The sequence below is a fragment of the Colwellia meonggei genome (assembly GCF_057537295.1).
Genome location: NZ_BAAJLZ010000004.1, coordinates 1 through 115,343, shown reverse-complemented (window position 1 = coordinate 115,343; position 115,343 = coordinate 1). Strand labels below are relative to the sequence as shown.

Here is a 115,343-nt window from a genome sequence, read left to right as displayed (position 1 = left end):
CGCCGCAATAAAGAGTTTAAATATATTCATTTTAAATAACCTACCTATTTCAAAAAAGTGTCTCAAAGTCGGCAGCAAGTTTAATGAATTGACTAGAACGGATATATAACTAAAAATAAGCAACATTATTTCATAATTCGAACATATAAAAATGGACAGAGTAACTGCAGCACAAGTTTTTATCGACGTAACCCGCTCAGGCAGCTTTACTGCCACCGCTGAACGTTTAAATATGTCACGACCTATGGTTACCCGCTATGTCGAAGCAATGGAGAGCTGGTTCGGGGTGCGTTTACTACATAGAACCACCAGAAAAATAGCCTTAACGACAATTGGCGAACAGTGTTTACAAGAAATAGAACCTTGGTTCGATAGTGCTGAACAACTTGTTGCTAACATCAATTCAGCCAATGAATTAGCCGGCACAATTAAAGTTGCAGCAAGCATGTCATTTGCTCATGCGCAACTCATGCCAGCCATTAGTAGGTTTTTACACCTACACCCGAAAGTCAATATTGATATTGAATTACAAGACAACACCATTGATCTTGTTAAACACCGCATTGACCTTGCTATACGCATTGCAGCAAATCCAGAGCCTTCATTAATAGGGAAGCCAATTGCAGTGTGTCGTTCTGTCATGGTTGCGAATAAGGGCTACTTAAAAACTATGCCTGAAATTGAGAAGCCAGAAGATCTCACTAAGCATCACTGCTTAAGTTACAGCAACTTTGAACGTCAGGTTTGGCATTTAAGCCAAGGTCAGCAGCATAAATCTATTGCCATAAATTGCCGTTTATCTGCCAATGAGGCAACAGCGCTATTTCAAGCAACACAAGCTGGTGCTGGCGTTTCCATTTTACCTACTTATTTAGCTCGTGCGGCTATAACAAAAGGTGATCTCGTTGAAATATTACCGCAATGGCAAGTTAATAAAATGAACATTTATGCCTTATATTCATCGCGAAAATATTTAGCCCCTGCTGTACGGGCATTAATCGATTTTCTATCGGAGTACTTTCAATCGCATTTATGGGATAGTTAATATTACTACGTCGGTACTAATCGAAAAATACCTTTGCCATCAATACCAATATAAATATAGCCGTCAGGTCCTTGTTTGATATTTCGCACCCGCGTTAAATCATCAAGAATAATCTCAGCTTTTTGTACTTTATTACCTTCGAGCGTCAGCATCACAATTTGACCAAATTTGAGCGAACCAACCAAAATATTTCCTTTCAGGTTAGGATATTTATTGCTAGTAACAAAAGTCATCCCAGACGGCGCAATAGATGGATCCCAATACCATAATGGTTGCTCCATTCCTTGCTTTTCTGTTAAATCGGTAAACTTAGAACCAGAGTAATTAATACCGTAACTAACAGTTGGCCAGCCATAATTTTTGCCTTTACTAATTAAGTTAACTTCGTCACCACCTCGAGGCCCATGTTCATGACTCCAAATTTCACCTGTTAACGGGTGTTTAGCCATACCTTGTGGATTACGATGCCCATATGAATATATCGCTTTTTTTGCATTATCATTTTTTACGAATGGGTTATCAGTAGGAATTTTACCATCATCGTGTAGACGATAAATTTTTCCACCATCACGGCTGATATCTTGCGGGTTAATATCTCGCTGCCCCCTATCGCCTATTGAAAAGTATAAATAACCTTGATTATCAAAAACGATGCGACTTCCAAAATGTTGTCCTTTGCCACTATAGGCTTGAGCGATATAAATATCTTCTTGATTTGTTAGTGTTGAGTCGCTGAGTTTAGCGCGCATAATTGCCGTACTCTTCTTTCCTCGGCTAGCAGCTTTTGCGTACGATAAATATAGCCAACCATTTTCAGCATAATTAGGGTGCACAGAAACATCGAGTAAACCACCTTGGCCACCGCTGGCTATTTTCGGTAAGCCTGAAATAGTTTCACCAACACGCAGTCCTTTTTTAATAAATTTTAATTGGCCGCCTCGCATAGTAACTAACATATCTCCATTGGGTAACCAAGCCATGCCCCATGGAATGCCAGAATCGGCAACAAACAGCTCGATTTCTAGTGGTTGAATATTGTTAATTTGCTCGGATTGCGTCAGATTTGTTACTTCAACTGCGTGAACGTTACTGAGACTCAGCAGCATAAAAATAGCGAAAATCGCCATTCTGACCGCTTTAAGTGGTGCATTAAACGTCACGTTGTAAGCAGTAGATATCATTAATGACTGGGGTTTTATTGACGATAAAATTGACATATTAAATTCGCTTATGAAGATAACTTTCAACATCATAAGCGATTTAACGCTGTTTAACAGGTATTAACGCCAATTTTAGAAGTGATTTATGCCTTTTTTACAAACTTTGCCGTCACCATCATTTCGCCAACACCATCTACCTTACAATCTAGTTCGTGATCTTTTTTATCCATTACACGCCTAACCAAAGCTTTAGTGCCTATTTTGATCACTTGCGAGCTCGCTTTAATTTTCAAATCTTTAACAACAGTCACTTTATCGCCATCACTAAGTAAGGCACCATTGGCATCTTTTACGGTTATAGTTTCTTCCGCTGCAATTTCAATAGGATCCCATTCGTAGCTACATTCAGGGCAAATAAGTAACGATTGATCCTGATAAACATACTCTGAGTCACATTTCGGGCAATTTGGTAAAGTGTTTGACATTTCATTTGGCTGTTCAAGTTAGGTTAGGCGTATTTTAACAAGCAATTTAGCTAAATAAAATGCTAGCAAAAATCTAAACAACAGAGGCTAAATTTACAACCAATTGCACAGTTAAATTTCAATGTAAATATGCCCTGCCATAAGGGCCATAATTATTTTATTAAAATATAAATTTAGTAATTGTTATCAACAACAAATTTCGCCATGCTATTAACTCTTTTTTCCAACGATAACCAAGGAATGTTTATTTGTGAGCTATCCAACTTTTCTTAATAACTACTTTGCCAAACAATCAGGTTATTTCTCTAACATTCGAAAACTTGTTATTACCTGCGCAATTTTTCCGTTTTTAACTCATGCTAGTATTGCCGATGAAAACTTCTCTCAGTGTAAAACCAATTTAGTTGAACGAGCTAAAAAGGCTGGGTTTTCAACTTATATTACTGAATCGGTTATCGATAATATTTCCCCAATAAAACGCGTGGTCAGCTTAGATAAAAAGCAGCCTGAATTTACGCAAACCTTCGAGCAATATATTAACGCCCGAGTGACCAGTTACCACGTTCGTGTCGGTCGAGAAAAGCTTAAAGAACACAAAGCGTTGTTTGATAAGCTAGAAGAAAGATACGGTATTCCTCGTCAATATTTAGTGTCATTTTGGGGCTTAGAAACTGTTTTCGGTAAACACAAAGGTAAAATGTCGGTACTTAACTCACTCGCTACATTAGCCTGTGATCAACGTCGTAGTGAGTTTTTTACTCTTGAGCTATTAAACTTATTTACCCTTATAGAAAGTAAGCAAGTGGCCGTAGAACAGCTGCAAGGCTCTTGGGCCGGCGCTATGGGCCATATGCAATTTATGCCAACAGCATTTTTAAAATATGCAGTTGATGGTGATAATGACGGTAAAGTTGACATTTGGAAGAGTGAAGTTGACGCATTGACGACCGCAGCTAACTATTTACAGCAAATAGGCTGGCAAGCTAAAGAACGCTGGGGAAGAGAAGTAAAATTACCTGAGAACTTCGCTTTTGAAAAAGTTGCCTTCGACAAATATTACCCGCTAGCACACTATAAGCAGCTAGGCATTATTCAAACCAGTAAAAAAGCGTTATCGAATTACGATATTCAAGCTGAACTCTACCTGCCCTCAGGACATAAAGGGCCGGCATTTCTCCTGTATCCTAATTTTAATGTCATCATGACTTGGAATTTATCGAAAAGCTACGCGTTATCAGTGGGAATATTGGCGAATAAATTAGTTGGAGCTCAAGGAATAAAGTTCGCTAATAGCCAAAAAAATCAAATAAGTCGCTACAGTGTTGCAGAAATGAAAGTATTACAAAGTCAGCTAAACTCGCTAGGGTTCGATACCGGTGAGCCTGACGGTATTTGGGGCCCGAAAAGTAGAAATGCCATTCGTTTATTTCAATTACAACAAGACTTGATAGCTGACGGTTACCCCAATAAGGAAGTTTTCACAGCAATGAAATCATCATTCAGTAAAGTAAAATCAACTTTATCGTATAGCCATAGCAAAAGTTGATAAATGAAATCTCAACACACCATTAACGATATAAAAATATAAGAGAGAGTTTTGTGTCATCTGTTTTTACCAGTAAGTTAGCCAATGTAGAAACCAGCATTTTTACTGAAATGTCGATGTTGGCAAATCAACACCAGGCCATTAATTTGTCTCAAGGTTTCCCGGAATTTGATACTCCTGAGTTTTTAAAAGATAAAATAAACCAAGCCATTAGTGAAGGCAAAAACCAGTATTCACCATCTAATGGATTACCTGAGCTACTAATACAAATAGCACAAATGATTCATCGACAGTATCAAGCGCAGTTAACTGATGAGCAAAAACTTGATGGCTTAAATAACATCACTATCACCTCTGGTGCTACTGAAGCACTATGGGTAGCCATTCAAACGCTTGTGCGCCCGAATGATGAAGTAATTATTTTTGATCCTGCTTACGACTCATACGAGCCTGCAGTTGAGTTAGCTGGAGGTACCTGTCGCCACATCACACTTGATGCACCGAATTACGCGATAAACTGGACGCTTGTAGAAGAAAATATTACTGAAAAAACACGCGCTATTATTGTTAATAGCCCACACAACCCGACCGGTTCTATTCTCAGCGAAGAAGATCTAAACGTCTTAGAAAATTTAGCTAAAAAGCATGATTTGTATGTTATCAGCGACGAAGTATACGAACATATGACTTTCGATGGTTTACGCCACGAAAGCGTATTGCGTTATCCTGAGTTATTTAAACGTGCATTTGTGGTATCAAGTTTTGGTAAAACCTTTCATTGTACTGGCTGGAAAATGGGCTATTGTGCTGCACCTGATGAGCTAATGGCGGAATTTAGAAAAATTCACCAATACGTTACCTTTTGTTCCTTCACTCCAGCGCAAATCGGCATTGCTGAAATGTTAAAGCAGCAACCAGAGCATATCACTGAACTTTCGGGGTTTTATCAGCAAAAAAGAGATGTATTGGTTAAGGCATTAGCAGGTTCACGCTTCACATTGTTACCATCAAAAGGGACTTATTTTTTACTGCTCGATTACTCTGCAATTTCTGAACTCAATGATCGAGAGTTTTGTCATTGGTTAACTGCAGAGCTTGGTGTTGCGGCTATTCCACTTAGTCCTTTATATCCGGAAAGTGAAAGATCAACATATCAGCAAAACAATAAAGTTATCAGGCTTTGTTTTGCCAAAAATGACGACACTCTATTAAAGGCAGCAGCATTATTATGTCAACTTTAACTATAGCCGCCGTACAACACGATATTCAATGGCTGGATCAAAAAGCAAATATCAGCCAGCTTGAACAGCAAGTTGAAAATTACTTTAAAGAAAATGATTCGGTTGATTTATTGCTATTGTCAGAAACCTTTTCAACCGGATTTTGCATTAATAACAAAGAGGTACAAGAACCTGAAAACGGCGGCAATGCACTCGTTTGGCTAAAGAAAATAGCGCAGCAGTACAATTGTGTAGTTGCCGGTAGCGTATTAGTGAGCCAAAACGATAAGAAAGTAAATCGCTTTTATTGGGTATTTGCCGATGGCAGCGTTGAGCACTACGATAAACGTCACCTATTTCGTTTAGGTAATGAACAAAACTATGTTGAACAAGGTTGTGAGAGAAAAATAATCACTATCAACGGCATAAAAATACTACCACTGGTTTGTTATGATTTACGCTTTCCTGTGTGGTCTCGAAATCGCCAAGATTATGATCTCATGGTAAATGTTGCAAATTGGCCGGCAGCACGTCGTCACATATGGGATACGTTATTAAAAGCACGGGCAATGGAAAACCAAGCTTATGTGGTTGGGGTAAACCGTATTGGTAATGACGGTAACAGTGTTGCGCATTCTGGCGGCAGTGCAATCATTGATTTTTGTGGTGAGCTGATAACTGCTGCGCCAGACAATCAAGAACAAATAATTAGCGCCAAACTCGACTTTAGTAAACTTAAAAAGTTTAAAAATGATTTCCCTGCATTTTTAGATGCAGATGAATTTGAACTAAGTGATATATAGGATGCTAGAAGACAGTTAATATGATAAATACTAACGACAAAAGTAGCAATGATGTATTTTTTAATTAAAGGTGACGAGAATGAAGTGTTTTTACAACATATTCTGATCAATAAACAAGTTATCTAGTACATTGCTCACTTGCTTATCGTCATCAGAAAACTTAATACCAACGCTTACCTTCCCTTGGTCATTTCGGCTATTACAAACACAAGCAGGTATTTTAATTTCACCAAAACTTGGTTGGTGAATACAAACAAAAACATCACGTTTCTTCACCGTTATTTTGGTGTTGTCGGCTCTAAAAGTAAAACCGCATCCTTTTGTCGATATATCGACAATTATACCATTAAGACGAATTGGCTCTTGATCCTCAGATTCAGAATCTAATATTATGCTAGCTGGTAAATGAGTCATTATTCGTTGTTGCAGACGCAACTGTCGACTTTCAATTTTTTTAGGATAATTTATTACAATAAAATTTTCTGGGTATTTGGTTATATGTTTTATTGTTGAACGAAATGCGAAACATTCACCATGTTCGCCCTCTAAAATATACCGAGCAACAAGCACGTTACCTTCAACTAAAACATCTTGATAATTACTTGCTCTTGATGAAGTAGGATACTTTAAAATAATATATTTACCCAATTCATAGCCAATTAAAGGCAGTTTAATACGGATTTTAACCGGATGATTAATTTCGATATCGACCACTTTACCTGGTTGCAAGTTAAAGTTATCAAAACTATATGATAGTGAAGGTTCTTGTGCAGTTGATACGGTCATTACGTCCCTGAGACTATATTGATGAAACCTCTATCAATATAAACAAGCCATCAATTTTAAACAACGACTAATTTTCTGTTTATAACTTGCCAATACAGAAACTTATATCCATGCTATAAAATAGCAGTCCAATACATTGAGTTTCGCATTTAAACATACATCTTCAGCCTAAATCACATGTACAGATGTATAAATTGGGGGAATGCGGGAGGTCATAATTACCTGCATGTGACCTTAAATTGACCTGTGCCTTTCTCGAATTACTTTTGATAAATAAAAGAAATTGTTGCTAGAATAAATGCTAATTTCATTTTTCTATTCGACTAAAAGGTACAAACGTGATTCGATATTCTTTCATTATTATTAGCATCTTAATGTCAATTCAATTACTCGCAGCCAATACTAAAGGCCAATATATTCAACCGAATAACTTATCGCCAAAAGTACGTATTGAAACCTCAATGGGTAACGTGATTATTGAGCTAGACCGACATCGAGCTAAAATTACTGTTGATAACTTTTTAGGCTATGTAACTCGTGGCCAGTACGATAAAACTCTGATCCATCGTGTTGAGGAAGGCTACCTGATTCAAGGGGGTGGCTTTATGACGAACTACACTGACGTTGAACCTGATAAACCAATCTTTAATGAATCAGGTAATGGCTTGAAAAATAGAGAAGGCACCATCGCGATGGCAAAGCAGCTAAACGATGCGCACTCTGCAACGAACCAGTTTTTTATTAACCTAAACGACAACAGCAACTTAGATCCTGGTAGCTCATGGGGCTATGCGGTGTTTGGTGAAGTAATTGAAGGTTACGATATACTAGAAACCATTGCCCAAGTAGAGGTAGGTTTTAGTAATGAGCTTGGTTACACCACAGTACCGAAAAAAATGATCACCATTTACCGAGTGGTTATTCTTGATGAAGAAGAATAACGTGTAAGTTAGCAAGTTTAACGGCAATATAAGTATGAATTACTCGCCGCTTTCATAATCTATCGCTTAATAAAAAATCTTCATAATTTTAGCTCGTGCCCTGTATTGCTTGTAAATTTACGACAAAACTTGGTTTTCTTCTTTTAGCTGCACCTACATGGTTCTTATTGGCGATTAAGACCTCCCTAAAACCTCATATATAGAGCTATTCCACTCCATTTCTAAAACAAGCTCACCTTTCAGTATTTATCAATATAAAACAAAATATTAGCGTTAAAAATCGTATATAAACGACAATTATTGTTAAATATGCGACACATTAATATAACCATTTGGTCAGGTATTATGAGTTTTCTGTCTCGGATTCGTGCGAAAAAATGTCGTAATATTACTATTTAACAATTTCTCTATGCTTTCTAATGAGTTGCCAGTGTTTTATGGCAAACATGAAATATAGAACATTGCTTTAAACACGAACTAAGTAAGCCAACTAATTTGGTAAAACAAGGTTTCAAAGATTTAAGCAAATAAAAATAACAGCAATTAAGGAGAAATAGCATGTTAAAAAAATTAGCAACAAAAGCTATCTTAGGTTTATCTGTATCTGCAGCACTGACCGCATCAGCGATGGCAAAAGATGTAGTTGTAGACGTTTACTATACTGCAGCAGCTAAAGCGCGTAGTTTCGATATCCACGCCGAGATCGCAAATATTATTGCAGATTCTAACGCAAACTATAAAAAGAATGGCCTAGACATAAATTTAGTTCTAGCTTGGGAAGGTGAAAACCAAGTTAGCACTAACTATGTAGCGTCATGGAGTAACATTCAAAGTTTTTACAAAAACAGCCAAATTCGTAACTGGCGTAACTCGTACAAGTCTGACTTTGTCGTTGTTATAGGTACTGCTGAGCGTACAGCCCGTGGTTACACTTGTGGTATCGCTGGTTCAATCTATGGTATGGACGACGTATTCCCTGATCATGATGCATATGACAGTTACGCTTATAATATCACTGCTAACGACTGTGGCGATACTACACTAACATTCATGCATGAGTTAGGTCATAACATGGGTCTTGGTCATTCTGTACGCCAAGGTGCTGAAGGCGGCGTTTACAGTTGGGCCGTAGGATACGGTGTTGATAATCAGTTCGCTACGATTATGGCATACCCTCAGGAGTTCAATACTACAAATCAATTATCGTACTTCTCAAATCCTGGCCTAGCATTACGTGGTGAACCAATTGGTGTTAACAACGTTGCTGACTCTCAACGAGCGCTTGAGTTAGTTACCGATACAATTGCGGCATTTCGTTAGAATTATGATTTAACTCCCTAGAATCAAGCAAAGTTAGCAAGTCATGCAAAGCTAACTTTGCTTTATCGAGTACTTTTCAAAAACTTTAAATTTGAAATAGTTTGATAAGCACCATTGATAATAACATTACAAACAAATAAAACAGGATCATGAAATAGGAGCTTTTATGAAAAAAATTCTAATAATCGCTACAGTATTGGCCGGCACATTACTTTTCGCATTTTGGTTCAACTTCACAAGCAATAAAGCTAATGAAGCAGAAATAATCGTTAATAAACCAATAAAAAGCTCACAAGAACAATCTCAAAACATAGAACGTTTAGTTGCTCATCAACATCTTCATGTGCAACCTAAACGTAAAGAATTATCAGCCGCAACAGGTGACGACGTAAAAACCACTGAATCAATTGATGAACAATTACAAGAAACAGCTTTTAGCCGTTCTGAAACCGCTGAGCAAGTTTTACAAGCCTCTGGAAAATTGCGAGAAAATCTACAGGGTGAGGTGTATTTAGAGGTCGATAATGAGCATATTTATTCTCTTGAAGCAGGTGATACTTTAGCACTCGACGTACCTTTTTTTGATATGTACCAAAACGTCGAAATTGAAAGCACTAAAATTGATAGTCGAGGGAATAAAACCCTTAATGCTAAATTTTGGATGAATGATGATTTATACAACACTACAATCACTATAAACGATCACGCTATTTACGGACACATCGAAACGCCGCATGGTACCTATTCAGTCGCGGGAGACGGACAATATGCTTGGATGGCCGAATCTCAAGATTTAGTGCGCGGTGCAGTACCTGATCAAATTGGCGGTAATGCTCATGATGGCAGCGCTGATCCACAACCAATTACGGAGCCAAAACCGATAGAAATAACGGGGAAGTAAATAACCCACTGTTAATTCAGGTTTAGCAAACGATAACGCTGCAAGGCTGCAGCGTTTGTTAGTTATAACATACAGAAAAGCGACGCTTACTGCTTATGAATGGCTTTTTCAATTAAGGCAAATAAGTGGTTAAACTCTTCCTTGATGGTTGCACTGCCCCACTCTTTTACATGCAACGGGTGGTGATAGCGAGTGGTGGCAAAAAATAATGTTTGTGCCATTTGCGCACAATCATCAACTACAAATACTTCGCTTTGTTTACCTTCTACTAAAATATGTTCTATTTGCTCAATTAAAACTTCTAAATGTTCATATACAACCTGCTCAGGCAGCCCTTGAGCAAGAATCGAGTATGAAGCAAACATTTCCGGATCATCAATCGCTTTTTTCACTTTGATATCCATCAGTGTTTCAAACCACTTCCGCAACCTTACTGCCGGAACTAGCTCACTATTTGCAATATCAGCTAAGGGGGCAGTAACTCGCTCTAACCACCTTTTAGTAATTGCGGCATGTAAATCTGACTTAGATTTAAAATGACGATAGACAGTACCATGGCTAACATTCAAATCTCGCGCTATATCAACAACGGTGGTTTTTTTGGGTCCATAGCGACGTAAAACATCTTCAGCTGAGTTCAGTATTTGTTCAGTGGTTAGCATTTATTTTTAGCCATTTTTTCAATTTTAAACATCTCGGAGTATACAGGCGTAACAATATCATTATGTTGCCTAAAACTTTAAGAGAAACTTAAGCAATACCCAAAAATAGCTCACTTTACTCTCCTTTGGTTTAGTTTTTTCTAACCTGACGAAAGGTAAACTTGCTTGACACAATGACAAATGACAAATATCATATTTTGTCATTTGTCATTAAATTTAATCCAGTAAATAATTTAAAGCTGCTGGAAAATAAGTAATTAGAGAATAAAAGATGAAAAAAGTTATCGTTTTCGCTGCTGTTTTTCTTTTGGTTATTGCCTGCTCAGGCACAGTTGAAAATAACAAGAAAAATTCCGTCAATTTTAAAGACGGTGTATTTGTGAATACTCATCCCGTTAAATTTCATACTTTCTGGGAAATGGCGTGGGCAGCACTCACCAATGACACAGAACAAGCTACCTGGCCAACATGGCTGGAAACCGACTCAGATAACACTCCAATAAAAGCCGTAAATAATGATGCTGTGCGTGTTACATATGTGAACCACGCGACATTTCTAATACAAACAGCTGGCTATAATATTTTAACCGACCCTGTTTTCTCCGAGAGAACTAGCCCGGTATCTTTTTTAGGACCAAAACGTATCCATAACCCTGGCATAACTATGGAAAACTTACCTAAAATTGATCTCATTATTATTAGTCATGATCACTACGATCATTTAGATCTCTCTTCGATTGACGCACTTGTTAAGCGTGATAATCCAAAAATTTATCTCGGGCTTGGTGTCGGTAAACGTATCGAAAACCAGCAAAACGTAACAGAGTTAGATTGGTGGCAAAAGGCTGATGTGCAAGAAAATCTAACACTATGGTTTTTAGATGTTCAGCATTTTTCAGGTCGCACTTTAACCGATAGAAATACCACATTATGGGGTGGTTTTTTAATCCAAGTTAACGGTAAAAATATTTATTTTGGTGGCGACAGCGGTTATGCAGACCACTATGAAAGAACGTTCGAAAAGTTTGGCGCAATGGACATTGCCTTTTTACCCATAGGTGCATACGCACCACGAGAATTCTTTAAACCTATTCATCTAAATCCTAGTGAAGCAGTACAAGCACATATAGATCTCAAATCTAAACTTTCAATCGGCATGCACTATGGCACGTTTCAACTAAGTGCCGAGCCCTACACTGAGCCAACGCAATTATTAGAACAAGCAAAGCAGGCGGCTAATATTCACGCATCCGAATTCATCACACTTGATATCGGGCAACCGATCAACTTACTCGCTCAATAGTCAGCCTAGCTACCTGGAATTAGATATGAATTTTAAAAATACAACTCGAGATTACGGCACTATTGCCAAGTGGTTACATTGGTTAACCGCCGCTCTTTTTTTAGCTGCGTATATATCTGTTTACTATCGTCATTGGTTCACTCAAGAACAAACATCTGAAAACTGGACAGCTTTGCAAATTCACCTTTCCGTTGGCGTTAGTCTTGGTGTGCTTGTTGTTCTAAGAATTTTGTGGCGAGTGTTAAACGTAAATCCAGACTTGGAGCCAGGCTCCAAATTTCAGCACAAAATTGCACATGCTGGTCATATCGCTTTGTATTTAATTATGATTTTGATGCCAATTACTGGCTATATCGGGACTTCGGTAAATACCGAATTCTATTTTATGTTCGATATTACAAAATTCGATGATACCTGGCTTTACAAGTTCCTTATCGAAGATGGACTTGGAATTACATTTAAAACCTTTGAAAAGCCAATTGATTTTATTCACAAAAATGTCCTTGGTGCTTGGTTAGCATGGCTATTAATTCTGGGGCATGCTCTTGCCGCCCTTTATCACCACAAGGTAGTCAAAGACAGAACCTTACTAAAAATGACCAGCAGTAAATAACACACTCACATTCGGTGAATAACAAATAATCAATTAACGTATTGTATTGGAGCATTTTAATGTCTTTTGATTTAACCCCAATCAAACCAGGAAAAAGCGGTTTTTCTAGAATTTTCGCTTGTATTTTTAAACAACGTTCGAAGCTTAAAAAGTGCCCAACCAACATTAACCTTACAGGGAAAAATATTCTTATTACTGGTGGAACGGCAGGTATTGGAGAGTTTATTTCGCGCGGGTTGCATGCTGCAGGCGCAAATGTCACTTCGCTATCTCGAGGTATATCAAATTGCAATAAGTCTGTTAAAGATGTTGAATCATTAAATTGCGATCTATCTAATCCTGAATCAATATCAAGTGTGATTGATTACCTTAGCAGTAAAAAATTCGATATTTTAATATGTAATTCAGGCATTATGTCGAAAACATTCCAGTTAACACCTTCTGGGTTAGAGCGAACATACGCTGTGAATGTCGTTGGTCATCACCTACTTTATCGTTTACTCATTGATAAGAGAATGTTAAATAATAATGCGCGGATAATTATTACTACAGGCGAAGCGTATCAAAGCCATAGTAACACTGCAGCTAATATCAACACTTACAATGGCATGAAAGCCTATGGAAGCAGTAAGTTAGCAAACCTTTGGCAAGTATTGGAACTTAGTAAGCATTACCCAATGTTTAAAGCTATTGCTATCCACCCTGGCGTTATTGCTAGTGGCTTTGCCAACGCTAAAAAATCAGGTTTTTATCACTGGTTAAGAACTAAACTGCTTATTTCTGAGGAAGAAGGCGCTCAAGCTGCGTTGATTGCCGCGACTCAAAACATTCCAAATGGTGCATATTGGCACAATACGCTTGGTATCGTTGATTTACCTGAAGACGACATTGCTAAAAACCCAGTAAAAGCCAATGAGCAATGGCAAAAATTAGAAACAATTTGCCAGCCTTGGTTAACAAGTTCAGAAATAAACTAATCGCTTTTATATTTTTAACATAGGATTTTTACATGGACACAGTAACCCAGGCCGCATTAGGTGCCTGTATCGCCCAAGCAGGTTTTAGTGAACGACTTGGCAGAAAAGCTCTAGTAGTAGGGACTGTTTGTGGCTTACTACCTGATTTTGACGTTTTACTCAGTGTAGGAAGTGATCATTTTACTTATTTACAAACCCACCGAGGCTGGAGTCATTCACTGTTAGTTTTGCCCATTATTGCATTGTTTATTGCCTGGCTAGCGATGAAATGGGCAACACGACCCAAAGCTCAACTTGCAACGCCAGTCCCTAGTCATATCAATAATTTTGGCGTGTGGTATTTACTGTGTTTTTTAACTTTGATCACTCATCCATTACTAGATTTATTTACTACATACGGTACGCAAATTTTCACACCGTTAAGTAATGCCCGCTATACCTTAGATGGTGTTTCTATTATTGATCCTATTTACACTGTGCCATTACTAATAGCGATAATCATCGGGCTTATTCGTAAAAAGCCAATTAAAGATCGTAAATGGGCCGTTACTGCCTTAGTTTTTTCTAGCGCTTATTTAGGCTTTGGGCTTACTAATTCTCTTGAGGCAAAGAAGCAAGCTAATATGCAACTCACTCAACATAACTTTCAGGCGGTAGACTTACGATCCTCCCCTACCATGTTCAATACGCTTTTATGGCGAATTGTTGCAAAAGACAAAGATGGCCATTTTGCTGTTGGCTTTTTCAGTACAGTTACTAAAAAGCCGGTTGAGTTTACTTTCTATAAAAACAGTGAAAATGAATTGATAAACCAAGCATTAAATAGCGAGCAAGGTAAAATTCTTCGTTGGTTTTCAACTGACTTGCTAAGAGCAGAACTATCAGAAACAGAAAATGGCCATAAACAAGTGATATTAACCGACATGAGATTTGGCTTGGTGACAAACCCTGTTTCATCATTCTTCATTGGCGTATTTGAATTTGATAACAATAAAAAGCTTTTAGAGATAAGTTCTACAAAAGCGAACCAAGACCCAGTTGAACCAGATAAAGAACTCAAATCTATTTGGTCAATGATTTGGCCGGACTCGTAACATTATAGATTCAGCACCTAAAAAGTCTTTCTATGTTTTATAGTGGCTATACGCTGACATGTGCGTATAGCCATCTTTTTAACATGCGTTAACTGGAGCATAAATATAGCAACAAATAATGACGTGACGCCAAGTAACAATTTGTCTATTAGGGCCTATTCACTATACAATAGCGTCGTTGTCCCCCATTAAAAAAACAGCTTTGAAACACGACTTTAAACTGAGCAAACGCATACAGAAAATTGAAAGCATGGTAACCTCGCATTACGACCATATTTGGGACTGTTGTTGCGATCACGGCTTGCTAGGTATGTCATTACTATCACAGCAAGAAAATAGCAAAGTGCATTTTGTCGATATTGTGCCAGAGCTTATGGCGACACTGAAAAATAAGCTTGAGCGTTTCTACAAAAACTTTACTTGGCAAAGCCACTGTATTGACGTTGAAAAATTACCACTAGCGCAGTATCAAGGAAAACACTTAGTCATTATTGCGGGTGTTGGCGGTGATTTAATGATTAAGTTTATAGAAGCTATTTATCAGCAACACAAACGCCTCAACATTGATTTTTTACTTTGTCCGGTACGCCACCAATATGCCCTACGTCAGAAGTTAATTAAATTGGATTTCAGCTTAAAAAATGAAGTACTGATTGAAGATAATCGACGTTTTTATGAAATATTACATGTTTCATCTACGAGTAATATAACAGCCAACATAAGCCCTATAGGCGATAAGATTTGGTGTGCTACTAATGATTATCAAGCTGTAGTAGTTGACAAGTATTTAACAAAAACTTTAAGCCATTATCAACGCATTCAGCAAGGCAAGAACAACAACGTACAAAACATTATTGATGCTTATCGCGCTATAAAACCCTAAAACAAACGCTACATCAATAATTTTATCGCTGTAATCTGCTACAATACTTTCTATATTTATCGTAATAATAATCTTCAATCATATGGCTAAAAAATCACTTACTATTCGTAAAAAAACGATATTCGACGGTGTTTTCGCTAAATACTTCTTAAAGTTTTTATTTACTTGGTGGTTCAAACTTAGCGGCTGGAAGCTTTGTAAAAATGTTCCTGACGGTGCAGGTGTTACTATCGCAGCTCCTCATACTTCAAATTGGGATTTCTTTTACGCACTTGGCGCCGCTATACAGCAAGACGTAAAAATATACTTTTCCATTAAAGACAGTATTTGTCGAGTACCTTTACTAGGTACATGGTTAATGTATCTTGGCGCAATTCCCATTGACCGTTCAGAGCAAGGCACAGGTCAAGTACAACAAATAAAAGATTTCATTAATAGTCAGAAACTACAACGCGTGTTTTTCTTATTCACGCCCGAAGGTACGCGTGGCACAGTGCCAAAATGGAAAACTGGTTTTTACCATGTTGCCCAAGGCTGTGGTTTACCTATATTTTTAGCAAAAGTTGATTACCTTAGTAAAGAATCAGGTGTTTTTCATAGTTTTACCTTAACAGGTAATAAAGATGACGATATTAAGGCCATGCAAGCCTCTTACGAAAGTATTCAAGGTAAATATCCTTTGGATCAATACCCACCATATACTGGCCGCATGCCAAATTTATCTGAAGCTGAAGCCAAAATAATTACGGCCTTATATTCAATTAAAGGTGTCGCCACTGAGATGGAAATTACCGCTAAAGCTAAACTCGGAGAACTATCGACAAATATGCTAGATTTTTTGATTGCCAAAGGCATGTTAGAAAAAGTTCCTTCATCTCAAGTTAATGCTGAGCCTAGTTACCAACTTACTTTTGCAGGGAAAGGCTGCTGCTTGCATCTATCAACCAGCGTTTAGCCGCAAACTTTTATTGCGATTAAACTACACCATTATTTGCATTAATTTTCCATTTAAAGCATTACCTAAAGGGGCTTCTCGCAAGCCTCTCTTCTTACATCCTTGTCTCGCCATTTGTATTGAAAATCCATAATATGGTATAAACTTAACCTTATACGGCAAAGAATTAAGATACTAAATTATGAAAAAAATTAGTTTGCTTGTGCTGAGCCTATTTATGGCTTCATTTACACATGCTCAAAGTAACCTAATAGTTGCCTGCATTGATGACCACCCTCCTTATCAATACTTAGGAGAAACGCCTCACGGCACTCACATTACAGCACTTGAAGTACTTGCTAATGTATTAGATAAAAAACTAACCTTTATTCAATCACCTAATTTTGCCAGATGTGTTGCTATGTTAAAAAGCGGCGATGTTGACGTTGTTGCAGGGCTAAACAAAACCGAGCAAAGAGCTAAATTTGCATTTTACGCACCATTTAAAGCGGCTGATGCACTAAGAGTTATTTCAAAAGAAAGCATTATTATTAACACTTATGACGACTTCAAAGGAAAAATTATTGGCGTTGCTCGTGGTTCATTGTATTTTCCTCGATTTGATAGTGACGACACATTAGATAAAATTTCAGTGCAAAATAACCGTATTGGCTTTTCCATGTTACTTAAAAACCGCATTGACTTAATCATGTTAAGCCCAGAAATATTAGAAACTTTTTCTGAGGAAATTAAGAGCGCAAAATTAAAAGTATCACCTATGGAGCTTGAAGAAGTCAGAAATAATGTCACGCTTTTTGGTTTTAGCAAACACCACAAACTAAATTTAAATGACAAAGAACTTATTGATAAAGTAACTACCGCATACAAAAATGGGGCTTTTAAATAAGTGCTTTAAATTGCTAATTTCATAAAAAAACCAAATACCGTTTAGTCTTTATTTTCGAGCGATAAATTACGATAGGCTGATGGACTATGACCCACCATTTTTTTAAAAGCCGTGTTAAATGTCGACTTAGAATTAAAGCCCACATCAAAAGCAATGTTAGTGACTAACTTGTCGCTTTCTTGTAACGCTTTCTTGGCCTCTTCAACTCTGAAACTATTAACAAACTGGAAAAATTTGGTATGTAAAAATTGAGAGAGTGTTTCTGAAATATGGTTTTCAGTTTCAGATATCGATTCTGAAAGCTTATTCAGTGATAAGTTATCCTGCAAATATAACTTATCATCAACCATAGCTCGCTCTAGTTTTGAGGCTATTAATTGCATTTTTTCAGTACTTAGTAATGCGGCTCGTTTTTGGCTAGTTCGCGGTAAGCCTTTTTCAGATTCATTAAGTACTTTTTGGCCTAATGCTCGCTGAATAAAAACAGCGAGGACAATAGCTTCAAATACTGGCAGCACAGCGCCAGAGCCAAACCAGAACCAACCCAATGCGCCTAACGAAAATTCGATGGCATACATTAACCAAGCAACTCCCCAAAAAATTAACACTGTGCTAAACCAGCCTAATGAACGTTGCTCAATTTCTGAAAAGCGCTCCATTAGTTGTTGGCGATGGGTATTGTGAAGCTTTAAGGCCATCACTAAAAATAAGGCAGTAAATAAAATGAAGACAAAAGTTGTGAACAAGCACGTAAATATCGCTATTTTCCAAAGTTCAGGGTCTCTAGTTGTTGGATTAGCTAAAGCTAACTTTTCTGCTGGTGTTATCATAAAAATAAAAGGCAACATTGCCAATACAACGATAACGGGCCCTGATAAAGCCAATGCCCAAACCTTTTTATCTACAGCATGATCTGGCGACATAGTTGCGTGCGCGTAAAAATAGAGTGCAGGCCCAAGTAAAACCCTAAAAGGCAGTTGTGCTCCAGCCAGCGCCGGCGCATAAACATACGCACCAGAATATATAAAAAGTTCACCAGCTAAATGCATCAACAATAACAACAGTAAACCTTTTAAAAAAACGTTTTGCCTTTCATTCGGCCTTTTAAAAACATCTAATAAAGCCAGTATTGTCATTCCCATCATGCAGGAATAAATAATTGTCGGAAAAAGGTTAACCATTAAACTACCAGATAAAAAGATTTGTTGTGCCTCCCAGTAATTGTAAATTTAAATTGCGACTGAATCCACACGTCTTCAAATAAGTCCTATGCGGTCAATTCAGAAATTCAGCTAGTTGGCTTTGTTTTGCTGACAACTAACCGCTAAAGAATAAATAAAGAGACAACGAAGCAATCACAACAAAGGCGTTGCTTCATTTCACTCTCTTTAAGTTTGAGTAGTATTTACAAGGTGATCGGTGCTTCTGACATAACAGATAGTAAAAATGGCGTAAAGCCGACCATGCCGATCATCATAAGTATTGTTATTGCAATCATCACAGTACTCGTTGCTAACTTAATATTGCTACTACCCTTTTCTTTTGCGTAAAAGTATATTTGTAATACAAGAAGCGGTAATACATAGCAACCAAATGTCCAAATAGCGAAAAACGGATCACCAAATGCTGGTTTCAGTCCTAATAAATTACCAGTGACTAAATAACTAAATACGCCAAGTCGTAAAGTCCATTGTGCATTTGACACCATAAACAACCGCAACGCCCATTTTCTATGGCTAGCAACGTTCTTTTTTATCGCCAAGCGCACGGTAAAATACGCAAAAGCTAGTATCAAAAAACCATTAATTGTAGTGCCAATACCAGAAAATTTTATCGGTTCAGGGTCTCTTATCCACACTAGGTAGAAACCAGAAATAGCCAAGCAAAGCACGGTTATTAAATAAACATAACCATTAACTTTATGAAATTTTGGATATGAATTACGTACTTTAGGCATCAATTGCAAGGCACCGCCAAATGCAACAATTCCAGCGCCAATGGCATGTGCTGCAAAAGCAAGGTTCCCTGAAAAGTCACCTATTAGGTAAGGTTTGCTCCCCATGGGCTCCCAACGATTCCAAATTTCAATGTTGTCATTAATCACTGAAAAGCCATAAAAGCCTATGATGTAATAAAAGAAAAACCACTGCCCAACTAAGGTTGTAAGAAACCAAAACATAGTAGTGTATTTCAAAGATTTATTAGCAACATGCGCAGATACTAATTTGTATGAGTCCGCTTTTTTCTCGCCATTGATTGTTAGTTGTGAGCTTAAGGCGTCACTAGGTGTATTTTCCATTATTAGGTCCTTTCCTGTACGACAATGTGCCTAGTATGGGAAAATGACTAACCTAATGCGCCCAAATGGGCCTATTCGAACGTATTTTTTCAATTATTCTTCAAATAATCGCTTTTTAACATGTGAAATTTACATATCTATTATTCAGAGGTAATTTTCTGTTTAGAACTTAGCTCAACTGCAAAGATACTTCAGAATTGGCATCAGCCATAACAAACATTTTGCTACGGCAATACCTTTTGATTGGTGTTTATGTTTTTATAAACTTTGTCAAAGATAAGAGGACTTAGAGATGTTTACCTCTCGTAAAGTACCACAAAAAAGCCGCTGTTAAGCGGCTTTAAATTATAATTTATTAAGGTTTATAATAAATTGGTGACTCGGGTCCTACAGGTAAACCAAAGACAAACACCCAAACATAAAAGAGTGTTACCCAACCAATAAAGAATACAATACTGTATGGCAACATGGTCGCAACAAGTGTCCCTATACCCATATCTTTTTTATATTTTGCTGCAACCGCTAAAATTAAGCCGAAGTAACTCATCATTGGGGTAATTAAGTTAGTAACTGAATCACCAATTCGGTACGCTGCTTGAATGGTTTCTGGTGCATAACCAATTAACATTAGCATAGGTACAAATATAGGTGCTGTTGCCGCCCATTGCGCCGAAGACGAACCTAAACTTAAATTGATTAAAGCACATAGCAAAATGAAGCCAATAAACACTTCCGGCCCAGTAAGACTCATTGCTTGCAGCAACGCAGCGCCTTTAATCGCTATAATAGTGCCAAAATTAGTCCATTTAAAGAACGCGACAAACTGAGCAGCAAAAAATACCAATACGATATACAACCCCATTGAGCTGATGCTTTTTGACATCGCATCAATCACATCACGATCGTTTTTCATCGTACCAACAACTTTCCCGTAAACAAAGCCAGGTATCGCAAATGTTATAAAGATAAAGGCAACAATACCTTTAAGAAATGGTGAACCTGCAACTAAACCCGTGTCAGGATTTCGTAAAATACCATTTTCAGGCACGATACTAAGGGCAAGTAAAATACACATCAGTAAGAAAGTAAAACCAGCCCAACGCAAACCTTTCTTTTCCAAAGGTGTTATGTGTTCAACAGTACTTGCTGACAAATCGATACTTGCTTCGCTCGGGTCATACTTTCCAAGACGTGGTTCAACAATTTTCTCGGTAATGATGGTACCTAACGTAGCAATAAGGAAGGTTGAAATCACCATGAAATACCAGTTTGCTTCAGGGCCAACAACGTAATCAGGGTCTATCATTTGTGCGGCTGGCGTTGTGATCCCGGCAAGTAATGGGTCAATTGTACCGAGTAATAAGTTGGCACTATAACCACCAGAAACACCAGCAAAAGCAGCGGCTAATCCGGCTAGCGGATGACGACCAAGGCTATGAAATATCATCGCAGCCAGCGGTATTAATACTACATAACCTAGCTCTGATGCCGTGTTTGACAATATTGCTGCTAATACGATTGCAAAAGTTACAAAGCGCTTAGAAGCGCCCATCACCATGTTACGCATTGTTGCAGACAATAAGCCAGAATGCTCAGCAACGCTGACACCTAATATCGCCACTAAAACCGTACCTAGCGGCGCAAAACCAGTAAAGTTAGTTACTAAACTCGTCACAATGCGATGTAAACCATCGACAGACATAAGGCTTACGACATGAATAACACCGTCAGGTGCTCGTCCTCTCGCGCCTTCTGGACGCGGGTCAACAACACTTAGGTCAAAAAAGTCAGCTATGCCACTACCAACAATAATGGCAATACAAAACATAGCGAATAAGGTAATTGGGTGTGGTAATAGGTTTCCTAAGTATTCCACGGTGGCCAAAAAGCGATTAAACCAACCTTTTTGTTGTTTAGTTTTAGGCTCGTTATCGGTAACCACTGAATTCATAAATATTTAGTCCATATTAAAAATACAATAGAGCGCAAGATATCATAGACAGTTCAGTTGCTCCAGTTGAATACAGACGAAATGCCAGAGTAAAGCGTTGGTTGACTGTACCTTAGAAAATTTTAATGAACACAAATAGATAAGCAACAATAGTAAAATTGAATCAATAATTTTTCTTAGAGCGACAGTTACTGGATTAGCAACCTAAATGAAACTGTAAGTGCAACTATTCTATTCAATCAATGCCTTGATGCTCACGATTAATCGCTCTGGTGATTCTGCATATTCACGTGGCTTGAGGGTATATATATGTTAGAATTTAGCAATATTATTATTTTAAATGACTAGGCGTATTTCATGTCTGAACCTTCAACTTTCGACATTTGTGTTGAACCAATAGAACTTTATAAACTACTGAAAATATCCAATATGGTTGGAGGTGGCGGCGAAGCTAAAACCATGATCAGTGACGGTAATGTTTCAGTAAATAATAAAGTTACCGTTCAAAAGCGTAAAAAGATTCGCCGTGGTGATATTATCGAGTTTAACGGTAAAACGATTAAGGTCGCTTACAACCCAAGTAAAAAATCAGCTGAGTTTATTAATACCGTTGTTTCAGCGAGTAAAAATGCCAAAAAGAAAAAAAGAGCCAAAAGCAAAGCTCTAGCTGCTTCATCGGAAACGGTTACTGAACCATCAAAAGAACGTTCTAAGAGAAAACCTACTGCACTTTAATTATTGGTTAAAAATATACAGTAATTAAAAGTGCCATAAAACAGCCACTTAAGAAAAATGATGTTTAGTCATAAATTAACCTATGTGGCTGTTGAAGAAGTTGCCATCGTGGTAATTAACTAAAATATCCCTAAAGCACTGAAGTAAAACTCGTTAATTAGCGAGTTTATACTAAGGCCTGTTGACCTTACGAGGTTGAATTTTGTTCAAAATAAAAGACATTTGTTCAAGGCGAGAGCAGTATGGTCATTCCATGTTAATAGCGAACAACGCATTAGAAACACCTTTTAATTGAACCTTCAGGCAACACGTCCCTGTACTTACTTTCTTTTTTTTCTTGCTCTATTTGTCTTTTTAACCGGTTTCTTTTTCTTTACTCGCTTAGGCGCTTTTGAAAACTCTTTATGAAAAGGCTGTTCTGTTACAATAGGAATCGCTTGCCCTATGCTATTTTCAATATTCGTAAGTTGCCTTACATCATTTTCTACCGCAAACGAAATAGCCACGCCACTTTTGCCAGCACGAGCCGTTCGTCCTATTCGGTGTATGTAGTTTCTTGGGTCTTCAGGCAGGTTATAGTTAATAACCAACGTAATGTTATCAACATCAATACCACGAGCAGCAACATCTGTAGCAACTAACACTCTTAAATTAGCATCTTTAAAGTTTTGTAAGGCTTCTTCCCTCATGGCTTGGGTTTTTCCACTATGAAGACTCGCAGCAGTTATTGACGCTTCTTCTAGTGCTTTCACAATAATGTCAGCGCCATACTTTGTTTTGCAAAAAATAAGCACTTTTTCAAAATCAGCATTTTGCAAAATATCAAATAGCAAAGGAACTTTATTCGATTTTTCAAGGTGGTATACACTTTGATTAACCAAATCGATGGTCACGGTTTGTGCCGCTATTTCAATTTTTGTTGGGTCGGTTAATATTGCCTGCGCAAGTATCTCTATTTCAGCAGGCATAGTGGCTGAAAATAATAGCGTTTGTCGGCGCTTTGGCAGCTTTGATATGATGTTTTGAACATCATTAAAGAAGCCCATATCAAGCATTGTGTCTGCTTCGTCTAACACAAAAACTTCTAACGCCTCAAAATCTATATCACCCGTTTCAATTAAATCTAATAACCGTCCTGGCGTGGCAACTAAAATATCAAGCCCTAGTGCAATAGCGTCAACTTGGCCTTGTCTGCCAACACCGCCATAAACAACCTTAGTTTTAAGCCCTAAGCCATCAGCATAGTCATCAATGTTTTGTACAATTTGTGAGGCCAGCTCTCTTGTTGGCGTAAGAATAAGCGAACGCGTACTCTTAGCTTTAATATCAATTTTATTTCGTCCAAAATTATTGATAATAGGCAATGAAAATGCCGCCGTTTTACCTGTACCCGTTTGCGCTATACCCAGCAAATCATTGCCATTAATAAGCGCTGGAATACATTCTTTTTGGATCGGTGTCGGTTGTTGATAGCCTTTAAGGCTAAGACGGTCAATAATTGACGCTAAAAGTGAGAAGGCTTTAAATTCAGACATGCTGCTTTGTTATTCTTTAATCAATAGCTCTGTATTCTAGCAGATTGCTCTAACGTATTTAAGGCGCATTAAAAATGACTATTCCTTCAACAAGCGCTTCGAACTGTTTTTTCGCTTGGCATCGGGTTCAACGGCATAAATGTATGAGATAGAGCAAGGTATTAATTTGAACATTAACGTTAACCTGAAACTCATTTGATAATGCGTAATCACGTCAGTGTCAGCTATTACACTTATTAATCGTCCAATGTAGGCCAAACAAAAGGCGCAGGCTTGCGAGAAGGTTTTTCAGCTACAGTTGTTTTCTGAGAAAGAATCCCTCGGATCACATTCCCCGTTGCTTTATGCTTACTACAAAATGTTTTTAGGTATAAAATTTCAACTCTACTGCGTGCCCAAGGGGTTGTACGAAGGAATTTCAAACTTGATTTAAGGCGCGGTTTATTGAGGAAACAACGAATATTAAGCAACTCACCCATCTTCTCCCAACCAACTTCCTTCTCAAGTTCAGTTAGAATTTGTTCAAGTTTAATACCGTGTAGCGGATCGTTATCTTTATTCATTGGCGACTTAGAATCAAAAAACGGCATTGTACCAAGTTTCCTAAGTATTAACAGACTTATGCTTTTAACATGGCACTCATTTCAAATTACGCTTCACCACTAAAGAATGATCATAGAATACAAGGCTTGGAGTATAAATTGGCTTCTTGGCATCTTGGCATCACGGCAATAACAATATAAAAAAGTGAGCTGAAAGCTCACTTTTATTTTAACAATACTCAACAAATCAAACTTACATCTAACGTCTAAATGCTGTTAAAACATAATCATAAAACGCTGCTGGTTGCGCCAAATCTAAAATAACACTAACGGTACGAGAATTCTCTTGAGATGGATATAATGTTCCTTCATAGAATCCTTGCGTAACTATGCTTAATTCCATGCTTTGAGCCGCAGAAAACAAGTCTGGCCGAGCTAAGTAACTCACCGTTAATACATCCCACATTTCATAGAAAGACTGTCCATCAACTAAAGAATAACTTTGATGTGCTAAGGTTGATAATGGGTAGTCGTTAGCTTGTGCCGCTAAAGCATTTTTAAATTCAGTGGTAATTTTCGCTTGATTCGTTACATTTAGTGGAAATACCGTAATGGGAATATTGGTATTTTTAAACACCCAGTCAACAGCACTACTGTCCCAAAAAGCATTCCACTCAGCCCAAGGGTTAGCAATTACTGGCGAAATTGTGCTTGGGTCTAAATTACCTTTTACTGGTGCTATAGCGCCCCCCATCCAAATAAGCTCGTCAATAGCATTTTCTCTTTCTAGCCTTTCGCTCAAAGCACTTTTCAAAATAGTCAAAGGACAACAAATAACTAGGGTAATTTTTTCCCCACTTAATAGTGCGTTATCTAACGCATTTGCTAGAAAAACATTACCATCTGGATATCCAGCAACACCTTCCTCAGTAGTTTTATTGGTGTTAGGATTGAACGCTATCGGCTTTTCAACGCTACTTGGATACCAAGGCCAATTAGGATTATTTGGAATTGACGCCAAACATGATATTTCGCCTTGGCGAATACAGTCTTCTCGATACGCCCACGGAAAACTATTCCAACCGCGGTCTGAACTAAGTAACAAGGGAGTATTAGGCTGCCCAATATATTGCTGTATTTTGTAAGCTGCATTCATAGCAGGGCCATATACACAATCACCATTGGTTATTATTACTCCGAGTAAATTAACATCTGCCATTGTGCTGATAAGCACGCTCGCCATGTATTCATCTATTGCCGCATCATGATTAAAAATTACATTTTTCATTGTTTATTCTCCAGCTTCAGTTGATGCTTTAAAACCCGTACGTTGTTTAGTCAATAGCGGTAACTGCCATAAAAAATCAACTGGGTACAACAATTGGTATGCCCCTTCTGGGCCTCGACTATGCGCTTGATAAAACCATAGAGGATCTGGGGTTCCCACAAACCCTAGTGCCGGTTTAGCGCTTTTAAACGGATTCGGAAATTGATTAGGCGCTAAGCCTGGTTTAGGCGGAATGGCTAACTTAACCCCTTCAGCTACAGAAGAGCGCGCATGACATGTCATGCACGAGGAAGTGTTAATTTGACCTGCTTCTTGCACTGAGTTTCCAACAATAATAGCTCTGCCTGTTGAGTCAGTGAAAGATGTTTGCGTTCCTTTTAATCGATAGTTTTGCCAAACCTTTGCTAAACCTTGTTGTTGAAACAACTTCATAACTTCAGGTGTTAACTTCCCACTTGGGTAACCTTGGTTAAGCAGTTTATTAGGCGCTTGATATGCAGGCATTGCTCCAAATGAATCAAATGAGCCAGTAATGTCACTACGACCAACATTATCAACATGCTCAAACGTTGCCCAATACCACATTGGAAGATCTTTAGTCATAATCCCCCAAGCGACCATGCCAACTAATTGTTTACCATTCATTTGCCAGTAATAACGTGACTTATCTTTTTCCTCAATGGCAACCCAAGTTGTTTTAATAACTTTCGACAGTATGGGAAATTTAATCTCTTTGAGCATAGCCGACTTTAACAGCCCTTCTTGGTACCAAATTTCTTTATCAACAATAAAATCAAATGCGGTTTTGTTAACGCGAACTTCCTGAATTGCATCTGCAACGAATGGCGCCGGGCTACCATGAAAAACATCATTGGGTAGGCGGTTATTTTGTAAAAGTATATTATGAATGTGCTGGTTAAAGTTTTTCCTTATTTGCGTTGTGGTATTCCATTTAGGTGCCTTGGTTGGGTCGGCATAAATATCTTCTTGTTCAATCCATGTTTCCCAAACCGTTGCACGAGCATTTACCTTTGCCTCTGTGTTTAATTGCGTAAAAAGCATCCAAGCGTATTCATCAGATGAGTTAATTGCTTTGGCTGGCTCACTCAGTGCTTTTACTTGCCCTACATTGGCACAGGTTAATAATAAAACTAATATAACTTTGTTAATTAAATTCATTGCCTTACCTTAATATGGTGTTTTAGGGCTTCGCTTCCATAAATTAAAAGCGTCCAACGAGTTTTCAGTACTCGATTGGTACACTTTCATCATTACTCTTTGTGAATAAGGCTTGGCCATTTCTTCATAGATTTCTTCATCGGAAAAAGCGACACCTTGAACTGCTGAGTCGTAGCGAGTTGCAGCGAAAATCAATTGTGGCATTCGAGCCCACGAAATGGCGGCGTAACACATAGGGCAAGGCTCCGCGCTGCTATAGATAATACAATGAGATGTTTGCCCTGGCTGGGGCAACTTACTGTCTTTTTTATTGATTTTACTTAAGTCGAAAACCCCGAGTTGTTGGCATGCTGCACGAATGGTGGTTACTTCAGCATGTGCCGTAGGGTCGTTCCATTTAGTAACATGATTGTGGTTTTTCCAATACCGTATAACTTCATTACTTTCATCGTCAATTTGTAAAATTACAGCACCAAATGGGCCACCACCACCTGCTAATCCTTCTTTTGCAGCTTCACAGGCTAAGCTCATCCACTCATCAGATTCAACTTCAACATTGTTATATTCACTGTTTAATTTGATGTTAAATGTTTGGCTTGGTAAACATTGGCATTGCTCTTTGTTGTCCAAAGTACATTGAGGGTCGTAGCCATTCCAAGGTTGAATATAAGTTGCAGCATCTTCGATGTTAATCGGCGCAGGTACTCCTTGATAAGGTCGCCCCACTTCAACTGCTTGCATATCGGTATATTTGCTATCATAGCTATAGCAAAACTTTGCATCATTATCTGAATTAGACATAAGCCACCTCTTTACTGGTAACTTCAGCCATTGCTGTTAAATATTGTGCAAAAACCGCACTCTGATTAGCGGCAATAGCAATTTTTACGGGAGAGCCATTAATTGCATCAACCTCAATTTTCCCCGAGGTATCATTTGCTTCATTGAGGGTTTGTACGATAGATATACCAAATATTTCTGTTGAAACCAGCGTTTCATCAACCAATACTGATGCCGCCAACGGATCCCAAAATTCTAAATAGGCATCTATACCACCAACAATAGTGGGGCTATCAAGTATTTGAGTAACAAATGTCGCGGCTGAAGTATCAATTTCTTTTAATTGATTCGCAAATGCTTGAGTAATTGGCACGTTGTTACAAGCATTTAGCGCCACCAGCGTTATATCTAAACCACTACTTAAAACGCGTTGCGCTGCTTGAACGTCGACGAAAATATTCCACTCAGCAACAGCATTGGTGTAATACGGTGTTTTACCTAATGTGTCTTGAATATTACCCTGTGCACCGGGGCTAATGTATTCCGGCAGTAGGTTGCCACCCATCATAACGACTTTCCCGATATTACTTAACGAATTAGTGTTTAATTGCGATAGTGCTTTTGCAAAATTAGTACCGCCGCCTATCAACAAAAAAGCGATTGGATTTACTGCTGAACTTATCGTTTCCGCCATCCACTGAGAAGCTTCGGTTTCCGTATAAGGATTAGGATTTACTGCCGGAAATGTTACGCCATAGTGCGCATTTGCTGCGCTTCTAACATCATACGGAAAAACATTACTGTAAATCATTGGCGAAGTTGCGCCGGCAAATACAGGAATTTTTTGTGTTTCGGCGTCAAACAGGGTTAGCATATTACGGACGTTATCAACGCCCTTACTTAGGTGAGCTGCTCCGCATCCGGTAACCGTAATGCCAAGAACATTGATTTCTTTATGCTGCAACAAATAAATCATTGCCATGTAGTCATCAAAATCTACATCGGTATCAATTATAACGTCCATATTTATTCTCCATCTTGTTTTCTAAGTTTCATCAAAATAGTTGTTCATACTGGCAACTAAATCATGAACATCCTTAAAAAGCGCAAAGAACGATATACATTCAATTTATGGTTAGAATCTATTCAGTTAGCAATAAATGGGAAATTTGAAAGACAAGGGAGTGACATCCTATGTGGTTCAATGATACATCCATATATCAAGCTTCACGTTTTTAAACCTTTAGTGCCAAAAATACGATTACAATTTCCTTGTAACTAAGTCGTACAATGTGACATATATCACTATAGTTAAGGCTTATTAAAAAGCTAATTTAAATTATGTCTTGTCTGCATCTGTAGTCGGTGAAAATTAATATTTCAGCACTGAGGCGGTGGTTTAGAGTTCGTTGTTCTTGAGTACCTAAATGTATCAACAGAGAAACACGGAAGATTAGCAATCGTCAAAGTCTGCTTGCGGTTTGATTCCCTGCTTGGCGTCGCGGTGGCGACAACACCCAGAGGGGCGTTACACGCCAAAAGCCCCTCTGGACTCCCCATGGCGCCCTGCTCAGCTAAAACTAAAATAATAATTTTTGCAGTTATCGATACCTGACGAATGCTCGTCCCTGAGCGACGCCAGTTCCAGCCATCCATGGCTGTCGTCGATACACTGCTAATAAAAATTAATATTTCAGCGCTGAGACGGGAATTTAGTGATCGTTACTCTTGAGTGCAAAAATATACCAATAGAGAAACACGGAAGAGTAGCAATCACTAAAGTCTGCTTGAACAAACGCTGAAGTTGATAGAAGTGTTCACGTATGTTCATCAGGGATGATGAACAAAGCGATGTAGGGCATGGATGCCCGTTCAGCGCTATTACGTCGAATACACTTTTATTAATTGAAGAAAAGGTTTGTTAGCAGCGCCGAGAGTTTCCAAAGAGGGCTCGGCGTATAGCCCTCTTTGGGTGCTGTCGCCACTGCGACAAATTATTTAATCTAAGAACAATAATTATGCACCAATTATTTCATCCAATTTATCTAGTATTTGAATTTTTTCTTTATTTAATGCTCGATCCGTAATATCTATTGCGGGCTGAAAAATACTCATATCCATCTCAAAATGATTAAACTCGTTGAGTAAAGTCTTCCTTGACATGAAAAACACCCTATTATTCCTTTTTTCTGGTGTATCATTTTTAAAGCTAAAACTATTCATTATAATATCTGATAACATGTCATGCTTTTTAGTGTTTATTTGAAACTTATTAACTAACTTATTTTCTACGCTCAGCCTTAAATACAAATAACTCATTGTATGCCTTAATGACTTAGCTAGTAGTGGATATTTATTCGTACTCAAGGGCGAAAAATTATCGTAGTCCATATCAATAATATCTGAAGCCGAAATACAGTAGCAGCCCTTTACAACTTTATTTGAAAACAACGATTCATAAATATCAGATATATTTTCTTTGATATCTTGATATCCATGCATCAGATTAGTTAACTTTTGTTTATTTTCTTTATCACCAATAATTTGACAATAACCTCTCATAAACGGAATAATCGATATTAAAAACTCTTTTTCATTGATTATTTGATCTTTTATGTCATCTCGAAGAAGCTCAATAAACTCATGGATATATAAAAGGATTTTTACCTCATCCGGATTAACGGGTATAAATCCATTGTTTTCTGTAACTACATTATTAAAATAATATAAATTAAAGGAATTCTTTTTTTGATGCGATAGCAACTTTATAAGATCTGTATTATGAGTGAGGATAAGAGTTTTCTTTTTTGCTAAAAAACTCAATATTGCGTAAGAAAGTTTATTCTTATAAATTGAATCGAAGCTTGAAATAGGATCATCTAAAACTATTAGATCTTTATCTATACTCTTTGCCTTAAGTAATTCAAATGATAGTGAAAGAAAATTTTGTTCGCCATTACTTAAAGATAGTCCAGTCCTTTCTTCATTTAAAAAGTTACGCCCCCCTAATAGCAACTTTATATTATTATCTTTATCTCGTTCTAATGTGATCTCTCTTTCTAAAGTTTCATTTAAAAACTTTTCTATGAAGAGAATATCTTCCCCATCAAAAGAGGGCTTTGTTTTAATTAATTTATTATACTCTTCAGAGTCATTTTTAAGGTTATACTTTTTTGAAAGCTCAACCAATTCACTTTTTAATATTGTCCAATACGTAACTTGATAAAATTTAAATTCGGCAACTAGTTTATCTATAAATGTTTTATCTGATTTACTTATAGCTTCCAACACCCTGCTTCTTATTTTAAAAGGATCATTATTTGGTAGCCCTGAAATAATTTTTTCGGCTATTTTTTTCTCTTCATCGTTAAGTTGATTTTTTGTATCTTTAAACTGTTTATTTTTCTCTTCAAGCTTTTTACGAGTATTGATAGGATGATCACATACAAGACAATCATCAATATAATCATATTTCTCTAATAATTTTACAGCTTCATTTTGCTCTTCTAACTTTACTATTTTTTTATCTTTTTCATTTAAAGAAAAGTCATACTCTATTATCGTTCTAATTGTAGATGTAGAAGTTTTATAATCATCAATAAAATAATCTAATTTCTCTTGAACATACTCAACCTCTTTTATTTGTTTATCTTTATATACACTCTCAATAAATTTAGCTCTGTCAAGCTTAGACCCTTTAGATTTATTATTTGCAATATCAGAAATGTACTCGAAGTAGTTATTATCTAAAATTAAATGATCAAATTCTGTATTTTTTTTTGCTATCCCAAATTTACTTTTTAATAACTTATTCAAATCTCTCTCGAAGAGAGTTTTAAAACTTAAATTGATCCTTTCTTTAAGTTCATATTCTCTTTTTATATTGTCACCTAGAATAAAGTCTTGAGTTTCCCCTTGAATCAGGTTTCTATCGTTTTGATCTGATATAACGTGTGCAAAAGCGTTATCTTTTTCAGTAAAAGTATTCTCGTCAATTTTTATTGTATATTCTGCAGTAGGCTCTTGATTGAAAACTTTAGATAAACTTGTTTTTCCTGTCCCATTAGGACCATATAAAACGCACACATTCTTCGAGTCGAAGTCTAACTCACTATTATTTTCTAAAGTTAAATACTCCTCAGTAAATATCGAACCTTTCTTTAATTTAGAAACAATCACCTTCATAAAAATAACTCCATGTAAATAAAACCTAGTTAATGTTGAGATCTATACTCTATTGTCGATAAAGACTTAATCGACTTATTTTATTAAACCAACACTAATCTACACATAAATAAAAAGCGAGCCTTAGCTCACTTTTTATTATTCTATATCAACTAGTTATTAGTCTTTATAAGTATCCACATTCGAACATGAATAAATCAGAATACGGTCCCCGTATTCATCATCAATACGATACACTGTTGGTCAGAATAAACTTTTATCCTCTTTACTCTGACCTCAAATAACTTAACTCTCTAACCTTTCCAAGAACCTTTTTGCCAATCCATAATCAGGGTCAATTGCCAGCGCCTTTTTAAACATTATTTTTGCATCCTCTATATTGCCCTGCGCTCGATGTAGATACCCCATTCCAAAATGTGCCCGCTTACTTTCAGGGTAAATTTTTAACGCATAATGGAATGTTTTTTCTGCCGCAGCAAAATCTTTGGCTCGTACGAGGTCTGTACCCAGATCAAATACCATAGACATTGACGGGAGCATTGTATAGCCATAGCTTTTCGACAATTTAGCAAAATGACTTTGTATTTTTTCTACGGAGTTTAGGGTTTCATGGGCATTAAAGTTTGGATATTGTGCCATTAATAGCGAAGTAAAATCAGTCGCTGGTACATGTCCTTCATTAACCAACTTGGTAACATGATAACTTAGTTTCTGCGGTTTATGTTTGTTTAAGGTATCAGTAAAATCAGGCACAGACTCCGTCACCTCGACAAAGTCATCATCACTATAAATAATATGAAGATAGCGTTTTTCACCTAGCTTTTTCAACGGCCCTTGCTCGATCTGCGATTTAAGCACTTCTGGAGCCCAAGCATACATTGGACTGCTTGCCATGTAGCTGTTAAACAATTCTGGTTTTTTCAGTAGCGCATAAGTGCTAAAAAATCCACTATTGGAAGCACCAAATAACATTCTAAATGGCGCGGTACGGTACGTAGCGTCAACGTGCGGGATAAGTTCATTTTGCACAAACGCTAAGTAAGTATCCGGCGATTTAGTGTCGCCGGTTTGCCTGTTTGGCACCAAAACAAAGTTGCCATCTGGCAAATCTATCCCTATTAAAATCATCGGTGGTATTTGCCTGTCCGCCATAACATCAAGGGTAGAAGCTAATAATGCAAAGCGCGCTTTAAAATCAGATCCCATCATATAGATAACAGGATAGTTATTTTTCGAACTATCATAATTTTCTGGCAAATGAATAGATAAAGGGACTTCTTTATCAAGTGCTTTCGAATGAATCGATGAGCTCTCGCCAAGAGAAACTACAGGCTCTTTATTAGCAGCATGGGCCAAAAAACTGGAAACAAAATAAAGTATAAAAATAAAAGTGGCTCTGATAGAGGTAATCATTATTAAATCCTTAAGAGTAAAAAAACGCTATGCAGCGAAGGGATAAACGGAATCTAATGGAACAAAGTTAAAAACACCTGACTTTTCGATGACTTTTCACTGATTTTTCACTGATATTTCAGCATTGCTCTAATCTACAACTCTGGTACAGGATCTAAATCACAGATATAGTTCATAAGATGTAATGTGAAAGAACAAGCAGACTAAAGGCTTTACCATTGAGCGTGAGTCTTGAACCTACAGTAAATGTAACGTCAAATAAACTTGGAGACTTTTTAGCTGTTTAACCTGTTTTTCTAATTCCTGAATAGGGATTTGCGCAGATGTTAATGTACTGGCTTTAGGCGTAACACATTATTGCTCTTTTCTATATTGGCTAATTCAACGCTGGATTGACGATAATCCGGCATTCATCGCTGTGGCTGCATCTTTATGTTCATAACCGTGAACAATGACGAACTCTACACATTCACGTTTAAATTCTGCTGCTAATGTTTTCTTTGGCATTTGACCTCGTTAGTTCATTAAATTTTACCTCTAACAAAATCTCTAGTTAAATCATACCGCCACACATTTGAGTTAATAAGTATTGGATACAAAAAAGGCGAACCATTTCTGGTTCGCCTTTTTATTTAACACTCAAAATTTTCGAAAAAATTAGTCTTTATAAGTATCCACACTCGGACAAGAACAAATCAAATTACGGTCCCCGTATACGTCATCAATACGGTTAACCGTTGGCCAGAATTTGTTTTCTGCCACTGCTGCTACTGGGTAAACCGCTTCTTTAATAGAATACGCTCTGTCCCACTCGCTGGTAATGTCAGCCATAGTATGCGGTGCATTGTGTAACGGGTTGTCGTCGCTTGACCACTCGCCAGATTCAACTTTACGCACTTCGTTACGAATACAAATCATCGCTTCAATGAAACGGTCAAGTTCAACTTTTGATTCAGATTCCGTTGGCTCAATCATGAACGTACCCGCTACTGGGAACGACATCGTTGGCGCATGGAAACCATAGTCCATTAAGCGTTTTGCCATATCCACTTCAGTAATACCTGACTCGGCTTTAATTGGGCGTAAGTCGATTATACATTCGTGAGCAACACGGCCATTTTTACCTGCATATAAAATTGGGTAATGTTGGCTTAATTTAGTCGCTAAGTAGTTGGCATTAGTAATCGCGTATTTGGTTGAATCTGTTACACCTTTTTTACCTAATAAGGCAACGTATAGGTAAGAGATACAAAGAATACCGGCACTACCGTATGGTGCTGCTGATACCGCGCCATTACCTTTGTTGTCTTCAGTGATGTTAATCAATGAATGATCAGGTAAGAATGGTGCTAAGTGCGATTTAACGCCGATAGGTCCCATACCTGGGCCACCGCCGCCATGTGGAATAGCGAATGTTTTATGTAAGTTTAAGTGAGAAACGTCAGCACCAATGAAACCTGGTGATGTTACGCCTACTTGGGCATTCATGTTTGCACCGTCAAGGTAAACTTGGCCGCCGTGTTCATGAATGATATTACAAATTTCTGCAATTGTTGTTTCGTATACACCGTGAGTTGACGGGTATGTGATCATAATACAAGAAAGGCTGTCGGCTAACTCACTTGCTTTCGCACGTAAGTCGTCCATGTCAACGTTACCTTCTTTATCACAATCAACTACGACTACTTTCATACCAACCATTTGCGCTGACGCAGGGTTAGTACCGTGTGCAGAAGCTGGAATTAAACAAATGTTACGGTGTGCGTCGCCACGGCTTTCGTGGTATTTGTGAATAGCGATAAGGCCAGCATATTCACCTTGCGCACCTGAGTTTGGTTGCATTGAAATGTTGTCGTAACCTGTTAATTCAACTAACCAGTCGCCTAACTCATCAATCATTTGCTTGTAACCTTGAGCTTGGTCAACAGGCGCAAACGGATGCATGTTAGCAAATTCAGGCCATGATACTGGGATCATTTGTGCAGTTGCATTTAGCTTCATGGTACAAGAGCCCAAAGAGATCATTGAGTGATTCAATGCTAAATCTTTGTTTTCAAGCTTTTTGATGTAACGTAGCATCTCAGTTTCACTGTGATACGAGTTAAATACTGGGTGCGTTAAGATGGCTGACTCACGTTGTAATTCAGCAGGAATTGACGAATGACCACAATCAAGTATTTGCTGATCAAGTGCCGCAACGTCTAAGCCGTGTCCTTCACCTAATAAGATGTTAAATAAACGGTCGATGCTTTCACGAGTGGTCGTTTCATCTAATGAAACACCTACTTGGCCGTCAACGTCGGTACGTAAGTTAACGTTGTTAGCTAATGCACGAGCAACAATTTCTTCTTTACTAAAGCCATCAATGGAGTCAACGTTGAACGTTAACGTGTCAAAGTAATGCTGGTGAATTGCCGTTAAGCCTTTGCTTGCTGTACCTAAACATAAAATGTCAGTAAAACGGTGAATACGCTCAGCAATAACTTTTAAGCCTTTAGGACCATGGTAAACCGCGTAAAACGCTGCCATGTTCGCTAATAATACTTGTGCTGTACAAATGTTTGAGTTGGCTTTTTCACGACGAATATGTTGTTCACGTGTTTGCATAGCCATACGCAGTGCTGGGTTATCGCGAGTATCTTTTGATACACCAATAATACGGCCTGGTAGTGAACGTTTGTATTTGTCAGACGTAGTAAAGAATGCTGCGTGTGGTCCGCCATATCCCATAGGAACACCAAAACGTTGGCTTGAACCGATAACTGCATCAGCACCTAATTCGCCCGGTGCTTTTAATAGCACTAAGCTCATAATGTCAGCCGCTACTGCTACAATACCTTTTTTCTCGTGTACTTTAGCAATAAGCGCTGAAATATCACGTACTTCACCGCTAGCACTTGGGTATTGTAATAAGGCACCAAATACATCGTGATCAACTACTTCATCGGCTGGCGCGATAACAAGCTCAAAACCAAACATTTCGGCACGTTGTTTAACAACGTCGATAGTTTGTGGGTATACGTCGCTAGAAATAAAGAATAAGTTTGATTTCTTATTTTTAGATACACGCTTAGCTAAGGCCATTGCTTCTGCTGCTGCGGTACCTTCATCTAATAGTGACGCTGACGCTAGGTCTAAACCGGTTAGGTCTAAACACATTTGCTGGTAGTTCAATAATGACTCTAAACGACCTTGCGCAATTTCTGGTTGGTATGGCGTATATGCCGTGTACCAGCCTGGATTTTCTAACACGTTACGTAAAATAACGTTTGGTGTTAGTGTGCCGTAGTAACCTAAACCGATGTGGGTATCGTTAACTTTATTTAGATTTGCTACTGCTTTTAAATCAGCTAATGCCTGAACTTCTGTTTTGCTTTCTTCGATAGCAGGTAAATCAGCTAAACGAATATCACTTGGTACGATTTCATCAATAAGTGCATCAACAGAGTCAGCACCAATATCCGTTAACATGGCTTGCGTTTGCTCGTCATTTGGACCAATGTGACGACGAATAAAATCTTGTCTTTGCTCTAATTCAGCTAAAGATAAAGAGTCATTTGATTGAGTAGTCATAGAACAGCTTCACTATTAAAATTGAGAGTATTTAATAAAAAGAAAGCCCTGATGCAATGCTCAGGGCTTTTAATCTTTGTTAATTAACGATTAATCTTCGTCAATTGAGTTTTCGTAACCTTCAGCGTCAAGTAAGTTTTCTAACTCACCTTCGTCTTCAATTTTCAGTTTGAATAACCAACCGTCACCGAATGCGTCAGAGTTTACTAACTCTGGTGAGTCTTCAAGGTCTTCATTCACTTCAACAACTTCACCTGTTACTGGTGCGTAAATGTCAGAAGCAGCTTTTACTGACTCTGCAACAGCAACGTCATCGCCTGTGCTTACTGTGTCGCCAACATCTGGTAATTCAACAAACACCATGTCACCTAAAAGGTCTTGAGCGTGTTCAGTGATACCGATAGTAACGACACCGTTACCTTCGCTACGTACCCACTCGTGTGATGTTGCATATTTTAATTCTGAAGGAATGTTGCTCATTGTTTTGTTCCTAATCTTTATTTTTAAATTTGTTTTAACTTTACGTTCTATAGTATGAAGCTAGGCCTGTGCCAGTCAATCATACTATAGCTTAAATATTGTGCATTATTAACTTAGTTTACTAACTTAAAAGCTAGATCAACATTTTTAAAATACTTTCTTACCGTTACGCACGAAGCTTGGTCTAATTACTTGAACTTTAACTAGCTTTTTACGCATTTCAACTTCAACTGTGTCACCTACTTTAACGCTACGCGGCACACGTGCCATAGCGATACTGTGGCCTAGTGTTGGTGAGAAAGTACCTGAGGTAATAACACCTTCACCGTCAGCAGTAACCACTTTAAGACCAGAGCGTAATACGCCTTTTTCTTCAAGTACTAAACCAACAAGTTTAGGTTGGTCGCCAGCAGCACGTTGTGCAGCTAAAACTTCACGACCGTTAAAGTTACGATCTTCAGGTTCCCAGCTAATAGTCCACGCCATGTTAGCTGCAAGTGGTGAAACGCTTTCGTCCATGTCTAAACCGTAAAGGTTCATACCGGCTTCTAAACGTAAAGTATCACGAGCACCTAAACCACATGGTTTAACGCCAGCGTCTAGTAATTGTTGCCATAGGTCAGCAGCTTGCTCAGCAGGTAAAGCGATTTCATAACCGTTTTCACCTGTATAACCTGTTGTTGCAATGAATAAGTCGCCTGCTTGTGCTGAAAAGAATGGCTTCATGCCATCAACAGCGGCAGTTTGTTCTGCATTTAATAATGTCGCTACTTTCGCTTTTGCTTGTGGGCCTTGTACGGCGATCATGGCAAACTCTGGACGTTCAGTCACAGTAACGTCAAAATCAGCTGACTGTTCAGCGATCCAAGCTAAATCTTTTTCACGTGTGGCTGAGTTAACCACTAAGCGGTAATCAGTTTTAGTAAAGAAGTAAACGATTAAGTCATCAATGACACCGCCTTCAAGATTACACATGCCGGTATAAAGTGCTTTGCCTGCAACATCAAGTTTGGCAACGTCGTTAATTACTAGTTTACGTAGAAAAGCTTCTGCATCTGCGCCTTTAACGTCAACAATGGTCATGTGTGAAACGTCAAACATACCCGCGTCGGTACGTACCGCATGATGCTCTTCGATTTGAGAACCATAGTTGATTGGCATATCCCAGCCGTAGAAATCAACCATTTTGGCGCCAGCTTCAATATGCTTAGCATGTAATACTGTTTTATTTGTCATCGTACGTTCCACTTACGTTAGTTGTTTCATCTCAGTTTTCGTGCGCTATATGTCAGCACAGCAATTTACTTATCAAGTAAAACTAGGATAAAGACGGAAGATTTACAAAAAGTGGCCAAGATTATAACTGTGCGGAGCTGTTGATTCAACAGATAAAACGGCTTTTAAAAAATTTAAAATGGACAAATAAAAATATTCCAAATTATATTTTCAAAAGCACACCTTTAAAAAATATAATTCCACAGCAAGGTTGTAAATATCCTCACTAGCAAATTAAAATTTTAAATAAGCAGAAATAATAAAATTATCGATGTGAACAACCAGCTAACTTTGTATTAACTGGTTGAAGAAATTGAGGCTTTTCTTGACTGAACGGTCAATAAAAACAAGTAATTCAGCAATATAAAGTTTATTGGCGTGGCTTAGCTAAGTTTGGTAATTCACCTTTAAAGCCTAAGGCTTGGTTTACCATGAGTGTTTTAGCAGGTTTGATATTATTCAGTAACGACATACCTAAACCACGAATTAATTTTACAGCCCCTTGTTGTGGCGTAAATGCTTGCTTTATGGCTTCCATAGCGGCAATCATTTCAGCTGCTTCACTTTTTCGCCAGCGAGCATATTGCTGCAAGGGTTTATTGCTACACCAACTGTTGTTATCAACATCCCCGCTTTCTTGCGCTTTTGTCAGCTGTTGAGCAATGGTTTGTGCCAACGCTGCTGCGTCAAGTAGCCCTAAATTAACGCCTTGTCCTGCTAATGGATGAATAGTATGAGCCGCGTCGCCCACTAAAACAACGCGATCTTTAACAAATTCTTGTGCAATTCGCATGGTTAATGGATGAGTAAAACGTTCACTTGCTAGAGTCACTTGCCCTAACTTTCCATCACTGGCGGCAGTAATTTCTTTAGCAAACTCTTCTGTTGGCAATGCTGTTAATCGTTCAGCCTCTTCTGGGCTAGTTGACCAAACTATTGAGCATAAATCGTCTTGAAATAAAGGTAATAAAGCTAACGGACCTGTCTCTAAAAATACCTGCCACGCTGTATTTTGATGACCTTGTAAGCATTTCACCGTTGCAACAATGGCATGGTGATCATAATCACGAAACGTTAATGGTACTTGCATTTGCTGACGTACCCATGAGTTTGCGCCATCTGCCCCCACCGCAAGCTTAGCGATTATTGGCATAGCCGCACTCCCGCCAGCCTGATTCGCTTCAAAGGAGGCAAACACTTCGTTATCACCAACGCTTAGTTGCTGCAATTTATTATCAGTAAAAAATGTTATACCGCTGTCTTGTTGAGCTTTATGCCATAAAGCATTGCGGATAGCCTTATTTTCAATGATATAGCCTAACTGTTCTGGCGCATTGGCAATCGCGGAGTGACTAACATCTGATAGTGAAAAATCTAATTGTCCATAGCCCGCTTTATCCCATATATGCATGTCAAAATATGGCTGAGCACGCTGAGCGATAATGTCTTGCCAAACATCAAGGTTAGTGAACATTTGCTGACTTGCGGCATTAATTGCGCTAACTCTAACTTCTGGTTCATTACTAAGTTCGTCTACCGGTGTATTATCAACAATGGCAACGTTCAGCTCTGTTTGTTGGCGAACTGCAAGCGCAAGCGTTAAGCCCACCATGCCACCACCAACAATTAATAAATCAAATTTTTGCATTATGTTTCACATTTATTTAAATAACGAATAGCGCAACCACTATTACCAAATTGCTAATCTTTCTAATTAATAGCCCATAGTTTTCTTAACCAAGGCATTTTTTAAGCTGGGTAAGTAATTTAAAACTTTCAAACCAATATTTCGCCCTACCACTAAAGGCGGCAGTTCATTTGAAAACAAAGTCACTAAAGAGTCGGTTAAGGTGATCACGTGTTTTTGATCTTGCTTACGCGCTTGTGCATAAGCCATTAAATGTTGAAAAGCACCAATATCATGCTTATTTGCTATCGCTTGAGCAATGACCTGCGTCATATCACTAACGTCACGCAAACCTAGATTAAACCCCTGCCCAGCAATTGGATGAATGGTATGTGAAGCATTACCAATTAACGCCATACGGTGATAAACCTGTTCTTTGGCTTGTAATAATTTTAAAGGATATACAACGCGCTTGCCCACCTGCGTAATGTTACCCAACCAATGGCCAAAGGCGTTTTCTAGTTGCTTAGCAAATTCATCGTCAGCCAAATTCGACATTTGTTCTGCAAGTTCTGGTGTTAATGTCCACACTAAAGAACATCGACCCGAAGTGCTATCCTGACTTACTTTACTTGCGTGAGCTGCGTTTGAATTTGTCAGCGTTGAAAGCGGCAACATAGCAATTGGGCCGGTTTCTGTAAAACGCTCATAGGCAATGTTTTGATGATGCTTTGCAGTTCCAACATTGGCAATTAATGCAGATTGCTGATAATCAGCACTGGTTGAGCCAATATTAGCAAATGTTCGACAAGCAGAATGAGCGCCGTCACACGCTAACAACAATGCTGCGCTTAACTGTTTACCCGAATTTAATTCAATATTAACTTGTTCACTTTGCCATTGAATATCGCTAATACTGTCGGGAGCAAACCAAGTTATGTTTTGTTTAGGGGCCAAAGCTTTTAATAGCGCATTGCCAATAAAAGACATTTCAGCAACATAACCTAAAGCATCAACTTGGTGATGCTCTGCATAAAGTCGAGCTTTTCCGTAATGACCACGGTCTGAAATATGAATATTATTAATTGGCTCGGCATGGGCTTGTAAATATTGCCAAGCGCCAACGCTTTTTAAATATTCTGCACTGCCATGGGATAACGCCAAAACGCGATCATCAAAACTCTTTGATGGATCCGTTAATACCGGATTAGCTTCAACAATTGCAATACGCAAAGAAGACTGTTGATGGTTAACGAGTGCAGAAAGGCTTAATGCCATTAAGGCACCTGATAAGCCACCACCAGAAATAACCACATCAAAATGTTCATGCTCTGGTTTATTGGTTTGGTCGCTATTTGAGCTATGCTCACTGTTATTCATCGTTAACCTATTCTTTTACTTATTACGGTGGTGACACAAAGTGTACCCTGTTAAGTTGGTTATCACTTTGTGTTTAATCAATGCTTTACAGTATTCATTTGGTATTAGCCATCAATTGTTCAATTTCGACGATGGTTTTGGGTGCATTAACAGTTAGGTTTTCATAGCCTGTTTCAGTGACCGCAACATTATCTTCAATACGAACACCAATACCGCGCCATTTTTCATCAACACTTTTATCATTTAGTGGAATATAAATGCCAGGCTCAATGGTCATCACCATATTAGCGGCAAATGGACGACATTGTTCTCGTTGCGCATTGGCGTGATAATTACCAACATCATGTACATCAAGCCCGAGCCAGTGCCCTAAACCATGAATAAAGTATTTCTTACAAGCACGTTGCGCCAATAATACTTCTAAATCGCCTTTGAGAATGCCTAAGTCGTATAAACCTTGAGTTAAGAAATTACAAACAATACGATTTAATTCAGCAAACGTTTGCTCGGGTTTAATCGCTGCTATGGCTAAGTTTTGACTATCAAGCACTAATTGATAAATGATGGCCTGTTCATGACTAAATTTACCATTAACCGGAAATGTTCGCGTAATATCAGCAGCATAGCCTGCTAGCTCGCCGCCGGCATCAATTAGTAATAAGTCGCCATCATTTAATGCTTCATCATTATCGGTGTAATGAAGAATATTGGCGTTATCACCGCCAGCAACAATCGAGCTATAAGCGGGGTGACGTGCACCATTGCGCGCAAACTCGTGTAATAATTCCGCTTCTATTTGATATTCAAATTTACCAGCGATTGTTTTCTGCATTGCTCGTTGATGTGCAGCACCGCTAATAACATTCACTTGTCGCATGATATTGAGTTCAGCGCTTGATTTATGCAAACGCATCTCATGAATAATATCGCTGCAATCTAATAAAGATTTAGGCACTTTTGCACCAGTACGCACAGCCTTTCTTATATCAGCTAACCAAGACATAACTTGCTGTTCGAATGCTGGCTCTCCTTGCTGACAGATAAGCACCGCATCTTTACCTTCAATTAACGGCAAAAGTTGCTCATCTACTTCTAAGAGACTAAAACATATATCAACCTGATAATCTGTTACAGCGGCAATTTGCCCAACACGTCGGCCATGCCATATCTCTTGCAAAGCATCTTTTTCGCGTGAGAATAAAATACTTTGCGCTTGCCCATTAGCATTTTTTACCAAGGCCAAAATAGCATCTGGCTCATTAAAGCCGGTAAGAAAATAAAAGTTCTTACTTTGGCAAAATGGGTATTCTGTATCGTTACTTCGTGTAACTTCTTTACCTGCCGAGATAATAGCGATGCTGTTCACGGGCATTTGCTGAATGAAATCGCTTCGACGCTGGCAAAACTCTGCAGCAGGTAATAAGGTGTTTTTGATCATTGATGTCAATTTCAGGTTAGATAATTGTTGAATAACATAATTACTTATTCGAGTTAAAAACTAGTGCAATGTTGCTTCTTTATCTTTCGATGCTGGTGGTGTACCTAACTCAGTAAAGCACAATAAGGCAGATATTCTGACGTATTCTGCGATTTCAAAATAAGCTTGCTCTGTATCTTCGTCTTCTTCCATTTCATCAGATAAATTAGCAATTTCACCAAAATCAGTCAGTACTTCTTTAACGTCATCAGAGAAAGTTGTATTTTTAGTTTGCTGTAAACCAAAGCCCAAGTTAAATCCTTGCACCCACTTACCTAATGCATGACCACGTTCAACAATTGAGTCATCATCGTCAGGTAGCATCAGTTGAAAACTGTATGATTCATCCAAAATTTGTTGCCAAATATCACTGTAAATATCTTTAACTAAACTTTTAACTGCAGCAGGCAAACCTTCTGCGTTATTTAACATGTCGTTGACCATAGCAATGTAATCATTACTTTCAAACTCAAAGCCAGCAGAAATCAAACCAGTAAGAACACCATGAATTTCTGCCGCATGCGCTTCAACACTTTCACTAGTTAAAACAGCTTGTGCAGAGGAAAAATCTAAAGAGGAGTTGTCAGCCATAAAAATATAAATTCAATCGAGGGTATATTAGCGGCTATCGTAACACTGGCCTTGCTTTGATTCCAGAAAAAACCATAGAGATCACTTGCATAGTGCAACACTCGCCGTTATAGTTCCTCCTTATGGCAGACTAAGTTTTAGTAATTATTTACTTTTATTAGAGTTAATTAGCACTAGTTAGCTGCCAACAGCAAAATTATATTGAGTAGTTTGCTCAATGAACTAAATGACTGCTTTGAGAAAAACAAGATAATGAGCCAACACACAGTAACAATAAATGTTGCCAACAAACGATTAAAAATCGCTTGTCCTGCTGGCCATGAATCGGCGTTATTACAAGCTGCTGATGAAATTAATAAACGCTTAGAGCATGATGCGAAAAAAAGCCATTCAGCTAAAACACCTGAACAAGCATTAGTGATGATGTCCCTCAATCTTGCCAATGATTTAATTCAAGCACGTACTGAACTTGCTCAAGAACGTGAAGAAATGCAAAGCAAAATTGAATTGCTGCAAAATACAATTGAACAGGCAGTTAACCCCACTAAAACTGCGTAATTAGTTTCTAGTTGTTCAAAATTTAAGTATTTACTTTCCTCGCTTGTTTAAAGAAACTTCAAATCGTTCAAGCATTAAGCATTCAGGTCTTACAAGTAATAAAATACTTAATACCACCAGAATTATTAGCTATAATGAATTTGTCTTCTGGAGTGTTCGTTTGCGAACTACGTCCCTGAGCCGATAAGTTTTACCTAAGGATTTTGACTATTAGCTATTGTGCAAGCCCGGCTCGTATCGGGAAGCCTACGGTTAGCATGATATTTCCGCCCTGAACACCCGGTGTTCAGGACTATTGTGAGCTGCGGCATTCTGGAAGTCACCTATCTTCTTTATCAAAAGAAACACGCTCCAGCTAAATTAATATATCAACGATATTTCCGCATACTCTCTAGAAAATCACCCAGTGTTCTGAACAACCGTGAGCTGTGGCATTCTGGAAGTCACTAACTTTTTCGAAGTAATAACTTCCCCTCACTCTTTTCGCTTATTAAAAGTATCAATAACATTAACTTATACTAGCTTGTTGCTTACTTTGGGTGAAATCTGGTCTTGGTAATTTATCTAAGACACTGTAAAGATAAATAACAAGTAGCGTTAAGGCTGCAGTCGTGAAAAACAACCATGAGCCACCAAATTGATCGAGGATAATACCACCACCTAATGGCGCAATTGCAAAGCCAAACTCATAAAACGACGCAGCGCCAAAGTATGCGCCACGTAAATGATCTGGAGCCAGTCGGTCAATATGCACATTCATGGTCGGAAATAAAATAGTTTCCGCTAAACTCATAACAACAATAGCGCCTATCCAGCCCCAAAAAAGTGTCAACGGGTTCACCGCTAACCATATCTGTGAGCACATCAGTAAAACTAAACCTACATGGATTCGGCTAACCAACGACAAACTTGCCATTAATTTTAGTAGTAAAAATTGAGTTGAAATAATAACGACTGCATTAGTAAAGATCATCGCAGAAATAAGCTCTAGCAAATCAGGAACTTTCGCGCGCGTTAAATACTGTATAAGCGAGCTGTCCATTTGCGCATAGATAAACATGCACAAAATATTAGCCAAAATTAGGCATTGCAATAACTTATCCGCAATCAAGACTTTAATAATTTTGTTGTCGCTATCACTCGCCACTGGTGTGTTAGTCGCCGCTTGTACTGCCGATGAACTTGTAGCTTCAGTAGCAACTTCTTTAGTTAATTTTGCTAAATTCTGTTTACTATGTCGGTGAAAACCCCACCATAAAATAACGAGTAAGAATGCAAAAGTACCAGCGGTTATATAAAAACTTGATTGCTCTCCCGTTAAACCTAACCATAACCCTATCATCGGCCCTACTGCGCAGCCGACATTAACGACAAAATATAATGATTGCATGGCAAGTTCGCGAGTATTTTTATCTTTAATAATATCGCCAATTAATGCGGAAGTTAACGGCCGCCAGAGTGCAGTAGCAACTGAGCATAAAGTTATAACGACAGCATAACCAGCAATAGAATTCACTTGTGCTAATAAGGAAAAAGAAATGATGTACAAGGTACCGCTGAGGTACATTAATGGTCGACGTCCAATTCGATCAGATAGCACACTACCGACAAAGCTCACTAAAACAGAAATAATGGCGGCACTTGAAAGGATCAGTCCAACATTGGTAGCTGACAAAGCAAATTTTTCATAGAGAATTACAGCTAAAAACGGCCACACCATATAATAACTGCCGCGAGTAATGAACGAACCAAATAATAAAATCCACATTAATAACGGAAATTGTTTAATTCGTGCTAATGAAACATCGCTTTTCATTGGTTATCCTTTTACCTTTACTTCGGCACTCAGGATATATACAAACTAAATACTTTACAAATTATTTAGCAATTCTTTGCTTAACTTCACCATTAATTAATAGACCTACTTTGCCTGTTAATAATATACTTAACTTAGTTAACTTTTTCTTATGTAAAGCTGCATAGACGTAATGCCCATAGACTGTAAACTAAGTGTTCAAACATCGACAAATAGTCAATTGAATAACCAACATACTAGCGACGAACGACCCATTGGAGTTTTTGATTCCGGTATTGGTGGTTTATCTATTATGCAATGTATTGCTCAGCAGCTGCACAATGAAAACCTTATTTATGTAGCTGATACTTTGCATGCGCCTTATGGTGAAAAATCCACACAATTTATTCAACAACGAGTTAACGAAATTGCAAATTGGTTTATTGAAAGAAATACCAAGGCAATTGTTGTCGCGTGCAACACAGCAACGGTTAGTGCCATTGATAAGCTTCGTGAAAATATAAATATTCCAGTAATCGGCGTAGAACCTGCGATTAAACCAGCGGCAAACTTAAGTAAAAATAAAAAAGTAGCTATTTTAGTCACTAAAGCAACATCTGAAAGCCAACGCTTCTTATCATTAGTAAACCAATATAGAAATAATAGTGATGTTTATATTCAACCTTGCCCAGGTTTAGTTGAACTGATCGAGCAAGATCAAAAAGATTCATCAATCTGTAAAGAGTTACTTTCAAGCTATTTACTGCCCTTGCTTAATAAAGGCGTTGATACCATTGTCCTAGGGTGCACCCACTACCCATTAGTAAAATCTATGATCAGTGACATTTGTGGTCAAAATATCATGATAATGGAAACCGCGCTGCCAGTAACAGAACAACTGCAAAGACGGCTTAATTCAAATAAAATGCTTAATAACAGCAAAGAGCTAGGTACTGCATATTTTTATAGCTCTAAAAATTGCTCTGCTCAACAGCAGCTTTTTTCACATATTTGGCAACGCCCTCTTCTTGTCAATAAATTTTTATAAACCGTCAATATTGCTAACAAGCCTTAAAAATACTAGGCGATTTGCAATTAAATTGACTCAGCTCAAAGACGTTTAGCCATCTAGGCGTAAAAAACTCTAGGAAATAGTTAACTAAACGGTTAGAATGTCACTATTAAAACAGGTCTTGTTTTTCAGTTCATTTATACAGAGGGTTTATGTCTACACACCTTTTTACTTCTGAGTCAGTTTCAGAAGGTCATCCGGATAAAATTGCCGATCAAATTTCTGATGCGGTATTAGATGCGATTATCGCAAAAGACAAGAACGCACGCGTTGCTTGTGAAACTATGGTAAAAACCGGCGTTGCCATTATTTCAGGTGAAGTATCGACTAACGCTTGGGTTGATTTAGAAAAACTAACCCGTAAAGTTATTAGTAATATTGGTTACACCTCATCTGATGTTGGTTTTGATGGTGAAACCTGTGGCATTATGAATTTAATTGGCCAACAATCACCAGAAATCGCTCAAGGTGTTGACCGCACTAGCCCTGAAGAACAAGGCGCTGGTGACCAAGGCTTAATGTTTGGTTACGCAACTAACGAAACACCAACCTTAATGCCCGCTCCATTATACTATTCGCACCGCTTAGTTGAGCGCCAAGCTGAAGCACGTAAATCAGGGGTATTACCTTGGTTACGTCCAGATGCTAAATCTCAAGTTACGTTTATCTATGAAGATAATAAGCCAGTAGCAATTGATACTGTAGTACTGTCTACTCAGCATAACCCTGATATCAAACAAGAAGATTTAGTTAATGCGGTAATGGAAAACATAATTAAGCATGTTTTACCTGAAGAGTTATTAACTAAAGAAACTAAATACCATATTAACCCAACAGGCCGTTTTGTTATTGGCGGTCCAGTAGGTGACTGTGGTTTAACGGGTCGTAAAATTATCGTAGATACTTATGGCGGCATGGCGCGTCATGGTGGCGGTGCCTTCTCAGGTAAAGATCCATCAAAGGTTGATCGCAGCGCAGCATATGCTGGCCGTTATGTTGCTAAAAACATTGTAGCTGCTGGTTTAGCAGACCGTTGTGAAATTCAAGTATCTTACGCTATTGGTGTTGCTGAGCCGACTTCGATTTCTGTTGATACGTTTGGAACAGGTAAAGTTTCTGAAGAGCGCTTAGTTGAACTTGTGCGTGAACATTTTGACTTACGTCCATATGGCATCACAAAAATGCTTGATCTATTGCACCCTATGTATCAACAAACAGCTGCATATGGTCACTTTGGCCGCGAACCTTTTGAAATGACAGTAGGCGACGATACATTCACGGCATTTAGCTGGGAAAAAACCGATAAAGCTGATGCATTGCGCCAAGCTGCTAACTTATAAGCCAGCATAAAGCCTGAGCTTTCTAGATATAAAAAACGCTGCCTGATTAGAGCAGCGTTTTTTTATACTTATTTACCTAGTAATCTAGTATTAAAGTAGTTATCACGTTAATTCTATTACTCATAACGTAATGAGCTTATTGGATTTTTACGTGCAACTTTGGCTGCATTAGTACCAACGGTGAACCAAGCAATAAATAATGACAATGTGCCAACGGTGAAGCAAATAGGCAACAACCAAATTTGGTCAATTCGATACGGAAACGTCTCGAGCCAACTTAACATGCCATAAGCTGCGATAGGCCAAGCAATGATATTTGCCAAAACTACAGGTTTTGAAAACTGCCAAATCAACAATTTAACTATGTCTTTAACACTTGCTCCCATCACTTTACGAATACCTATCTCTTTCGTACGACGCTCAACCGTAAAGGCTGACAGTCCATATAAACCTAAACACGCAATAATAATTGCTAATACAGAGAATGCTAAGAATAACTGTGCCGTTGTTAATTCATCTTGATATTGCGCTTGCATCATCTCTGACAAAAACTGTAAATCAATAGGCTGTAAAGGTACATTAGTCTTCCACACTTGCTCTATTTTACTAATTAACTGAGATAATTCTTTAGAATCAATGACACCGGAATTAAGCCCAATGTTGGCGACTCGAAAGCGACTTGGGTTGAGCATAAAGGCCGTTGCACGAATACCAAATTTAATCGATCTAAAGTGAATGTCAGGTACCACGCCAATAACTGTTAAATCTTGTCTACCTAGCGTTAGTGTTTTTCCAATAATGGCTTCTGGCGTTTTGAAACCGAACTTACTCAACGCACTTGCGTTCAAAATAACGCTCGCTTGACCATGTTCAGTTGCATCATGTGCAACAGGTGTTATTTGATCACTGCCAAAGTTTTCATCAAATAATCGACCCGCTAGCGGTTTAACATCATACGCCTCAAAGAATCCGTAGCCCATATTATGATAATTCAATAATACAGGTTCGACTTTATTACCGCTCTCATCCGAGCCAGACAACGTAAATAAATTATTATTTTCATTGTCTTGCGTTGGTGCTTCTGAAGAGAACGTAACAGAGCTAACCTCTGGAATATTTAATAATTCTTGTTTTAAGCTTGGTAAATTATCTTGCGCAGAACGAATATTTAACACTAACTTATTGGCACTTTGGTAACCAACATCGACAGAATTTGAATAAAGTGTTTGTCCATAAACAACTAACGTAGCAATAACTAACACAATTGAAGTTGTAAATTGAAATATGACTAAGACACTGCGTAATTTAGCTGAATTCCCAGATTCACCACTTTTGCTTGATTTTAATATGTGGCCCGGTAGAAATCGTGAAAGGTATATTGCAGGATAGATTCCAGCACCAATACCAACAACCGTAGCAACAACAATAAGCGATAATAACAAACCAGGTTCATTAAACAGTCTTAGTGCCAATTGCTTGCCTAAAATATCATTATATATAGGCAACACTAATTCTGACGCAGCAATAGCAAATAGTAACGCAACAAAAACAATCACTATCGCTTCACTTAAAAACTGTATCGCCACTTGCAAACGGCTTGCGCCTAAGACTTTGCGCATTGCAACTTCTTTTGCTCGCTTACTGGCCTTTGCAGTTGAAAGGTTCATAAAGTTAATACACGCAATCATTAGCACAAGAAAAGCAACGACAGTAAAAGTATTAATCATTTCCTGATCGCCCATCGGCGTCATATCGCCCATATTTCCGGCATGCTTTTTAGCATTAAGGTGTAAGTCAGTAACTTTCATAACACGTTGACGAGAAAAATCAGTTACTTGCTTACCTTTACCTTGCTCTCCTAACAAATTTCTAGACGTTTTAATTAGCGGACTTTCATTGTTCATCCAATAATCAATACGATCTTGCAGTTGCATAGGAGTTATTCCTGCATTTAGCTTAAAGTAGGTATAAACATTCACACTGGTCCAAGTATCTAATATATTATTATTTGGTGGAAATAGCGCCGGTTGTAGATAAAACAGCATATTAATATTTAAATGTGTCTCATCGGGTAAATCTTTTAGTACGCCGGTAATTCTCACGTCACTAGCAGGATTACGACCAACACAGCAAACCGTTAAGGTTTCGCCGATCACGTCGGTGCGACCAAAATATTTCTTGGCAAATTCTTCAGTGACTAACAAGTTCATAGGTTGATTAAACGACTTAGCTCTCGAACCATGTACAAATGGCAGATCAAAAACATCAAAGAAACTGCCATCAGCTAAGGTAATGGCTTCGTCAAAAGCGTTGTCGTCTTTACGAACGGTTAATGACCATTGTATTAAACGTACACCAGTTTCTATTTCGTTTTTAGCGTAATCACGAATGGCTTCCATCATTCGCCCTGCCGAACGCACAGTCAAAAATGGCGCCTGATTTGGCATAGTATAAGCGGTGTGTATACGCACTAATCTGTCGCTGTCTTTTAACCATTTATCAAAGCCGGTTTCCTCTTTGACAAACAGCATAATTAAAATGCAACTCATCAAAGCAATGGCTAAACCAAAAATATTGATTGCTGAAAAAACACCGTTTTTGATGATATTACGCCATGCGGTAATTAGGTAATTCTTAAACATAATGCCTCCTAAGCGGCCTTAATGTTTTCAGTCACAACGTGACCATCAAACAGGTTAATTGTCCGTTTTGCATAATCTGCATGCGCAGGACTATGCGTTACCATTACAATAGTGGTGCCCTCGTCGTTTAAGGCTTGCAGCATTTCCATAACCTCTTGACCATGCGCGCTATCTAAGTTGCCGGTTGGCTCATCTGCTAAGATCATTTTCTGATCTCCCACTACCGCACGCGCTACAGCCACCCTTTGTTGCTGACCGCCCGATAATTGACTTGGCATATGCTTAGCACGATGCGCAATACCCACTTTGTCCATAACCGTTGAAACGCGCTGTTTACGTTCACTGGCAGGAATATTGTGGTAGAGCAAAGCCAGCTCGATATTTTCAGCAACGGTTAATTCATCAATTAAGTTAAAGTTTTGAAAAATAAAACCAATACTCTGTTTTCTTATCACTGCAAGCTGCGCCTCAGAGAAGCCAGCAACATCTTCACCATTAAACCAGTATTCGCCACTACTTGGCGTATCTAACATGCCAATTGTGTTTAATAGCGTAGATTTACCACAGCCTGAAGGCCCCATAATGGCGACGAACTCTCCTTGAGCTATTTCAATATTCACATTATTTAATGCCATGGTCTCTACATCATCAGTTTGGTAAACGCGTGATAGGTTGTGAAGTTTCAACATAATAAAATCCTGTTTTTATAAATTTAATTGGTAGCTGGCTATTTTGTGCCATTAGTTTTTAACTAATTAATTTGTACTAGTGTTAAGTTTTAATCGTTGCATATCTTGGTAACTACTATATGGGCTAGTTACAACTTGCTCGCCTACATCTAAGCCATCAAGAACCTCAATAAACTGATTATTTCTTCGACCCAAGCGCACTGGCCGACGCACAGCTTCAGCGCCACTTTCGGTTACAACAAATATCCAATTACCACCGGTATCTTGATAAAAAGCACCATTAGGAATTAATACTGCTTTGCTTTCATCGCCTAACGTAAGCTTTGTTTGTATCGTTTGACCACGGCGAATACCTGATGGCTGTTCACCTGCAAAGACAAAATCAACTTCAAACTGGCCATTTTGTACTTGTGGGTAAATTTTCTTAATAATTAACTCGTATTCTTTGAACATTGCTCGTTGGCCAATATCAACGCGACCTAAGTAGAATTCATCAATATATGCAGTAACTTTGTAGTCGTTCGGCGTATCAATTTGTCCTAATCGTTCACCGCGACCAATACTCTGCCCTATTTCAATATTAAAGCCTGACAGTTTGCCGTTTACAGGGGCTTTGACATTCATGTTGTCTAAATTTTGTCGAGATATTTCTAAATTACTCTCCAAACGCTGGCTAGTAGCTTTTAAGAATTTCAGTTGCTCTTCTTGCATGCGAGTATCTGAAGCTTGGCTTTCTTGGGTAACTAAAAGACGCTGCTGGTACCAATTAAGCGTATCTTTAGTGTCATCAAATGCCGACTGGCTAACCGCGCCACTTGTCACTAACTCTTGCTCTCGAGCAAGTTGGCGGGTCAATAACTTAATTTGGTATTCAATATCAATAATATTACTTTTATGACGTAAACGGTTTTGCTCAAGACTAAGCTCAATGGAACGCATATTATTCAATTGCTCAGCAACACGTGCTTCATTACCTAAGACATTTAATTGCAAACTAGCGTTAGAGAGCTCAACAATTAAACTTCCCGCACTTAATTGTGTGCCATCTTCAACTAAAATACGCTCAACACGACCACCTTCAATCGCATCAAGAAACACTGTTTTTGCAGGCGCTACGCGACCACGTACAGGAATAAAGTCTTCAAATGTCCCCGATACCACGCTAGACACAACAATACGGTTGCTATCAACACTGAGCGATTTACCACTTAGCTTATTGCTAAATTGCCATCCGACTGCGCCAATTACACCAATGATAGTGACAGCCAATAAAACTGGCTTTATCTTCGATTTTTTACGTATGACCTTACGGTCCATCCCAGCACCAGACACTGCGGAATTGTCGCTATTCATTGTCGTACTTGCATTGTCGACACTGACTGACTTTAATGAATGTGTCATTATCCTACTTCGCCATATTAAAAATTATCATTACTGACACATTACAATATTTGTTCCAACTACCAATAAAACACATAAACAATTGTTTATATTGAGTTTTAACAAAAAACTTATTTATTAACAAAATAAAAAACAATAAAATACTGTACGTTTTCGGACACTAGGTGTACGTTATTGAACAGTTTGTTTCCCTAACTTGCTGATACAGCACCAAAATAAAAATGAAAATAGACGGAAAAATACTCATCGTTGATGATGACCAAGACATATTGGTGGCAGGAAAATTACTACTAAATCGCAAATTTTCAGAGGTCAGCATATGTAACCGGCCCGAACAAATTCCTAAACTCATTAAAGAAAATGATTTTGATGCAATTTTATTGGATATGAATTTTGGTCCTGGCGAAAGCTCCGGTGAGCAAGGTTTTTATTGGTTGAAAGAAATCCTCGTTATTAAACCTAACAGCATTGTTGTGATGATCACCGCACATGGTGGTGTCGATATTGCTGTAGATGCCATGAAGCAAGGTGCTACTGATTTTATTGCCAAGCCATGGCAAAACGAAAAAGTTATCGCGACATTATCAACGGCAGTACAACTAGGAAAATCACGATTTGAAGCGGCGCAATTAAAGGTAACAAACCAAGCCTTAGTGCAAACCTTAGCTGAAACATCTGGGCAAGCTAATAATCAGCATACACAGCAAATGATTATTGGCCAATCTCAACCAATGCAAAATGTTCACGCACTTATCAGTAAAGCAGCACCAACTGATGCGAATGTTCTTATTCTAGGTGAAAATGGCACAGGCAAAGAACTTATAGCGCGTGACATTCACTCTCAAAGCCAACGAGCGACCAATATTTTTATGTCTATTGACTTGGGTGCTATTTCAGAAAGCTTATTTGAAAGTGAATTATTTGGTCATAAAAAAGGGGCATTTACCGGTGCTCAGCAAGACCGTATTGGTAAATTAAAAGCTGCTGATGGCGGAACTTTATTTCTAGATGAAATTGGCAACTTACCACTTTATTTACAAGCAAAGTTATTAACTGTGCTTGAACAACGCCAAGTAACACCTTTAGGCAGTAATCAAGCACAGCCTTTTAATGTCAGAGTGATCGCTGCTACCAACATTCCTCAGGAAGTGCTAAATAATGAGAGTAAATTTAGACAAGATTTATTATTTCGATTAAACACTGTGACCCTTAATTTACCGCCACTGAGAGAACGAAAAGAAGATATTGTGCCAATTGCTGAGCACTTTATCGCTTTGTACAGTAAAAAATATAACAAGTCAGTTAACAGCTTAACAAGCGATACTAAACAAGTTTTACTGCAAGAGTCATGGCAAGGCAACATTAGAGCTTTACGCCATGCCATTGAGCGTGCAGTTATTCTAACCGAGCATGCTGACTTACAAATTAATGACTTTCAATTAGAGCAAAAAGCACAGCAAAATTTTAATCAAAAAACAGATAAAGCCACAAATGCATTTTTGCCTGCCAATGCTCATATGGAAAACGAATTAACTGAAGAATTAACTTTAGAAGAAATGGAAAAACAAGCGATAACTGCGGCACTGAAAAAACATCGCTACAATATCAGCCACTGTGCTAAAGCACTAGGTTTAACAAGAGCAGCACTGTACAGAAGGATGGAAAAGTATGGGCTTTAAACAATTCTCCTTACGGATCATCGCTCGCACAGTCGCGGCAATGATAACCTTAGTATTACTAACAATTGCTTTAACAACTTCGGGTTATCACGCGGCAACAATATTGCTAATAGTGCTATTAATTAGCCAATTTATTGAATTGGTAAACTTTGTTTCTAAAACCAATAATGAGTTAGTGCGTTTTTTTGATGCTGCTCGTTATGCTGACTTCTCACAACGTTTTGATTTATCTAATGTAGGTGCGGGTTTTGAAGAACTAGGTCACGCTTTTACCGATATTTTAACTCGCCTACAAAAAGCAAGAACGGCACAAGTTACAGAATTAAAGCATTTAAAAGCGGTTGTCGAACATGTTCCTGTACCACTAATAAGCCTCGATCAAGAAAACCAAATCACGTTATGGAATAATAGTGCCAGAAGACTATTTGGCACAACCCCCGTAATTAGATTAGATGACTTGGCACAATTTGGACTGCACTTTCCAGAGCAAATAAAATCAATGCAGGCCGGAGAACGCCAACTAATAAAATTAAATATAGACGGTATTGAACATCAATTAACTGTTGCCGCCACGGAAATAAGACTTGCTCAACAGCAAGAGCTATTATTTAGTTTACAAGATATTCAAAACGAACTTGTATCAGCGCAATTACAAGCATGGCAAGACCTAGTCAGTGTTTTAACCCATGAAATAATGAATAGCATCACACCTGTCGCCTCTTTGGCCAGTACTGCCGCAGATTTAGTTGATGATATTGTTAAAAGTATTGCACAACAACCCGCGGATAAAAAAGATATTAGTAGCCAAGATATCAGCACGGATCTCCGTGACGTAACCGATGCAGTCACTACCGTTGCGAGGCGTAGTAAAGGATTAATGACATTTGTCGATAGCTATCGGCGCTTAACTCGCCTGCCGACACCAAATAAAAATACGACTTCAGTTAGGTTTTTAGCTCAACAAGTTATTGATATTTCTTGTCAGCATTGGTCAGCACAAAACCTTGCCATTAGCTGTAATATTACACCTGAAAGTTTGGATATAAATGTTGATCAAGATATGTTGTCTCAAGTATTAATTAACCTGCTAAAAAACGCGGAGCAGGCAACTGATGGCTGTAAAATTAGAAAGATAGAATTAAATGCTTTTATCAATAAACGTGGCCATCCTGTTATTGAAGTAAATGATAGTGGTTGCGGCATGAGTAAAGAAGTTGCTGATAATGCCTTTGTACCTTTTTATACCACAAAAAGAGATGGCTCAGGTGTTGGTTTAGCACTGACTAGGCAAATAATGCTCGCTCACAGTGGCCATGTAACATTGGACAGTAAAATTAATCAAGGAACAAGTATTCGACTTATTTTTTAGTGAGCCTTTTTATTGCTGCGGCTAAAAACAAACGTAAAGAATGAGCTAGATAAAGCGAGAGAAATAGCGAATTACTTATCGACTTAAAATAATGAATTCGTGTCTATGCCCAAGCCACTTCAAAATGCAGGATTCAGCTGGAATTAGAAACGCCTTAAGGCAAGGCATTGACTGAAGATAATAGTTATTCTATTGTCAAAACCAATAACGATGTATTAAGCGTTTCTAAACCAGCCAGTCTGGGACGCCTGAGCAAATCATGTTCATCGTTATGTAGTTCATTAAGGAAATAACCATTGATAAAATACACGCCTTGCTCATGAGTCTCTCATACGTCCTGAAACGAGCATTTTGAAGTCGCTTGGGTATATATTAGTTATAAAAAAAGGGTCACGATAACCGTGACCCTTTCTTATCTATGTTAACTTCATCACTTTTTTATAATATTAGTGATTAAAACAAACCTTCGAAGTCATAACGCATACCAACACTTAAATGTTTTTGCTGTTCGCCACCTTCAATGTCACGTGTTAAATATTCAACAAATACTTTTACTGAGTCATTTAATTGGTTTTCTAAAGTTAGATTGTAACCGTCAAATGTACGGCCCTGTCCGTCACCATCCCAATCAAAGTATGAGGTTTTAAAAGTATAGTTTTTACTTAAAGCATATGATGCGGCAATATCAAATGACGATTGGTCATAAGTATTAGTACCCATAGTGCGTTCAATATCTTGGTAAGTTACAGCAACATAGAAATCTTTACTTACTTTCCAGCTACCTGCAACAGCACGAAAGTCTCTTTCATCGTCAACATCAAGCTGCTGATCTAAATATGACGCACCAAGGTAAAAGTCACCGAAGCTGTAACTAACGCCAATCGAGCCAGAATCAACCTGTTCGGTGTTATTAGCCTCTGAGTTATCGCCACCTGCTGAGTTTTCTGCATCGCCATTAAACTGCAAACCTGCATCTAACTTAAAACCACCATTACTATATGAATACGTTACCATTTGGTTAGTCCGAAATGGACTCGCTTCATCATAGCCAAATGGACTCGAGCGATTATTAAAAATATCCGTTGCTTCAGCAACAATATTGTAATGAGGGCTCCATTGCTTACCTAAAGCGACACGACCAAAATCACCTTCTAAACCTACAAAACCTAAACGGGCATCACCAAAATCAGCATCGGCTTCAACGTCAATATCCCACTCACCTTGGTAAAAAGCAGTGATACTGTCATTAACTTTAATGTCACCTTTAAAACCAATTCGAGAGAAGAAATCAGTCACATCAGTACTGCTTTCGTCATTACCAAAATCACTATAAGTTAATGCAGGGCGAAAACTACCATATACTGTAACGCCATAATCTTCTTTTCTTGCTTGCTCTTTTTTATCTTCGCTTTCAAGTTCAGCTAAACGTCTTTGCAAGGCATCTATTTGACTTTGTGTATCTGCATCAGCAGCATGTACTAAAAATGTTGGACTGATTGCTAATGCAATCGGGAGTAATACAGATTTTAGTTTTATATTCTTCATTTCTATTTCCTCAGTTTTCCAGTTATTAGAAACTTCAGTGCTAAGCACTTTATTTCTTTTCTTTAATCGCGCCGGTAGGCACTGTTATTAATCGATGTAATTGTCGATACTCGGACAACCACAAATTAAATTTCTATCGCCGTAAACATTGTCAATTCGGTTCGTTGTTGGCCAAAATTTGGCTTGGTCAGGGCTACTGCTTGGGTAACATGCCGTCATGCGTGAATAAGCGCGTGGCCATTCAGCTTCGGTTAGGTCACTTAGGGTGTGAGGGGCATTGACTAAAGGGTTATCGGCGAGAGACCAAGTGCCATCTTCAACTTTCGCTATTTCATGGCGTATGGTAACCATGGCTTCAATAAACTTATCCAACTCTTCAAGTGACTCACTCTCTGTTGGCTCAATCATCAAAGTGCCAGCAACAGGAAATGACATGGTTGGCGCATGGAAACCAAAATCCATAAGACGCTTAGCAACATCCTCTTCACTTATTCCTGAAGACTCTTTTAGTGGCCTTAAGTCGATAATACATTCATGCGCTACTCGACCTTTGTTACCTCTAAATAGCACGGGATAATGTGGGCTGAGCTTTTCCATGATGTAATTAGCGTTTAGAATTGCTAACTCAGTGGCTTCCGTTAGGCCTTTGGTTCCCATAAGTGCAATATACGCCCATGAAATAGGTAAGATTGAAGCACTGCCCATTGCTGTTGCTGATACCGCACCATATGTTCCTTCGGTACAATGGCCAGGTAAAAACTCAGCTAAGTGAGATTTAACACCAATTGGTCCCATGCCAGGACCACCGCCACCGTGAGGGATACAAAAGGTTTTATGCAAATTTAAATGAGAAACATCAGAGCCAATAAAGCCCGGCGATGTAATGCCCACTTGTGCATTCATGTTGGCACCATCTAAATAGACTTGACCGCCAGCGTCATGCACTTGTTGACATATTTCTTTAATACTTTCTTCATACACGCCATGAGTGGACGGGTATGTGATCATAATTGCCGCTAATTGCTCTTTGTGTAGTGCAATTTTGCTAGCCAAATCATCCATATCGACATTGCCTAGTTTGTCACAAGCAACAATGACAATACGCATTGATACCATTGCCGCACTTGCAGGGTTAGTACCGTGTGCAGAACTTGGAATAAGACAAATATTACGATGATGATCACCACGAGAAGCGTGATAGCGCTGAATCGCAATTAGTCCAGCATATTCACCTTGCGCTCCAGAATTGGGTTGTAACGAAAAAGCATCGTAGCCGGTAACGCTGCACAACATTGCGCTTAGGCTTTCTGATAATGCTCGGTAGCCTAAACATTGCTCCTCTGGTGCATAAGGGTGCATTCGAGAGAATTCTGGCCAAGTCACCGGGATCATTTGTGCGGTGGCATTAAGCTTCATAGTACATGAGCCTAGTGGGATCATACCGTGAGTTAATGAAAAGTCTTTATTTTCAAGACTTTTCATATAACGCAACATCCGTGTTTCACTATGATAACTATTAAAAACTGGGTGGGTTAAAAATTCACTTTTACGACGGCACTCTTCCGGTATATAAGAAAATTCTTCCGTCAACAACGGCTCTATTTCGCTGACTGCTATTGTTTGCTCAGTGATAACTAGCAATAAAAGCTCAATGTCTGCAGCCGTTGTGGTTTCATCAATACTGATACCTAATTGTTCAGGTAATCTGCGTAAATTAAGACCTTGGTCAAGTGCTCGTTGATATATAGCACCAGTATTTTCATTGGTTTGTAAGGTAATAGTGTCAAAGAATTGCTCATGTACTAGGCTAATCCCTGCTTGTTGCAAGCCTTTAGCTAAAATTGACGTTAGACGATTTACGCGACGTGCAATTTTTTTCAAACCATCAGGACCATGATAGACAGCAAAAAATGATGCCATATTAGCAAGTAAGGCCTGGGCCGTACAAATATTGGAATTGGCTTTTTCACGTCGAATATGCTGCTCACGTGTTTGCATCGCCATGCGTAAACCAGGCTTGCCTTTACTATCAATTGACACACCAATAACGCGCCCTGGAATGGTACGTTTATATTTTTCACTGGTGGCCATAAATGCGGCATGAGGACCACCATACCCTATAGGAACACCAAATCGTTGTGCACTACCTATCACAACATCAGCGCCAATTTCACCAGGTGCCTTTAAAACGGTTAATGCCAACAAATCTGTTGCTACGGCAACTAGTGTCTTTTTACTATGTGCTTGTGTAATTAATGCTTCTAAATTGTGAACTTGACCGGTAGTGCCAGGATATTGCAATAAAGCGCCAAATACGTCGTGTTGTTCGAGCTCATGACAAGGAGCCACAATTATCTCAAATGAAAAATACTGAGCGCGAGTTCGAATAACACCTAAAGTTTGTGGGTGTACATCATCACTAACAAAGAAGCTATTGCTTTTATTTTTACCTGCTCGCTTACAGAGACTCATCGCTTCAGCCGCCGCAGTAGCTTCATCAAGCAAAGAAGCATTTGATAATTCCATCGCGGTGAGGTCAGTGATCATTTGCTGGTAATTTAATAGCGCTTCTAATCGTCCTTGCGATATTTCAGGTTGATATGGTGTATAAGCGGTATACCAACCTGGATTTTCAAAAACGTTGCGTAAAATTACATTAGGCACATGGGTGTCATAATAACCTTGACCAATATAAGTTTTGTTTACTTGATTTTTTGCCGCAATCACTTGTAGTTTTGCTAGCATGTCGACTTCACTTAAGGGCTTTTCAAGTGACATAGGTTGATGAAGGCGAATATTTTCAGGTACAGTTTCATCAATTAACTTATCAATTGATTCAAAACCTAACGCACTTAACATATACTGTTTTTGCTTAAGGTTTGGGCCGTTGTGGCGACCAATAAAATCTAAATCATCACCTAATTGCGCTAGTAAACTTTCATTACTCATAATTACTCCAAAAGCCCCATTGAGCTAATGTCTTGTTATTGTTAGATGGGTGAAGAAGTTACTCTTCAACAGCCTCGTAATAAGCGGTGCTATCAAGTAATTCATCAAGCTGTGCGGGTGCAGAAAGTCGTACTTTAGCTATCCAACCTTCAGTAAAAGACGCTTCGTTAATGAGCTCCGGGCTATCATCAAGCTCTTCATTAACCGCAATAACTTCTCCTGACACAGGCGCATAAACATCTGATGCAGCTTTAACTGACTCAACAAGTGAGAAGCTTTCTCCAGCGGTAATGGTGTCGCCTTCTTCAGGAAGCTCGACAAAAACCACATCACCTAATAACTCTTGCGCATGGCTTGAAATACCAAGTGTTACTGTGCCATCGCCATTGTCTTTTACCCATTCGTGACTGGCGGCAAATTTATAATTTTTTTCTACTGTGCTCATAACAGACTCCAAAATTTAGTGATGACTCTCCCCTGGCAATGATTTATCGCCATAAATAAAGGGGTGAGAAGTGAACTAAAGCTCTGCTTTAGTTCATTAAGTGATTAGCTATACAAGGGAAATTTCTCGCATAGCGCTTTGACATGTTGTAGAGCTTTTTTTTCTGCAACACTATTATCATCTGGATTGGTAACTAAGCCATCCAGTACGTCACCAATTAACTGACCAATTAATTCAAATTCATCGTTACCAAAACCTCGACTGGTACCAGCTGGTGTTCCTAAGCGAATACCCGATGTCACCATAGGTTTTTCAGGATCAAATGGGATGCCGTTTTTATTACAAGTAATGCCGGCACGTTCTAAACTTTCTTCCGCAGCATTGCCTTTCAAACCTTTTGGTCTTAAATCAACCAACATTAAATGAGTGTCTGTACCGTCAGTGACGATATCGCATCCACGTTCTTTTAACGTTTCGGCAAGTACATTGGCATTGCTAAGTACATTTTTAATGTAAGCATTAAATTCAGGCTCTAACACTTCACCTAAAGCAACGGCTTTGGCGGCAATAACATGCATTAATGGGCCACCTTGTAAGCCAGGAAAAACGGCAGAGTTAATTTTCTTCGCAATAGTTTCATCATTGGTTAGAATCAAACCACCACGCGGACCACGCAATGTTTTATGGGTTGTTGTGGTGACAATATCAGCATACGGCAATGGGTTTTGATGATGGCCAGTTGCCACTAAACCGGCAATATGTGCCATATCAACCATTAATAGTGCCCCAACTTCATCGGCAATTTGTCTAAATTGAGAAAAATCAATTTGGCGTGGGATAGCTGAACCACCAGCGATGATAAGCTTAGGCTTATGCTCTTTAGCTAAGGCTAATACTTCATCATAATCAATGCGCATATCATCTTTACGTACGCCGTATTGAATAGCGTTAAACCACTTACCTGATTGTGCTGGGCGTGCGCCGTGGGTTAGGTGACCACCTGCATCTAGTGACATACCTAAAATGGTATCTCCAGGCTGCACTAACGCTAACATAACAGCACCATTAGCTTGAGCACCTGAATGAGGCTGAACGTTAACATATTCAGCACTAAAAATTTGTTTTGCACGGTCAATTGCAAGCTTCTCAACTAAATCGACATGCTCACAACCACCATAGTAACGACGACCTGGGTAACCTTCTGCATATTTATTAGTGAGTACAGTACCTTGTGTTTCCATTACCGCTTTAGAAACAATATTCTCTGAGGCAATAAGTTCGATTTGTTGCTCTTGGCGCTTAACTTCTAGATCAATAGCAACTTGTATCGCCCCATCCGTGTCAGGCAATTTAGCTGAAAAAAATTGTTCTAATTCATGAGATGTATAATGACTTTTCATCTTTACTATCCTTTATTTAAACCGCTAAATATTTGAACACTTAGCGAATGTGTCGAAGTAACCGACAATAATTTCGTTTAACAAGCAACAACGTTTATAGCTAAACCACCTTGAGAGGTTTCTTTATATTTGCTCATCATATCTAGACCTGTTTGATGCATGGTTTTAATGACATCATCAAGATGTACATGATGTATGCCATCACTCTGCATAGCTAAACGACTAGCATTAATCGCTTTTAACGCTCCCATGGTATTGCGTTCAATACAGGGCACTTGTACTAAGCCATTGATAGGATCACAGGTTAAACCCAAGTTATGCTCCATTCCGATCTCTGCAGCATTTTCAACTTGCTCAGGGGTTCCCCCCATTGCAGCCGTTAGGCCTGCCGCAGCCATTGAACAAGCAACTCCTATTTCACCTTGGCAACCCACTTCAGCTGCAGATATCGAAGCATTCTTTTTATAAAGTAAACCTATGGCTGCAGCGGTTGTCATAAACTCAATAATGCCTTGCTGATCGTTTTTACTTTTAAATTTGAGAAACCAAGCAATAACCGCAGGAATAACTCCAGCTGCGCCATTAGTCGGTGCAGTAACCACTCTGCCGCCAGCAGCATTTTCTTCATTAACGGCCATGGCATAAAGGTTTACCCAATCAAGCGTATCAAACTGCTCTTCTTGACTAGTTCCAATAAGGCGTTGATGCATATCATATGCGCGTCGCTTTAGCTTCAAATTGCCAGGTAAAACACCACCTGTAGCAATACCACGTTCAATACACGCAGACATTACTTGCCACATTTGCGCTATTTTTTCTAAAATATCATCAGTGCCCAACGCTTTCTCATTGGCCAACATAATTTGCGTAATTGAACGTTGATTTTCTTGGCAGTGTTCAAGTAACTCTTTGGCATTTTCAAATGGGTACGGTAAAGAAACCGACAATTGAACGTCAGTTCCAAGTTGCTCCTTATCTAGAACAAAACCACCACCAACTGAAAAATATGTTTGCTGTAAAACTACCTCTCCACTTTCATTTAGGGCTGATATCGTCATGCCATTGGGATGTTCAGGTAGAAATTCTGAAAAATTAAAAATAATGTCAGTTTTTGGATTAAAACGAATAGCAACATCATCTTTCCGGCAAAGCGGTAATTGCTGCGTTTCTTTAATATTTTTTAATAACTCGGGAATTTTATCTGGATTAACTAGGTCTGGTGATTGAGACATCAAACCTAAAGTTGACGCAATATCGGTTGCATGACCTTTTCCAGTTAATGCAAGAGAACCATATAAGTTAACTTGTAGGTGAGATGTTTTAGTTAACGCAGTCGAGTTAGATAGTAATTTGATAAAACGGTTACCGGCAATCATAGGTCCAACGGTGTGTGAACTTGAAGGTCCAACACCTATTTTAAATAAATCGAAAATACTATGTGCCATGTCTTATCCTTGGTATTTACATAAACGATCAACTTCGTAACGTTTTTAAAACATAACAGCCTCCACTTTCCTTTTCAACAACTTTGTTTCCTATTGGAAACTTTTTCCATGAAAAATTAGCTTAAGTGTTGATTTTACTAATTGTTTATTTTTTACTATTTCGGGTTTTTTGCCCGCGCAGGATATGTAACAATTAAACTCATCAGTATTTTTTTAATTAGTGAATAAAATGAGTGAACAAAACAAAGTAGATGTATACCCTTCTATGGTAGTGGCTGACAGCCAAGAAAATGTTCGCGCGGTTGAAAAAATAACGATCGGTGCGCAATTGAAAGCCATACGCACCAACAATAAGCTTACTCTTGAAGAGGCCAGCAAACGCACTGGTTTAGCCCGTTCAACATTATCAAAAATAGAGAATGAGCAAATATCTCCAACCTTTACTGTTATGCAAAAATTGGCTACAGGCCTTGATATAGAGCTACCTCAGCTTTTTACAAAACCTAAAGCGAGACAGGCAACAGGGCGAAGAGACATTACTTTAAAGAGCTCAGGAAAGTCGCATGTAACATCAACGTATGAACATGAATTGCTTGCCACACAGTTTCGTAATAAAAAAATGATGCCATACAAAAGCCGAGTCTATGCGAGAAGTTTTGAAGACTTTGGTGAGTGGGTTCGCCATGAAGGAGAAGAGTTTTTATTGGTATTAGAAGGTGAAATTCAATTATTAACTGAATTTTATGAGCCAATGAATCTAAGTAAAGGTGACAACGTGTATTACGACGCTACCATGGGACATTTAGTTATCTCTGTTAGTGAAGAAGATGCCGTTATTCTCTGGGTAACAGCAGATTAGTACTCAAAAACCAAAACAAACCATTGATTTAAAACAAAAATAAACACCATCACAAACATCAGATAGCTTGTTTTAATACAAAAACAAGCCCTTCTCGAAGCAATATCACAAAAGACCTCCCTAAAAAATTGCCGCTTTCATATGAATACCTTTGCTATGCTTTTTGCTGTGAACATTTAAAACTTCAACCATACTCTAATCATAATAGAAAGCTTAATTAACAAATCGAACAAACTATCACATAAAGATTTTTGAATATTTACGCAGTAAATTTGATTAATGCCGCATTTGCAGAATTTATAACAATTTTCAGTAAAATATTAAGATTTTGTTTTAATTGTATTTTTTGATTTTGTTGTTAAAAAAATGTGCATAAACTGTAATTAAAGGTTGCTTATTTTTTCCTAAGTATTTACTTTGTTTCCTATTGGAAACGAAAAGTAACGTTTCTGATTAAGAGAATAATCACAGAAATACCCGCAAAAAAAGCAGGTAGTAAAAATAAAATTACAACAAGGTAATGAGGTTATTATGGAATTTTTAACGAGTTTAATATCCAGTCTAAATGGTATTGTGTGGGGTGTTCCTATGCTTGTCATGATACTGGGCGTCGGTTTGTTCTTAACCGTTAGTTTACGATTTATGCCAGTTTTAAAGTTAGGAACCGGTTTTAAGTTGCTCTGGAGTGGTCGTATACCAGATGAAGATAAAAGTGCTAAAGGAGAAATAAGTCCTTTTAATGCATTGATGACATCCCTTTCTGCAACGATTGGTACAGGTAACATCGCAGGTGTTGCAACGGCAATTTTCTTAGGTGGTCCAGGTGCATTATTCTGGATGTGGTGTACCGCTTTGGTTGGTATGGCAACTAAGTTTGCTGAAGCAGTGCTAGCAGTTCGCTACCGTGAAGTAGATGAAAATGGTAACCACACTGGTGGTCCAATGTACTATATTAAAAACGGCTTATCGAGTCGCTGGGGTTGGTTAGGTGGCGCGTTTGCACTATTTGGCTCCGTTGCTGCCTTTGGAATTGGTAATACCGTTCAAACCAATTCAGTTGCCAATGCACTTGAGAGTAACTTTGGAATAGCACCTGTGGCTACGGGTATTATTCTGATGATACTTGTTGGCTTAGTATTAATGGGTGGCATTAAACGAATTGGTGATGTTGCAGGTAAACTTGTACCTCTTATGGCGGTATTTTACATCAGCGCTGGTGTTGTCGTACTTATTATCCATGCTGCTGATATTCCTGCCGCATTCGCATTAATTTTTGAAAGTGCTTTTACTTCCACAGCCGCTGAAGGTGGTTTTGCTGGTGCTGCTGTATGGGCTGCAATCCGTTTTGGTGTCGCTCGTGGTGTTTTCTCAAACGAAGCTGGTTTAGGTAGTGCACCAATTGCTCATGCTGCCGCTAAAACTAACAACCCTGTAGCACAAGGCCTTGTTGGCATGTTAGGTACATTTATTGATACCTTAATCGTTTGTTCAATTACCGGCTTAGCTATTATTGTTTCTGGCGAATGGACATCTGGCGCTACTGGTGCAGAATTAACTTCGAACGCTTTCGCTACAGCAATTCCTTTTGGTAACTATATCGTCGCAATCGCACTGACAGTATTTGCTTTTACAACTATCTTAGGTTGGAGTGTATACGGTGAGAAATGTGTGCAGTACTTCTTCGGTGTTAAGGCAATAATTCCATTCCGTATACTTTGGATTGTTGTTGTGCCAGTAGGGGCAATTGGCTCATTAGAGTTCATTTGGTTACTTGCTGATACTATGAATGCACTAATGGCAATTCCTAACTTAATCGCAATCGTGCTATTAAGCCCTGTTGTTATTAAGTTAACCCGTGAATACTTTGTTAGCGGCGGTAAAGCGCCCGCCGAAATGACAAAGCAAGCAGACTAACTCCTCTTTTCCCTTAATCCTATATTATAGGCCGTCCATTCGGGCGGCTTACGGAGCTCTTATGACTCAATCAAACCAAAAACTACTTAAAACCCCGTGTTACGACCTTCACCTTGAAGCGAGTGGCAAAATGGTACCGTTTGCTGGCTATGAAATGCCTGTACAATATGACATGGGGGTGAAGAAAGAGCATTTGCATACCCGCTCACAGGCTGGGTTATTCGATGTTTCTCATATGGGACAATTAAAATTAGTAGGAAAAAATGCGGCAAAAGCTTTAGAAACCTTAGTACCGGTAGACATTATTGATCTGCCTGAAGGCAAACAGCGTTATGCACTTTTTACAAATGAACAAGGTGGGTTACTTGATGATTTAATGGTCAGTAATTTTGGCGATCACCTTTTTGTTGTCGTCAATGCCGCTTGTAAGGCACAAGACATAGCACATCTACAAAAACATTTACCAGAAGATGTAGAAATTGAAATACTCGAAGGTAGAGCTTTGCTTGCACTACAAGGACCGAAAGCAGGCGAAGTACTGAAGCGCTTATTGCCAGAATCTGCTGATATGGTTTTCATGGATTCACGTGTTGTAAATTTCGATGGTGCTGAATGCATTATAGGCCGTGCGGGTTATACCGGCGAAGATGGCTTTGAAATTTCAATTCCAGCTGAACATGCGGAGAGAATTACTCGCTTACTATTAGCAGAGCAAGAAGTAGAATGGATTGGTCTTGGCGCAAGGGACTCTTTACGACTAGAGTCAGGCCTGTGCTTATATGGTCATGATATTGACCAAACAACCACACCCGTTGAAGCAAGCCTTTTATGGGCTATCAGTAAAGTACGTCGTACTGACGGTGCACGTGCTGGTGGTTTCCCTGGCGCGGACATTATTCTAGATCAGATAGTAACAAAAGACGTAATACGTAAACGTATTGGTATGGTCGGCTTAGGCAAAGCTCCAGTGCGTGAAGGGGCTGAACTTTATAACAGCAATGATGAAAAAGTTGGCATTGTTACCAGTGGTACTGCTGGCCCTAGTAAAGGTGCTCCTATTGCTATGGGGTATGTAGAAACCAAGTATGCTGTTTTAGACACTGAAATTTATGCTGACGTTCGTGGTAAAAAGTTACCTATGCTCATTCAAAGAATGCCATTTGTTTCACAACGCTACTATCGTGGTTAAGTTCCGTGGCTAAATAGTAATAATGACTACCAACCAATGGCTTAGTTAGTTACCAATAAGCCATTAAAAAAGCCGCTCAATGAGCGGCTTTTTTATTTCCCAAAAACTATCCTTAGCTTTTGTTTGCTTCAGCTACCGACTCACCTTTAATATATTCACGCATACGTTGAATAATCATATAAAAATAAGGAACTAGCAAAGTACCAAATATAGTTGCTGCCACCATGCCAGCTAATACGGTTAAGCCGAGTGAAACACGACTACCGGCACCAGCGCCTGATGCAAACACTAACGGTAAGACACCCAGTACGAATGACAAGGCCGTCATCAATACTGCGCGAAAACGTAAGCGTGCAGCATTTAAAGCAGCATCAAATATACTATGGCCTGCAGCCCTTTGTTCCATAGCAAACTCAACAATTAATATCGCCGTTTTTGTAGATAAACCTATCAGAAGAATCAGCCCTACTTGCGCATAAATATTGTTAGCCATACCAACCGTATATAAGGTTAACATAGCGCCAAAAATAGCTAATGGCACTGCGGCAATAACCGAGAATGGTATGGTCCAACTCTCATATTGTGCAACTAAAAATAGGTAAACAAAAATTATCGCTAGGCCAAATAATATTGGTGCTAAGTTGCCCGCTTCAATTTCTTGTTTAGACTGACCAGACCATTCAAAAACATAACCTTGTGGTAATTTAGCCGCTAACTCCTCCATCGCAGCAATAGCTTGACCAGAAGAATAGCCCGGTGCAGCTTGACCACTAATAGCAGCACTACGATAAAGGTTAAAATGAGTGATACTTGTTGGCCCAAGAATCGGCTCAAGTTTAGCTAACGTTGTTAACGCCACCATTTCACCAGCATTATTTTTCACGTAGTAATGACGTAAATCAGATGGGTCCTTACGAAATTCAGACTCAGCCTGCAATGTGACTTTATAGGTACGACCAAATTGGCTAAAGTCATTAACATACATAGAGCCAAGTTGAGCTTGCAGGGTAACAAAAATATCTGATAACGCTACACCTTGTGCTTTGGCTTTATTACGGTCAACTTCTAAGAAGTATTGCGGTACATTAGCGCGATAGGTACTAAATACACGACTTAACTCTGGGCGATGATTGGCCTCATAGATTAAGCCATTCATTACCTGTGCAAGATCTGCCGGACTACGGCCTTCACTGTCTTGTAATTTAAACTCAAAACCAGAACTGTTACCTAAACCAGGAATTGGCGGAGGGTTAAAGATCATAATTTGCGCATCAGGCATTGCCCATAACTGCCCCATTAAGCGACCAATAATCGCACGTAACTTTAACTCCGGCGATGTACGCTCTTCCCAGTCTTTTAACATGATAATACCAAGAGCATTATTTGAACCGGCACCACCTAACAGTGACGTACCCGAAACCATAATGACATCAGTTACCGCTGGGTCTTGCTTAATAATGGGTGTGATTTTAGCTAATAACGCTTCTGTTCTATTGCTTGATGCGGCATCAGGTAACTGAACATCAACAAAAACATAGCCTTGATCTTCGCCTGGCACAAATGCAGTTGGCACTTCACTCGTTAACCACGCAGTGGCACCAAACATAATTAACACAAGAACACCAACACGTGCGGCTCTCTTTAATAAGAAATTCACACCAGAAGTGTATGCAACCGTTCCTCGCCCAATTAAGCGTTCAAACGGCAGTAACCACCCTATCGGTTTCATTTTTTCAGCACTTAATAAAACCGTACACAATGCAGGACTTAAGGTTAGAGCATTAATAGAGGATATTAGTACCGCAAAAGAAATAGTAACCGAGAATTGTTTGTAAAGTTCACCTGTTATACCTGGCATAAATGCCACAGGTACAAATACCGCCAGCAAAACTAATGTTGTCGCAATGATAGGGCCTGAAACTTGCTCCATTGCTTTTGACACCGCCTCTTTAATTGGCAGACCTTCTTCTTTCAGAATACGTTCAACATTTTCAATAACGATAATGGCATCATCCACCACAATACCAATAGCTAAAACTAAACCAAATAATGTAATGGTATTAATTGAATATCCCATCAATTGCATGAAAGCAAAAGTACCAATTAAGGATACAGGAATTGCAATAGAGGGAATTATCGTCGCCCGCCAATTTTGCAGGAATAGAAATACTACTAAAATAACTAAACCAACAGCTTGATATAGGGTTACTTGTACTTCTTCTATCGAGCGAACAATAAACTCAGTAGTGTCATAAGGAATCGCATATTCTAGACCATCAGGAAAACGTTGTGATAACTCTTCCATGGCCAATTTAACTTGTGCAGCAACCTCAGTTGCATTGGCATCAGGTAACTGATAAATAACTAAGAAAGCTGTTTCAGCGCCATTTAATCGTGCTTGTATACCATAATTTTCAGAGCCTAGTTCAAGACGAGCAATATCAGCTAAGCGAATAAATTTGCTATTTGAATTAGAGCGAATAATAGTTTGCCCAAACTCTTCGGGAGTTTTCAAGCGCCCTTTAGCCTGAATTGAATATTCAAATTGTTGATTTGGTAATGCTGGGCTGGCCCCTAATTTACCAGCAGCAACAATTAAGTTTTGCTCTTGTAGTGCTTGTTGTACTTCAGCGACAGTGATACCTAAAGATGTCATACGGTCAGGGTTTAACCAAGCACGCATGCTATAGCTCATTTCACCCATTACACTTGCTGCAGCAACACCTGGAATTCGACCTAATGGCTCAGTTAAGTAGTTTGTTGCATAGTTACTTAAAAATAACTGATCGATATTCTCTTGTTCTGAAAACAGCGTAATTGCCATTAACATCGCACTAGATTTAGTTTTTACGCTAACACCTTGTTTAGTTACCTCACTTGGTAATGAGCTTTGTGCAAGTGCAACTCGGTTTTGCACATTAACTTGTGCAATATCACCATCAATACCAACTTTGAAAAATACGGTAATAGTCGCGGTACCATTATTGGATGCAGTTGATTCGATATAGAGCATATCTTCTACACCATTAACCTGCTCTTCAATGGGTCTGATCACCGACTCTTCAACCACTTGCGCACTAGCACCAGGATACACGGCCGTAATTTCTATTTGTGGCGGTGTAATTTGTGGGTACATATTAACCGGCAATAACAACATTGCAATAAAGCCAGCCAGTGTAATCAGTATTGAAATAACAAAGGCAAACTTAGGTCTATTGATAAAGGTTTTACTTATCATTAGTTGCCCCTTACTGTGTCAAATAATCAGAAATAACACCCGTTATAGGGTCAACACGTTTCTCAACTGGCCCTACTTCAATACCATTTCGCACTTTTTGTAAACCTTCAATAATGACTCGCTCATTTTCTTTCAAACCAGACTCTACTAACCACATTGCATTTATACGACGGCCCAAGGTCACAATTCGTTGTGCAACTTTGTTTTGCTCATCAACAACTAAAACAAATTTACCTTGTTGGTTTTCTTGTACAGAGGCTTGTGGAATTAATGCCATTTCTTTTTTATCTTTACTTTCTGCAACTAGAGTAACAAATAGACCTGGTAGAATAATATCGTCCGGGTTTTGGAAAATTGCTCGTAACTCAACTGTGCCCATGCCCTGCTCTATTTTTGTATCTGCAAAAATAATTTCGCCTTTTTCAGCATACGTGGTGTTATTAGGTAGGCGTAAACTAAGGTCTAACTCACCTTTTACACCGCCTTTATTCGCTTTCTTGCCTTGCAAATACGAAATAAATTCGCTTTCTTCGACACCAAAGCTCACGTACATTGGATTGGTTGACGTTAACGTTGCGATAGAACCACTAGCTGGGCTTACGATATTACCAACACTAAAATTCACTTTACCTATGTGCCCAGCAAATGGTGCGCTAATAGTTGTGTAACTTAAATTTAGTTCAGCTTGCTCTAATGCGGCTTTAGCAACATTAACCGCTGCTTTTGCCTGTGAATCATTAGTGATTAACTTATCTAAATCAGATTGTGAAATATACCCTTGCCCCGCAACTTCTTTACCGCGTTTCAAATCACGTGCAGCGCCCTGTGCGCCAGCAACTTTACTGGTTAAATCAGCTTTTGCCGACTCTAAAGCGGTAATGTAGGTGGTTGGATCAATTTTTAGGAGAATTTGATCTTTTTCAACGATGGCGCCTTCTTTAAATAAACGTTCAACAAGTTCACCTTCAACGCGTGCTGTTAATTCAACTTCTTTTGATGCAACAGTACGTGCGACAAATTCTCGGTAATCACCGATTTTATCCATTGAAACAACATAAGTTGACACTGCTGGCGGTGGTGCTTTTTGAGCGATTTGCTCTTTTTGACCGCAAGCTGATACAGCTAATAATGTGGTAAGGATTGCAATACGTTTTACAATACGTAATGGTGAAAACTTCAATAAATTATTCAGTTGAATGGGCATCAACTAACTCCTTTAAATGTATAGCTAAGTAAGCCAAAATTCAGCTTTATTTTTATAATTAAAACTATAATACAGTACACTAAATTAAATATCGTAAACATTTGTAATTTAAGCAACATTTTATGCAATTTATCTGCGTACGAAGAAAATAGCTCACCATAAAATCTTTACATTACACGGTATCTGAGCAATCAACTAATTATCTAATAGAGTAATGATGCTAAATTTTCTTTTGCCCTTTAACATCAATTAAAGACTATTTTTTCTTATAGACAATTGAAATTTAGGTAAGTTGCCCTTATTTACTGGCTTATAACTAGGACATAGCTCAACGATTTATAGCAAGTTAAGCAAAACTAAATGATATTTTACCTGTGCAAAATGTATAACAATGGAAATTATTAATGCGTAATCCAAGAATTTACCAAGAACAAACATTTAGTGTTGGCCAAACGCAACCATTAAGTGAAGATGCATTTGGCCACACGGTAAGGGTGCTGCGCCTAAAAGATGGCGATACTATTACCTTATTTAACGGTAAAATTGAAAATGATGCCGAGCAGCCTGGTTATTATGAATACCAAGCAAAGTTATGCAATGTTGCTAAAAAACGTGCTGATATTGAAATCATAAGCAAAAACTTAATCGCTAATGAATCACCGTTAAATATACATCTAGGCCAGGGTATTTCACGCGGTGAGCGTATGGATTTCACTTTACAAAAATCCGTTGAGCTTGGCGTTAATACCATTACACCAATTTTCACGGAACGTTGCGGTGTAAAACTCACTGGCGAACGACTAGAGAAAAAAAGAGAGCAATGGCAAAAAATAGTCATCAGTGCTTGTGAACAAAGTGGTCGTTGCACGGTCCCAATTGTTGAACAAGCTATTTATTTAGATGATTGGCTAAAACAAGAGACAAATGCACTTAAACTAAATTTACACCCGAAAGCCCAACACTCAATTATGAGTTTACCGATAGAAAACCAGCGCGTACGTTTATTAATTGGCCCTGAAGGTGGTTTAAGTGACAATGAAATAGTACGCGCGAAAGATGCTGGATTTCATGATGTTTTGTTAGGGCCACGAGTCTTGAGAACAGAAACAGCGGCATTAACAGCAATCACAGTATTACAATGCCGCTACGGTGACTTAACTTAGTTGAACGTTAAACTAGCACGCCAGAATGCATGTTTTGGCGATGAATAAACACTTAAAATACCTAGGTATTTCTCAAAGTAAACAATAGGAAAAAGCATGAGCATAAAAATTGGCGTTGTTATGGACCCTATTTCAGAGGTCAATGTAAAAAAAGATTCTTCAATGGCAATGATGCTTGAAGCACAAGCACGTGGTTATGAAATTTACTACATGGAGATGCAAGATCTTTATTTAGAGCAAGGTGTTTGTCGTGCGACCACAGCAAAAGTAAAAGTATTTAATGATCCTGAACACTGGTATGAATTAAATGAGCAAGAAGACATTAACGTTGCTGATTTAGATGCAGTGTTGATGCGCAAAGATCCACCATTTGATACTGAATTTATTTACGCAACATATATGTTAGAACGTGCCGAAATTGCAGGAACGTTAATCGTTAATAAACCACAGAGTTTACGTGATTGTAATGAAAAACTTTTTACTGCATGGTTCCCTGAACTAACGCCAAAAACATTAGTTACTCGTAATAATCAGAAAATACGTGAATTCCATAATGAGAATAAAGATATCATTATCAAACCACTTGACGGTATGGGTGGCTCATCAATTTTTCGCATTGGTGAAAACGACCCTAATGTCGGTGTTATTCTTGAAACATTAACCGCACATTCCACACAATATGCTATGGTTCAAGAGTACATGCCTGAAATTGTTGATGGTGATAAACGAATATTAATTGTTAACGGTGAACCTATGCCATATTGCTTGGCACGTATTCCTGCACAAGGTGAAACCCGTGGCAATTTAGCCGCTGGTGGTCGAGGTGAAGCCCGCCCTTTAAGTGCTAGCGATAAATTTATTGCTGAAACTATTGCACCAGAACTGAAAAAACGTGGCTTATTTTTTGTTGGCCTTGATGTTATTGGTGATAAAGTCACTGAGATTAATGTTACTAGCCCAACCTGTATTCGAGAGATTGAAGCCGCATACCCAATAAACATTAGCGGTAAGTTAATGGATGCTATTGAACAAAATATTACCCGCAAAAACTAGTAGTTTATGCGCTGTGTAAACAGCGCTAATCAACTTCATTTTATTATTAACAGGGGAATTATATGAATAGTTTAGAAAATCAATTATTAATCGCTATGCCAAGTTTAGATGACTCTTATTTTAATAAAACCGTTACTTATATCTGTGAACATAACGCCGAAGGGGCGATGGGCTTAATCATCAACTTACCGATTAATGTATCCCTTAATGAGCTATTAACCCAAATAGATGAAGAGAAAATTGACGTACCAGAATTAGATCAACAAGTGTTGACTGGCGGCCCGGTTTCACAAGATCGCGGGTTCGTTTTGCATAGTACACAATCAGGATGGAAAAGCTCTCTTGCGTTAAGTGATGAAGTTATGATCACCACCTCTAAAGATATTCTAATGGCATTAGGCACCGAAGAAGCACCTGAAAAGTATATGGTCACCCTTGGCTATGCCGGCTGGGGGCCTGGGCAATTAGAAGAAGAAATAAAGGAAAACTCTTGGCTGATCACACCTGCTGATGAAGAAATATTATTTAATACACCAATTGAACAGCGCTGGAAAAAGGCAACCGATATGTTAGGAATCGACATAGCACACTTATCTCAAGAAGTTGGACACGCATAATGGCAAGTAAAACACCGGTTGGCGAACGCACAGTATTAGGGTTTGATTTTGGAAAAAAATATATTGGCGTAGCGGTCGGTCAAGAACTTACAGGCTCTGCATCACCTATAGGTTCAGTTAAAGCTAATGATGGTATACCACATTGGGAAAGCATGGCCAAATTCCTCAAAGAATGGCAACCTGATTTTATTGTTGTAGGTTTACCATTGAACATGGACGGTAGCGAGCAACAGTTGACCTTAGACGCAAAGAAATTTGGCAATCGAGTCTCAGGACGTTTTGGGGTCAAAGTTGAATTCCAAGATGAAAGACTTACCACAGCAACAGCAAAAGAAGCATTATTTTCTCAAGGCGGTTATCGTAATCTTAAGAAAGATAATATCGATGCTGAATCCGCAAAATTGATTATTGAAAGCTATTTTGAAAGCCAGTACGGTTAAATATTTGCTCACTAACCATAGCAAAACTCGAGCAGGCAACTATCTGCCTTTATCACGTAAAAATAAGATTTTATGAGTATTATTACGATTATTAGCCCGTTAATTATAATGGGTTTAGTAGGCTATTTGAGTGCCAAAAAACAGCTATTCAGTAAACCCCAAATTGAAACATTAAGTAAGTTTACTTTTACCTTAGCAATACCGGCATTTTTATTTCAACAACTTGCCAATGCTGATTTAAGCAACATTGATGTTTCTATTTATGCAGCCTTTTATTTACCTGTGTTAATAATTTTTGCTATTGGCTATTTGTGTAACTTTTATTTTCATCAAAAATTTAGTGGTAATCCGCCTGCCTCAGCTGTTTATGGGTTAGCTGCAAGTTACTCAAATAATGTTATTGTTGGCATGCCCGTAGCGCTGATGGTGTTAGGTGAGCATGTTCTACCAACAATATTTCTCGTTGTAAGTTTACATAGCGCTTTATTGTTTGGGTTAACCGGAATATTGGCGTCGAAATCAGGACAATTCAATTGGCGAAACTTTCTTAAACAAACTTTTTATAATCCATTTTTAATTGCCATAATCACCGGTTTTTTGATTAATTTAGCTGGCTTAACATTGCCAAATATTGTCAATGATAGTTTATTATTATTGGGGCGTCCCGCTATCACGCTAGCACTATTTTTACTTGGCGCATCTTTAGCGTTTTATCACATTCGTAGCGAAATTAAGTTCATATTATCAGCCAGTATTTTAAAATTGGTATTGTTACCCTTACTGGTATTTGTTGTTTGCTATCATGTCATGCAACTCCCAGCAATAGTAAGTGCTGCACTAGTAATTTTGAGTGCTAGCCCTACTGGCGTTAACTCCTATTTAATTGCCAAGCAACATAGCAAACACCAAGAGACTGTTGCAGGTATTGTTGTCGTAACAACAGTACTATCAATGATAACACTGCCGTTTTTACTCTGGTTGCTGACAAATTATCTTGTACCAGCACAAGTTATGTAATTTATGCAACTTAAAATGGATTCAAATGGTAACCATTATTGTGTAAAACCGCATGAGCAGTCATCGCTGACAGTGCCATTTTAGCGCCTGGTAATAGCATATCGTTGTCAAGATCATAGTATGCAGCTGATTGGCCACATAAATAAACTTCAACCTGATTAAGCATCAATTGCCTGAGCAATTCAGCGTTAGCATTGTCATGCTGAAACTTAGCTTGGTACTGCGAATTTTTCAGTAAATCAAACCCTGCTTTACCGTGTACAACCAACGCTAAATGAATATTTTCAGACTTAATACCATTGGCAACATGCATATTAATAAAACGAGCTAATGTTTCAATTTTCCGATTAACTTCGCCAGTTTTACTTTGCTCACTAATATCGAAAGCAACTTTTAACTTTGCTGTTTCATTCAACACTAAGTCTTGCTGCACAGCCGCATGTTTACCATAATTTTTAATCACCGGACCTAATACAAATTTATCAGCACCAGCAATGACAGATTGGCTGATAGCTAAACTAATTACGAAAATAATTAACCTTATAAATAACGACATTGAGTGCCCTTTTATATTAATATTTTACTGTTCCAATAATATACAGATAAAAAAACATGCCAAGACCAGCATGTTTTTTAGGTTATCTAAAGCTTTTAAAACACAAAGTTCAGTTAATGATCTGTTGGCTCTAAACCATCAATAGTTACTCCTGCTAATGACCCCGTACCGCCTTGATCATTGCTACGTAGTTTAATCATTAGACGTAAGTCATTTGGAGAATCAGCATGGTGCAATGCATCTGCATAGTTAATTAAACCTTGCTGATACAAATCAAACAAGGCTTTATCAAACGTCTGCATCCCTTGGTCCGTTGATTTCTCCATAACTTCTTTAATACTGCCGACTTCACCTTTTTTTACTAATTCAGCAACATACGGAGAATTAAGCAGAATCTCGATAGCAGCAACACGGCCATTGCCGTCACGCGTTGGGATCAACTGTTGTGCAACAATACCACGAAGATTTAATGCTAAATCAAATAATAACTTCCCATGCTGCTCAGCAGGAACTAAATGCATAATACGGTCAATGGCTTGGTTTGCATTATTGGCATGTAGTGTCGCAATACATAAATGCCCTGTTTCCGCAAAGCTTAGAGCATGCTCCATGGTTTCTTGGTTTCGAATTTCACCAATTAAAATAACATCAGGAGCTTGGCGTAAAGAACTTTTTAAAGCCGCGTCAAAACTTTCAGTATCTAACCCAACTTCTCGCTGAGTTACCATACATTTACCATGCTCGTGGACAAACTCAACGGGGTCTTCAATGGTTAAAATATGACCACGCGAGTTTTTGTTTCGATACCCAATCAGTGCCGCCATCGAGGTTGATTTACCTGTACCTGTACCACCGACAAACAACACTAAGCCACGCTTTGACATTACCACATCTTTTAATACCGACGGCAAGCCAAGATCATCGGCTTCTGGTATTTCAGTAACAATACGACGGATTACCATACCCGCCATATCTCGTTGCCAAAATGCTGAAACACGAAAGCGACCTATACCGTCAATTGAAATCGCAAAGTTACATTCTTTATCTTGATCAAATTCAGCTTTTTGCTTTTCCGACATAGCATCATGTACTAAGCCTAATGCTTCATCTGGCGTTAAAATATGATCATCAATAGCTGTTAATTCACCATTAATTTTTGCACTTACTGCAAGCTTTGCGGTAACAAACATATCTGATGCTTCTTGTTGCACCATCTTTTGTAATAAGTCATTAAAATTCATTTAATTACCCTTTCATTTATTCGACACTAGCCATTCGGCTAGTAACCCATGAATTGATTTTTATCTTGTGCTTTTTCCATCGCATCTTGTTTGGTGATCATACCGCGATTGACCAAGTTTTGAAGACATTGATCCATAGTTTGCATACCGCTTGACATACCTGTTTGAATCGCTGAATACATTTGCGCAATTTTATCTTCACGAATAAGATTTCGAATAGCCGGTACCCCCATCATAATTTCGTGCGCTGCCACACGGCCACCGCCCACTTTTTTCACTAAGGTTTGTGAAATAACCGCACGTAATGACTCCGATAACATTGAACGCACCATAGCTTTTTCTTCACCTGGGAATACATCAATAATACGGTCAATTGTTTTTGGTGCAGAGGTCGTATGTAAGGTACCAAAAACTAAATGACCTGTTTCTGCTGCCGTCATCGCTAAACGAATAGTTTCTAAATCTCGCATTTCACCCACAAGTATTACATCGGGATCTTCACGTAGTGCTGAGCGAAGTGCGGCATTAAAACTCAAGGTATCACGATGAACTTCACGCTGGTTAATCAGACATGAATGGTTCTCGTGAACAAATTCAATAGGGTCTTCGATCGTTAAAATATGATCATGTTTATGCTTATTGATGTAGTCAACCATAGCCGCTAAAGTCGTTGATTTACCAGAGCCTGTTGGACCGGTAACAAGTACTAAACCACGAGGAAATTCAGATATATCACGGAATATATCGGGGCAGCCTAAATCATCTAACGATAATATTTTACTTGGAATGGTACGAAATACCGCCGCTGGGCCACGATTTTGGTTAAAAGCATTTACCCTAAAACGCGCTAAATTTGGTACTTCAAATGAAAAATCGACCTCTAAATTTTCTTCATACTCTTTGCGCTGGCGGTCATTCATAATATCATAGACCAAAGCGTTAACATCTTTTTCGTCAAATGCTGGTATATTTAGTTTACGTACATCACCATCAACGCGAATAGACGGGGGAGTTCCCGTTGATAAATGTAGATCGGAAGCATTATTTTCCACGCTAAATGCAAGTAATTCGGTAATATCCATACAAACCTCTAAGTCGAATTAATAATTGAATTAATAACTGTATAAGTCATCGAGAACTGAAATAAACAATATGATTGCCATTAAAGATAATATTGCTGAAGTTGAACTGCAAATTTCTTCTGCTTGTCAACAAGCGGGTCGTAGTGCTACTGATGTCACTTTGCTTGCGGTAAGCAAAACCAAACCGGTTGAAATGATCGAACAAGCTTACAACGCTGGCCAACGCACATTCGGCGAAAGCTACGTTCAAGAAGCGGTTGATAAAATAACAGCCTTGCAAAACAAACCTGATATTTCTTGGCATTTTATCGGTCCAATTCAAAGTAACAAAACCAAATTAATTGCAAATCATTTTTCTTGGGTGCATAGCATCGACAGAGCTAAAATAGCAAAGCGCCTTAATGACCATAGGTCTGGTCAAGATACCCCGCTAAACATATGTTTACAAGTGAATATTAGCGGTGAAGAAAGTAAATCAGGTGTTTTAATTGCTGAGTTACCTAGCCTACTTAATGAAGTTTCTCAATATCAAAACTTAACTATCCGTGGCTTGATGGCTATTCCAGAAAAAAATGCTCCAGACACAAGTTTTACCGCCATGCAAACATTATTTAAGAGACTACAAAAGCAATATCCTAGCTTAGATACACTTTCCATGGGTATGTCCGCGGATTTACAACCAGCGATTAACGCCGGTTCAACAATAGTTCGCATCGGCTCTGCTATTTTTGGTGCCCGAGCGCAAAAATAATAATTATACAAAAGTCGTCTACTCGTTGAGCAACGAGTTATTTACACTTATAAGTAATCAAAATTACCACATACCATTACCGCCATTAGGCTATTGGTATTTTATCATTAGGACAAACATGAAAAATTTAGCATTTATTGGTGCCGGCAATATGAACGGTGCAATTATTTCTGGTTTAGTAAAAAACGGCTACCCTGCCGAAAAGATTATGGTTACTAATCCTTCACCAGAAAAGCGCTTAGCACTACAGACAGAACTAGGTATTCAACAAAGTGAATGCAATATTGAAGCAGCAAAATTTGCAGAAGTGATTGTATTAGGTGTTAAACCTTACCTTATCAGCGAAGTATGCCAGCAACTAAGGGAACAAATTGACGTAACTGAAAAGTGTTTTATTTCCGTTGCTGCAGGTAGCACTATTGCACAAATAGAACAAGCACTAGGTCAACCATGCGCTGTCATTAGAACGATGCCAAATACACCAAGTCAAATGGGCGTTGGTGTAACCGGTATATTTGCAAATGCTCAAACAAGCGATGAAGACAAAACATTAACTACTTCATTGATGCAGTCTGTTGGAATAGTAAAATGGTTAGCGTCTGAACAACAAATTGATCATATCATTGCTATTTCTGGTTCTGGCCCAGCTTACTTCTTTTTGTTTATGGAGGCTATGGAAAAACAAGCTAGAGCCTACGGTTTTAATGAGCAAGACAGCCGAGCATTGGTTCAACAAACAGCATTAGGTGCGGCAAAAATGGTTTCTGAAAGTGAAACCTCTATTAGCAAATTACGTGAAAATGTCACTTCAAAAGGCGGTACTACGCAAGCTGCAATTAGTGCCTTTGGTGAAGGCGGCTTGGAACAACTGGTAACAAAAGCCATGGATAGTGCGGTAAATCGCGCTAAAGAAATGGCGCAAAGTAATTAATCATATTACTATCGCCTTAAATGAAGTATCAATAATTAACAATTAAGTTAATATTGATACATTTAATTGATTGATATTTAATATTTATCTCCTAATATTTTGGAGTATAGATAACACAGTTTTTTCTTATAATTTTGGAGTTTTAAATGGAAGCAATTAATTATTTGCTTAAGTTTGCCTTTGACGCATTATTAATGATTTTAGTGCTACGGGTTTGGTTGCAATTGGTGCGAGCAGACTTTTATAACCCGCTCAGTCAGTTTATCGTTAAAGTCAGTAACCCATTGGTGATCCCATTACGTAGATTAATTCCAGGGCTTGGTGGTATCGACTTACCGACCATTATTTTGGCCTATTTAGTCGCCACACTAACTTTCATTATTATTCCGTTAATTAATGGCGGCCCTATTGATTTTATGATGGCATTCTATTTAGGACTTATTTACCTCATAAAACAAACTGGCATGTTATTATTTATCATAATGTTAGTAATGGCATTGATGAGCTGGGTTGTACAAGGCTATAACCCAACCCAAATGATTTTTCATCAACTTACTGCGCCAGTTTTGACACCGATTAGAAAAGTTATTCCTAGTATTGGCGGTCTTGATCTATCAGTACTCATTGCTTTCTTATTATTAAATGTCATAAATATATTATTACGCGGATGGGTGCCTTACTGGGCGATGATATAACGGTTAAGTATTGATCGTATATACTTAACTTAACCGACTTACATTTTAAGGTCATAGTCATGAAAAACATAATTAATAAGCTGATATTGGTAATACTTTTTGCCGGTTCCATGTTTAGCTTTGCACATGCGGAAAACATGAAAAAAATGGACGATATAAACGTTCACTACATGGCAATTAATTCTACATTTTTAACACCAGAAATAGCCAAAGCTTATGGCTTGGAGCGCAGCAGATATAAAGGGCTTATCAATATATCTGTATTAGACAATAGTCAAAAAGGTAATCCAGCTAAAAGTGTAATTTTAACGGGTAAAGCGCGTAATGACGTAGGGCAAATAAAGTCTTTGGAGTTTACCGAAGTAAAAGAAGGTGATGCCGTTTATTACCTTGCACAAGTGAATTATGCCAACGAAGAAACCATTTATTTTGATATAAATATCAGTGATAAAGGTAAACAGCATAACTTAAAGTTTTCACAAAAATTTTATGTTGATTAATTCCCCTATTACCTTCAGCGGTAGGTTGATTACCGCTGAAGGTTTACCGTTAAATTTCCACTCCGCTCTACTCTTTACACTACTACCCTAATTATTTTTCAACTTACTTCACACAACAAAAGCGATAAATAAATTTTAAACAGAATATAAGCCATACATTACCTATAATCGCCATTAATACGCTCCCTCTTTAGTGCAGATTAAGGTATTATGCGCGCCATAGTTACAATTAATTTATTCGAAGGTATTAGTGATGTCGACTATCGTATTAGCAACAGGCAATCAAGGCAAAGTGAAAGAGCTAGCTAGCTTACTCGCCAAACAAAACATTGAAATCAAGCCACAAAGTGAATTCAATGTGCCTGATGTTGCAGAAACCGGCACAACCTTCATTGAAAATGCCATAATCAAAGCTCGACACGCAGCAAAAATAACGGGCTTACCGGCCATTGCCGATGACTCAGGATTAGAAGTTGATGCGCTAAATGGTGCACCCGGTGTTTATTCAGCGCGTTATGCTGGTGAAAATGCTAGCGATGACGACAATACCAATAAACTGTTAACCGCATTAGCTGACGTTACTGATGAAAACCGCACAGCCCGTTTTCATTGCGTATTGGTTTATATGCGCCACGAAAATGATCCAACACCATTAGTTTGCCATGGTGTTTGGCAAGGCAGTATTTGTCGTGAAAAACAAGGAGAACAAGGCTTCGGCTACGATCCTGTGTTTTGGCAAGAAGAACATCAAATGACTTCCGCACAATTACCGCGTGACTTGAAAAACCAATTGAGTCATCGAGGCCAAGCATTACAAAAACTAGTATCATTGCTTACTCAGCAATTTGTAAAAGAATACACTTAGCATGTTAGTTGCCCCACAGTTATCGCTCTATATTCACATCCCTTGGTGTGTTGAAAAGTGCCCTTATTGTGACTTTAATTCTCATGCACTCAAGCACAAGATCCCAGAGCAAGACTATATTACTGAGCTACTACAAGATCTAGATAGTGATATTGCGCAATTTGGCCTACAACAGCGCCCTCTGCACTCAATATTCATTGGTGGCGGCACACCAAGCTTGTTTTCAGCGCCAGCTATTGAGCAGCTATTGACACAAGTGCTACAGCGTTTTGAACACAAGCAAAATATTGAAATCACCTTAGAAGCAAACCCTGGTACCGTAGAAGCTGAAAAGTTTATTGGCTTTTTTAATGGTGGCGTTTCTCGACTATCCGTTGGCGTACAAAGTTTTGAATCAGACAAGCTGATTAAGCTAGGACGAATACACGATAGTCAGCAGGCAAAAACTGCAGCAAACCTTGCGAGCGAATGTGGCGTTACGAGTTTTAATTTAGATTTAATGCATGGTTTACCAGATCAAACCGTAGCGCATGCACTAGACGATTTAAAAACGGCTATCAGTTTAAAGCCAACGCATATTTCCTGGTATCAATTAACCATTGAACCAAATACCGCTTTTCATTCAAGGCCACCAAAATTACCACAAGATGAAACCTTATGGAGTATTCAAGACCAAGGCATTGCTCTGCTTGAAGAAGCGGGATATCAACAATATGAAATATCGGCTTATAGTAAGCCCGAATATCAATGTCAACATAACCTGAATTACTGGCAATTCGGTGACTACCTTGGTATTGGCTGTGGCGCCCACGGCAAAATTACCGACATTAATAAGCAAAAAATATATCGCACAGTAAAGGTAAAACACCCAAAAGGCTATTTAGATAAAAACAGAGTCGCTCTTGATAAGTTACATGCTGTAACTGATGAAGAGTTGCCTTTTGAATACATGATGAATCGCCTAAGATTACATTCAGGGTTTTCATTAACTGAATTTAAAACACGCACCGGTTTAGGCGAACAGGCCATTTTACCTACTTTACTACAAGCACAATCAAAACAGTTAATGGAATTCGATGGCGAACTTTGGTTTGTGAGTAAATTAGGCCACCGATATTTAAATGATTTATTGGAAATGTTTTTATAACTTATGACTGATAGCAATCCAGAATTAACAGCAAAAATGTCAGCTGTAACTGCGTTTTCTAGCGATGATGAAAAGTTTATGCGCCGCGCTATAACTCTAGCCGAAATTGCTGAAAGTCATAATGAAATCCCCGTTGGCGCAGTGGTAGTTTGTGATGGAAAAATTATTGGTGAAGGCTTTAATCAGTCTATCATGAATAGTGACCCATCAGCCCATGCTGAAATGATGGCAATTCGTGACGCCGGTAAAAATATAGAAAATTATCGCTTACTTGATTGCACCTTATATGTAACTTTAGAGCCCTGCCCTATGTGTGCTGGTTTACTTGTTCATAGCCGAATAAAACAATTAATATTTGCCAGTGAAGATTTAAAAACTGGTGCTGCCGGCAGTGCATTTTCATTAGTCAATCATGAAAATCATAACCACCAAATTCAGGTTAATGGCGGTTTATTAGCAGCAGAATGTAGCACTATGCTATCAGCATTTTTTAAACGCCGAAGAGCTGAGAAAAAAGCGGAAAAACAAGCGCGTAAAAATGCACCAAACGCTTAGATTGTTGGTGCAATAGCAACTTGGTTCATCATTTTATTTATAGTCATTTCGTTCACTGACCACTTCTGTCAAGTATTCAACAAATTCAATTTCATAGCCATCAGCATCGGTAAAGTAGGTATTATTGCGAATTCCAGGTGACCCTTCCCCTTTTTCACCAATAAACCCTGCAGCTTCTAATCGTTGAGTCACTTGTGCTAATTCGTCAGTAACAAAGGCAATATGGCTTAACCCTACTTGATAACCTCTGTTATCACGAATGTCGTTTTTACCGTGATCGCTCAACGCCAAATATAAATAATCATCACCAAAGTGGAGCCAACGTCGTGCTTTACCATACCAAGTTGAACGCCCTTCACCACGAGTTTTCCAATGGGGAAATGCCGCTTGATAAAATGCTAACGCTCGTGGAATATCTTTTACCACTAAATTTAAATGCTCTAAATACAGCATACTTTCACTCCTTTATGTTTCGGTTTAATTTAATAGTTATCCGTGAACAAACTGCTCTTTATTAGATAAGGTTGCGCAATACAGTTGAAAAATACACAACCAACGTTCGCCCACTTTAGTTGAAATTTTATGGTGCTCACTCTCTCTTACTCTTTGTTTAGTCAACTTTTTCATTAATTTTCTTCCTGTTAGTTATTATTTAACGCAAGCATAAAACCTCAAGCTCACTTGAGGTAAAGCGTTTTTTTTAATAAAGTAAGAAAAAGGAGAAATTATGTTAGAAGAAGCAAATTTAAGTGTTGGAAAAGTAGCTAAACGTTGCGGTATTAAAGTATCGAGCTTGCACTATTACGAAAGCTTAGGTTTGATTAAAAGCCTCAGAAATAATGGTAATCAACGACGCTATAAACGAGAAGTGCTTAGGCGTATTTCAGTAATAAAAGCAGCACAAAAAATGGGCGTAAGTTTAGAAGAGATTAAAAGTGCTTTTGCTAATTTACCCGACAATAGAACCCCAACTAAAGACGATTGGCAAAAATTGTCTCGCCATTGGCAGCAAGGTCTTACCCAAAGAATTGCTTATTTAGAAAAACTAAGGGATTCAATAGATGGCTGTATTGGTTGTGGTTGCTTATCTATGAAAAATTGCCCTATTTATAATGCAGAGGATAAACTTGGTGACAATAACACTGGTGCCGTAATACTTGAAAGAACGATCACAAATAGGTTTTCTGAATAACGATTAAATTTGTGAGTTCAACCATTCACTGGCCTCTGTTAAATGATGAAATTCACGACGGTTTTTCAGGTCAAATAATGCTGGTTGTTCATTTTTTACAATATCAAAATAGAGTTTTTTACTGTAGACAATTGCTCTAGCACGGCAGGCTTGGGCATTTAGCCATTGCAAAAAATTATTAGATATTTTGTGTGCTTCAGGCGTACTACCTTCATAAAGCGTACAATCTATCAACATACAAAAACTTGCGCCATTTAATTGCTTAATATTGTTTTGAATATTTTCACATACTACTTGCGTTGCAAGTTCATTAAACATTCCTGATAACTGAACACTTAATAGTTTATCGACTAATATTATTGAGTATTCTCCATGCTCTTCCACTGCACAACCTCCATGTATTCATTTTCAATACTTATTTCTGGCTTTTCTTATACCAGCGTAGCAACTCTTTTTGATCAGCAGGTATTTCCAAACCTTGATTAACAAATGATAATGCCTGCTGTGCGAGTAATTGTTCTGCCTTGGCTTCAATTTTAGTTAGGCAATGATAAAAACTTGCCTTTTCTTGTTCCGACAGAACACTTTCAAGCGCTTGCGCACGAGGCTCAAGAGCTCGTATAAGTTGCTTATACAGTTCAATACCAGATTCAGTTAAGGTTAAGTATTTAATGTTTTTGCTGCTGGGATCAGGCTCAGAATGTACCAATTCTTTCGCCAATAAAACCTTCACTGCTCGGCTTACGTTAGATGAGTCAATTCGAGATTGATAAGCAATATCTGCTGACTTTATCGGCATATAAGAGCCAATATTAATCAATACTCGCATTTCTCTTGGCTCTAAATCTGATATAGAACGAATACCAAGATCTCTATTTAATGCCAACAGGTTACTAACAACCGCAATACGAAAGGGTAAATGGCTGGATAAATCTAAACTGTCATCAATTAAATTTGTTAGGTTAAAAGCTTGTTCTCTCGCAGTAGAAGAAATAATAACACCCCAAATTTAGTTAAATGCCCTATTCAAATTTACTTTACATTGCTGCTAAATTTGAAACAAGCGATTTTCACCAATCCACTTAACACTAATAATTCATCTAAAAATATGAAAACTTGCAATCAGCATAGATATTGCATTTGCAATATCTATGCTATATGTTATTTAAATACCATTAAACAAATTCCCGTGATATTGGAGATAACACTATGCCACTGGTTACCCCGCTTGCAAGCGATGCTAACGAAGATGTTGCTGAGTTAGCACGCTTTTTTAATGAAACATTAGGTTTTTGTCCTAACAGTGTCTTAACAATGCAACACCGGCCAGCAATTGCCAAAGCATTTATCAACTTAAACATGGCAGTAATGGCCAATGACGGTAGAGTAAATGCTGAACAAAAACGCCTTATTGGCTATATAACCAGTGCTAATACCGGTTGCCGATATTGTGAAGCACATACCATTTTGGCGGCAGAGCGTTATGGTGGAAGCGATGAGCGTCTTGCCAACATTTGGAACTTTCGAGAAAGTGAAATGTATTCTGACGCAGAAAAAGTGGCTTTTGAATTTGCTTTAGCGGCATCAAGTGTCCCTAATGCCGTTGATGACAATATATCAAAGGCACTACATAGGTATTGGGATGAAGGTGAAATCGTGGAAATTTTAGCGGTTATTTCACTATTTGGTTATTTAAATCGTTGGAATGACTCTATGGGAACAACCATGGAAAACGGCGCGGTTGATGCTGGTGAAAGGCTATTACAAGGTAGCGACTGGAGTCGTGGTAAACATACTTAACGACCACAGTTTTTGCTAACTTAAGTTATTTTTAACAGCGCTAGGTATTTAGCTAGCGCTTTATTTACGTTGACGATACCGCAACAGTTGCTTCTTCACTACTATATTGATCAAGGGTAAACTGCATATGGCGGCGATTTGCCAATCTTACTTTATTACGGTGTAGAGTTCTTTTACGTTGGTTATTGGTTAAACATTTCTTTATTTTCATTTTGACCTCTTTAGCATGCCTAATCACACACTTTTATCCTGCTTTACTATTCTCACGTTGATTTTCGCTAGTATCTACAATGATTATGACATTTTAATGACATACATCCTATTTTTAACACTTTACCAGGATATTATTCGGTAATAACCGTTTCAGGGTTGTTTTCCAATTCTGTTTTTGGCGTAAGTGTTTTATTCTGGTTATCAACCCATGTCAAAGTATCGTAATAACGTCGAATATTTTCGACATAATTTACCGGTTCATCGCCACGAGCATAACCATAACGTGTTTTTTTATAATACTTTTTCTGTTTTAGCAATGGTAAACGCTCTTTAACTTCCACCCAACGGTCTGGGTCGCCACCCTGTTGCTTGGTAATTTCTCTCGCATCATTTAAATGCCCTAAGCCAATATTGTATGATGCTAGCGCAAACCATAATCTATCAGGCGAAGGTACTCGCGCAGGCATGCGCTCAATAAGTTGTTTAAAATACTTAGCACCACCGCGAATACTTTGCTCTGCATCTAAACGACTTTTAATACCCATTTGTTTTGCCGTAGGCAAAGTCAACATCATCATACCGCGAACTCCAGTATACGAGCGCGCATGCGGATCCCAATGAGACTCTTGATAACTTATTGCCGCTAACAGTCGCCAATCCATTTCTTGGCCATATTTTTCAAACAAAGGCTGATACTTTGGCAATTTTTTCTCGATTGCTTTAATAAACATTCGCGTATCAACATAGTTAAACTCTTCAATATGGCCATAGTATTTATCATCTAATGCCAGTAACACGCCGTTATGATGAACTTGACCAAAAAACTCAATTAAGCTCGCTAAAATAGTATCGTCACTATTTTTACTTACCATCCAAGCCAATGGCTGTTCTTTTCGTATAGTAAAGCCTATGCTAATTTCCGGATAATAACGACGGTTAATTGCTAAGGTATTGCTGTCAACAACGGTGTAGTCTATTTCTCCGTTTAATACACTCAGTAATAACTCTTCACTGTCTAATTCACTAGTTTCAGTCCAGGTTAGATCAGGGTTCGATTGCTTTAATTTAAGCAAGTTTTCAACATGACTCGATTGCGCAACAATCTCTAGCTTACCGGTGAGATCTGCAAGTTTACGGGGGCGAATATTTCCTTGCTTAAAGACCAGTTTCTGGCTGACATTGTCATAGCTAGGCGCAAAGCGATATTGAGCAAGACGTTCATCGGTCACTGATAATCCAGCAGCCAAAATATCAACACTACCGTTATTAACCTGCTCAAATAATTCATCAAGGTTATAACTCGGCATCATTTTTAACTCGACGCCTAGGAAATTGGCATACTTCTGCGCCAATTCATACTCGAAACCAGCAGCACCTTGTGCATCTAAATAATAACTGGTGTTGCCATAAAGTGTACCAACCGTAAGGTAGCCGCGATCAATTATGCGCTGTAAATTAGCCGGCGATTGTTCCGTTTCGCAACCGCTAAGCAACAACGCAAGCAGTAGCCAAAACGCGGCTAAAACCTTGTTAGTTATGCAATTGTTAGCAAATGATTTTATTTGTTTTTTTATCATAGTGCCCTATTGTCACGTGAATTTAATTATTAGAACAGTTCTTTTTACAATTTTGTAAATTATGGCCTAAAAAATTACTCGTAAATGAGACAAATCATTTCTCTAATCTTCTTGCTTCATCTATAATACGCGCGTTTTTTATCCTTAATTAATCTAAACCGGTGAAATAGACTATGTCGATGTTGATGAAAACCCTTCGCGGTGCGCCAGCACTTTCTGATTTTAGAGTTAACAAGCTACTAAATCAGTGTTCTGAGCTGCAACTGCCCGTCACGGATATCTATGCTGAATTTACCCACTTCGCTCATATTTCAGAAGAACTAAGCGCTGAAGAAACTCAAGTTTTACAGCAACTTCTTAAGTATGGACCAACAATTGAAGAACATGAACCTGTAGGGCAATTTTTATTAGTTACACCTCGCCCAGGTACTATTTCACCTTGGTCTTCAAAATCTACCGACATAGCCCACAATTGTGGCTTAGCTAAAATTTCTCGCTTAGAGCGTGGTATCGCCTATTACGTTGTTGGCGATGATTTATCTGCTGAACAACAAAACCAACTTAATAACTTAATTTCAGATCGCATGATGGAAGCGGTATTTACTGAGATGGCACAAGCCACTAGCCTTTTCGCTACCGCAGAGCCAGGCGAGTTAACGGCAATTGATATTGAAAAAGGTGGTAAAAACGCACTAGTTCAAGCCAATATTGATTTAGGTTTAGCATTAGCCGACGATGAAGTTAACTACTTATTCGAAAATTTCAGTAAGCTAGGTCGTAACCCACACGACATCGAACTTTACATGTTCGCACAAGCAAACTCTGAGCATTGTCGCCACAAAATATTCAACGCTGATTGGACTATCGACGGAGTTAAGCAACCAAAATCATTATTTAAAATGATCCGCAATACCCATGAAGTTAACCCTGACTTTGTTTTAAGTGCCTATAAAGATAACGCTGCTGTTATGGTGGGTAACAAAGGTGGTCGCTTCTTCCCAAATCCAGAAACCAATGTTTATGGTTACAACCATGAAGACATTCAAGTACTGATGAAAGTTGAAACCCATAACCACCCTACGGCCATTTCTCCATACCCAGGTGCTGCAACTGGCTCAGGCGGAGAGATTCGTGATGAAGGTGCAACAGGTGTTGGCTCTAAGCCAAAAGCAGGTTTAGTTGGTTTTTCAGTATCAAACTTACGCATACCAAATTTTGAGCAACCTTGGGAGTCAGACTTTGGCAAACCAAGCCGTATAGTGTCAGCATTTGATATTATGATGGAAGGTCCACTAGGCGGTGCCGCGTTTAACAATGAATTTGGTCGTCCCGCTATTTTAGGCTACTTCCGTACCTATGAAGAAGAAGTAAACTCTTTCAATGGCAACGAGGTTCGTGGTTACCACAAACCAATTATGCTAGCTGGTGGCTTAGGTAATATTCGTGACGAACACGTTCAAAAGCGTGAAATTGTTGTTGGCGCACATTTAATTGCCCTCGGCGGCCCAGCAATGAACATTGGTTTAGGTGGCGGTGCTGCTTCTTCAATGGCGTCAGGTCAATCAGCCGAAAACTTAGATTTTGCATCAGTACAACGTGAAAACCCAGAAATGGAGCGTCGTTGTCAGGAAGTTATCGATAAATGTTGGCAACTTGGTGAACAAAACCCTATCGCCTTTATTCATGATGTCGGCGCCGGCGGCTTATCAAATGCGTTCCCTGAGCTTGTTTCAGATGGCGGCCGTGGTGGCGTATTTGAACTTCGCAACGTACCAAACGATGAACGTAGCATGGCACCACATGAGATTTGGTGTAACGAATCTCAAGAGCGTTATGTTATTGCCGTATCAGATGAAAACCTTGAAACCTTTAAGAACATTTGTGCTCGTGAACGTGCACCTTTTGCAGTAGTTGGTCGTGCAACAGAAGAAGAACACTTAACCGTTACTGATGAACATTTTGCCAGCACTGAAGGTAAAAGAGACGATAAACTTGATACACCAATTGATTTACCACTGGATGTTTTATTAGGTAAAACACCAAAAATATTCAAAGATGTTGCAAGTAAAACAGCTGCTGGTGATGAGTTGTCATTATCAGATATCGACTTAACTGATGCCGCTGACAGAATTTTATCATTACCGACAGTGGCAGAGAAAACCTTCTTGATTACCATTGGCGATCGCTCTGTAACCGGGATGGTTAATCGCGACCAAATGGTTGGTCCGTGGCAAGTACCTGTTGCAGACTGTGGTGTTACTGCATCTGCACTTGATTCTTACCACGGTGAAGCCATGTCACTCGGCGAACGTACACCAGTTGCCTTATTAAACTTTGGCGCTTCTGCTCGTTTGGCTGTGGCAGAGTCACTAACCAACATTGCTGGTACAGATATTGGCGATTTAAACCGTATTAAGCTTTCTGCTAACTGGATGTCACCAGCAGGTCACCCAGGTGAAGATGCTGGTTTATACGAAGCCGTTAAAGCTATAGGCGAAGAGCTTTGTCCTGCATTAGGTTTAACTATCCCAGTAGGTAAAGACTCAATGTCGATGCGTACTCAATGGGATGAAAATGGTGAAGAAAAATCAGTAACATCGCCAATGTCACTTATCATCACAGCTTTTGGTGTTGTTGAAGATATTCGCAAAACGGTTACACCACAATTGCGCACCGACTTAGGCGATACTCGTATTGTTGCCATTGACTTATCACAAGGTAAAAACCGTTTAGGTGGTTCATGTCTTGCGCAAGTTTATAAACAGCTTGGTAATGAAACCCCTGATGTTGATAGCCCTGAAACATTAAAAGGCTTTTTCAATGCGATGCAAGCCTTGGTTCGCGATGAAAAACTTATTGCTTACCACGACAGGTCTGACGGTGGTTTATTTACCTCTGTTGTTGAAATGGCATTTGCTGGCCACACAGGTGTTGATATCGACTTAACTAAGCTTAAATCAACTTCTGGAAATGACGTTGACGTATTGTTTAGTGAAGAGTTGGGCGCCGTCATCCAAATCCGTGAAAGTGACGTCGAAGCAATCCACACGATATTAGCAGAGCACGGTATTTTAGAATATTGCACTGATATTGGTCGTATCAATAATGAAGACACCATACGTTTTAGTCGCGACGGCAAGGTAGTGCTAGAGAATTCTCGTACTTATTACCGCACAACGTGGGCACAAACCACGTTTAAAATGCAATCTTTACGTGACAACCCAGCATGTGCTCAGCAAGAGCATGACGTTAAATTCGATACTGAAGATCCAGGTTTAAACACTGATTTAAGTTTTGATATTAATGAAGATATTGTCGCTGAATTAATAGCAAAAGATGCTAAAAATGGTACTAACCCACGCATTGCAATTTTACGTGAGCAAGGTGTTAACTCGCATGTAGAAATGGCTGCAGCATTCGACCGCGCTGGCTTTATGGCAACAGATGTACATATGTCTGATATTTTATCAGGACGTACCGACCTAGCTGATTTTAACGGCTTAGTCGCTTGTGGCGGTTTCTCATACGGTGATGTACTTGGTGCTGGTGAGGGTTGGGCTAAGTCAATCTTATTTAACAAGAATGCCAAAGCTATGTTCAAGGCATTCTTCGAGCGTGAAGATACTTTCTCTCTAGGTGTGTGTAATGGTTGTCAAATGCTATCAAACCTGAAAGAAATCATCCCTGGTTCAGAAGCTTGGCCACGATTTGTTCAAAATAAATCAGAGCGTTTTGAAGCGCGTTTCAGCCTAGTTGAAATTCAAGAAACTGCCTCTATTTTCTTTGAAGGTATGGCGGGTTCTCGTATGCCAATCGCCGTTTCTCACGGTGAAGGTCGCACTGAATTTAGCTCTGATAGTGCAATTGATGCTGCCAACGAGTCAGGCACAGTCGCCATGCGTTATGTTGATAACTATGGTCAAATCACTGAAACATACCCAGCAAATCCGAATGGCTCACCAGACGGTATCACGGCATTAACTACAACTGATGGCCGTGTGACCATTATGATGCCACATCCAGAACGTGTTTTCCGTACTGTTGCTAATTCGTGGCACCCTGATGAGTGGCAAGAAGATTCTCCTTGGGTGCGTATGTTCCGTAACGCACGTAGATTTATCGGTTAAAGGTAATTTTAATTACTTAGTAGTAACTTCTACTTAAACTAAAAAAGCGCCTTATGGCGCTTTTTTTATTTATCAAGATTAGTTTACCCTTCAACCTAATATATTTGTTGAACTTACTATCGCCCAATAATTATTTAAAAGCTGGCACAGGTAATCAACTAGAAACTAATTCTCTTTCATATATCATAATTGAATAAATATTAACTTATATATTCCTCTTTGCTTATTTATACTTACTAATTAAGCCTTATTAGATAGCCAGAAAGAACATTAACCTTGAGAACTAGCCAACAATCACAAATTTTACTTAACCATACCTCCTTACGTGCCATTTATATTTGGCTACGTATAGCGTTAAGTTATTGTGTAATTGGCGCAGTTATAACGACCTTAGTGTCAGCTTATATACAAGAAACTCACCTAATTATTATTACCTTAATTATGGCTACATTTCTTGCAATTGGTGCTTACCAAGCAGAAGTCATTCGTCGTCGCACTGGACTAAATCAATATTTAGACAAACTATCTCAACATAAACATCAAGACTTCTAAGTTTTAGTCAAACGTTACTTGAATCGGCACTATTTCATTCCATTTAAACATGAGTCTTTAAATATTTTTCAAAGAATAATACTTGATTTGTAATTTCATTTTTCGCTAAGCTAAACGAAAAAATAGGAAGTTATATGCAAGTACATGATGCCTCACCGTTAAGCGATTACGTTGAATACCCAAGTGAAGAAATGCTCGAACGCTCTTCAAGGTTTTATCAAGAAATTAAACGTCGCCACAGTATTCGAAGCTTTAGCGATCGCCCCGTTGCCAAAGAAATTATTGAAAACTGTATCAAAGCGGCAGGTACCGCCCCAAGTGGTGCGAACCACCAACCTTGGCATTTTGTCGCTATTAACGATATTGATGTAAAAAAACAAATACGTGAACAAGCTGAAATTCATGAGAGTAATTTTTATCAAGGCCGAGCAGGAGAGGAGTGGCTTGACGCTTTAAAACCACTAGGTACTGATGCTCAAAAGCCTTATCTAGAACACGCACCATGGTTAATTGCAATTTTTAGTGAGAAAAAAGGCGGGATTACGATTGAAGAAAAAAATACCAACTACTATGTTCATGAATCAGTAGGTATTGCTACAGGTTTTTTGATAAATGCCTTACACTCTAGTGGTTTAGTGACCTTAACTCATACACCTAAGCCGATGTCCTTTTTAAGTAAAGTATGCGGCCGTGACGATAATAGTCGCCCTTATATGTTATTAATCGCTGGCTATCCAAGTGAAGACGCAACTGTACCGCATCATGCAACAACAAAAAAAGCACTAAGCGATATTGCTACCTTTCTTTAACAACAAACCATTAACAAGTTAAAAGCAACAACTTACAATACAAAGTCTAACGCAATATTTGTGCAGCCTTTAGCACAATATAAACCTGGTGTAGAGTTATCATCAGGTAACACAGCTTTAATTTGAGTGCCACAGTGCTGGCACGCAATATTTCGCCCTGCTAGCACTTTTTTTATTAACGCCTTTTGATCATTAAATGATTTAGCACTAACCTTTTTAAGATCTTTAAATTGTTGTTCGTTCAAGGTATTTCCCAATAACTCTTTTTGCTTAGTTACTTACTGCTATCTACACAATACCAACCGTCGTATTTACCGGAAAAAGGTGTTGCACTAGTCGTCAAAAGCTCTTGATAAGCAGCAATATTTTCATAGCTTGCTGACATAAATGGATATGCAGTTATTTCCCAGGGAAAATCTTCATCGCCTTGATACGGGCAAAAGGATAATTTCTGATTGTTTTCTAACAATAATTGGCCAAACTTGAGTGCTTGCTCTTGGCTTGCAAAAATAACCGAAAATTCGAATTCTCGCTCAATGCTAAGATCATCACCACCTTCTAACATTCCCCATAAAGCATTGCCAACATTGTCTTGCGGGAATAATTCTTCGTTGCGTTGCATTTTTCTTCTCTTAATAAGTGTCGCTATTCATTGCTATTTTATCGCCCTATTTCATTAAAAACCAATAACTATTTGCTTAAATCAGACTCCTTGCCACTTTTTAGTGAATAAACGTTCTAAGAATAACAATTGCAAACGATTGAGTGCTTAATTAGCCCAGTAAATTTGTTAAACTATCTGGTAATGATTTATCACGTAGATTTATTTTGAAAAAATTTCAAAGCCATATCACCATTGAAAATAACAGTAGTATTATTGAGGCAATTCAGGCTCAATGTGAACTCAGTGTCGGTGAAATAAAGAAAGCTATTGATAAAGGGGCATTGTGGCATAGCCGAGGCAAAACCACACAACGCTGCCGTCGCCTTAAAAAGCCATTGCAAATAAATGACCAACTACATTTCTATTATGACTCAGCGGTTTTATCCCAAACTCCGGCGCCAGCAACATTAATAGCAGACTTAAATGATTACAGTGTTTGGTACAAGCCGTATGGTATGTTGTCTCAAGGTTCAAAATGGAGCGACCACTGCACAATTACCCGTTGGGCACAAAAACAGTTACTGCCTGAGCGTGCGGTGTTTCCAGTTCACCGTCTTGACCGGGCAGCAACAGGTTTAATTTTAGTTGCACACAGTAAAAAAGCTGCGCGCACTTTAAGCCATATGTTTGAACAACATCAATTTGAGAAAATCTACAATATTATTGTTCACGGTAACCACCAGCAACGCCCACAACCAGAAACAGTAAAACTAGAAGTAGATAACAAAGCAGCTTGTAGCCATTTCACATTTATTGATTACAACGAAGTTGAGAACTTATCACTGCTAAAAGTTAAAATAGAGTCAGGTCGCAAGCATCAAATACGTATTCATGCCGCAAGTATAGGCTTGCCAATTGTAGGAGATCGACTACATGGAAAAGCACAAAATAATGAAGATGAACATACACTCGATCGTAAGGCGGATTTACAACTTTGCGCTGTACAACTAAAGTTTATGTGCCCAATACATAGTATTGAAAGGAATTTTTTTGTACCAGAAAATCTTCGACCACAACTCTCAGCGCTCAGCTCTCAGCTCTCAACAACACTTAAAGGCTAAAGTTTAAACGCTAGTACTTACAGCAGATACAAAAACGGTGAGCTAAGCTCACCGTTTTTTCATGTTTACGTTAACGTGAAGAATTAACAGCTATATTGAAAGTCATCATCAGCCATTAAGTTCAATTCATCACCGACAAGTTCATCTTGCGATAACTTAGATAACATAGCTAAACCTTCTGTTCGTTGCGCTGTAGTTAGTGCTTTGTATGGCATTCTAAAAATAGGCGATACTGCACCTGTCATCATTAGCGTAGTGTTAATGGCAATAGGATTAGGTTCACAAAATAACCAATTCATTAATGGTTGTAAACTTTGGTTTAGCGTTTCGTTTGGTTCATCCATTAATTTTCGCATTAAACCTGGGACAATATTTGAAGTAACTGAAATAACACCGTGTGAACCGTGTTGATGACGGCCAACCGCACTTTCATCGTCATTACCAGACCAGCAAGCAATGCCACGCTCTTCATAATAGGCGATACGGTCATTGCCAGCACATTCTTTTACACCAATAAAGTTTTCATGCTGCGCTAGAGGTTCAATTAAATCAGGTGTTAAATCTTGTCCCGTACGGCCTGGTACGTTATAGATAAAAGCTGGGCCAATATCTAAAACTTTATTAAAATGGGCACTAACGCCAGCAAATGAGCTGCGGCCATAGTAAGGATTAATCTGTAATGCTGCGTCCATCCCCGTTGCAAAGCCGTGTTGTGTAGCTTTTATTGCTTCTCGGGTATTATTACTACCGGTATTACCAACGATAAGTAAATCTTTTCCATATTTATGAACGCTGTGGGCAATAAGAATTAAATGCTCTTCCCATGTCAATAAATGCCCTTCTCCTGTTGTGCCGCCAACAACAATACCGTCAACACCTGCTTGAATTTGTTGAGCAACTAATTGGTCATAAGTATTAAAATCAATATCACCTTTAGCATTAAATGGTGTTTTAATCGCCGTAATTAAACTGGCAGCTTTAATTTGCTTCATTCGAACTCTCAACAAGATAAATTAGTATAAATGGGTAATTACGAGGCGTGACTCACACATACCTTAACTGAGTGCGATATTATCAATAACTCGGCGCAGGATAAACACTTCATTGGTTAAGATATGCTGATATTTAAAAACTTGGCTGTTCAAGGTTAATACACGATAAGCGTGATAATTATCTTCATGGCTTAAATCAGCAGCGTAATGCTCATCATTAATAAACTCACTTTTACTAATCGTAAAGTGAATATCTCCCACTAACCCCCAATCACCCGACTCAACGGTTTGTTCGCTAATATTGCCAACATCATCATGTTGAATAAAAGTGAATTCATAATGGCCATCATCAGTTAGCTGTGCATATTCGGTAAAGGCATTGCCACTTTCATCTTGCTCGCTTCGATACCATTTACCAAATAGAAATGATCGATGATAACATTCAGTTTGCTCAATCATGGGCAAAAAAACTCTCTTTAATGGACTTGAAAAGGCTATTTAACGCGGTTGGCTTCAATTATGCCATATTTCGACTTAATGCGAGCAACAAGTTGCTGATTTTCTCTTAAAAAGGCATTAAATTCCTGGATCATTTCAGGATAATTAATTGATGAAAAGTGATACGCATATTGTTCATTTTTAATTTGCTTATTAAGTACGATACTATCGCCACTTTTACCGAGAAGCTTCAAGTTATAATTAATAACATTCTTATCAATATTAGTTGCATCAATATTACCATGGAGCATATGTTTAACTATGCTATAAGGAGATGACAATTCCACTAATGCTGTAGATTTGTCCTGAATTTTGTCGTACCACAGTGTTGGAAAAAAGCCTAAAACCGTACCGAGTCGCTTGATACTTTCACGTGGTTTTTTTCGCAATTTTTGATCAACATATGTACCTGCCGTCAATGTCAGAACTGGCGAACTATAAGTAATCCCCAATTTTTTTGAATCACCGGCGCGCCAGCGTACATTGTCTGGAAACTTAAAATCAATAGCCTCTTCCACATACCACTTATCAAATCGCTTTATTGGTAATGGTACAAACTTGAATTGGTAGCCGTTGCTTTTAAAAAAGCTACTTAGTAAATCTCTAGTAAAGCTTGCCCGGTTAGGATACTGCGGTGAAAAATCATATAAGGGAAAGTAACTAACGTCTTCAACACCAATGATATATTCTTTGCTATATGATGTGCTCGTTGAAATAAAAAAAGCCACTATAGCACTCTGAAAAAGAGCAATGAACAATCCAGTGTTTGCAGTGTGCTTCAAGTGATAACCTATCTAACATTCCATTCCACTATTATACTCATAATAGTGGAAAAATTCAGACAAGTTAGTAAAAATATAAAAAAGCGAGCTACGTGGCTCGCTTTTTTATAACTTTTTAGTAGTGTAGCGAGCTGACTAATGACCTTTTAATTTAACGCTACCGTTAACGCTTTCCATAGTAATTTTAATATCACCACTACCTACTTCACCGCTTAAATGACGACCTGTAAACAAGTTCTTTTCCGCCACTAATCCAAAATCTGTTTTGATACTGCCATGCATTGTTTCTGCTTCAACTAACGCGCTTAATGATTTCGGAACGGAGACTTTAATACTACCGTTTACCGTTTCAACATCAATACGGTCTAACTCTGCTGAGAGTTCATCATACGTAATTTTAATACTACCATTAACAGAACTAAACTCGCCATTACGTGCTAAACCATTTGCTTTAATGGAACCGTTAACCAACTCCGCATTCACTTCACCTTTTACGTCGTTAATTACCAATGAGCCATTAACTAAATCAATTTCAGACAATGAGGCATTTTTTGGTACAGTTACAACATATTCAACTTTACCTGAATTACTATTATGTCCCCAACTCGACTTTTCTTTATAACGCGTTTCAACACTAACCCCAACTGAGCTTTGCTGCATATCAATAATAATATTATCTCTATCATCTTGGTCATCAGCAGTAATCGTTGCCATAACGTGAATTTCAGCTTTGTCCCAGGTTGATATCTCTACTGAACCATTAACATTATCAAGACGAAATGATGCTTGTTCACTAACGTCAAATGATTGCTCCACTTCATCAATTACATCCGCTTGAACAGAAAAACTTAGTAGCGCAATAACACTAGTCGTTGACATTAATTTTAAAAAAGAAGATCGCATAATATTTCCCTAATAACTAAATCGTTGTTGTTTAATCAATTAGTCACCACAATGATGAAAAAGGTTTAAAAAAATTTTAACTTCAGCAAATAATTTTTTCCGAGCTATCAAGGAGTAATTTCGTTACCATGCAAATCATGATGTTCAAGGAACCTATTACACGATGAAAACAAAAGTTAGTCTATTACTTACTGGTAGCGAATTAATGAACGGTGACGTAGTTGATACTAACTCTGTGCTATTTGCTGAGCAATTAAACAATATTGGCTTATCAATTGATAAAAAAGTGACTATCGGTGACGAGCAGGAATTATTAGCAACTGAAATTTTACAACTAAGCCAAACCTCTGATTTACTCTTTATTAATGGTGGACTAGGACCAACGACAGATGACTTAACCGCAGAAGTTGTCGCTACAGCATGTAATAGTAAATTGGAATTAAACAAAGATGCCCACCAGCACTTGAAAACGTGGGCAAAAAGACGAAACACGACATTAAATCAGCCTAATTTAAAGCAGGCCTATTTACCGAAAAATAGTAATATTATCGCCAATAGAACCGGTAGTGCAGTTGGTTTTAGCGTTGAATTAAATCAGTGCCTAATTATTTGCACTCCTGGTGTGCCCAGTGAACTTGGTCATATGCTGCGCGAAGAAATAACAATCAATTTAAAAACACGCTTTGTGCCGCCACAATACAGCACACTACACCGACTACACCTCTTTGGAATTGGTGAGTCGAGTATCCAAGCATTAATAAACGATCACCTCCCCGCTTGGCCAAACGAAATTACCATTGGCTTTCGTGCGGCAATGCCAATTCTGGAATTAAAATTAGCAGTTAATTGCCAACAAGGGCAAAAATTACTACCGGAATGGTTAACAAAAATAAAGCTATTACTAGGCGCTCATATATTGGCAGAAGGCGATAATGAAAATAGCACCCTCGCCGACTATTTAGTCCCTCAACTAATAAAGGCGCATCAGAAAATTACTGTTGCAGAGTCTTGTACAGGCGGCTTAATTGCCAGCCAGTTAACGTCAATTTCTGGGGCATCAGCAGTATTCGAGGCTGGCTATGTGACATACTCGAATGAAATGAAAACAAAAATGCTTGGGGTGCAAACTTCGACATTGATAAACCACGGAGCAGTTAGCAAGGAAACTGTCATAGCCATGGCTACAGGTGCATTAGCAAATTCCGGAGCTGACTTTGCCATAGCCGTTTCTGGAATTGCCGGCCCAAACGGCGGCACTAAAGACAAACCAGTTGGCTCAGTTTGGATAGCTTGGGGAGGCAAAAGCAATATTCAGGCTAAATATTATTGTATCAATGTAGCAAGAAAGCAATTTCAGCATATTGTTGCCGCTAGAAGTTTAGACTTGGTGCGAAGAATGTTAATACAAAGTAACGAAATGGCTCATTACGACAAGTGATCATCAATTCATCTGATATAATACGGTAGTGATCGGCTTTTATATTGCGTAGTCTTAAAAATATTTATATATTTGATGTAATTAAGTGTGCTGGTTTTAACAATTATTATTGAATTATTGAATTATTGAATTAATTTTATAAAAACAGCAAATACCCTTATAACCGTTATAATTAAACGTATTAAGGTAATAGTTAGGCTCAAAGGAGAGTACTTTGATAGATAAAAATTTCATAACCAGTGGTCGAAATACCATTATTCATAAAAACAAAAAGATTGATCTACTCGTGGTAAATGGCGCGCACCCTGTTGTTATAGTAAGCCATGTTGGCATGGGAATATATAAAGGCCCTATTCCAAAAAAACGTTCAGAAGCAAAAAAAGCATATCAAGAAGTTGTTGATGTTAGTGTTGTAGAGGTTTTTGGTGAAGAAAAAACCTTAGTGTTTGTACAAGCATTAGATAACAAAGAATACAAACTAGATTATTCTAAAGTGGGTACAGCTAATTTTATTAAGGTACATCAAGAAAACTATATCTAAGGGACCACCTGCGTTTGTAAATAATGGAGTAAAACGAGTGTGAGCAAGGCAAGTTTAGTAGCGAATAATAAAAACAACATAGACCTAGTACTGTCTCCAGTTAAAACAAAAACACAGTTAACTGAAGCAAACATTCATGAGCTGATTGAAAACTCAGAATATAGCAATTTATATGTCGATAATGGCAATATAAAAAACGCTATTGCCGAACTAAATAGCGTATTAAAGCCTCTACAAGACAACATGTCTGGTCGTGAAATAAAGTATCAGATACTTGAACGTCGTGATGCGACTATCATTATCAATGTCGACAATGACAATATGTCGGCCTCTGCAGAAATATCTACTGCGCTTGGTGGCAAGCACATGAGTGCAAAAGCCATTCTAAATGCTTCTCAAGATGCCGGTGTATGCAAAGGTTTTAGCAAAGATCAACTCATTAAGCTCGCTAAGCAAGCAGCTAAAGAACCAGCTGGCTCAATTGTAAAAGGTGAAATTGCCCATGGGAAATTGCCAATAGATGGTAAAGATTCTCGGGTCAAACTGTTAGTTGAAAGTGCACAAGATCGGATACTAAAACCGAAAAAACGTGAAGACGGCAGTGTCGATATGCGTGACCTAGGTGATATTATTTGCGTAAAAGTAGGTGATCCGCTGGCCAAGAAAATCCCGCTAACAGATGGTATTAAAGGTTATACCGTTATCGGCGATGTTTTAGAACCAACACCGGGCGCTGACTTAGAAATGCATGTTGGTGAAGGTACGGCACTAAGTCCAAAAAATAGTAGCATTTTAGTTTCTACATTAGTTGGCCTACCCCGTATTATTGAAAATGGTATGGAAGTCGACAACGTTTATCAAATTAAAAATGTTGATATTAGTACAGGTCACGTTAAATTTCAGGGTAGTGTTATTATCGACGGTGACGTTTGTGAGGGCATGAAAGTTCACGCTACTGGTGACATATCCATTGGTGGCTTTGTCGAATCAGCAACCTTAGAAGCTGGTGGTGACATCACTATAGGCACTGGTATTATAGGTAAGAAACAAGAAGTTGATGACCTAGAAGTTGATCAAATTCATATGAGCGTTAACATTAAAGCTGGCGGCAAAGTTTTTGCAAAATACAGCCAATATGCAGAAATTTCATGTGAATCTTTACGAATTGAAAACCAAATGATGCATAACATAGTCAAAGTTGCATCAACGCTTTGGGTAGGTGCAGATGACAAACCCAATGGAAAATTAATTGCTGGCTATATTCGTGCTGGTGAATCTGTTCGTGCAGGCACTGTTGGTGCAACAGCTGGCAGTACCACAATAATTTCTTTCCAAGAAAAAGTTGAACAATATTTAGCACAAATATCTGACGTTGATGAACTTGTCACAGAAGAATCAGAAAAAACCTCAGAGCTAAAATCAGCAGTCAATAAGCTGAAAAAGCTCCCAAAAGATAAAGCTAAGCCTGAAATGTTGGCAAAAGTATTAACTACTTATCAGTACCATGCAAAAAAAATGGGCGAGCACTTATCCAAAAAAGAAGCTATTGAAGCAACGTTACAAGAATATATGACAAGTGTTTACGTAGAAGCGACAGAAAGAGTTTATCATGGTGTTCAATTGTCAGTGGGTGAATTTCATGATAAAACACGTCGAGAATACGGACCAAGCCGACTAATCTATAAAGAACGAAAAATTCATGTTGACCCAATAGTGAACACGTAATCTGTTATAGTATCGACGACAATATATTTCCAATCTGGAGTTTACAATGGCATTTATTGCCCGCGGCCTTTTTATTGCTAGTTTATTAACGGCTAGTGCTCAGGCGCAACAATGCGATATTAACTTTACTCACGGTGTGATTATTGATCCCGCCCATATTCGTATTGTTAATCACGGTCAAACCTACGTGCAAATTAACGGTCAACATCAGCTATTTGTAAACGGTCGTGAAGTTGGATTAAGTGCTGAACAACAAGTGCAGCTAAGTCAATATACTAAGGGGATCAGGGAAGAGGTACCCGCGATTGTTTCTATTGCCATAGAAGGTGTTGAGCTAGGTTTAAAAGCTGTAAACAAGGTAATTAGTAGCTTAACTGGCGAAAACAGCGCATCCCATCAGCAATTTCAAGAAAAGTTTGACGAAATGAAATGGCGCTTACGAACTCGTTTTAACCATAGTGATGATAGTTACTATATTGCGCCACAAGACTTTGATGATTTTGATGAAGTTTTTGCTGGCGAATTTGAAAAGGAAATTGAAGCGATTGTTTCTGATTCAGTAGGCACTATTCTAATTGCTGTTGGCGAAGCAATGACACATAGAGAAGAGCAAAGCAGTGAACAACGAGTAGAAACCTTTGACCAACGTATTGAAACCATGGCGAGCGATATAAAGTTAGGAATTAGTAATCAAGCTAACGCGTTAGAAACAAAAGCAGAAAAAATTTGTACTCGACTCGTGAAGTTAGACGAAATAGAAAATAGGTTACAACTCGAAATCCCTGCATTGTCAGAGTTTAATTTAATAGAAACCAATTAATTCGTGACTACTCTATAGAATCTTCGTTCTTTAATATTTATATATGATCAAAAAAGCCTGCAATTGCAGGCTTTTTATGTTCAGGATGAACGGTATGTCACGATAGCATGGCTGCGAAAGAGTGACGATGCACTGTAGACCGTTAACTTACTAGCCAATTACATATTTGGATAATTTGGACCACCAGTGCCTTCTGGCGTTACCCAAGTTATATTTTGGCTTGGGTCTTTAATGTCACAGGTTTTACAGTGCACACAGTTTTGCGAATTAATCACAAACTTACCGCCTTCCTCTGTACTTTCTACTTCGTATACACCTGCTGGACAGTAGCGTTGCGCTGGCTCTGCATACTTCGCTAAGTTAACATTAATTGGAATACTGCTATCTGCCAGTTTCAAGTGACATGGTTGTTCTTCTTCATGGTTAGTGTTTGATAAAAATACTGATGACAGTTTATCAAAACTCAATTTATTATCAGGTTTTGGATAATTAATCACCGGTGCATCTTTAGCGAGTTTAAGTTGCTCATGATCTAAGGTTTCATCTTTGAGATTAAAAGGTAACTTACCACCAAAGAAGTTTTGATCAATGGTATTATATGCACCGCCTAAAAAGGTGCCAAACTTATGCATAGCAGGGCCAAAATTACGCGTGTTATAGAGCTCATCATATAACCAAGAGTTTTGATACTTTTCAATATAACTCGTTAACTCTTTACCACCTTCATCGCCAGATGCTAACGCTTCAAATATAGATTCAGCCGCTAACATACCCGACTTCATTGCAGTATGGTTACCTTTAATTTTGGCGAAATTGATAGTACCAGCATCACAACCTACTAACACAGCACCTGGCATAGTCATTTTAGGTAATGAATTAAAACCGCCTTTTGCCATCGCTCGAGCGCCGTAAGAAACGCGCTTGCCGCCCTCAAGGTACTGAGCAATTTTAGGATGATGCTTATAACGTTGGAATTCATCAAACGGGCTTAAATGCGGATTGCTATAATTTAAGTCGACAATTAGACCAACAAATACTTGGTTGTTTTCTGCGTGATATAAGTAACCACCACCTGTGGTGTCTTTTTCTAACGGCCAGCCAGCAGAGTGTACTACTAAACCTTCTTGATGCTTAGCAGGGTCAATATCCCAAATTTCTTTAAAGCCTAAGCCATAATGTTGTGGCGACTTATCTGCATCTAAGGCAAACTTTGCGATAAGTTCTTTACCTAAATGACCACGACAGCCTTCAGCAAAAACAGTGTATTTTGCTTTCAACTCCATACCTGGCATAAATGAATCTTTTTGATTACCTTCAGCATCTAAGCCCATATCACCGGTAATTACGCCACCAACACTGCCATCTTCATTGTAAATAACATCTTGAGCAGGGAAGCCTGGGAAAATTTCTACACCAAGTTGTTCCGCTTGTTCAGCTAACCAACGACAAACATTGCCCATACTAACAATGTAATTACCTTCATTATGCATAGTTTTAGGGACACTAAAACCGGGTAATTTAACCGCGCTATCTTCGCCATTAAACAAATAAATATCATCACCCGTAACGGCGGAATTTAACGGTGCACCCTTTTCTTTCCAATCAGGAAATAACTCTGTTAATGCTCGTGGTTCAAAAACTGCACCGGAAAGTATGTGAGCTCCTACTTCAGAGCCTTTTTCTACCACACATACCATTAGTTCTTGTTCTTTTTCTTGTGCTAGCTTCATTAATTGACAAGCAGTTGATAGGCCTGCAGGACCAGCTCCAACAATTACAACGTCAAACTCCATTGATTCGCGTTCCATAACATCTCCCATCACTCAATTCTTTATGAAAAATTCAAACACGCGTTTGATTTTCAAACACCTGTTTGATAACATCCAACATTATAGATATTTTCGAAGTAAATACTATCCTGTATTGCATTATTTACCGATAATATTTGTTTAAGCGCAATTTGATTGACGATATCGACAGAAGACGTTGACGTAAACGTAATCTACAAGTAGTCTTTCAAACCATAATTATAGCGCTAAGCTGAATTTCATTTAGTTTAGCCAATATTACCAACAACAAGCACCCTCAGAGGCAACGATGAAAGTATTAGTACCCATCAAACGCGTTATTGATTATAACGTAAAAGTACGTGTTAAAGCAGACAGCTCGAATGTCGATCTTGCTAATGTAAAAATGGCAATTAACCCATTTTGTGAAATCGCAGTAGAAGAAGCGGTTCGATTAAAAGAAGCTGGCACAGCAACAGAAGTTATCGCCGTATCTATTGGTGATAAGTCATGCCAAGAACAACTACGTACTGCACTTGCATTAGGTGCTGATCGCGCAATCCAGATCGATACCGATCAAAACTTAGATTCATTGCACGTCGCAAAATTATTACAGAAAGTTGTTGAAGAAGAACAACCACAGCTAGTCATTCTTGGTAAGCAATCAATTGACAGCGACAATAACCAAACAGGCCAAATGCTTGCTGCGCTTACTGGTATGGCACAAGGCACATTCGCTTCAGCAGTTAATATTGATGGCGAGAAAGTAAACGTAACACGTGAAGTTGACGGTGGCTTACAAACCGTTGCATTGAACTTGCCTGCTATTGTTACTACTGACTTACGCTTGAATGAGCCTCGTTATGCTTCATTACCTAATATTATGAAAGCAAAGCGTAAACCACTAGCCGTAAAACCAGCAGCTGACTTCGGTATTGATTTAGCAGCACGCACTACGCTACTTAAAGTAACACCACCAGCAGAACGTCAAGCAGGTATTGTTGTTGAAAGTATTGATGAATTAGTAGAAAAATTAAAAAATGAAGCGAAGGTGATCTCATGAGCGTATTAGTATTTGCCGAACACGATAATAGCCAATTAAAAGCTGATACCTTAAAAACAGTTGCCGCAGCTCAAGCAATGGGTGGAGATATCCATCTATTAGTTGCTGGCCATAACTGTCAAGCAGTTGTTGATGCCGCCAGTAAAGTTAACGGTGTAACCAAAGTATTAGTTGCTGATAATGCAGCTTATGAACATCAGTTAGCGGAAAATGTTTCACTATTAGTAACAGAGCTTGCAGCAGACTACGATCATATTGTTGCGACAGCATTAACTACCGGCAAAAACTTTATGCCACGTGTTGCTGCGTTATTAGATGTTGCACAAATTTCTGACATTATTGCGGTAGAAAGCAGCGACACTTTTGTTCGTCCAATTTATGCAGGTAATGCAATTGCAACTGTGCAAAGTTTAGATAGTAAAAAAGTTATTACAGTACGCCCTACCGGCTTTGATGCTGTAGCAACTGACGGCAATGCAGAAGTTGTAGCGCTAGATAAAGTAACTGATGCTGGTACTTCTAGCCATGTAAGCGATGAATTATCAGAGTCTGAAAGACCAGACCTTGGCGCTGCAGGTGTTGTAATTTCAGGTGGCCGCGGCATGCAAAATGGCGACAACTTCAAGCTTCTTGAAGGTATCGCAGACAAGCTAGGTGCTGCAATAGGCGCATCACGCGCTGCTGTTGATGCTGGTTTTGTACCTAATGATATGCAAGTTGGTCAAACTGGTAAAATTGTTGCGCCAGATTTGTACATTGCTGTTGGTATTTCAGGTGCAATTCAACATTTAGCCGGTATGAAAGACTCTAAAATCATTGTTGCTATCAACAAAGATGCTGAAGCGCCAATTTTCCAAGTAGCTGACTACGGTTTAGTTGCAGATTTATTCGATGCATTGCCTGAGCTAGAAAGTAAGCTTTAAGCAAATATCCTCACCGTAAAAATCATGTATAATAAAACCACTCTTGTAGTGGTTTTATTTTATCTGAAATACAGTAATCAACATGACAAAAACATTTTCTAATTTAAGCGATCTCGCCAGTGCCTTTGGCAAAACTATTGAAAAAGATGATAACGCAGCAGTTAGTAACGACTCGCTTGTTTATTCAACCTCTCAAGGAAGAATTAAACAAACGACAACAAAAACGGTAACTGCATCAGACGGTTTCGCGAAAGTTCGCCGTGAAACTAAAGGCAGAAAAGGTAAAGGTGTTGTTACTATCACTGGCTTAGGCTTAGATGAAAAAGCACTGAAAGATCTTGCTAAGAAACTAAAGAAAACTTGTGGAAGTGGTGGTAGTGTCGTCGGAGAAACTATCGAAATCCAAGGCGACAAACGAGATGAGATTAAAGCCGTGCTTGAGAAAAGCGGCTTTAAAGTTAAATTTATTGGCGGTTAAGGCCAAATTCCCCATTCATTAAGGTATTGAGAATTACTATGAATCCAAGTGAGTTATCGCTACTTGTTGCTGAGCCTTCAGATTTACAACGAAAAATTATCATTAAAGAACTAAAGCAACAAGGTGTAACACAGGTATCGGAAGCAAAAACCATTAATGAAGCTTATGCCAGTGTTGAAAAGCATCATCGCGATTTGATTACCAGTGCAATGTATTATGAAGACGGTACCGCACTAGAGTTGCTTCATAAAGTGAGGCAAAATTCTGAAATTGCTGACACGCCATTTATGTTAGTGACCAGTGAGCATCGTCGTGCAACACTTGAAGAGTTTAAACAATCAGGAGTTATTGCATTACTACCAAAGCCGTTTACTCCAGATCATCTCGCCACTGCGATAAACACTACTATTGATTTGCTTTCTACAGATGAATTAGAGCTTGAATACTTTGATGTTCACGAAGTTAGGGTGCTATTAGTTGACGATAGTAAGCTAGCTCGCAACCATATTAAGCGTGTACTGAATAACTTAGGCTTGTCAAAAATTTCAGAAGCTGCTGACGGCAGTGAAGCAATAGCTTTATTAAAAAATAACATGTTCGACTTAGTCGTAACAGATTACAACATGCCTGAAGTCGATGGCAGAGAGCTTACTCGTTATATTCGTAACGAAAGTGAGCAATCACATTTACCAATATTAATGGTTACGAGTGAAAGCAATGACACGCATCTATCAAACATTCTTACTGAAGGCGTTACCGCAATGTGTGATAAACCATTTGAGCCTCAAAATGTAAAAAAAATCCTCTATAAAATTTTAGAAGATTAATTTCAATTTAAGGGACAGTTTGCGCTAGCATAGTTATACATTACAACTTAAGCTCAAACTGTCTTAATTTCATCGCAATTTTGTTATGTGATACTTTTAAACGTTCTGCAAGTTTTCTGGTTGTCGGATAATAAGGATACAAATCGGAAATTAACTTTTTTTCAAACTGTGCTTGCGCACTGGCCCAATCTTCAACTTCGTTTCCGTCAATGATATCACTATCATCTTCAATCTGTTTAAACTGGGCAAGCGCTACAGTTATGCCTTTAGAGGTGATGTCGCCATTTTCACTGAGCGCAACGGCTCGAAATAGAACATTTTGTAGCTCTCGAATATTACCCGGCCAAATATAAGAGCTCAGTAATTGCATCGCCCCGGCTTCTATATTAGGTCTTCTCTGGTTCATTTGATCAGCAGCCATGATAACAAAATGATTAACTAGCAAGTTAATATCTTCAGCACGATCTCGCAATGGTGGCGACGTTAAATTAAGTACATTGAGACGATAAAATAAATCTTCTCTAAACTGTTGTGTTGCAATCATATTCAGTAAGTTTTGGTGAGTTGCGCTAACAATTCTTACATTGGCATTTAACTCTTTCGTTCCTCCCAATCTACGATAAGTAAAGTCTTGCAAAAACCTCAATAACTTAGCTTGTAAATAGGGTGACATTTCAGCAATTTCATCTAAGAATACGGTACCACCTTCTGCTAATTCAAATAACCCTGGTTTCCCACCCTTTTGCGCTCCCGTGAAGGCGCCGGTCGCATAACCAAATAACTCACTCTCTAACAAATGCTCGGGTAATGCCGCGCAATTAACAGCAAGAAACGGTGCTTTTTTACGATGACTAGCATTGTGTAACGCGCGAGCAATAAGCTCTTTACCTGTGCCAGTTTCACCACTAATTAAGACTGGTAAATCTAGCTCTGCAAATCGGCTTGTTTGCTCTTTAAGCATTTGGATCCCGGCAGAGCTGCCAATAATATGATCTATTGCATGTTCTTCACGAGTTTGTAAAATTGCTATTTGCCTACCAAGCTGACTTATTGACTTTATTGAAATCACAGCACCAGAACTATTATCTTGCTCAGTTATCGGAGTGATTTCCGCAATATAGCTCTGCCCTGCAATTTCAATACTTTGAGAACTAACTCGATCAAGTAATGGTAGCTCAGCTTCAAGCTCCAATAGTTCGGTTATCTCGCGCCCTTCTAGCTTTGTAGTACTATTGAATTTATATTGTTGTCTTAGTAGATTTTCTCCAGATTTATTGAGTGCTATTACACAGCCTTTTTCATCAATATCAATAATTGCATCGGGTAAGCGATTCAGTAGTGCTTTTAAATGACGTTCACGGCTTTCAGCAGGCAGAAAATCCACTACTTTGCAGCTATTAACTCCGGAAATTGTCATTAGTGCTGCTTCAATGTGGGTAAAAATAACTTTATTATCACCCAAGTGAGCAAAAATTCGCTGAGATGCTACTTCCATCGCTTTGATATCAACGTTAAGTGCAACCAATACTGTCAGTATTTCTTGGCTAATACCCAACCTATCCTCTGACGAAATTTCAATACGCATTATTAATCTCTAAACAAAACAAAACAAAACAAAACAAAACAATATAAGTAATAATTATATTACAGCGTACCTAAATTATTACAATAATAATTGTACTGATTTGCCTCGCTATAAGCGTGCTTTTATCTTACTAAATTCAAAAAATATCACTAAATAAAAATACTGTAGAATCTTTTGTAATAAATTTATTACAAAAGATTCTACAACAATTAAAATTAAACCAGTAAACCTTTGTATTATATAGACTTTACTATTTGGCAAAATTATTGCAAAAGAGTAAATAATACTGAAAATCAACTAAATTATGTTTTGACCCACAATAATTACAATGTCAAAAAGATGAAGGAAAATTATGTCTGACAGCAAGCATATAGAAACCCAAGCAATTCACTCTGGTCGTATTAATGATGAACAATTTGGTTCATTAGCAACGCCGTTATACCAAACTTCAACATTTATCTTTGATGATGCACAACAAGGTGCGGATAGATTTGCAGGAGAAGCTGACGGCTACATATATAGTCGTCTAGGAAACCCTACAACCCGACAATTGGAAATGCGTGTTGCTGCGATGGAAGGTATGGAAGATGCTGCGGCAACGGCTACAGGAATGGGTGCGGTTTCTGGAGCATTACTCGCAAATTTATCTTGCGGTGATCATTTAATTTCTTCTAAAGCTGTCTATGGCTGTTCATTTGCATTAATGAATCACCAACTAACTCGCTGGGGTATTGAGGTTAGCTTCGTTGATATGGCTAATCCAGACGAAATTACAGCTGCGATAAAACCAAATACTAAAGTAATATTTTTAGAAACTCCGGTAAACCCAAATTTGGAAGTTTACGACCTGGCTGCGATTGGCAAAATTGCTCAACAACACGATATCATTTCAATTGTTGATAACACCTTTCTTACACCGGTTTTACAGCAACCGAAAAAATACGGTATCGACATTGTGGTACATAGTGCAACTAAGTACCTTAATGGCCATGGTGACGTTGTCGCAGGCATAATTTGCGGCAGTAGCGAAATGATCATGAATATTAAAATGACCGTACTGAAAGACATTGGCGCAACAATCAGTCCACATGATGCTTGGCTGATTATGCGAGGCCTTAAAACGTTACCTATACGTATGGAGCGTCATTGCAGTAATGCACAAAAATTAGCAGAGTTTCTAGAAAATCATCAAAAAGTTTCACATGTTTACTATCCTGGATTGAAGCGTCATTCAGGTAACAAGTTTGTTGGTGAGCAAATGAAAGCAGCGGGAGGCGTTATTGCCTTTGAAATTGAAAGTGATCTTGCTGGTGGTAGTGACTTCATAAATCGTATGAAGCTATTCTCCATTGCAGTGAGTTTAGGTGATGCGGAATCACTTATTCAGCATCCTGCGTCAATGACTCATTCACCGTATACACAAGAAGAGCGATTAGCAGCTGGCATTAGCGACAGCTTAATTAGAATATCTGTTGGCCTTGAAAATGTTGATGACTTAATAACAGATTTAGAACAGTCACTATCATTAATTAAACCAGCAAATATCGATAGGAATATAGCTTAGTTACTATTAGCCTAAATTCTAAAGATAGCCCATTATTTAAACTTTAATGGGCTACTTGATAGGAAATATACGGCTAATTTTGATTACTTAATATTGCGTCTAACTTAGGCAGTAAACGTGCTTTTAACGCAGCTAATTCTTCATCTGCATAAGGTATCAACTCTTGTTGTCCCCAAATAGGCTTTGGCCAACAAGGATCGGTTTTATAACGAACAATATGATGTAAATGTAATTGTGGTACTACATTTCCTAATGCTGCTACATTCATTTTATCGCCTTTAAACTCTTGCACCAGTACTTCACTCAACATACTCGATTCATTTAAAAGCTGTTGTTGTTGCTGCCAATCTAATTGATAAATATCCTCAATACCTTCAACTCTCGGCACTAATATAAACCATGGAAAGGCACTATCGTTACATAATAATAGCTGAGACAGTGGAAGCTCGGCTAATACAAAGCAATCATTTTTCAATTGTGGATGTAAAACAAATTCAGTACTCATCTTCTTCCCTTAAGTATATCAATTAACGCTTATTACGACGACCTCTACCTCGAGCGAGCTTTTTAGCTTCTCTAGCGGCAATTTTATCGGCTTCAACTTTTGCAAAGTGACTCACTTCCTCTATCACCATTTCTGGTGTTTCAAACGTGATACCGCCAAGAGTTTTATCCCTTATTTCATTAATTAATATTTCGGAAGCCTTATGAAAGTCTATTCTACCGCCACTTCTAACACAACCACGCTTCTTGCCGATGACCTCAATTAATTCAACCTCTTGTTCTGGCAGTTCATCCAATTTATAGCGTTCCAGTAAACGCTCAGGATATGCATTCAATAAATATTCTGCAGCAAAACAGGCAATTTCTTCATGATCAAAGGCCGTATCTTTAACTGCACTAGTTACAGCTAAGCGATATCCGCTATTTTCATTGACTATCTTAGGCCAAAGCATACCTGGCGTGTCATATAAATATAAGCCGTCGTCTAAACGAATACGTTGCTGACCCTTTGTTACCGCAGGCTCGTTCCCAACTTTTGCTTTTGCTTTACCCACCAAAGTATTTAATAAAGTTGATTTTCCAACATTAGGAATTCCCATAATAACAGCGTTAATTTGTTTACCAGCCTCATCTTTATTAGGGGCTAGCTTACGAATTAAATTAGGAATTGTTTTTGCGACAGATGGTGATTCTGTAGTTAAAGCAATAGCTTTTACATTGTGCTGAGACTCTAAATAGCTCAACCATAATTCCGTAATGTTAGGATCCGCTAAGTCTGATTTATTAAGAATTTTAATTAAGGGCTTGTCGCCACGGATCTCAGTGATCATTGGATTCTCGCTACTAAAAGGTAAACGTGCATCACATACCTCTATCACGACATCAATCTGCGGTAATATTTCTTTAATCTCTTTTTGAGCCTTATGCATATGCCCTGGGAACCAATTAATCGCCATAAAAAATCTTTTTATCAAATAATTAAGATTTTAACATTGATGAAAATGAAATGCTGCTGAAAACAACTTTAAATATTTTAACTAAGCGCTATAAAAACTTATGCGAATAATTTACAAAAAACATTTACTTAACTAACGTTAAATATATACCAACTAATTCCTTATCAATAATGAGTAAAGTTATCATCGCTATTATCACTTCATTGCTAGTATCAAATATATGCCAAGCAGATGCTTTAACGTTTGGTAGTGGTCAATCGACATCTATCGATAAATCAAATACCCAAAAGTATGGGTATATATTCGAGACAAAATATCAATTTCCTTATTTCATTGAACAAAATTTAACTTTTGACTTTGATCTAAGCGCTCATTTTTGGCAAAACTTATATGGACCTGATATAACAGCTGCATCACTTGTCCCTTTGGTAAAATATAAAATTTATACTGAGTACATAACAATTGTTACTCGTATTGGCATTGGTATCGCATATGTTGATCAAATTCGATGGGGCAATCGTGAATTAGGTGATAACTGGATGTTTGAAGATAAGATAGAGATTGGCGTCGAACTAACATCTAACCATAGAGTCGCATTATTATTACAGCACTACTCAAATGCAGCACTTAACAATAAAAACGATGGCACAAACCTATTATCAATCAACTACAGCTATCACTGGTAAATATATAGCGTAGTTAAGCAGTTCGGTATGGAGTTCATGG

The 115,343-nt window shown here is 38.4% G+C and carries 104 protein-coding genes and 1 other RNA gene (1 of these 105 running past the window's edge); 52 read left to right on the top strand and 53 right to left on the bottom strand.

What is annotated here, in order from left to right; translation table 11 throughout:
* Positions 1–30, bottom strand: the start of a protein-coding gene (locus AC27E9_RS11395; RefSeq protein WP_487130260.1) for an MBL fold metallo-hydrolase. Its footprint begins 837 nt before the window's first position; the window shows 30 of its 867 coding nt (coding positions 1–30); its start codon is at positions 28–30; the stop codon falls past the left edge of the window.
* Positions 31–151: 121 nt separating this feature from the next.
* On the opposite strand from AC27E9_RS11395, the gene AC27E9_RS11390 reads away from it, so the two are divergent.
* The gene (locus AC27E9_RS11390) at positions 152–1,045 is read left to right on the top strand and encodes a LysR family transcriptional regulator (RefSeq protein WP_487130258.1); all 894 of its coding nucleotides are present in this window, start codon (positions 152–154) and stop codon (positions 1,043–1,045) included.
* 5 nt (positions 1,046–1,050) lie between these two features.
* Here AC27E9_RS11390 and AC27E9_RS11385 read toward each other — a convergent pair whose 3' ends face one another.
* Positions 1,051–2,172 carry a PQQ-dependent sugar dehydrogenase gene (locus AC27E9_RS11385; RefSeq protein ID WP_487130740.1) on the bottom strand — a complete coding sequence of 374 codons (1,122 nt, stop codon included), beginning with the start codon at positions 2,170–2,172 and terminating at the stop codon, positions 1,051–1,053.
* 176 nt (positions 2,173–2,348) lie between these two features.
* Complete coding sequence (locus AC27E9_RS11380; RefSeq protein ID WP_487130257.1) at positions 2,349–2,690, bottom strand: zinc ribbon domain-containing protein YjdM; 342 nt, start codon at positions 2,688–2,690, stop codon at positions 2,349–2,351.
* 250 nt (positions 2,691–2,940) lie between these two features.
* Between AC27E9_RS11380 and AC27E9_RS11375 the strand changes: the two genes are divergently transcribed.
* The 3 genes from AC27E9_RS11375 (at position 2,941) to AC27E9_RS11365 (ending at position 6,259) form a co-directional block, all read left to right on the top strand.
* Positions 2,941–4,236: a lytic murein transglycosylase gene (locus tag AC27E9_RS11375; protein ID WP_487130255.1), complete on the top strand. Its 1,296-nt coding sequence runs from the start codon at positions 2,941–2,943 to the stop codon at positions 4,234–4,236.
* 110 nt (positions 4,237–4,346) lie between these two features.
* Positions 4,347–5,477, top strand: a complete 1,131-nt coding sequence (locus AC27E9_RS11370) for a methionine aminotransferase (protein WP_487130739.1) — start codon at positions 4,347–4,349, stop codon at positions 5,475–5,477.
* Positions 5,465–6,259, top strand: coding sequence for an amidohydrolase (locus AC27E9_RS11365; RefSeq protein ID WP_487130253.1), 795 nt, complete (start codon positions 5,465–5,467; stop codon positions 6,257–6,259). The genes AC27E9_RS11370 and AC27E9_RS11365 overlap by 13 nt, the downstream gene beginning before the upstream one ends.
* A 90-nt stretch (positions 6,260–6,349) precedes the next feature.
* Here AC27E9_RS11365 and AC27E9_RS11360 read toward each other — a convergent pair whose 3' ends face one another.
* Positions 6,350–7,045 carry a flagellar brake domain-containing protein gene (locus tag AC27E9_RS11360; RefSeq protein ID WP_487130251.1) on the bottom strand — a complete coding sequence of 232 codons (696 nt, stop codon included), beginning with the start codon at positions 7,043–7,045 and terminating at the stop codon, positions 6,350–6,352.
* Positions 7,046–7,419: 374 nt separating this feature from the next.
* Here AC27E9_RS11360 and AC27E9_RS11355 point away from each other — a divergent pair, with 374 nt between their 5' ends.
* From AC27E9_RS11355 to AC27E9_RS11345, 3 genes are all read left to right on the top strand, one after another.
* Positions 7,420–7,986 (top strand): peptidylprolyl isomerase, encoded by a 567-nt coding sequence (locus AC27E9_RS11355; RefSeq protein ID WP_487130250.1) that lies wholly within the window; start codon positions 7,420–7,422, stop codon positions 7,984–7,986.
* A 558-nt stretch (positions 7,987–8,544) separates the two neighbouring features.
* On the top strand, positions 8,545–9,306 hold the full coding sequence (locus AC27E9_RS11350) for a zinc-dependent metalloprotease family protein (protein ID WP_487130248.1): 762 nt from the start codon (positions 8,545–8,547) through the stop codon (positions 9,304–9,306).
* 166 nt (positions 9,307–9,472) lie between these two features.
* The gene (locus AC27E9_RS11345; RefSeq protein ID WP_487130247.1) at positions 9,473–10,207 is read left to right on the top strand and encodes a hypothetical protein; all 735 of its coding nucleotides are present in this window, start codon (positions 9,473–9,475) and stop codon (positions 10,205–10,207) included.
* An 86-nt stretch (positions 10,208–10,293) separates the two neighbouring features.
* Here AC27E9_RS11345 and AC27E9_RS11340 read toward each other — a convergent pair whose 3' ends face one another.
* Positions 10,294–10,869 carry a TetR/AcrR family transcriptional regulator gene (locus AC27E9_RS11340; protein WP_487130245.1) on the bottom strand — a complete coding sequence of 192 codons (576 nt, stop codon included), beginning with the start codon at positions 10,867–10,869 and terminating at the stop codon, positions 10,294–10,296.
* 271 nt (positions 10,870–11,140) lie between these two features.
* Between AC27E9_RS11340 and AC27E9_RS11335 the strand changes: the two genes are divergently transcribed.
* The 7 genes from AC27E9_RS11335 (at position 11,141) to AC27E9_RS11305 (ending at position 17,580) form a co-directional block, all read left to right on the top strand.
* Positions 11,141–12,172 (top strand): MBL fold metallo-hydrolase, encoded by a 1,032-nt coding sequence (locus tag AC27E9_RS11335; protein WP_487130243.1) that lies wholly within the window; start codon positions 11,141–11,143, stop codon positions 12,170–12,172.
* Between the two features lie 25 nt (positions 12,173–12,197).
* The gene (locus tag AC27E9_RS11330; protein ID WP_487130241.1) at positions 12,198–12,785 is read left to right on the top strand and encodes a cytochrome b; all 588 of its coding nucleotides are present in this window, start codon (positions 12,198–12,200) and stop codon (positions 12,783–12,785) included.
* A 59-nt stretch (positions 12,786–12,844) separates the two neighbouring features.
* Positions 12,845–13,762, top strand: a complete 918-nt coding sequence (locus AC27E9_RS11325; protein WP_487130239.1) for an SDR family NAD(P)-dependent oxidoreductase — start codon at positions 12,845–12,847, stop codon at positions 13,760–13,762.
* Between the two features lie 32 nt (positions 13,763–13,794).
* Positions 13,795–14,856 carry a metal-dependent hydrolase gene (locus AC27E9_RS11320; RefSeq protein WP_487130237.1) on the top strand — a complete coding sequence of 354 codons (1,062 nt, stop codon included), beginning with the start codon at positions 13,795–13,797 and terminating at the stop codon, positions 14,854–14,856.
* Between the two features lie 178 nt (positions 14,857–15,034).
* On the top strand, positions 15,035–15,739 hold the full coding sequence (locus AC27E9_RS11315; RefSeq protein WP_487130235.1) for a tRNA (adenine(22)-N(1))-methyltransferase: 705 nt from the start codon (positions 15,035–15,037) through the stop codon (positions 15,737–15,739).
* An 82-nt stretch (positions 15,740–15,821) separates the two neighbouring features.
* Positions 15,822–16,694: a 1-acyl-sn-glycerol-3-phosphate acyltransferase gene (locus AC27E9_RS11310; RefSeq protein ID WP_487130234.1), complete on the top strand. Its 873-nt coding sequence runs from the start codon at positions 15,822–15,824 to the stop codon at positions 16,692–16,694.
* A gap of 181 nt (positions 16,695–16,875) precedes the next feature.
* Positions 16,876–17,580 carry a substrate-binding periplasmic protein gene (locus AC27E9_RS11305; protein WP_487130232.1) on the top strand — a complete coding sequence of 235 codons (705 nt, stop codon included), beginning with the start codon at positions 16,876–16,878 and terminating at the stop codon, positions 17,578–17,580.
* 41 nt (positions 17,581–17,621) lie between these two features.
* Here AC27E9_RS11305 and AC27E9_RS11300 read toward each other — a convergent pair whose 3' ends face one another.
* From AC27E9_RS11300 to AC27E9_RS11290, 3 genes are all read right to left on the bottom strand, one after another.
* Positions 17,622–18,761 carry a helix-turn-helix domain-containing protein gene (locus AC27E9_RS11300; protein ID WP_487130231.1) on the bottom strand — a complete coding sequence of 380 codons (1,140 nt, stop codon included), beginning with the start codon at positions 18,759–18,761 and terminating at the stop codon, positions 17,622–17,624.
* A gap of 224 nt (positions 18,762–18,985) precedes the next feature.
* Positions 18,986–19,879, bottom strand: coding sequence for a DUF2306 domain-containing protein (locus AC27E9_RS11295; RefSeq protein WP_487130229.1), 894 nt, complete (start codon positions 19,877–19,879; stop codon positions 18,986–18,988).
* Positions 19,880–20,234: 355 nt separating this feature from the next.
* Positions 20,235–21,830, bottom strand: coding sequence for an AbgT family transporter (locus AC27E9_RS11290; protein WP_487130227.1), 1,596 nt, complete (start codon positions 21,828–21,830; stop codon positions 20,235–20,237).
* Positions 21,831–22,187: 357 nt separating this feature from the next.
* Here AC27E9_RS11290 and AC27E9_RS11285 point away from each other — a divergent pair, with 357 nt between their 5' ends.
* On the top strand, positions 22,188–22,565 hold the full coding sequence (locus AC27E9_RS11285) for an RNA-binding S4 domain-containing protein (protein ID WP_487130225.1): 378 nt from the start codon (positions 22,188–22,190) through the stop codon (positions 22,563–22,565).
* Between the two features lie 320 nt (positions 22,566–22,885).
* On the opposite strand, the gene AC27E9_RS11280 is transcribed toward AC27E9_RS11285, so the two are convergent.
* The 16 genes from AC27E9_RS11280 to AC27E9_RS11205 all read right to left on the bottom strand — a co-directional run bounded on the left by AC27E9_RS11280 (position 22,886) and on the right by AC27E9_RS11205 (position 43,890).
* Complete coding sequence (locus AC27E9_RS11280) at positions 22,886–24,100, bottom strand: DEAD/DEAH box helicase (protein WP_487130223.1); 1,215 nt, start codon at positions 24,098–24,100, stop codon at positions 22,886–22,888.
* A 236-nt stretch (positions 24,101–24,336) separates the two neighbouring features.
* Entirely contained in the window at positions 24,337–24,663 is a 327-nt protein-coding gene (locus tag AC27E9_RS11275; protein WP_487130737.1) for a VF530 family protein, read from the bottom strand.
* Between the two features lie 238 nt (positions 24,664–24,901).
* Entirely contained in the window at positions 24,902–25,930 is a 1,029-nt protein-coding gene (locus tag AC27E9_RS11270; protein ID WP_487130222.1) for a nucleoside hydrolase, read from the bottom strand.
* Positions 25,931–25,933: 3 nt separating this feature from the next.
* Positions 25,934–27,109, bottom strand: coding sequence for a hypothetical protein (locus AC27E9_RS11265; protein WP_487130221.1), 1,176 nt, complete (start codon positions 27,107–27,109; stop codon positions 25,934–25,936).
* 9 nt (positions 27,110–27,118) lie between these two features.
* On the bottom strand, positions 27,119–27,910 hold the full coding sequence (locus AC27E9_RS11260) for a nucleoside deaminase (protein WP_487130220.1): 792 nt from the start codon (positions 27,908–27,910) through the stop codon (positions 27,119–27,121).
* Entirely contained in the window at positions 27,903–28,913 is a 1,011-nt protein-coding gene (locus AC27E9_RS11255; RefSeq protein WP_487130218.1) for a nucleoside hydrolase, read from the bottom strand. Before AC27E9_RS11255 ends, AC27E9_RS11260 begins: the two co-directional genes overlap by 8 nt.
* A gap of 992 nt (positions 28,914–29,905) precedes the next feature.
* Positions 29,906–32,074 carry a hypothetical protein gene (locus tag AC27E9_RS11250; protein WP_487130216.1) on the bottom strand — a complete coding sequence of 723 codons (2,169 nt, stop codon included), beginning with the start codon at positions 32,072–32,074 and terminating at the stop codon, positions 29,906–29,908.
* 285 nt (positions 32,075–32,359) lie between these two features.
* Positions 32,360–33,487, bottom strand: a complete 1,128-nt coding sequence (locus AC27E9_RS11245; RefSeq protein ID WP_487130214.1) for an alpha/beta hydrolase-fold protein — start codon at positions 33,485–33,487, stop codon at positions 32,360–32,362.
* Positions 33,488–33,868: 381 nt separating this feature from the next.
* Complete coding sequence (locus tag AC27E9_RS11240; protein WP_487130212.1) at positions 33,869–33,994, bottom strand: hypothetical protein; 126 nt, start codon at positions 33,992–33,994, stop codon at positions 33,869–33,871.
* Positions 33,995–34,144: 150 nt separating this feature from the next.
* Entirely contained in the window at positions 34,145–37,060 is a 2,916-nt protein-coding gene (gene gcvP, locus AC27E9_RS11235; protein WP_487130210.1) for an aminomethyl-transferring glycine dehydrogenase, read from the bottom strand.
* A 90-nt stretch (positions 37,061–37,150) separates the two neighbouring features.
* Positions 37,151–37,540 carry a glycine cleavage system protein GcvH gene (gene gcvH, locus AC27E9_RS11230; protein ID WP_487130208.1) on the bottom strand — a complete coding sequence of 130 codons (390 nt, stop codon included), beginning with the start codon at positions 37,538–37,540 and terminating at the stop codon, positions 37,151–37,153.
* Positions 37,541–37,687: 147 nt separating this feature from the next.
* Complete coding sequence (gene gcvT / locus AC27E9_RS11225; protein WP_487130206.1) at positions 37,688–38,776, bottom strand: glycine cleavage system aminomethyltransferase GcvT; 1,089 nt, start codon at positions 38,774–38,776, stop codon at positions 37,688–37,690.
* A gap of 409 nt (positions 38,777–39,185) precedes the next feature.
* Positions 39,186–40,463: a UbiH/UbiF/VisC/COQ6 family ubiquinone biosynthesis hydroxylase gene (locus AC27E9_RS11220; RefSeq protein ID WP_487130204.1), complete on the bottom strand. Its 1,278-nt coding sequence runs from the start codon at positions 40,461–40,463 to the stop codon at positions 39,186–39,188.
* 66 nt (positions 40,464–40,529) lie between these two features.
* Positions 40,530–41,822, bottom strand: a complete 1,293-nt coding sequence (ubiH, locus tag AC27E9_RS11215) for a 2-octaprenyl-6-methoxyphenyl hydroxylase (protein WP_487130202.1) — start codon at positions 41,820–41,822, stop codon at positions 40,530–40,532.
* 94 nt (positions 41,823–41,916) lie between these two features.
* The gene (gene pepP, locus AC27E9_RS11210) at positions 41,917–43,260 is read right to left on the bottom strand and encodes a Xaa-Pro aminopeptidase (RefSeq protein WP_487130200.1); all 1,344 of its coding nucleotides are present in this window, start codon (positions 43,258–43,260) and stop codon (positions 41,917–41,919) included.
* Between the two features lie 60 nt (positions 43,261–43,320).
* Positions 43,321–43,890, bottom strand: a complete 570-nt coding sequence (locus tag AC27E9_RS11205) for a UPF0149 family protein (protein ID WP_487130198.1) — start codon at positions 43,888–43,890, stop codon at positions 43,321–43,323.
* 252 nt (positions 43,891–44,142) lie between these two features.
* Between AC27E9_RS11205 and AC27E9_RS11200 the strand changes: the two genes are divergently transcribed.
* Together AC27E9_RS11200 and ssrS are read left to right on the top strand one after the other, a co-directional pair.
* The gene (locus AC27E9_RS11200) at positions 44,143–44,448 is read left to right on the top strand and encodes a cell division protein ZapA (RefSeq protein ID WP_487130196.1); all 306 of its coding nucleotides are present in this window, start codon (positions 44,143–44,145) and stop codon (positions 44,446–44,448) included.
* Positions 44,449–44,589: 141 nt separating this feature from the next.
* Positions 44,590–44,771: non-coding RNA, 6S RNA (gene ssrS / locus AC27E9_RS11195), on the top strand.
* A 185-nt stretch (positions 44,772–44,956) separates the two neighbouring features.
* Here the strand turns inward: ssrS and AC27E9_RS11190 are convergent.
* The gene (locus AC27E9_RS11190) at positions 44,957–46,264 is read right to left on the bottom strand and encodes an MFS transporter (protein WP_487130194.1); all 1,308 of its coding nucleotides are present in this window, start codon (positions 46,262–46,264) and stop codon (positions 44,957–44,959) included.
* A gap of 172 nt (positions 46,265–46,436) precedes the next feature.
* On the opposite strand from AC27E9_RS11190, the gene murI reads away from it, so the two are divergent.
* A complete protein-coding gene (gene murI, locus AC27E9_RS11185; RefSeq protein WP_487130192.1) occupies positions 46,437–47,291 on the top strand; it encodes a glutamate racemase in 855 nt (284 codons plus the stop codon).
* Positions 47,292–47,467: 176 nt separating this feature from the next.
* Entirely contained in the window at positions 47,468–48,655 is a 1,188-nt protein-coding gene (gene metK, locus AC27E9_RS11180; RefSeq protein ID WP_487130190.1) for a methionine adenosyltransferase, read from the top strand.
* A gap of 116 nt (positions 48,656–48,771) precedes the next feature.
* Here metK and AC27E9_RS11175 read toward each other — a convergent pair whose 3' ends face one another.
* The 3 genes from AC27E9_RS11175 to AC27E9_RS11165 form a co-directional block, all read right to left on the bottom strand.
* Entirely contained in the window at positions 48,772–51,297 is a 2,526-nt protein-coding gene (locus AC27E9_RS11175; RefSeq protein ID WP_487130188.1) for an ABC transporter permease, read from the bottom strand.
* 8 nt (positions 51,298–51,305) lie between these two features.
* On the bottom strand, positions 51,306–51,986 hold the full coding sequence (locus AC27E9_RS11170; protein WP_487130186.1) for an ABC transporter ATP-binding protein: 681 nt from the start codon (positions 51,984–51,986) through the stop codon (positions 51,306–51,308).
* 66 nt (positions 51,987–52,052) lie between these two features.
* Positions 52,053–53,387 carry an efflux RND transporter periplasmic adaptor subunit gene (locus AC27E9_RS11165; protein ID WP_487130184.1) on the bottom strand — a complete coding sequence of 445 codons (1,335 nt, stop codon included), beginning with the start codon at positions 53,385–53,387 and terminating at the stop codon, positions 52,053–52,055.
* A 221-nt stretch (positions 53,388–53,608) separates the two neighbouring features.
* On the opposite strand from AC27E9_RS11165, the gene AC27E9_RS11160 reads away from it, so the two are divergent.
* On the top strand, positions 53,609–55,066 hold the full coding sequence (locus AC27E9_RS11160; RefSeq protein ID WP_487130182.1) for a sigma-54-dependent transcriptional regulator: 1,458 nt from the start codon (positions 53,609–53,611) through the stop codon (positions 55,064–55,066).
* Entirely contained in the window at positions 55,056–56,435 is a 1,380-nt protein-coding gene (locus AC27E9_RS11155) for a sensor histidine kinase (RefSeq protein WP_487130180.1), read from the top strand. The genes AC27E9_RS11160 and AC27E9_RS11155 overlap by 11 nt, the downstream gene beginning before the upstream one ends.
* 453 nt (positions 56,436–56,888) lie before the next feature.
* Here the strand turns inward: AC27E9_RS11155 and AC27E9_RS11150 are convergent, their stop codons facing one another.
* The 5 genes from AC27E9_RS11150 to AC27E9_RS11130 form a co-directional block, all read right to left on the bottom strand.
* The gene (locus tag AC27E9_RS11150; RefSeq protein ID WP_487130178.1) at positions 56,889–57,980 is read right to left on the bottom strand and encodes a porin; all 1,092 of its coding nucleotides are present in this window, start codon (positions 57,978–57,980) and stop codon (positions 56,889–56,891) included.
* 87 nt (positions 57,981–58,067) lie between these two features.
* On the bottom strand, positions 58,068–60,929 hold the full coding sequence (gcvP, locus tag AC27E9_RS11145) for an aminomethyl-transferring glycine dehydrogenase (RefSeq protein WP_487130176.1): 2,862 nt from the start codon (positions 60,927–60,929) through the stop codon (positions 58,068–58,070).
* A gap of 58 nt (positions 60,930–60,987) precedes the next feature.
* Entirely contained in the window at positions 60,988–61,374 is a 387-nt protein-coding gene (gcvH, locus tag AC27E9_RS11140; protein ID WP_487130174.1) for a glycine cleavage system protein GcvH, read from the bottom strand.
* Positions 61,375–61,478: 104 nt separating this feature from the next.
* The gene (locus AC27E9_RS11135) at positions 61,479–62,774 is read right to left on the bottom strand and encodes a serine hydroxymethyltransferase (protein WP_487130172.1); all 1,296 of its coding nucleotides are present in this window, start codon (positions 62,772–62,774) and stop codon (positions 61,479–61,481) included.
* A gap of 77 nt (positions 62,775–62,851) precedes the next feature.
* Entirely contained in the window at positions 62,852–64,219 is a 1,368-nt protein-coding gene (locus AC27E9_RS11130) for an L-serine ammonia-lyase (protein WP_487130170.1), read from the bottom strand.
* A gap of 229 nt (positions 64,220–64,448) precedes the next feature.
* On the opposite strand from AC27E9_RS11130, the gene AC27E9_RS11125 reads away from it, so the two are divergent.
* From AC27E9_RS11125 to gcvT (AC27E9_RS11115), 3 genes are all read left to right on the top strand, one after another.
* Positions 64,449–65,078: a helix-turn-helix domain-containing protein gene (locus AC27E9_RS11125; protein ID WP_487130168.1), complete on the top strand. Its 630-nt coding sequence runs from the start codon at positions 64,449–64,451 to the stop codon at positions 65,076–65,078.
* 531 nt (positions 65,079–65,609) lie between these two features.
* Entirely contained in the window at positions 65,610–66,992 is a 1,383-nt protein-coding gene (locus AC27E9_RS11120; RefSeq protein ID WP_487130166.1) for an alanine/glycine:cation symporter family protein, read from the top strand.
* A gap of 61 nt (positions 66,993–67,053) precedes the next feature.
* Positions 67,054–68,181 carry a glycine cleavage system aminomethyltransferase GcvT gene (gene gcvT, locus AC27E9_RS11115; RefSeq protein ID WP_487130164.1) on the top strand — a complete coding sequence of 376 codons (1,128 nt, stop codon included), beginning with the start codon at positions 67,054–67,056 and terminating at the stop codon, positions 68,179–68,181.
* A gap of 112 nt (positions 68,182–68,293) precedes the next feature.
* On the opposite strand, the gene AC27E9_RS11110 is transcribed toward gcvT (AC27E9_RS11115), so the two are convergent.
* Both AC27E9_RS11110 and AC27E9_RS11105 read right to left on the bottom strand, forming a co-directional pair.
* Complete coding sequence (locus AC27E9_RS11110) at positions 68,294–71,419, bottom strand: efflux RND transporter permease subunit (protein WP_487130162.1); 3,126 nt, start codon at positions 71,417–71,419, stop codon at positions 68,294–68,296.
* Between the two features lie 10 nt (positions 71,420–71,429).
* Positions 71,430–72,623 carry an efflux RND transporter periplasmic adaptor subunit gene (locus tag AC27E9_RS11105; RefSeq protein WP_487130161.1) on the bottom strand — a complete coding sequence of 398 codons (1,194 nt, stop codon included), beginning with the start codon at positions 72,621–72,623 and terminating at the stop codon, positions 71,430–71,432.
* 404 nt (positions 72,624–73,027) lie between these two features.
* On the opposite strand from AC27E9_RS11105, the gene rsmE reads away from it, so the two are divergent.
* The 5 genes from rsmE (at position 73,028) to AC27E9_RS11080 (ending at position 76,913) form a co-directional block, all read left to right on the top strand.
* Positions 73,028–73,786, top strand: a complete 759-nt coding sequence (gene rsmE, locus AC27E9_RS11100; RefSeq protein ID WP_487130159.1) for a 16S rRNA (uracil(1498)-N(3))-methyltransferase — start codon at positions 73,028–73,030, stop codon at positions 73,784–73,786.
* Between the two features lie 96 nt (positions 73,787–73,882).
* On the top strand, positions 73,883–74,839 hold the full coding sequence (gshB, locus tag AC27E9_RS11095; protein ID WP_487130157.1) for a glutathione synthase: 957 nt from the start codon (positions 73,883–73,885) through the stop codon (positions 74,837–74,839).
* Between the two features lie 62 nt (positions 74,840–74,901).
* Entirely contained in the window at positions 74,902–75,456 is a 555-nt protein-coding gene (locus tag AC27E9_RS11090) for a YqgE/AlgH family protein (RefSeq protein WP_487130155.1), read from the top strand.
* The gene (gene ruvX / locus AC27E9_RS11085) at positions 75,456–75,896 is read left to right on the top strand and encodes a Holliday junction resolvase RuvX (protein WP_487130153.1); all 441 of its coding nucleotides are present in this window, start codon (positions 75,456–75,458) and stop codon (positions 75,894–75,896) included. Before AC27E9_RS11090 ends, ruvX begins: the two co-directional genes overlap by 1 nt.
* A 72-nt stretch (positions 75,897–75,968) precedes the next feature.
* On the top strand, positions 75,969–76,913 hold the full coding sequence (locus AC27E9_RS11080; RefSeq protein WP_487130151.1) for an AEC family transporter: 945 nt from the start codon (positions 75,969–75,971) through the stop codon (positions 76,911–76,913).
* 10 nt (positions 76,914–76,923) lie between these two features.
* On the opposite strand, the gene AC27E9_RS11075 is transcribed toward AC27E9_RS11080, so the two are convergent.
* From AC27E9_RS11075 to AC27E9_RS11065, 3 genes are all read right to left on the bottom strand, one after another.
* A complete protein-coding gene (locus tag AC27E9_RS11075) occupies positions 76,924–77,469 on the bottom strand; it encodes a DsrE family protein (protein WP_487130149.1) in 546 nt (181 codons plus the stop codon).
* A 113-nt stretch (positions 77,470–77,582) separates the two neighbouring features.
* Complete coding sequence (locus AC27E9_RS11070; protein WP_487130147.1) at positions 77,583–78,710, bottom strand: PilT/PilU family type 4a pilus ATPase; 1,128 nt, start codon at positions 78,708–78,710, stop codon at positions 77,583–77,585.
* Between the two features lie 38 nt (positions 78,711–78,748).
* Positions 78,749–79,792, bottom strand: a complete 1,044-nt coding sequence (locus AC27E9_RS11065; protein ID WP_487081667.1) for a type IV pilus twitching motility protein PilT — start codon at positions 79,790–79,792, stop codon at positions 78,749–78,751.
* 70 nt (positions 79,793–79,862) lie between these two features.
* Here AC27E9_RS11065 and AC27E9_RS11060 point away from each other — a divergent pair, with 70 nt between their 5' ends.
* The 7 genes from AC27E9_RS11060 to tadA all read left to right on the top strand — a co-directional run bounded on the left by AC27E9_RS11060 (position 79,863) and on the right by tadA (position 85,236).
* Positions 79,863–80,543, top strand: a complete 681-nt coding sequence (locus tag AC27E9_RS11060) for a YggS family pyridoxal phosphate-dependent enzyme (RefSeq protein WP_487130145.1) — start codon at positions 79,863–79,865, stop codon at positions 80,541–80,543.
* Between the two features lie 118 nt (positions 80,544–80,661).
* Entirely contained in the window at positions 80,662–81,474 is an 813-nt protein-coding gene (gene proC / locus AC27E9_RS11055) for a pyrroline-5-carboxylate reductase (RefSeq protein ID WP_487130143.1), read from the top strand.
* A 146-nt stretch (positions 81,475–81,620) separates the two neighbouring features.
* Complete coding sequence (locus AC27E9_RS11050) at positions 81,621–82,169, top strand: YggT family protein (protein WP_487130141.1); 549 nt, start codon at positions 81,621–81,623, stop codon at positions 82,167–82,169.
* Positions 82,170–82,228: 59 nt separating this feature from the next.
* Positions 82,229–82,669 carry a DUF4426 domain-containing protein gene (locus AC27E9_RS11045; protein ID WP_487130139.1) on the top strand — a complete coding sequence of 147 codons (441 nt, stop codon included), beginning with the start codon at positions 82,229–82,231 and terminating at the stop codon, positions 82,667–82,669.
* A gap of 253 nt (positions 82,670–82,922) precedes the next feature.
* Positions 82,923–83,534: an XTP/dITP diphosphatase gene (locus AC27E9_RS11040; protein WP_487130137.1), complete on the top strand. Its 612-nt coding sequence runs from the start codon at positions 82,923–82,925 to the stop codon at positions 83,532–83,534.
* A gap of 1 nt (position 83,535) precedes the next feature.
* A complete protein-coding gene (gene hemW / locus AC27E9_RS11035) occupies positions 83,536–84,681 on the top strand; it encodes a radical SAM family heme chaperone HemW (RefSeq protein WP_487130135.1) in 1,146 nt (381 codons plus the stop codon).
* A 3-nt stretch (positions 84,682–84,684) separates the two neighbouring features.
* On the top strand, positions 84,685–85,236 hold the full coding sequence (tadA, locus tag AC27E9_RS11030; RefSeq protein ID WP_487130133.1) for a tRNA adenosine(34) deaminase TadA: 552 nt from the start codon (positions 84,685–84,687) through the stop codon (positions 85,234–85,236).
* Positions 85,237–85,269: 33 nt separating this feature from the next.
* Here the strand turns inward: tadA and AC27E9_RS11025 are convergent, their stop codons facing one another.
* Entirely contained in the window at positions 85,270–85,689 is a 420-nt protein-coding gene (locus AC27E9_RS11025; RefSeq protein ID WP_487130131.1) for a VOC family protein, read from the bottom strand.
* A gap of 274 nt (positions 85,690–85,963) precedes the next feature.
* Here AC27E9_RS11025 and soxR point away from each other — a divergent pair, with 274 nt between their 5' ends.
* Positions 85,964–86,428, top strand: a complete 465-nt coding sequence (gene soxR, locus AC27E9_RS11020) for a redox-sensitive transcriptional activator SoxR (protein ID WP_487130129.1) — start codon at positions 85,964–85,966, stop codon at positions 86,426–86,428.
* 3 nt (positions 86,429–86,431) lie between these two features.
* On the opposite strand, the gene AC27E9_RS11015 is transcribed toward soxR, so the two are convergent.
* Together AC27E9_RS11015 and AC27E9_RS11010 are read right to left on the bottom strand one after the other, a co-directional pair.
* The gene (locus AC27E9_RS11015) at positions 86,432–86,812 is read right to left on the bottom strand and encodes a hypothetical protein (protein WP_487130127.1); all 381 of its coding nucleotides are present in this window, start codon (positions 86,810–86,812) and stop codon (positions 86,432–86,434) included.
* 31 nt (positions 86,813–86,843) lie between these two features.
* Entirely contained in the window at positions 86,844–87,314 is a 471-nt protein-coding gene (locus AC27E9_RS11010; protein WP_487130125.1) for a MarR family winged helix-turn-helix transcriptional regulator, read from the bottom strand.
* Positions 87,315–87,637: 323 nt separating this feature from the next.
* Here AC27E9_RS11010 and AC27E9_RS11005 point away from each other — a divergent pair, with 323 nt between their 5' ends.
* On the top strand, positions 87,638–88,228 hold the full coding sequence (locus AC27E9_RS11005) for a carboxymuconolactone decarboxylase family protein (protein WP_487130123.1): 591 nt from the start codon (positions 87,638–87,640) through the stop codon (positions 88,226–88,228).
* Between the two features lie 64 nt (positions 88,229–88,292).
* Here AC27E9_RS11005 and AC27E9_RS11000 read toward each other — a convergent pair whose 3' ends face one another.
* Positions 88,293–88,439, bottom strand: coding sequence for a hypothetical protein (locus tag AC27E9_RS11000; RefSeq protein ID WP_487130122.1), 147 nt, complete (start codon positions 88,437–88,439; stop codon positions 88,293–88,295).
* Between the two features lie 133 nt (positions 88,440–88,572).
* Positions 88,573–90,018 (bottom strand): membrane-bound lytic murein transglycosylase MltF, encoded by a 1,446-nt coding sequence (gene mltF / locus AC27E9_RS10995; RefSeq protein WP_487130121.1) that lies wholly within the window; start codon positions 90,016–90,018, stop codon positions 88,573–88,575.
* Positions 90,019–90,203: 185 nt separating this feature from the next.
* Here mltF and purL point away from each other — a divergent pair, with 185 nt between their 5' ends.
* From purL to AC27E9_RS10980, 3 genes are all read left to right on the top strand, one after another.
* The gene (purL, locus tag AC27E9_RS10990; protein WP_487130119.1) at positions 90,204–94,145 is read left to right on the top strand and encodes a phosphoribosylformylglycinamidine synthase; all 3,942 of its coding nucleotides are present in this window, start codon (positions 90,204–90,206) and stop codon (positions 94,143–94,145) included.
* A 276-nt stretch (positions 94,146–94,421) separates the two neighbouring features.
* Entirely contained in the window at positions 94,422–94,697 is a 276-nt protein-coding gene (locus tag AC27E9_RS10985; RefSeq protein ID WP_487130117.1) for a hypothetical protein, read from the top strand.
* Between the two features lie 134 nt (positions 94,698–94,831).
* Complete coding sequence (locus tag AC27E9_RS10980) at positions 94,832–95,506, top strand: nitroreductase family protein (RefSeq protein WP_487130115.1); 675 nt, start codon at positions 94,832–94,834, stop codon at positions 95,504–95,506.
* A 32-nt stretch (positions 95,507–95,538) separates the two neighbouring features.
* On the opposite strand, the gene AC27E9_RS10975 is transcribed toward AC27E9_RS10980, so the two are convergent.
* Positions 95,539–95,751 (bottom strand): hypothetical protein, encoded by a 213-nt coding sequence (locus AC27E9_RS10975; RefSeq protein WP_487130113.1) that lies wholly within the window; start codon positions 95,749–95,751, stop codon positions 95,539–95,541.
* Positions 95,752–95,780: 29 nt separating this feature from the next.
* Positions 95,781–96,128 (bottom strand): ribonuclease E inhibitor RraB, encoded by a 348-nt coding sequence (locus tag AC27E9_RS10970; protein WP_487130111.1) that lies wholly within the window; start codon positions 96,126–96,128, stop codon positions 95,781–95,783.
* A 206-nt stretch (positions 96,129–96,334) separates the two neighbouring features.
* Between AC27E9_RS10970 and AC27E9_RS10965 the strand changes: the two genes are divergently transcribed.
* On the top strand, positions 96,335–97,231 hold the full coding sequence (locus tag AC27E9_RS10965; RefSeq protein WP_487130109.1) for an RluA family pseudouridine synthase: 897 nt from the start codon (positions 96,335–96,337) through the stop codon (positions 97,229–97,231).
* Between the two features lie 83 nt (positions 97,232–97,314).
* Here AC27E9_RS10965 and dapA read toward each other — a convergent pair whose 3' ends face one another.
* From dapA to AC27E9_RS10945, 4 genes are all read right to left on the bottom strand, one after another.
* Positions 97,315–98,223 (bottom strand): 4-hydroxy-tetrahydrodipicolinate synthase, encoded by a 909-nt coding sequence (gene dapA / locus AC27E9_RS10960; RefSeq protein WP_487130108.1) that lies wholly within the window; start codon positions 98,221–98,223, stop codon positions 97,315–97,317.
* Between the two features lie 63 nt (positions 98,224–98,286).
* Entirely contained in the window at positions 98,287–98,682 is a 396-nt protein-coding gene (locus AC27E9_RS10955) for an Ig-like domain-containing protein (protein ID WP_487130106.1), read from the bottom strand.
* 35 nt (positions 98,683–98,717) lie between these two features.
* Positions 98,718–99,449 (bottom strand): hypothetical protein, encoded by a 732-nt coding sequence (locus tag AC27E9_RS10950; RefSeq protein ID WP_487130104.1) that lies wholly within the window; start codon positions 99,447–99,449, stop codon positions 98,718–98,720.
* A gap of 189 nt (positions 99,450–99,638) precedes the next feature.
* A complete protein-coding gene (locus tag AC27E9_RS10945) occupies positions 99,639–100,406 on the bottom strand; it encodes a DUF4097 family beta strand repeat-containing protein (protein WP_487130102.1) in 768 nt (255 codons plus the stop codon).
* Between the two features lie 163 nt (positions 100,407–100,569).
* Between AC27E9_RS10945 and AC27E9_RS10940 the strand changes: the two genes are divergently transcribed.
* From AC27E9_RS10940 to AC27E9_RS10925, 4 genes are all read left to right on the top strand, one after another.
* Entirely contained in the window at positions 100,570–101,844 is a 1,275-nt protein-coding gene (locus AC27E9_RS10940; protein WP_487130100.1) for a CinA family nicotinamide mononucleotide deamidase-related protein, read from the top strand.
* 214 nt (positions 101,845–102,058) lie between these two features.
* Positions 102,059–102,385, top strand: a complete 327-nt coding sequence (locus tag AC27E9_RS10935) for a hypothetical protein (protein ID WP_487130099.1) — start codon at positions 102,059–102,061, stop codon at positions 102,383–102,385.
* 39 nt (positions 102,386–102,424) lie between these two features.
* Entirely contained in the window at positions 102,425–104,110 is a 1,686-nt protein-coding gene (locus tag AC27E9_RS10930; protein WP_487130097.1) for a flagellar assembly protein A, read from the top strand.
* Between the two features lie 46 nt (positions 104,111–104,156).
* Positions 104,157–104,930: a DUF2884 family protein gene (locus tag AC27E9_RS10925; protein WP_487130095.1), complete on the top strand. Its 774-nt coding sequence runs from the start codon at positions 104,157–104,159 to the stop codon at positions 104,928–104,930.
* A gap of 158 nt (positions 104,931–105,088) precedes the next feature.
* On the opposite strand, the gene AC27E9_RS10920 is transcribed toward AC27E9_RS10925, so the two are convergent.
* Entirely contained in the window at positions 105,089–106,738 is a 1,650-nt protein-coding gene (locus AC27E9_RS10920) for an electron transfer flavoprotein-ubiquinone oxidoreductase (protein ID WP_487130093.1), read from the bottom strand.
* Between the two features lie 289 nt (positions 106,739–107,027).
* Between AC27E9_RS10920 and AC27E9_RS10915 the strand changes: the two genes are divergently transcribed.
* The 4 genes from AC27E9_RS10915 to AC27E9_RS10900 all read left to right on the top strand — a co-directional run bounded on the left by AC27E9_RS10915 (position 107,028) and on the right by AC27E9_RS10900 (position 110,008).
* Positions 107,028–107,780 (top strand): electron transfer flavoprotein subunit beta/FixA family protein, encoded by a 753-nt coding sequence (locus AC27E9_RS10915; RefSeq protein WP_487130091.1) that lies wholly within the window; start codon positions 107,028–107,030, stop codon positions 107,778–107,780.
* Positions 107,777–108,703: an electron transfer flavoprotein subunit alpha/FixB family protein gene (locus AC27E9_RS10910; RefSeq protein WP_487130089.1), complete on the top strand. Its 927-nt coding sequence runs from the start codon at positions 107,777–107,779 to the stop codon at positions 108,701–108,703. The genes AC27E9_RS10915 and AC27E9_RS10910 overlap by 4 nt, the downstream gene beginning before the upstream one ends.
* 82 nt (positions 108,704–108,785) lie before the next feature.
* Positions 108,786–109,181, top strand: coding sequence for an SUI1 family translation initiation factor (locus tag AC27E9_RS10905; RefSeq protein WP_487130087.1), 396 nt, complete (start codon positions 108,786–108,788; stop codon positions 109,179–109,181).
* Positions 109,182–109,219: 38 nt separating this feature from the next.
* Complete coding sequence (locus AC27E9_RS10900) at positions 109,220–110,008, top strand: response regulator (RefSeq protein WP_487130085.1); 789 nt, start codon at positions 109,220–109,222, stop codon at positions 110,006–110,008.
* A gap of 40 nt (positions 110,009–110,048) precedes the next feature.
* Here AC27E9_RS10900 and AC27E9_RS10895 read toward each other — a convergent pair whose 3' ends face one another.
* The gene (locus AC27E9_RS10895; protein WP_487130082.1) at positions 110,049–111,593 is read right to left on the bottom strand and encodes a sigma 54-interacting transcriptional regulator; all 1,545 of its coding nucleotides are present in this window, start codon (positions 111,591–111,593) and stop codon (positions 110,049–110,051) included.
* 352 nt (positions 111,594–111,945) lie between these two features.
* Here AC27E9_RS10895 and megL point away from each other — a divergent pair, with 352 nt between their 5' ends.
* Complete coding sequence (gene megL / locus AC27E9_RS10890) at positions 111,946–113,157, top strand: methionine gamma-lyase (protein ID WP_487130080.1); 1,212 nt, start codon at positions 111,946–111,948, stop codon at positions 113,155–113,157.
* 73 nt (positions 113,158–113,230) lie between these two features.
* Here megL and AC27E9_RS10885 read toward each other — a convergent pair whose 3' ends face one another.
* Positions 113,231–113,662 carry an HIT domain-containing protein gene (locus AC27E9_RS10885; protein WP_487130078.1) on the bottom strand — a complete coding sequence of 144 codons (432 nt, stop codon included), beginning with the start codon at positions 113,660–113,662 and terminating at the stop codon, positions 113,231–113,233.
* A 22-nt stretch (positions 113,663–113,684) separates the two neighbouring features.
* Entirely contained in the window at positions 113,685–114,617 is a 933-nt protein-coding gene (gene ylqF / locus AC27E9_RS10880; RefSeq protein WP_487130076.1) for a ribosome biogenesis GTPase YlqF, read from the bottom strand.
* A gap of 170 nt (positions 114,618–114,787) precedes the next feature.
* Here ylqF and AC27E9_RS10875 point away from each other — a divergent pair, with 170 nt between their 5' ends.
* Positions 114,788–115,303: an acyloxyacyl hydrolase gene (locus AC27E9_RS10875; RefSeq protein WP_487130074.1), complete on the top strand. Its 516-nt coding sequence runs from the start codon at positions 114,788–114,790 to the stop codon at positions 115,301–115,303.
* Positions 115,304–115,343: the final 40 nt, after the last annotated feature.

Excerpts from the sequence above, each read along its gene's own strand:
- AC27E9_RS11390 (WP_487130258.1), top strand. The coding sequence starts at position 152 with ATGGACAGAGTAACTGCAGCACAAGTTTTTATCGACGTAACCCGCTCA.
- AC27E9_RS11385 (WP_487130740.1), bottom strand. The coding sequence starts at position 2,172 with ATGGCGATTTTCGCTATTTTTATGCTGCTGAGTCTCAGTAACGTTCAC.
- AC27E9_RS11380 (WP_487130257.1), bottom strand. The coding sequence starts at position 2,690 with ATGTCAAACACTTTACCAAATTGCCCGAAATGTGACTCAGAGTATGTT.
- AC27E9_RS11370 (WP_487130739.1), top strand. The coding sequence starts at position 4,347 with ATGTCGATGTTGGCAAATCAACACCAGGCCATTAATTTGTCTCAAGGT.
- AC27E9_RS11365 (WP_487130253.1), top strand. The coding sequence starts at position 5,465 with ATGTCAACTTTAACTATAGCCGCCGTACAACACGATATTCAATGGCTG.
- AC27E9_RS11360 (WP_487130251.1), bottom strand. The coding sequence starts at position 7,045 with ATGACCGTATCAACTGCACAAGAACCTTCACTATCATATAGTTTTGAT.
- AC27E9_RS11355 (WP_487130250.1), top strand. The coding sequence starts at position 7,420 with ATGTCAATTCAATTACTCGCAGCCAATACTAAAGGCCAATATATTCAA.
- AC27E9_RS11350 (WP_487130248.1), top strand. The coding sequence starts at position 8,545 with ATGTTAAAAAAATTAGCAACAAAAGCTATCTTAGGTTTATCTGTATCT.
- AC27E9_RS11345 (WP_487130247.1), top strand. The coding sequence starts at position 9,473 with ATGAAAAAAATTCTAATAATCGCTACAGTATTGGCCGGCACATTACTT.
- AC27E9_RS11340 (WP_487130245.1), bottom strand. The coding sequence starts at position 10,869 with ATGCTAACCACTGAACAAATACTGAACTCAGCTGAAGATGTTTTACGT.
- AC27E9_RS11335 (WP_487130243.1), top strand. The coding sequence starts at position 11,141 with ATGAAAAAAGTTATCGTTTTCGCTGCTGTTTTTCTTTTGGTTATTGCC.
- AC27E9_RS11330 (WP_487130241.1), top strand. The coding sequence starts at position 12,198 with ATGAATTTTAAAAATACAACTCGAGATTACGGCACTATTGCCAAGTGG.
- AC27E9_RS11325 (WP_487130239.1), top strand. The coding sequence starts at position 12,845 with ATGTCTTTTGATTTAACCCCAATCAAACCAGGAAAAAGCGGTTTTTCT.
- AC27E9_RS11320 (WP_487130237.1), top strand. The coding sequence starts at position 13,795 with ATGGACACAGTAACCCAGGCCGCATTAGGTGCCTGTATCGCCCAAGCA.
- AC27E9_RS11310 (WP_487130234.1), top strand. The coding sequence starts at position 15,822 with ATGGCTAAAAAATCACTTACTATTCGTAAAAAAACGATATTCGACGGT.
- AC27E9_RS11305 (WP_487130232.1), top strand. The coding sequence starts at position 16,876 with ATGAAAAAAATTAGTTTGCTTGTGCTGAGCCTATTTATGGCTTCATTT.
- AC27E9_RS11300 (WP_487130231.1), bottom strand. The coding sequence starts at position 18,761 with ATGGTTAACCTTTTTCCGACAATTATTTATTCCTGCATGATGGGAATG.
- AC27E9_RS11295 (WP_487130229.1), bottom strand. The coding sequence starts at position 19,879 with ATGGAAAATACACCTAGTGACGCCTTAAGCTCACAACTAACAATCAAT.
- AC27E9_RS11290 (WP_487130227.1), bottom strand. The coding sequence starts at position 21,830 with ATGAATTCAGTGGTTACCGATAACGAGCCTAAAACTAAACAACAAAAA.
- AC27E9_RS11285 (WP_487130225.1), top strand. The coding sequence starts at position 22,188 with ATGTCTGAACCTTCAACTTTCGACATTTGTGTTGAACCAATAGAACTT.
- AC27E9_RS11280 (WP_487130223.1), bottom strand. The coding sequence starts at position 24,100 with ATGTCTGAATTTAAAGCCTTCTCACTTTTAGCGTCAATTATTGACCGT.
- AC27E9_RS11275 (WP_487130737.1), bottom strand. The coding sequence starts at position 24,663 with ATGAATAAAGATAACGATCCGCTACACGGTATTAAACTTGAACAAATT.
- AC27E9_RS11270 (WP_487130222.1), bottom strand. The coding sequence starts at position 25,930 with ATGAAAAATGTAATTTTTAATCATGATGCGGCAATAGATGAATACATG.
- AC27E9_RS11265 (WP_487130221.1), bottom strand. The coding sequence starts at position 27,109 with ATGAATTTAATTAACAAAGTTATATTAGTTTTATTATTAACCTGTGCC.
- AC27E9_RS11260 (WP_487130220.1), bottom strand. The coding sequence starts at position 27,910 with ATGTCTAATTCAGATAATGATGCAAAGTTTTGCTATAGCTATGATAGC.
- AC27E9_RS11255 (WP_487130218.1), bottom strand. The coding sequence starts at position 28,913 with ATGGACGTTATAATTGATACCGATGTAGATTTTGATGACTACATGGCA.
- AC27E9_RS11250 (WP_487130216.1), bottom strand. The coding sequence starts at position 32,074 with ATGAAGGTGATTGTTTCTAAATTAAAGAAAGGTTCGATATTTACTGAG.
- AC27E9_RS11245 (WP_487130214.1), bottom strand. The coding sequence starts at position 33,487 with ATGATTACCTCTATCAGAGCCACTTTTATTTTTATACTTTATTTTGTT.
- AC27E9_RS11240 (WP_487130212.1), bottom strand. The coding sequence starts at position 33,994 with ATGCCAAAGAAAACATTAGCAGCAGAATTTAAACGTGAATGTGTAGAG.
- gcvP (WP_487130210.1), bottom strand. The coding sequence starts at position 37,060 with ATGACTACTCAATCAAATGACTCTTTATCTTTAGCTGAATTAGAGCAA.
- gcvH (WP_487130208.1), bottom strand. The coding sequence starts at position 37,540 with ATGAGCAACATTCCTTCAGAATTAAAATATGCAACATCACACGAGTGG.
- gcvT (WP_487130206.1), bottom strand. The coding sequence starts at position 38,776 with ATGACAAATAAAACAGTATTACATGCTAAGCATATTGAAGCTGGCGCC.
- AC27E9_RS11220 (WP_487130204.1), bottom strand. The coding sequence starts at position 40,463 with ATGCAAAAATTTGATTTATTAATTGTTGGTGGTGGCATGGTGGGCTTA.
- ubiH (WP_487130202.1), bottom strand. The coding sequence starts at position 41,822 with ATGAATAACAGTGAGCATAGCTCAAATAGCGACCAAACCAATAAACCA.
- pepP (WP_487130200.1), bottom strand. The coding sequence starts at position 43,260 with ATGATCAAAAACACCTTATTACCTGCTGCAGAGTTTTGCCAGCGTCGA.
- AC27E9_RS11205 (WP_487130198.1), bottom strand. The coding sequence starts at position 43,890 with ATGGCTGACAACTCCTCTTTAGATTTTTCCTCTGCACAAGCTGTTTTA.
- AC27E9_RS11200 (WP_487130196.1), top strand. The coding sequence starts at position 44,143 with ATGAGCCAACACACAGTAACAATAAATGTTGCCAACAAACGATTAAAA.
- AC27E9_RS11190 (WP_487130194.1), bottom strand. The coding sequence starts at position 46,264 with ATGAAAAGCGATGTTTCATTAGCACGAATTAAACAATTTCCGTTATTA.
- murI (WP_487130192.1), top strand. The coding sequence starts at position 46,437 with ATGCCCATAGACTGTAAACTAAGTGTTCAAACATCGACAAATAGTCAA.
- metK (WP_487130190.1), top strand. The coding sequence starts at position 47,468 with ATGTCTACACACCTTTTTACTTCTGAGTCAGTTTCAGAAGGTCATCCG.
- AC27E9_RS11175 (WP_487130188.1), bottom strand. The coding sequence starts at position 51,297 with ATGTTTAAGAATTACCTAATTACCGCATGGCGTAATATCATCAAAAAC.
- AC27E9_RS11170 (WP_487130186.1), bottom strand. The coding sequence starts at position 51,986 with ATGTTGAAACTTCACAACCTATCACGCGTTTACCAAACTGATGATGTA.
- AC27E9_RS11165 (WP_487130184.1), bottom strand. The coding sequence starts at position 53,387 with ATGACACATTCATTAAAGTCAGTCAGTGTCGACAATGCAAGTACGACA.
- AC27E9_RS11160 (WP_487130182.1), top strand. The coding sequence starts at position 53,609 with ATGAAAATAGACGGAAAAATACTCATCGTTGATGATGACCAAGACATA.
- AC27E9_RS11155 (WP_487130180.1), top strand. The coding sequence starts at position 55,056 with ATGGGCTTTAAACAATTCTCCTTACGGATCATCGCTCGCACAGTCGCG.
- AC27E9_RS11150 (WP_487130178.1), bottom strand. The coding sequence starts at position 57,980 with ATGAAGAATATAAAACTAAAATCTGTATTACTCCCGATTGCATTAGCA.
- gcvP (WP_487130176.1), bottom strand. The coding sequence starts at position 60,929 with ATGAGTAATGAAAGTTTACTAGCGCAATTAGGTGATGATTTAGATTTT.
- gcvH (WP_487130174.1), bottom strand. The coding sequence starts at position 61,374 with ATGAGCACAGTAGAAAAAAATTATAAATTTGCCGCCAGTCACGAATGG.
- AC27E9_RS11135 (WP_487130172.1), bottom strand. The coding sequence starts at position 62,774 with ATGAAAAGTCATTATACATCTCATGAATTAGAACAATTTTTTTCAGCT.
- AC27E9_RS11130 (WP_487130170.1), bottom strand. The coding sequence starts at position 64,219 with ATGGCACATAGTATTTTCGATTTATTTAAAATAGGTGTTGGACCTTCA.
- AC27E9_RS11125 (WP_487130168.1), top strand. The coding sequence starts at position 64,449 with ATGAGTGAACAAAACAAAGTAGATGTATACCCTTCTATGGTAGTGGCT.
- AC27E9_RS11120 (WP_487130166.1), top strand. The coding sequence starts at position 65,610 with ATGGAATTTTTAACGAGTTTAATATCCAGTCTAAATGGTATTGTGTGG.
- gcvT (WP_487130164.1), top strand. The coding sequence starts at position 67,054 with ATGACTCAATCAAACCAAAAACTACTTAAAACCCCGTGTTACGACCTT.
- AC27E9_RS11110 (WP_487130162.1), bottom strand. The coding sequence starts at position 71,419 with ATGATAAGTAAAACCTTTATCAATAGACCTAAGTTTGCCTTTGTTATT.
- AC27E9_RS11105 (WP_487130161.1), bottom strand. The coding sequence starts at position 72,623 with ATGCCCATTCAACTGAATAATTTATTGAAGTTTTCACCATTACGTATT.
- rsmE (WP_487130159.1), top strand. The coding sequence starts at position 73,028 with ATGCGTAATCCAAGAATTTACCAAGAACAAACATTTAGTGTTGGCCAA.
- gshB (WP_487130157.1), top strand. The coding sequence starts at position 73,883 with ATGAGCATAAAAATTGGCGTTGTTATGGACCCTATTTCAGAGGTCAAT.
- AC27E9_RS11090 (WP_487130155.1), top strand. The coding sequence starts at position 74,902 with ATGAATAGTTTAGAAAATCAATTATTAATCGCTATGCCAAGTTTAGAT.
- ruvX (WP_487130153.1), top strand. The coding sequence starts at position 75,456 with ATGGCAAGTAAAACACCGGTTGGCGAACGCACAGTATTAGGGTTTGAT.
- AC27E9_RS11080 (WP_487130151.1), top strand. The coding sequence starts at position 75,969 with ATGAGTATTATTACGATTATTAGCCCGTTAATTATAATGGGTTTAGTA.
- AC27E9_RS11075 (WP_487130149.1), bottom strand. The coding sequence starts at position 77,469 with ATGTCGTTATTTATAAGGTTAATTATTTTCGTAATTAGTTTAGCTATC.
- AC27E9_RS11070 (WP_487130147.1), bottom strand. The coding sequence starts at position 78,710 with ATGAATTTTAATGACTTATTACAAAAGATGGTGCAACAAGAAGCATCA.
- AC27E9_RS11065 (WP_487081667.1), bottom strand. The coding sequence starts at position 79,792 with ATGGATATTACCGAATTACTTGCATTTAGCGTGGAAAATAATGCTTCC.
- AC27E9_RS11060 (WP_487130145.1), top strand. The coding sequence starts at position 79,863 with ATGATTGCCATTAAAGATAATATTGCTGAAGTTGAACTGCAAATTTCT.
- proC (WP_487130143.1), top strand. The coding sequence starts at position 80,662 with ATGAAAAATTTAGCATTTATTGGTGCCGGCAATATGAACGGTGCAATT.
- AC27E9_RS11050 (WP_487130141.1), top strand. The coding sequence starts at position 81,621 with ATGGAAGCAATTAATTATTTGCTTAAGTTTGCCTTTGACGCATTATTA.
- AC27E9_RS11045 (WP_487130139.1), top strand. The coding sequence starts at position 82,229 with ATGAAAAACATAATTAATAAGCTGATATTGGTAATACTTTTTGCCGGT.
- AC27E9_RS11040 (WP_487130137.1), top strand. The coding sequence starts at position 82,923 with ATGTCGACTATCGTATTAGCAACAGGCAATCAAGGCAAAGTGAAAGAG.
- hemW (WP_487130135.1), top strand. The coding sequence starts at position 83,536 with ATGTTAGTTGCCCCACAGTTATCGCTCTATATTCACATCCCTTGGTGT.
- tadA (WP_487130133.1), top strand. The coding sequence starts at position 84,685 with ATGACTGATAGCAATCCAGAATTAACAGCAAAAATGTCAGCTGTAACT.
- AC27E9_RS11025 (WP_487130131.1), bottom strand. The coding sequence starts at position 85,689 with ATGCTGTATTTAGAGCATTTAAATTTAGTGGTAAAAGATATTCCACGA.
- soxR (WP_487130129.1), top strand. The coding sequence starts at position 85,964 with ATGTTAGAAGAAGCAAATTTAAGTGTTGGAAAAGTAGCTAAACGTTGC.
- AC27E9_RS11005 (WP_487130123.1), top strand. The coding sequence starts at position 87,638 with ATGCCACTGGTTACCCCGCTTGCAAGCGATGCTAACGAAGATGTTGCT.
- AC27E9_RS11000 (WP_487130122.1), bottom strand. The coding sequence starts at position 88,439 with ATGAAAATAAAGAAATGTTTAACCAATAACCAACGTAAAAGAACTCTA.
- mltF (WP_487130121.1), bottom strand. The coding sequence starts at position 90,018 with ATGATAAAAAAACAAATAAAATCATTTGCTAACAATTGCATAACTAAC.
- purL (WP_487130119.1), top strand. The coding sequence starts at position 90,204 with ATGAAAACCCTTCGCGGTGCGCCAGCACTTTCTGATTTTAGAGTTAAC.
- AC27E9_RS10980 (WP_487130115.1), top strand. The coding sequence starts at position 94,832 with ATGCAAGTACATGATGCCTCACCGTTAAGCGATTACGTTGAATACCCA.
- AC27E9_RS10970 (WP_487130111.1), bottom strand. The coding sequence starts at position 96,128 with ATGCAACGCAACGAAGAATTATTCCCGCAAGACAATGTTGGCAATGCT.
- dapA (WP_487130108.1), bottom strand. The coding sequence starts at position 98,223 with ATGAAGCAAATTAAAGCTGCCAGTTTAATTACGGCGATTAAAACACCA.
- AC27E9_RS10955 (WP_487130106.1), bottom strand. The coding sequence starts at position 98,682 with ATGATTGAGCAAACTGAATGTTATCATCGATCATTTCTATTTGGTAAA.
- AC27E9_RS10945 (WP_487130102.1), bottom strand. The coding sequence starts at position 100,406 with ATGCGATCTTCTTTTTTAAAATTAATGTCAACGACTAGTGTTATTGCG.
- AC27E9_RS10940 (WP_487130100.1), top strand. The coding sequence starts at position 100,570 with ATGAAAACAAAAGTTAGTCTATTACTTACTGGTAGCGAATTAATGAAC.
- AC27E9_RS10925 (WP_487130095.1), top strand. The coding sequence starts at position 104,157 with ATGGCATTTATTGCCCGCGGCCTTTTTATTGCTAGTTTATTAACGGCT.
- AC27E9_RS10920 (WP_487130093.1), bottom strand. The coding sequence starts at position 106,738 with ATGGAACGCGAATCAATGGAGTTTGACGTTGTAATTGTTGGAGCTGGT.
- AC27E9_RS10915 (WP_487130091.1), top strand. The coding sequence starts at position 107,028 with ATGAAAGTATTAGTACCCATCAAACGCGTTATTGATTATAACGTAAAA.
- AC27E9_RS10910 (WP_487130089.1), top strand. The coding sequence starts at position 107,777 with ATGAGCGTATTAGTATTTGCCGAACACGATAATAGCCAATTAAAAGCT.
- AC27E9_RS10905 (WP_487130087.1), top strand. The coding sequence starts at position 108,786 with ATGACAAAAACATTTTCTAATTTAAGCGATCTCGCCAGTGCCTTTGGC.
- AC27E9_RS10900 (WP_487130085.1), top strand. The coding sequence starts at position 109,220 with ATGAATCCAAGTGAGTTATCGCTACTTGTTGCTGAGCCTTCAGATTTA.
- AC27E9_RS10895 (WP_487130082.1), bottom strand. The coding sequence starts at position 111,593 with ATGCGTATTGAAATTTCGTCAGAGGATAGGTTGGGTATTAGCCAAGAA.
- megL (WP_487130080.1), top strand. The coding sequence starts at position 111,946 with ATGTCTGACAGCAAGCATATAGAAACCCAAGCAATTCACTCTGGTCGT.
- AC27E9_RS10885 (WP_487130078.1), bottom strand. The coding sequence starts at position 113,662 with ATGAGTACTGAATTTGTTTTACATCCACAATTGAAAAATGATTGCTTT.
- ylqF (WP_487130076.1), bottom strand. The coding sequence starts at position 114,617 with ATGGCGATTAATTGGTTCCCAGGGCATATGCATAAGGCTCAAAAAGAG.
- AC27E9_RS10875 (WP_487130074.1), top strand. The coding sequence starts at position 114,788 with ATGAGTAAAGTTATCATCGCTATTATCACTTCATTGCTAGTATCAAAT.